This is a genomic window from Arthrobacter pasteuri, from assembly GCF_054510955.1.
On the sequence record NZ_JBTNDO010000001.1, the window covers coordinates 2,094,003 to 2,207,857 of the forward strand.

The window sequence follows — 113,855 nt, forward strand, 5'->3', positions numbered from 1 at the left end:
ACTCGAGCAGGAGTTTGCCGCCTTCATCAACTGATCCAAGTTTGATCAGAAGGACCCGACGGATTCCGTCGGGTCCTTCTGCGTTGGTGCTTCGCTCAGCCTCACACAAAGCAGCGCACCCTACGAAGCAGCGCGCCATGGAAAGTAGCGCCGCACCTGAGAAGCAGCATGCGCCCGGGTCCCGCCTGCAGGTCGACTTGTCACGGTTTCACGTGAAACGGCGTCCGCCCTGACGGCGCAGGGGGCGACCACGCGCCACAACGCTCCGGTCCGGGCATCGAACTGACCGCTCCCAGCGCCACCGTCAACTGAACTGCGTTGTCGCACCAGCAGGAGTGGGTCGTCGCACCAGCAGGAGCCCGAAACCGCTACGCGCCGCTCGGCGGACGCTCCTCCGATCCCACGCACGACCTGCTACTGAGAGATCAGGACGACGAACATGCCCGCCAAGGACGTCGAAGGGTTGTAGCTGCGCCCCGACACCGCCACTCCGCCGGGCCCAGCCAGGACCCGTCGGGACAACTTGGAACACCCGGGACGACGGGCATGCGACCGGACATCGGACGGGGAGAGCGGCAGACATGAACCTACTCCGGCCCGGCCTTCACAAGTGCGCGCCAGGAGCGACCGTGTTTCACGTGAAACCTCATCTAGTGCGCCAAGTCTCTTTCCGGGCATTCACTGGCCCCGTCCAGCCCGTATGCGGCGGGGAAGCGCACCGATGACCGAAGCTGTGCCGAACTGCACAACACCAGGAACTGCCCCACAGCGGGCAGTCGCCTTTCGGGGCGTGCTGCGTTCAGATCGGCTTTCAGACGCTGCTCCTGCCCGGAGAGTTCGGACTCCATCCCTTCGTCCGCCCGTATTACGCTAGCCGTCGTCGTGGCTGGTGCGCCGCCGAGCGCAAGCGCGTCCGCGCCCCGAAGGACCTCCGCACCGATGCCAGCTCCAATCTCGCAGGAACGCAGAGTGGACGGACGCGCGAGGAGATAGCGGGTAGCCGACGGGGGCGCGGGCCCATAGTTCTCGGCGTCGACATCAGGGACCCTGAACCAGCCACGATAGGAGTGCCACGACACCGTCGTTTCACGTGGAACCGCGACATGGGAGTGGGAAATTGGGGTCCACGGCACCAATGAACAGGACCGGTCCAAGGTGTTGCACCACGCGGGTCCACTCTGCAGAGCCCACGCCGCGTGCTCTCTGCCGCAACTTCGGTCCCTGGTGGTGTTTCACGTGGAACCGCAAAGCGGTGCACCGCTCCGCAGGCGAACGCGTCTGAGGTCCTCCCTTCCGCAAAAGGGGCCGACTACTTCGTTCTTCGCAGGAGGAGGAGGTGCAGATAGGAAAGGATGCGAGGACTACACCTGAGAGCTCGTGTTCCGCGGCTGTGGTCCGCACCCGCCGAGATGTCCATAGCGGTCCTCCGAGCGCCACTGCGGCTCTGCCACGCCTACTTAGCGTGCCCCTCGGCGGTGCCGGGCGTACACCGATCCGGCAGGCTGACACCGCCCTCGTTCCTCTCCTACAGCCCATCGAGACTCAGAAGAGGAACAGATTCGGGCGATGTAGCGCGGGAGCGGGGCCGCGGAGGGAGCAATAGTCGTCAGAACTGCGGGCCGGCACCGTCGGAGACCGGAGAAGTTCACTTGCTGCGTCCTCTAAAGGTCACCGGTCGGTCATAGGACATCCCAGTGACGCAGGTACCTCGGCCAGCAGCCCGAGCAACTGGAGGCCGAAGCCGCACGGCCGATCTAGCCTCAAGGCACCGACCGGCACCTCATACCTCCAGCAGCTCCGATAAGGCGATCCGCCCAAGGAATGGTTCCGTCCCCGGCGGAGACGTACATTCGCCGGACATTTACCGAATCGCAGCGACACGTAGGCGGTGTTTCACGTGAAACGCTGCGCTCAACACCCACATGAGCGGTCCTGAGGGAGATGCCTACCTACCGACGACGTCCACAACCAGTCTCCCGAAGCGCGCCCGAAAGTAGCCGAACTGGTGGTCTCCCTCATTCCAACCGGGGCCCGGGGCGCGCGAGAAGTGGAGTTAAGAGGATCGGGCCTGGTTTCATGTGAAACCAGGCCCGAGAGGAGCAACGCGGTCGTTGGCTACTCAGCCTTGGGTGACAGGACGCCGATGATCCGGTTCAGGTCGTCCACGCTGGCGAATTCGATGCTGACGCGGCCCTTCTTGGCACCAAGGGTGATTTTCACGTTGGTGTCGAGACGGTCGGAGAGTGACGTTGCGAGGTAATCGAGCCGTTCGTGTCGCGCGCCGTCGCGGGGCGTGGCCGACTTCGTCGCTCTCCTAAGGCCACCGCTCAGGGCGACGATCTCCTCCGTCGAACGCACGGACAAACCCTCCGCAACGATCCGCTGTGCGAGCTTCTCCATATCGGCAGCGTCACCCAGACCCAGAAGTGCGCGCGCGTGCCCTGCGGAGATCACGCCGGCCGCTACGCGGCGCTGGACCAGCGGCGGGAGCTTCATCAATCGTAGAGTGTTGGAGATCTGCGGGCGTGATCGGCCGAGACGCCCGGCCAGCTCGTCATGCGAGCACCCGAAGTCGTCCAGAAGTTGCTGGTATGCGGCCGCTTCCTCGAGGGGATTGAGGGCACTCCTGTGAAGGTTCTCGAGGAGAGCGTCCCGCAGCAGGTCGTCGTCCAGCGTCGAACGGATGATTGCAGGGATCGTGTCCATCCCCGCTTCGCGGGACGCCCGCCACCTTCGCTCACCCATAACGAGTTCGTAGGGAGCACCCCCGTCCTCCTGGGAGGGCCGGACGACCACGGGCTGCAGCACGCCGATCTCGCGAATCGAGTGGACCAGCTCAGCCAGCTCATCTTCGTTGAACTCGACGCGGGGCTGCTTGCGATTCGGGTGGATGCTCTCGAGGGTCAGTTCGGCGAATGTCGCACCCGGTACCTCGACGAGCCCATCTGCAGAGCCCGCAGCCGCTGCCTTGCTGACCGGCAACGGGGAGATGGGCGTCGTTTCACGTGAAACGCCTGCGCGCCCACTTTCTACAGGAGCTTCCAGCGGTCCGCGCACGGCGTCGGCCGTGCCGGCCGACTCGACCCTGGCATCGGTATCGGCATCGGCATCGGCAATACTGTCGGCAGGCGGGCTGTCGACATCCGCCGTGACTGCCACAGCCGGCTGCTCGCTACCCGCATCACCGTCGGTGGAAGCGCCGACCGCAGAGCGGCCGGACACGCGAGCACTGTTCTTCTCGGGACTGATCGATCCGTCCTCCGCCTCCCCGCCGGGGGCGACCGCCGGGTCCTCCACCGGGAGCGCCGAAGCCTCCGATTTCGGCCTGCCGCCCTTCGGTCCGTCACCCACCGAGCCCTTGCGGGCGGCTGCAGTCTTAGCAACGCGTTTGGTTTGGGCTTCGAGGACGTTCTTGTTGATACCGCTCCTCAGGGCCGAGGAGTAGGAACGAGGCTGCTCAGCCACGTCCTCTTCGGTCACCCGCTCGAAGAAGAGATCGACGGGCCTGCCACCTGTCTTCCGCGACACCTCGGAAGCGCTACCTCCCCGCCGGTCCGGCTTGGCCACCTCCGGCTCGGGTCGCGTCTGCTCGGGGACGTCCTCGGCGGGAGCACTGGGGATGAGCGCCCCCAGCCCTCGGCCGAGACCGCGCCGCTTTTCCGCCATGTTCTTCCTTCCACAGTGTGGAGCGCCGCTCCACCGCTACATCTTGCAGGTCCGCCAGGACCGATACGCCCGACCGCTACGGACGGGAAGCTATTTCAGCTGCCGCTTCCTGGTAGGAGAGGGCGCCGCTCGAGGAGGGATCGTACGTCATGACCGTCTGCTGGTAGCTGGGAGCTTCCGAGATCCGGACGGAGCGCGGAACGACCGCCTTCAGCACCTGCTGGGGGAAGTGCTCGCGCACCTCGGCGGCGACCTGTGCCGCCAGGTTGGTCCTGCCGTCGTACATCGTCAGCAGAATGGTGGAAACCGTCAGGTCCGAATTCAGGTGCTTCTGGATCATCTCGATGTTCTTCAGCAGCTGGCTCAAGCCCTCGAGCGCGTAGTACTCGCACTGGATCGGGATGAGTACCTCCTTCGCAGCGACGAAGGCGTTGACCGTCAGGAGACCGAGGCTGGGAGGGCAGTCGATGAACACGAAGTCCAGGCGTGGCTCTCCCTTCTCTTCGCGCTGCTTCGCATACACATCGATGGCCCGGCGGAGCCTTTGCTCGCGAGCGACCAGTGACACCAGTTCGATCTCGGCACCCGCCAGGTGGATCGTCGCAGGCGCACAGATCAGGTTCGGGACATCCGGACATGGTGCCACTACGTCGCCGAGGGGAACATCATCGATGAGTACGTCGTAGATCGAATCGACGTCGGCGTGATGGTCGATGTTGAGCGCCGTCGAGGCATTGCCCTGCGGGTCGATGTCGATGACGAGTACCTGCAGCCCAGCAGTGGCGAGGGCAGCGGCGATGTTGACCGTCGTCGTCGTCTTCCCCACGCCACCCTTCTGGTTGCTGATGGTCATGATCCGGGTGTTCTTCGGCTTCGGGAGCTCCTTACCCGACAACTTCTCCCGGCGTCTGGCTTCCCTCGCGAGCTCACGGCCAAGCGGTGACGAGTCGTCCATCGTATCGATGACACTCCGGCCCTTGCTCGTCTTCTCCGCCGGCGCTTCCACCCCGTTTGATGCAGGTACCGGCGTTTCACGTGAAACAACTCCGGCAGTCGGATCAGCAACCTCGAGAGGTTGTCTTGCGCTCGGGCCGTCTGCGATAGGCTGTCGGGGCACCAGAAGGGACTCGGACTTCTTCGCGGGGGCGTCCTTGATGGTCACTCAGTAACTCACTCTCACATGCCAGACGTCGTTATCTACAAGGGTAGCCGGAAGTAGCGGGAGGATTGGGACGACGGCCCTGCGCCCGTTGGCCTGACGGCTCAGGCGACGCCGACCGGAATACGGACCACCGTGGTCGGTTCTTCGAGGACGCCGGCACCGGCGGTGAGGATCTCCGCCGTTCCGCCGCCGAGCTTCCGAATGAGCTTGCGCGCCTTCTCGATCTCCTCGGCAGCGCTGCGCCCCTTGATGGCCAGCACTTCCCCTCCCGGCTTCGCCAGGGGAATTGTCCAGCCAGCGAGGGTGGCGAGAGCCGAGACAGCGCGGGCCGTCACGTAATCTCCTCGGACCGCTCCCACCACCTGCTCCGCGCGAGCCCGATGCACGGACACGTTCGGCAGTGAGAGGTCCTCGACCACTTCGTTCAACCAGATGACCCTGCGTTCCAGGGGCTCTACAAGATGCAGGTGGAGGTCGGGCCTCGCGATCGCGATCGCCAGGCCCGGAAGCCCGGCGCCGCTGCCGACGTCGACAACGGTCGCATCCTGCTTCATCAGTTCGGAGACAACGGCGCAGTTCAGAACATGCCGGCCCCACAGTCGGGGGACCTCCCGGGGTCCGAGCAGACCCCGTTCGATGCCGCTGGTCGCCAGGTGCCCGACGAACCCGCGGGCGACGTCGAGCCGGTCACCGAACACGGTGGTCGCGGCAACCAGTTCCTCCGCCGTCGGCTCCGGAGGAGCACTGGCAGTCGAGGACGGAACCTCAGTCATCACTGGGGGAAACAACGATGTGCCGCGACGGACCCTCGCCCTCGGACTCGCTCACGAAGCCCAGATCCGCGACCACGTCGTGGACGATCTTCCGCTCGTAGGCGGACATCGGAGGCAACGCCACGTCCTCGCCCGATTCCTTGACGCTGTCGACGGCGTCCTGGGCGATCTTCGCCAGCTCACGCCCGCGACGATCGCGATAGCCGTCGACGTCCAGCACCAGCCGCGAACGCGTGTCCGTCGCGGTCAGCACGCTCAGGCGAGTGAGCTCCTGCAGTGCCTCGAGGACCTCCCCGTCACGCCCGACGAGCGAGCTGAGCCCGGAGTCGGACGCGTCCTCCGAGACGATCGAGATGTACGTCCGCCCGCTGCGGACCTCGATGTCGATGTCTCCATCGATATCCGCGATGTCGAGGAGTTCCTCGAGGTAGTCGGCGGCGACGTCGCCCTCTTCATCCAGCCTCGCCGCCTTGCTGCTTCCTGTAACCGTCTCAACATCGTCGTTGGACTCGGGGGTGCTGAGCTCGGGCGTCTGCTCTTCGTTGTCTACCGTCATCGCTTCTTCCTCTTCTTGCGCTGGGGCTGGACACGCTGGCCCCGTGGCTCTGAAACCGCTTCGATCACGGGCTCGGGCTTCCGCTCACCGAGGAGCGGAACCATGGGCAGGCCCTTCTTCGCTCGCCTCTCGGCGAGGGCCTTGGCTGCCGGCGATCCAGGTGTGGGCATGCGGCGGATGACGTAGAACTGCTGCACCATGGTCCACACGTTGGTGGTGGTCCAGTACACCAGGACACCGATCGGGAAGTTGATGCCGCCGACGCCGAACACCAGGGGAAGGATGTACAGCATGATCTTCTGCTGACGCATGAACGGGCTCTGCATGGCCTCTTCGGACATGTTCTTCGCCATGATCTGCTTCTGCGTGATGAACTGCGACGCCGTCATGGCGATAATCATGATCACCGACAGGATGATGACACTGAGGTTCCCACCCGCTCCGAAACTGCCCAGGAAGGTCGACGAGAGGGGAGCGCCGAGGATCGTCGCGTTGTCGAACTGGCGCACCGACTCCGGAGACAGGGCGCCGATCGTCGCACCCTCCGCGCTGGCCCGCGAGATGCCGTTGAGCACCGTGAACAGCGCGAAGAAGAAGGGCATCTGGATGAGGATCGGGAGGCAGGCCGCGAAGGGGTTGGTCCCGTGCTTCTTGTACAGGGCCATCTGTTCCTGCGTCATGGCCTGACGTGAGAGCTGGTCGGTCTTTCCCTTGTACTTCTGCTGTAGCTTCCGCAGATCCGGCTGCAGGGCCTGCATGCCGCGCTGCGCCTTGATCTGCTTGACGAAGACGGGGATCAGGGCGGCACGGATGACGACGACGAGGCCGACGATCGACAGGACCCAGGTCCAGCCGGAAGCAGGGTCCATTCCGAGGAACGTGAAGCCCTCGTGGAACATGAACATGATCCACGACACGAGCCACCTGAACGGCGCCAGGATCGTCTCAAAAAAACCCATAATCAGTTAGCTCCTCAAGCCGCGGAGCGGCTTTCGTCATCGCCCGGGATCACCGGATGGTTCAACACAACAATCGAGGGGACTCTCCCTGCGGGGAAGGTCTTGGAACCGGGAGGCACGTGGTCCACGCCACCGTCGTTCCAGGGATGGCACCGGGCCAGCCGTCCGGCCGCGAGCCACGAACCGCGAAGGACCCCATGGACCGTCACCGCCTCGAGCGCGTAGGCCGAGCAGCTCGGGTAGAACCGGCACACCTGCCCGTACAGCGGAGAGATGACCTTGCGGTACGCGATCAGGAACCCGATCACGGCCCGGCGAGGCAATCCGATGAGGAAGGCCGGCACACGGACAGCGACGCTGCTCACGATACTCTGCCTTCCCTTTCCGGTGCGTCGGAGCGCTCCAACCTGCGGGCAACCGCAGCCAGGCAACTCGTGAAGTCCTTCTGCAGGGCCGGCCAGTCGCTGTCCGCGGCCGGTGGGAGCGCGCGGACGACGACGTCGTACCCGTAGGGGTGCGCAGCGACCCACTCCGCCGAAGCATGGCGGAGCCTTCGTTTAACGAGGTTGCGGGTGACAGCGTTCCCTACGTTCTTGCCGACGATGAAGCCGACCCGGGAGGGCGCGGAGTCCGGCGTCCTGGACCCGTATAGCACGACGTTCCGGCGCCCTGACCGGGCACCGGAACGTACGGTACGTGCAAAATCCGCTGCCGTTCGCACCCTGTGGATCATCGGAAGCACTGCGGGTTCCTGTTCATTGCTGAGGGAAGGAACCCCGTGCCGGCGCGATCACCCGAAGGACGCATGGCGTGGGAGGAACCGCTTATGCCGAGAGTTCGGTACGGCCCTTGCCGCGGCGCGCCGACAGGATGGCACGACCAGCGCGGGTGCGCATGCGAAGACGGAAGCCGTGCTTCTTGGCACGACGGCGGTTATTCGGCTGAAAAGTCCGCTTGCTCACTGTAGTTACTCCAGAACGATCTTGAGATGCGTCCGGCCCATTGCAACAAGGGGGAAGAACAGACTGACGCGATGAAGGTGTACATCCGACATTCGCGTTGGAGCTGTCACATCCCGAGGCCTCTTAGTACCCGGAAACATCTGTGATGGCATGCGAAATGCAGACATGTTGGACTACATAACGTTAGGGGACGCGGCGGAGGGGCGTCAAACTCGCTGTCGCCAGCCTGTGGGCTACTTTTCCACGGGCCTGTGGACAACCGGCACTCGAATCACAGTACACGCATCGCCGGAGGGACCGGGTGGGACCCTTTCCAGCCCCCGTCCTGCCGCGCCAGCCCGCTATCTTCTGTAGTTCCCATCCTCTACTCTTGGCTCTGGTCCGTTTATCCACGGCTTGTGTACAACTCTGTGGAGAACGGACCTTTTCGAGCGTGGGCAGCACAGCTAAGAGGGGTTCTTGTGGGAACAGATGAGGTAAACGACGTCGGGAGTTCCTGGCGTAAAGTCATCCGAACCCTCGAGCAGGACGATCGCGTCACTCCGCGCCAGCGTGGATTCATGGTGCTGGCACAGGCCCAGGGCCTCATCGGAACGACCATGCTCATCGCTGTTCCGAACGAACTGACGCGCGAAGTCCTGCAGACCCAGCTCAAGTCCGCCCTGGACGAGGCCCTGCGCGACGTGTTCCGTGAGGACATCCAGTGCGCCTTCGTGATCGACCCCGAGCTGACCCCTGTGGCGGAGGAGGTTCCCGAGCAGGAACCCGAGCAGGTCTCGCCGGAACCCAAGGGCGAGGCCAAGCCTTCCCCTACCCCGCCCAGCAACTCCCACGAGTTCGGCCGGCTCAACCCCAAGTACATCTTCGACACCTTCGTCATCGGGTCCTCGAACCGCTTCGCCCATGCGGCTGCGGTCGCGGTGGCCGAAGCGCCGGCAAAGGCCTACAACCCCCTCTTCATCTACGGTGACTCCGGTCTCGGCAAGACCCACCTGCTGCACGCCATCGGTCACTACGCCCGGCACCTCTACACGGGAATCCGTGTCCGGTACGTGAACTCCGAGGAGTTCACCAACGACTTCATCAACTCGATCCGCGACGACGAGGGCTCGAGCTTCAAGCAGACCTACCGCAACGTGGACATCCTGCTGATCGATGACATCCAGTTCCTCTCCGGCAAGGACCGGACCATGGAGGAGTTCTTCCACACCTTCAATGCGCTGCACAACCACAACAAGCAGGTGGTCATCACCTCCGACATGCCGCCCAAGCAGCTGATCGGGTTCGAGGAGCGCATGCGGTCCCGGTTCGAGTGGGGTCTCCTGACGGACATCCAGCCGCCCGAACTGGAGACCCGCATCGCGATCCTCCGCAAGAAGGCGATCAGCGACAGCCTGAGCGCGCCGGACGACGTCCTCGAGTACATCGCCTCGAAAATCGCGACCAACATCCGGGAACTGGAGGGCGCCCTGATCAGGGTCACGGCCTTCGCCAGCCTCAATCGCCAGACGGTGGACGTGAACCTGGCGGAGATCGTGCTGAAGGACTTGATCTCCGACGACGGGGCGCAGGAGATCACCTCCACCGTGATCATGGCGCAGACCGCGGACTACTTCCAGATCAGCATGGAAGAGCTGTGCAGCAAGTCGCGCACGAGGACGCTCGTCACCGCCCGGCAGATCGCCATGTACCTGTGCCGGGAGCTCACCGACATGTCCCTCCCGAAGATCGGGCAGGAACTCGGCGGCCGTGACCACACCACCGTCATCCACGCGGACCGGAAGATCCGCGAGCTCATGGCCGAGCGGCGCGCGATCTTCAACCAGGTCACCGAGCTGACCAACCGCATCAAGCACAAGCAGCGCGAAGCCTGACAGCGACCGGAACCCTGTATTTCACCCGTGTAATTAACAGGTGTGGACACAGCTGTGGATAACTAGGGGAACATCGTCGCTCAACCTGAGGAAAAACCCCCTGCAGCCTGTGGATCCGCGGAATGACAAGGTTTTTCCCCACAACCGCCTGCAGCGGGCCGTCGTCCGAACGCACACCTTGTCCACAGGGCAAATCCGCGGAAACGCGCCGACCAGCGGACTTATCCACAGAATCCACAGCAGTTATTAACACTACGAACCTTAAACTTCAAAAGTTCGTCAAATAACATTCCACGTTCCGTCCGCCCCGTTCCCCCGCCTCCCCGGACCTGCTTCGCAGCTCCGCTATCCGGCTAAGCTGTTCCCCAGTAGGGTTGTAGTTCCCCGTGCCCGGGCATCTCCGTGCACGACATGCAACCCACCACCCGCCGGCTTCGCCGGTGGCTGTTTTTTTGGAAGGCGGCACTGCTCCGTGAAATTCAGAGTCGAGCGGGATGTACTTGCGGAGGCTGTGTCCTGGACCGCCCGTTCCCTGTCACCCCGTCCGCCCGTACCGGTCCTGGCCGGACTGCTGATCCGGGCCGAGGGCGGTTCACTGAGCCTCGCAAGCTTCGACTACGAGATCTCCGCACGCCTCGAGATCGCGGCGGACGTCCTGGAGGAAGGGACGATCCTCGTGTCGGGCCGCCTGCTCGCCGACATCTGCCGCAGTCTTCCCTCCGCTCCGGTCGAGGTCGCCACCGACGGATCGAAAGTGACGCTGACGTGCCGCAACAGCCGCTTCAACCTCGCGACCATGCCCGAGGGCGAGTACCCGGAGCTGCCCAAACTCCCCGCCGTCAGTGGCGTCGTCGACGGTGATGCCTTCTCCCAGGCCGTCTCGCAGGTCATCATCGCTGCGAGCCGTGACGACACCCTGCCGATCCTGACCGGTGTCCGTATGGAGATCGAGGATGACCTGATCACCCTGCTCGCCACCGACCGGTACCGGCTCGCCCTGCGCGAGGTCTCCTGGAAACCGTCGACGCCAGGAATCTCGACCAGCGCACTGGTCAAGGCGAAGACGCTCAACGAGGTCGCGAAGACGCTCGGTGGCGCAGGAGATCTGAACATCGCGTTCTCGGACGACTCCGAGCTGATCGGCTTCGAATCGGGTGGGCGCCGTACGACGTCCCTGCTCGTGGACGGCGACTACCCCAAGATCCGGTCGCTCTTCCCGGAGAACACCCCGATCCATGCCACGGTCCAGACCAGCACGCTCGTCGAGGCCGTTCGTCGTGTGTCGCTCGTCGCCGAACGCAACACCCCGGTGCGTCTCGCCTTCACCGAGGGACAGGTGACCCTCGACGCCGGCACGGGCGAGGACGCGCAGGCATCCGAAGCCATCGAGGCCACACTGGACGGCGACGACATCACGGTCGCCTTCAACCCGCACTACCTGAGCGAGGGGCTCGGAGCCTTCAGCAGCCCGTACGTCCGGTTCTCCTTTACCTCACCCCCCAAGCCCGCGGTGATGTCGGCGCAGGATGACGCGTCGGGCGAGGACAGGGAAGACTATAAGTACCTGCTGATGCCCGTGCGGCTTCCCAACCAGTAGCCCCCGCGGCAGGTACACCCGGCTGGCCGGATCGCCGGCCGGACCCATCGTCAGAAAGAGAAGCTCATGCATATCGGCCTCATTGGACTCGGAAAAATGGGATTCAACATGAGGGAGCGACTCCGCCAGAACGGCATCGAGGTCACCGGTTTCGACCGCAACCCCGAGCGCACCGATGTGTCGAACCTCGATGAACTGGTCGCCGCGCTTCCGGCTCCGCGCATCGTCTGGGTGATGGTGCCCGCAGGCCAGGTCACCGACGCCGTCGTGAAGGACCTCTCCGAAGTCCTCGCCGAAGGCGACCTGGTGATCGACGGAGGCAACTCCAAGTTCACCGACGACCAGATCCACGCCACCCTGCTGGCGCAGAAGGGCATCCGATTCCTCGACTGCGGCGTCTCCGGCGGGGTCTGGGGACTCGAGAACGGTTACGGCCTAATGGCCGGCGGCCGGTCCGAGGACGTCGACCTCGCGATGCCGGTCTTCGACGCACTGCGCCCGGAGGGCGAGCGCTCCGAGAGCTTCGTGCACGTGGGTGACGTGGGAGCGGGCCACTACGCCAAGATGGTGCACAACGGCATCGAGTACGGACTGATGCAGTCCTATGCGGAGGGCTACGAACTCCTCGAGGCCAAGGACATCGTCAAGGACGTCCACGGGACCTTCGCCGCCTGGCAGAAGGGAACCGTCGTGCGTTCCTGGCTGCTGGACCTCGTCGTGAAGGCGCTGCAGGAGGACCCCGGACTGTCGAAGATCGCGGGCTACGTCGAGGATTCCGGCGAGGGCCGGTGGACCGTCGAGGAAGCGATCGCCAATTCCGTGCCGGCTCCGGCGATCACGGCGGCCCTGTTCGCCCGTTTCACCTCGCGCCAGGACGATTCTCCGTCGATGAAGATGGTGGCGGCACTTCGCAACCAGTTCGGCGGCCATGCAGTGAAACCGGCCCAGGAGAAGTAAGTGGTGACCGGTGTACGTTGAGCACCTCTCGCTCACCGGGTTCCGGAGCTACGGGCAACTCGATACCGCGATAGAGCCCGGTATCACGGTCTTCGTCGGGCCGAACGGGGTAGGGAAGACGAATATCGTCGAGGCCATCGGGTACCTCGCGACCCTGTCGTCGCACCGCGTCAGCACCGACAAGCCCCTCATCGCGTTCGGCGAGGAGCGAGCAATCATCCGGGGCAGGTTCGTCCGGGGGACGCAGCGCACGAGCGTCGAGGTCGAGATCAATGCCGATGCAGCGAACCGTGCCCGGATCAACAGGTCGAATCCCGTACGGGCGAGGGATGCCGCCGGCATCCTGAAGACCGTCCTCTTCGCACCCGAGGACCTTGCCCTGGTCAAGGGCGACCCCTCGGGACGACGTCGGTACCTCGACGACGTGATGGTGTCGCTCCTGCCGCACCAGTCGGCGCTGCGCGCCGACTACGAGCGTGTCCTCAAGCAACGGAACGCACTGCTCAAGTCCGCGCGGGCTGCCGGCCGGTTCTCGACGGCGCATGATTCGACCCTCGATGTGTGGGACCAGCACCTGGCCCAGGCCGGCGCACGGCTGCTCTCGGCCCGCCTCATCCTCACCGACCAGCTGCGTCCCCACGTGCAGCGTGCATACAAGGAACTGACGGACGGCTCGAAGGCGGCGGACATCGCCTACGTCTCCAGCGTCTCGTCGTCGCCGGACCTTCGAACCGACGACGACGACCACGGGGCCACGCCCCGTGTTTCCGGGGAGGGTCTGCAGGATCTCGCCCTTCCGGAGCTGACGGAGCTGTTCGTCGCGAGCCTCCTGCGCCACCGGAAGAAGGAACTCGAGCGCGGCATCTCCCTCGTGGGGCCGCACCGCGACGAGCTCGCCCTCCTGCTCGGTTCCGCCCCGGTGAAGGGGTATGCCTCCCATGGGGAGACCTGGTCGATGGCCCTGGCCCTCCGGCTCGCTTCCTACTATCTGTTGCTCGAGGAGGACTCCACCCCCGGCGGGAATCCCGTGCTGATCCTCGACGACGTCTTCGCCGAACTCGACGTCCAGCGGCGTACGCGCCTCGCCGCGATCGTCGCCCCCGCGGAGCAGGTGCTGGTCACTGCCGCTGTCGGGGACGACATTCCCGAAACCCTCCTCGGCCGACAGATCCGCGTCGTCCCGGGCGCACTGGAAGGTGCCGGAGGAGTTGATGCCCACCCGGCCGATGTCCCGGGTGCGGCCGAAGGACGCCCGGATGCCGGAGAGGTCGATGCCGGAGGAGCCGATGTCTGAGGAGTCGATGTCGAAAGAGCACGGGCAGGACGGCGGCTCCCCCGGGGAAGCGACTGCCGGTGCGGCGCGTCCCGGGGCGGACGGGCCGGATGACGGACGGAACCGCGACGGAAGGAACCGCGGCGGAGAGGCCGGGACGGACCGTCCCGGCGCGGAGGACTTTCCCGAGCAGGACGCTCCGCAGGCCCTCCTCAACAGATTGCGCAGCGCATCCCAGGCGAGGGGTACCCCCCGGGAGACGGCCTCGAAGCGGACGGCGAAGGCCCCTCGCCGCCGGTACTCTCCCGAACCCACCTACGGCGGCCGCGATCCGGAAGGTGTCGGCAACGTCTTCTCGAGGATGCTCGCGGAACGCGGCTGGAAGTCGCCGGTGGCGATCGGATCGGTGCTGTCCCGCTGGGACGAGATCGTCGGGGCGGACATCGCGGCGCACTGCGTGCCGGAGAGTTTCGACGCCGATACGGTCCTGGTGAGGTGCGACTCGACTGCCTGGGCCACCCAGCTCCGCCTCATCACTCCGCAGGTGCTGCAGCGGTTCGAGGCCGAGCTGGGGGCGGGCGTCGTGACCCGGCTCTCCGTCGTCGGGCCTGCCGCGCCGAGCTGGCGCAAGGGTGGACGCTCCGTCAAGGGACGCGGTCCCCGCGACACGTACGGATGAGCCGGAGGGCGGGGCCGCTGGACGGCCTGTAGGCCAATCGGGGGTCCGCCCGGCGTATCCGTCCTCATGGAAGGACCCGCTATCGGCTCTGACGCCGCTTTATTGGCCGGTGAGAGGGTGTTCGTGCGGGATTGTAGCCCTCCACAGGGTAGAATAGGACGAGATTGTTTTGATCCATCCAGCTGAGGAGCCGTCTACGCCTGTGGCACACGAGAACGAGTTGAATGCAAGTGATGTGTTGATCGGCGAAGGCGAATCCCCGATCCTGGAGGCGGCTACCGAACAGGCATACGGTGCCAACGAGATCACGGTCCTGGAGGGCCTGGAAGCGGTCCGCAAACGTCCCGGCATGTACATCGGGTCGACCGGACCTCGGGGTCTTCACCACCTTGTGTACGAAGTTGTGGACAACTCGGTCGATGAAGCGATGGCGGGGTACTGCGACCACATCGAGATCACGCTCCAGGCCGACGGCGGTGTCAAGGTCGTCGACAACGGCCGCGGGATCCCCGTGGACATGCACCCCACGGAGGGCCGGCCGACCGTCGAGGTCGTCATGACCATCCTCCACGCCGGCGGCAAGTTCGGCGGCGGCGGGTACGCGGTGTCGGGTGGCCTGCACGGTGTCGGTATCTCGGTCGTCAATGCGCTCTCCAAGCGGGTTGAGACGGAAGTGCGACGCCAGGGCCACGTGTGGCGCCAGTCCTTCGCCGACGGTGGCAAGCCGGTCGGCGAGCTGAGGAAGGGCGGGGAGACCTCCGAGACCGGCACCACCCAGACGTTCTATCCCGACGACTCAATCTTTGAGAGCACGCAGTTCGACTTCGAGACCCTCCGCGCACGCTTCCAGCAGACCGCGTTCCTCAACAAGGGACTGCGCATCACCTTCACCGACGAACACGTCGACGAGATCGAGGACGAGGTCACCGTCGAGACCGGCGAGGATTCCACGCCCCGGCACCGCGAGGTCGAGTACCTCTACGAGAACGGCCTCGTGGACTACGTCCACCACCTCAACTCGTCCAAGCGCGTCGACGTGGTGCACCCCGACGTCATCGTCTTCGAGACCGAGACCCCGGACCGCACCATGTCCGTCGAGATCGCGCTGCAGTGGACCTCGGCCTACTCCGAGAGCGTGCACACGTACGCCAACATGATCAACACGCACGAGGGTGGAACGCACGAAGAGGGTTTCCGGGCGGCCATGACCACCCTGATCAACAAGTACGCGCGTGAGAAGAACATCATCAAGGAGAAGGACGACAACCTCACGGGTGACGACATCCGCGAAGGCCTGACCGCCGTCATCTCCGTGAAGCTCTCCGAGCCGCAGTTCGAGGGCCAGACGAAGACGAAGCTCGGCAACTCGGAGGTCAAGGGTTTCGTGCAGCGCGTCGTCACCGACCAGCTGGGTGACTGGCTCGAGCGCAACCCGGGCCCTGCCCGCGACGTCATCCGCAAGTCGATCCAGGCATCGCAGGCGCGCCTCGCGGCCCGTAAGGCGCGTGAGTCCACGCGCCGCAAGGGCCTGCTGGAGTCCGGCGGCATGCCGGGCAAGCTCAAGGACTGCCAGTCCAAGGACCCGGCGCGCTCGGAGATCTACATCGTGGAGGGTGACTCGGCCGGTGGTTCGGCTGTCCGGGGGCGCAACCCCGAGACGCAGGCCATCCTGCCCCTGCGCGGCAAGATCCTGAACGTCGAGCGCGCCCGCCTTGACCGGGCCCTCGGCAACAGCGAGGTCCAGGCCATGATCACCGCGTTCGGCGCGGGGATCGGCGAGGACTTCAACGTCGAGAAGGCCCGGTACCACAAGATCGTGCTCATGGCCGATGCGGACGTGGACGGCCAGCACATCACGACCCTGCTGCTCACGCTGCTGTTCCGCTACATGCGGCCGCTGATCGAGAACGGCTTCGTCTACCTGGCGCAGCCGCCGCTGTACCGGATCAAGTGGTCCAACGCGAAGCACGACTACGTGTTCAGCGACCGCGAGCGTGACGAGGTCATCCGGATCGGCCTCGCCAACAACCAGCGGCTGCCCAAGGACAACGGCATCCAGCGCTACAAGGGCCTGGGTGAGATGGACTACACGGAACTGTGGGAGACCACCATGGATCCGGACCACCGCACCCTGCTCCAGGTCACCATGGACGACGCGGCCGCCGCCGACCAGGTGTTCTCGGTGCTCATGGGCGAGGACGTCGAGTCCCGCCGCAACTTCATCCAGCAGAACGCCAAGGATGTGCGTTTCCTCGACATTTGAGTGCTGATACCGGCATCGTGCCGGCGCAACGGAACAAGAGCGGACCGAGGGTCCCTCCCCGAGCTCGCGAGGGAGAGGGAAGACATCCGACCGAGCGCCTGAACACGATGTCGCGCACCGGCCAGCGACCGCGTCTCCTGTGTGGTCGAAACCTTTCACGAACGGAACTGATTCATGAGTGACGACATCACCGGCAACGGACCCGACGAGCCCATCGAGGGCGAGGTCCTGACGGACCGCGTCGAGCAGGTGGACCTGCAGACGGAGATGCAGCGGTCCTACCTGGACTACGCCATGGCGGTCATCGTCGGCCGGGCGCTGCCCGACGTGCGCGACGGCCTCAAGCCCGTGCACCGGCGCGTCCTCTACGCCATGTTCGACGGCGGCTACCGGCCGGACCGCTCGTTCAACAAGTGTGCCCGCGTGGTCGGCGAGGTCATGGGCCAGTACCACCCGCATGGTGACTCCGCGATCTACGACGCCCTGGTCCGCCTGATCCAGGACTGGACGATGCGTTACCCGCTGGCCCTGGGACAGGGGAACTTCGGTTCGCCCGGGAACGACGGCGCGGCCGCTCCCCGGTACACCGAGACGAAGATGGCTCCGCTCGCCATGGAGATGGTGCGCGACATCGACGAGGAGACCGTCGACTTCCAGGACAACTACGACGGCAAGAACCAGGAGCCGACGATCCTGCCGTCGCGCTTCCCGAACCTGCTCGTCAACGGGTCCTCCGGCATCGCCGTCGGCATGGCCACCAACATCCCGCCGCACAACCTGCGCGAGGTGGCCGACGGCGTCCAGTGGTACCTCGAGAACCCGGATGCCTCGAAGGAGGAGCTGCTCGAGGCACTGATCGCGCGCATCAAGGGGCCCGACTTCCCGACCGGTGCGCAGATCCTCGGCCACAAGGGTATCGAAGACGCCTACCGGACGGGTCGCGGCTCCATCACGATGCGCGCCGTCGTCAATGTCGAGGAGATCCAGAACCGCACCTGCCTCGTCGTCACCGAGCTTCCGTACCAGGCGAACCCGGACAACCTCGCCATCAAGATCGCCGAACTGGTCAAGGACGGCAAGATCAGTGGCATCGCGGACCTCAGGGACGAGACCTCCGGCCGTACCGGCCAGCGCCTGGTGATCGTGCTGAAGCGCGACGCCGTCGCCAAGGTGGTCCTCAACAACCTGTACAAGCACACGCAGCTGCAGGACAACTTCAGCGCGAACATGCTGGCGATCGTCGATGACGTGCCCCGCACGCTGAGCCTGGATGCGTTCATCCGGCACTGGGTGACCCATCAGCTCGAGGTCATCGTCCGGCGAACGCGGTACCGGCTGCGCAAGGCGGAGGAGGAAGCCCACATCCTCCGCGGCCTGCTGAAGGCGCTCGACGCGCTCGACGAGGTCATCGCCCTGATCCGTGCCTCCTCCACCACGGAGCAGGCCCGTGACGGACTGATGGGGCTGCTGTCCATCGACGAACTGCAGGCGACGGCGATCCTGAACATGCAGCTGCGGCGCCTTGCGGCTCTCGAGCGGCAGAAGATCCAGGACCGCCACGCCGAGCTGGAGTCGATGATCACCGAGTTCAACCGGATCCTCGCCTCCGAGGACGTGCAGCGCGGCATCGTCAGCACGGAGCTCGCGGAGATCGTCGCCAAGTTCGGCGACGACCGGCGGACCGAGATTCTCATGGGCTACGACGGCGACATGAGCATGGAGGACCTGATCCCCGAGGAGGAGATGGTCGTGACCATCACCCGCGGCGGATACGTGAAGCGCACACGCAGCGACAACTACCGCCAGCAGGCACGCGGCGGCAAGGGCATCAAGGGAGCGCAGCTGCGCGGCGACGACGTCGTCGAGCACTTCTTCGTGACCACCACCCACCACTGGCTGCTGTTCTTCACGAACCTGGGCCGGGTCTACCGGGCGAAGGCGTACGAACTGGTCGAGGCCGCCCGTGACGCCAAGGGGCAGCACGTCGCCAACCTCCTGGCCTTCCAGCCCGACGAGAGGATCGCCCAGGTGCTCGACCTGCGCGACTACCAGCAGTCTCCCTACCTGGTCCTGGCCACGAAGCGCGGACTGGTGAAGAAGACGCGCCTCGAGGACTACGACACCAACCGGACCGCCGGCGTGATCGCGATCAACCTGCGGGACAACGACGAGCTCGTCTCCGCGCAGCTCGTGTCCAGCGATGACGACATCATGCTCGTCTCGCGCAAGGGACAGTCGCTGCGCTTCACGGCCGACGACGACGCCCTGCGGCCGATGGGACGCGCGACGTCGGGGGTCACCGGCATGAAGTTCCGCGAGGACGACGAACTGCTGGCCGGCAGCGTCGTCACCGACGACTCCTACGTCTTCATCGTCACCGAGGGTGGTTTCGCGAAGCGGACCAAGGTCGACGAGTACCGGGTGCAGGGCCGCGGTGGCCTGGGAATCAAGGTCGCCAAGCTGGCCGAGGAGCGCGGAGACCTGGTCGGTGCCCTCGTGGTGCAAGAAGAGGACGAGGTCCTGGTGGTCATGGGTGGAGGGAAGGTCGTCCGCTCGGCCGTGGCCGGCGTACCGGCGAAGGGACGCGACACGATGGGTGTCATCTTCGCCAAGCCGGACAAGTCCGACCGCATCATCGCCGTGGCCCGCAACAGCGAGCGGAGTGTCGCCGTCGAGGAGGGGCTGATCGATGATCCTTCCGAGGCCAGCCCCGACGTGGACGTCATCGACACGGTCACGCCCGAGGACGCTCCTGCAGAGTTCACAGCCGATGAAGTACGGTTGTCGACAGAGGAAACGGCTGAGCCTGACGCTGAGTCGCCGGAACATGGAGGTAGCGAGTGAGCTCGGCCAACACCAACCCGCGAGCGTCCAGCGGCCAACTGCGGACGCCCGGGACGCCTCCGCGCGTGAATGCTCCCGCACGTCCAGCACAGCGGCCCACGGGCCCGGGCGCGCAGACCGCGCGTCCTGCGCAACGACCGGGATTGATCAAGCCGGCACCGAAGGCGAAGGCCCGCAAGGCGCGCCTGCTCGTCAGCAAGGTCGACCCGTGGTCCGTGCTCAAGATGTCGTTCCTCCTGTCGGTCGCGCTCGGCATCGTCACCGTCGTTGCGTCCTTCGTGATCTGGACGGTCCTGGACCTCACCGGGATCTTCGACGGCGTCAACGATCTCCTTCGGGAGATCGCCGGATCCGAGAGCGGTGGCTTCGATCTCCGACAGTTCGCATCGCTGCCCCAGGTCCTCTCCTTCGCCACTATCATCGCTGTGGTGAACGTGGTGCTCCTGACTGCCCTGGCCATGCTCTCGGCGGTGCTCTACAACATCTCCTCCACCCTGGTCGGCGGAATCGGCGTCACGCTGACCGACGATTAGGACACCGGCCTCTTCGGCGCCCGAGGGCGATTTGAAGAATGGCGAGACACTACTGTAAAGTCGTATCTCGGCCCGAAGAGGTATCGGGGCGTATAGCTCAGGCGGTTAGAGCGCTTCGCTGATAACGAAGAGGTCCCAGGTTCAAGTCCTGGTACGCCCACGGATCCACTACTGCAGGACACTGCTAGGAGACTGGTGTGAAGAAGTTGCTTCTTGCGGCAGCAGCTGCAGCAAGTGTCCTCGTGTACAAGCGGTGGCAGGATTCAGAGAAGAGCAAGACCGTCTGGAGCAACGCGACGGACGACGTCGCCTAGCAAGGAACATCGTCCGGCGCAGGTATACTGGATGAGGTTGATTCCGGGGGCATGGCGCAATTGGTAGCGCACCTGCTTTGCAAGCAGGGGGTTCGGGGTTCGAGTCCCCGTGCCTCCACCGGAAGGAAGTCCCGGCCATCGGCCGGGACTTCCTGCTTTAACCGGCTGGTGCCGGCCGGCACACGGCGGCACGTGCCATAGGGTTGCCGGGTGATTATCTTCCTCTCGATCCTGGGCGTGATCGGGGTCTCGGCGTCCGGGCCGATCATGGCAGCGACAGCGGCCCCGGTCCTCGCCATCGCGTTCTGGCGGAACCTGCTCGGAGCCATCCTCATGGGTGGCCCGGCCATCGTCTCCAAGCGGGACGAGTTCGCGGCCCTGCGCCCGGCGGACTACCGACGGCTCACCATTGCAGCTGGAGCCCTGGCGCTGCACTTCGTCTGCTTCATCACCGCTCTCAAGCTCACCTCGGTGGCAGCGGCTACAGCGCTGGTCTGCCTGCAGGTGGCATGGATCGCATTGTTCGACGCACTGCTGGGATCCCGGCCACAGCGCGCTGTGGTGGCCGGCCTTGGTGTCGCCTTCATCGGCGTCGTGATCATCACCGGATTCGATCTCTCACTCTCCCGGAACGCGCTCCTCGGGGACATGCTCGCGCTGGCCGGCGGGGCGCTGGCCGGCATCTACCAGATGGCGGGAGCTGCGGCGCGGCGGACGATGTCCACCGGGACCTATACGACGCTCTGCTACGGAGCCTGTGCAGTTCTCCTCGGAGTCCTCTGCGCAGCCACGGGCCAACCGATCGTCGGATTTCCTCCCGGGGCCTGGGCCGGCATCCTCGCTGTGACCCTCCTGGCGCAGATCATGGGCCACTCGGTGTTCAACCACCTGCTCGCGGTGATGAGCCCGCTGGTCGTGTCGATGATCATCCTGCTGGAGATTCCCGGTGCCGCGATCCTCGCGGCCGTTTTCCTCGGCGAGCAACTGCCTGCTGGAACCTATGGCGGGCTGGTCCTCATCCTCGTCGGCCTCGCCGTGGTGGTCCGCGGTCAGCAACGACGGACAGGACGCCAACGGCTCCTCGCGGAGCGGGCCGCTCCTATGCCTCCGGCACTCGGCGGCGACTGATTCCTCGTACCGGATATACCGAAGACTGCATGAAAAAGCCCCCGGCAGGATGCCGGGGGCTTTTCGCCGGGAGGAGCGTCAGGCTTTCGGCTCGTCCTTCGGCTCAGCGACGTGCTTGGCGGGCTCTTCGGCATCCGCGTCGCCTGCTACCGGCGAGACGGCGCCCGGGACCGTGGTCCCGCTGGTCGCCGGCGCGTCGTCGGAGGAGGTTGCCGCACGCCCGGCCGCTTCCTTGATCTCGGCGACGACGTCCTTGGCTTCCTGTGCCTTGTCCGCCGCGACGGGAGCAGGTGTCGCGTTTACCGGGGCGGGTGTCTTCCAGGGATCCTCGACGGGCTTGGAGGCCTTCCAGGCAGCGACGCCGGCAACGAGAGCCGACGCGATGATGCCGAAGATCAGCCACCCCTTGCCGGACTTGCGTGCCTGGTTCCTCTTGAGGTCCTTCGAGGCCTGCACCGTCGCGGCGACCAGGCGCTTCTGGGCGTTCGTGACGGCCTTCTTGTCACCGGTCGCCCTGGTCACGACCTTCTCGACCAGAGGGGGCACGGTGGCTGCTGCGAGTGAGCGGGCTGCCGTATCAGCTGCCTCGCCGAGCCTGTTGGACAGCGCCGGCAGGTAGTCGTCGACGACCTTTCCCTTGGCGGAGTTCAGCGCGGGCGTTGCCTTGTCGAGGGTGCCCTGGATCTTCGGGGCCGTCTCGTCGATGACGTGCGTGATGCGCGGGCCCACACTGTCGATCCCGGACTGGATCCGCGGGGTGACGACGGCGATGCCGCCTGCGATGCTCTCGGTGGTCCTGCGGACGGTGTCCTGCAGGGCCGGCCGGGCGGTCTCGACGCCCTTCTCCCACCGGGGCTTCGCCCAGCCGTAGGCGGCATCGACATGGGGAGATGCCCATGCCCGCGCTGCTGCTACTCCAGCAACGAATGCTGCTCCGATGGCGGCGCTCTCCTCGAGATCGTGGGTGACGCGTGCATTTTTCTTCACAAAAACCTCCAGGGGGTGGTTACTCGTTTTGATCAGCCTACGTTGCATGGGCAGGGGGTGCTATCGGTGCGCACCGCGGAATCCCGTCGAACGGGCCGTTTCACTGTCCGCGGAATGGCACTCCTCCAGCTTATTGTCAGGGGCTGCGTGGAAGAATGGGCGAATGACTGCTATCCCAACAGCTAAAGCGACCATCCACACCAACCAGGGCAATATCGAGGTGAACCTCTTCGGCAACCACGCGCCGAAGACCGTGAAGAACTTCGTGGGCCTGGCAACCGGCGAGATCGCCTGGACCCACCCCCAGACGGGCGAGGAGAGCAAGGCTCCCCTCTACAACGGGACGATCTTCCACCGCATCATCAAGGACTTCATGATCCAGGGTGGAGACCCGCTGGGCCAGGGTATCGGCGGACCGGGCTACAAGTTCGACGACGAGATCAACCCGGACCTCACCTTCAACGAGCCCTACAAGCTCGCCATGGCCAACGCCGGGACCCAGGGTGGACGCGGCACCAACGGATCGCAGTTCTTCATCACGTCGGTGCCCACGACGTGGCTGCAGGGCAAGCACACCATCTTCGGTGACGTCACCGACGAGGAGTCGCGCAAGGTCGTCGACAAGCTGAACGCGATCGCCACGGACATGAGGGACAAGCCCCTCGACGACGTCGTCATCGAGAGCATCACCGTGGAACAGCTCTAACCGAATGTCCTACGGTGCCCCCGCGCCCGACGCCGGCAGCCAGCAGGCACCGGTCTGCCCGAGGCACTCCGATCGCATCAGCTATGTGAGGTGCCAGCGGTGCGGCCGCCCGGCCTGCGGAGACTGCCAGCGGCCGGCTGCCGTCGGATTCCAGTGCGTGGACTGCGTGCGTGAGCAGGCGGCCCGCATCCCGGTCCGGAAGAACGCCTTCGGTGGCGTCGCACGCGGGGGCACTCCCATCGTCACCACCGCCCTGATCGGGATCTGCGTGGTGGTATTCCTGCTCCAGCTCGTGGTACCCGGACTCACGCGTGCCTTCTCCTACGCTCCGGTGTTCACAGCCGGCGTGGGAGGAGCCGTTCCGGCCGAGCCGTGGCGCATGGTCACCGCGGCCTTCCTCCATTCGCCCAACTCGTTCCTGCACATCGCCTTCAATATGTACGCCCTCTACATCCTGGGGAAGGTGCTCGAACCGGCGATGGGACGGGCGAGGTTCCTCGCGCTGTACCTGATCTCGGCGGTCGGCGGATCCATCGGCGTCCTGCTGCTGAGCGGACCCCTCCAGTACGTGGTGGGTGCGTCCGGCGCCGTCTTCGGATTGTTCGGGGCCCTCTTCATCATCCAGCGCAAGCGCGGGGGTGACGTGCGGCAGATCGTCGTCCTGGTCGCCATCAACGCGGTGCTGGGCTTCGTGGTGCCGGGGATCGCCTGGCAGGCCCACCTCGGTGGCCTGCTGGCGGGGGCCGCCTGCGCAGCGGTCATCGCCTATGCACCACGGGGTGCCCGTCAGGCCCGCCTGCAGTGGCTCGGACTCGGCGGAGTCGTCGTGCTGCTGGCCGTGCTGACGTTCCTGGGGGTCTCGCTCCTGCTGGTCTAGGACGAGGAAGACAACTGAGGGCCGGTTCGCGTGAACCGGCCCTCAGCTGCGTTATCCACACCCCTTATCCACATGGGGGATAACTTACACACATGTAATTCCACACCTGTGGATAAGCAGGGCCCGGGATCTCAGGACATCGAGCGGGTGATCAACAAGACTGTGCACATCTGTGGATAACTTTCTGCACACCGTGTGCACAGTGGGGATAGGTCCTTCGACCGCCCCGTGGGAGGCGGAACTACCGCCAGCGTGTGGTCATCAGGAAGCCGACGATCGCGATGCCGAAACCGACGAGGATGTTCCAGGACCCCCAGGCCGCCACCGGAAGGGTGGACATCGAGATGTAGAACGTGATGATCCACAGCAGGCCGATGATCATGAGCCCGAACATCACGGGCTTGTACCAGACCGGATTAGGCTTGGGCTGCGAGGACTTGACGGCGGGCGCAGCGGTGCTGGCTCTCTTGCGGGGCTTCGACTCGGGCACGGATTCTCCTCGACGGGGCGCAACTGCGGATCAGCTGCGCCGGTGGTCTCGCGGGGCGCCCCGGTGCGTCCAGACCCGCAGGTTATCCTGAAGGAAGAACACCATCCGGCGGGCGGTTCTGCCTACGATTCTAGCCAAGAACCGCCTGATACCGGTGCATCCCCAGCGGCAGGAGCGGCAGTGGCCAGGTCAACCCTCGACGCCGCACCGGGCCATGCCGCGGCGCAGGCCGTGCCGCAGCGACGCCGTCGTACCCCCGTCCAGCTCGTCGCGCAGGTCCTGGGCGAACTGCTCATCACCGTCGGCGTCGTCCTCCTGCTCTTCGTGGGCTGGGAGCTGTGGTGGACCAACATCGATTCCGGGATCAAGCAGGAACACGCCCTCGAGGAGTTCTTCTCGGATGTACCCCCCGTTCCGGGGGCGCCGGCTCCCTCGGCGCCGCCCGGAGGAACCGAGCCCCCTGCGCCGGAGGACTTCGGTGAACCCGCCGTCCTTCCGCAGGGCGAGCTGGCCGGGACCTTCGCGGTGGTCTACATCCCCCGGTTCGGCGAGAACTACTCCCGTCCCGTCACGGCCGGCGTCGGGACGGACGTCCTCGACAACCTCGGCCTCGGGCACTACCCGGGAACCGGAGCTCCGGGTGAGGTGGGGAATTTCGCGCTCGCCGGACACCGCCAGACCCACGGCCAGGTCCTCGACCAGATCCACACGCTCGTCCCGGGTGACCGCATCTATGTCCAGACGCGTGACGGGTTCTATACGTACGCGTTCCGCAATACCGGGATCGTCCTCCCCGACCGTGGGGACGTGATTGCACCGGTCCCCACGCAGCCGGGCGCGGAACCCGTCGACAGGATCCTGACGCTGACCAGCTGCAATCCGCGCTTCGGTGCGCAGGAGCGTATTATTGCTTATTCGGTGATGGAGTCCTGGCGTCCTGTGGATGCCGGTCCGCCGTCCGAGATCGCGGAGCAGGTCGCCCGCGCCGCAGGACAGGGATAGCCACGATGTATGGATGGATCTTTAGGACCCTCCCCGGTCCCCTGTGGATGCGCGTCGTCCTCTCGGTGGTCCTGGTGCTCGCGGCCGTCGCGGTGCTGATGGTCTTCGTGTTCCCCTGGTTCTCCCAGTTCAACCCGCTCACAGATTCAACGATTGGTTCCCCCTAGCTCATGGCTGACACCACCAGAATCCTCGTCGTCGACAACTACGACAGCTTCGTCTACACCCTGGTCGGTTACCTGCAGGAACTCGGTGCCGAGACGACCGTGGTCCGGAACGACGACATGACCCTCGCGGAGGCGGAGGACATGGCCGCATCGCGCGACGGCGTGCTGATCTCCCCGGGGCCGGGAACGCCGGCCGAGGCCGGGGTGTGCATCGACCTCATCCGGTGGTGCGGCGAGCATGCGAAGCCCATGTTCGGGGTCTGCCTCGGACACCAGGCGCTGGCGGAGGCGTACGGCGGACGGGTGACGCACGCACCCGAACTCATGCACGGCAAGACGTCCCTGGTGGAACACGATGCGACGAGTGTCTTCGCCGGCCTGCCGTCGCCGGTCACTGCCACGCGCTACCACTCTCTCGCAGCCGTGAGTGATGACGTCCCTGCCGACCTCACCGTCACCGCACGCACTGCCAGCGGCATCATCATGGGCCTCGAGCACAAGACTTCGCCCCTGTGCGGCGTCCAGTTCCACCCCGAGTCGGTCCTGACGGAGGGTGGCTACCAGATGCTGGGGAACTGGCTCGAATCGCTCGGCCTCGCGGGTGCTGCAGCCAAGGCGGCGGGACTCAGCCCGCTCATCGCGCGCTAGCCGTTCCCCTTCGTGGGTCCTGGCGTGGGCTGGTTCCCCGTCCCCTCGGCGGGCGGGCCGCCCGGCGTCCGGGAGGGTTCCTGCGTGGGTTCGAGGGAGGGCTCCTGCGTAGGGGCCGGGGACGGTTCCTGGGTGGGCTCCGGCGCCGGTTGCTGTGCGGGTGCTTTCGCCACCGAGAGCACAATCTCCGTTCCCTGATCCACCTGGGATCGTGCCGGCGACGACTGCGCCGTCACGATCCCCGGTGTCACCACGCTGTTCTCGACCTCGCGGACGGAGAACCGCAGTTGGACGGCGGGATCGGCCAGCAGTGCCTCGGCCTGCGGAACGGTCAGGTCGGTGAGCAGCGGCACGGTCACCCTGCCGTTGGACAGCACCAGGTCCACCGACGTGCCGACGGGCACGGACTGCCCCGCCTGGGGATTGGTGGTGATGACCCGGCCTGCCGCGACCTCGGCGCTGGTCTCCTCCGTGATCTCGCCGCCTTTCAGCCCGAGGTCCTCCAGCGCATCCCGCGCCGAGGACTCCGTGAGTCCCGCGAGCGTGTCGGGAAGCACCACGTTGGCGGGACCCAGCGACACGGTGATGTTCACGCGGGATTCCGTCTCCACGGATGCTCCCGCCGAAGGGTCGGAACTGATGACGTCTCCGGCCTCCACCGACGCGTTGTACTCCTCGTCCGTGGAGGGGACCAGCCCGGCGTCCACGATCGCATCGGTCGCATCCGCCTCGGTCATGTCCACCACGTCGGGGACGTCGACGGTCGCCACCTCCTGGACCGGCTGGTTGTCCGGGAGGTTGTCCAGGACCACATAGCCTCCGGCGAGGACGAGCAGGACCGCCACGAGGAAGACCGTGAGCCAGGCGGCCCGGGACGATCTCCTGTGCTGGTCGTGGCTACGATCCCGCCCGGGTCTGTTCCGCAGGAGGTCCAGGTGATCGTCGTCGTCCTCCTGTCCGGGAGGCAGGGGCTGGTCCGCCGCTATCCGGCCTCCGGTACGGGTCCGCGGATCGTAGGTGGTGCCCATCGCTGTCGCGCCGACCGATGCTGCACGTGTCCGGGGCGCCGTGACGTCCAGCGCCACGGTGGGTGCCCCTGCGGCGTCCGCGAGGACGATACCGCGGGCAGCCTCGAGCAGGGCCCGACGGAAGGACGCCGCGTCCTGGAACCGGCGTTCGCGGTCCTTCCGCAGCGCCCTGGCGAGGACGGAGTCGAGGGCGGGCGTGACGGCTGGATCGAGGGTGCTGGCGACGGGAGGTTCTTCCCGCACGTGCTGGTAGGCCACGGACACCGGACTGTCCCCGATGAACGGCGGGCGGCCCGTGAGCAGCTCGAACAGGAGGCATCCTGCGGAATACAGGTCGCTGCGGGCGTCCACCGTCTCCCCGCGGGCCTGCTCGGGTGAGAGGTACTGCGCCGTTCCCAGGACTGCCTGGGTCTGCGTCATCGTGGCCTGCGAGTCCGCCAGGGCGCGGGCGATGCCGAAGTCCATGACCTTGACGGCACCGTCGGGGGTGATCATCACGTTGGCGGGCTTGATGTCCCGGTGGACGATACCGGCCTTGTGGCTGTATTCCAGCGCGTCCAGGACCCCGGCAAGGTAGGTCACGCTGTCCTCGAGGGTCAGGTCCCCGGCCTTGACGTGGTCACGCAGCGTACGTCCCTCGACGTACTCCATCACGATGAACGGGACCCTGACCTCGTGCTGCGGCCGGTCCGGGATCTCCTCCTCGCCGGTGTCGTAGACCGCGACGATGTTGGGGTTGTTGAGACCTGCCACGGCCTGGGCCTCACGCCGGAACCGGGACTGGAAGAGGGGGTCGCGGGCCAGGTCCTGGCGCAGCACCTTGATCGCCACTGATCGCCCGAGCCGGAGGTCGCGTCCGAGGTGTACGTCGGCCATGCCTCCACGGCCGATCAGTTCGCGGACCTCGTACCGTCCGTTGAGGACGCGCTCCGCGGTCATCACTCCGGGCCCTTCCGGCACATGCTCTGCAGGCGGGTCATGATCCGGAGGTCGCCGTCGCCGTCGCCGTCGGAGCCGGCGCGGGTGCCTCCGACGGACTGGTCGGAGCCTCGGTGGCCGGCGGACCCGAGGACACGACGTAGTTCACCTGGGTTCCCGAGGCGATGACCGCGCCCGGCCCGGGGTCGACGCGTAGTACCGTGCCCTGAGGCTGATCCGACTCCTCCGCGCCGACGTTCAGGGGTCGTAACCCGAGCTCCACGAGGATCCGTTCGACCTCGGCTGCGTCCTTGCCCTGCAGTCCCGCGGGCACGGTGACCTGCTCGGGGCCGCTCGACGACGTGACGGTGATCGTCTCGCCGGGGCTCAGGCTGCCGACCGGTTCGATGCCGGTGACGAGTCCCTGGTCAACGTCCGCGGAGGGCTCCTGCCGGGTCTCCACACGGAAGCCCAGGGCACCGAGCTCGGCCGCCACTTCCGCTTCGGGCCTGCCGAGGTACTGGCTCGGTGTGATGACCACTTCCTCAGCCTCGGCGGTGGTGGGTGACGGCGTCTGCGATGGGGGCGGAGAGGGGGTGGAGGGCGACGGGCTCGGGGTGTCGGACGGAGAGGGCGTCGCGCTGGCCGGGGTGCTCGACGCGGCCGGGACGTTGTCGGCATCGTCTCCGGCCAGCAGCGGCTGGAGGATCAGGAATGCGATGGCAGCCAGTGCGAGCAGGAGCAGGACGATGAGCGGGAGGAGCCAGGGGCTCCGCCGATCCTCCTCGCGGCGGTACGGCTGGGAGCGCTCGGAGGCGTCGATGTCCTCCTCCGACCAGTCCCGGGAGGCTGCGATCCCGGCGGCGGCACCGGCGGCGGCAGGTGCCGCGACCGTGGGAAGGGCGGAGGTCTTCGGTGCGGTGACCGCCGTCGTCGCCTGGGTGTCCTGGCGGGGAACGGCGGCTGTTGCCGCGTCCGGGCCCGCCCCGAAGGCGAGCATCCCGGGCACCGCGGCTTCCGCCGCCCGGATGTTGCCGGCACGGATGGCGTCGACGGCGCGCGCCAGGCTCTCGGCGTCCCGTGGCCTGTCGGCAGGATCCTTGGCGAGCATGGACCCGACCAGTGCGCGTACGGGGCGCGGGATGGTTTCGGGCAGGGGTGGCGGGGCGTCGTTGACCTGGGCGAGGGCTATCGCGATCTGGGACTCACCGGAGAACGGGCGGCGCCCGGCGAGGAGCTCGTACCCGATGACGCCCAGCGCGTAGATGTCGGAGGATCCCGTGGCCGGCTGGCCCGTGGCCTGCTCGGGTGCGAGGTACTGGGCTGTTCCCATGACCTGGCCCGTGGCCGTGAGCGGCACCTGGTCGGCCAACCGGGCGATGCCGAAATCGGTGATCTTCACCCGGCCGTCGGGCATCACGAGGATGTTGCCCGGCTTCACGTCGCGGTGGACGAGGCCCTGCCGGTGTGCCACGGCGAGGGCGAGGGCGGTCTGGCCCATGATCGAGAGCGTCCGGTCGGACGAGAGCACCTGCTCCTTCTCGATCACGGCGGACAGCGGCTGCCCGGGTACGAGCTCCATGACGAGGTAGGCGGATCCGCCCTCCTCGCCGTAGTCGAAGACGTTGGCGATCCCCTCGTGGTTGAGCAGCGCCGTATGGCGCGCCTCCGCGCGGAAGCGGTTCAGGAACGCCGGGTCGCCCGAGTACTCCTCCTTGAGGATCTTGATCGCCACGATCCGGCCCAGGATCTGGTCCCGTGCCTTCCAGACCTCGCCCATACCGCCGATCGCGATGCGCTCGGTCAGTTCAAACCTGCCGCCCAGGGTGATTCCTGACGTGGGCCTCATCTGTTCAACACCGCCTCTATAAGTCGCTTGGCACTGGGTGAGGTCAATTGCTGACCAGTGGGGATGTCCACGTTCTCCATCACGATGGAGATTGCTACCTGCGGATCGCCGGCGGGTGCGAAGCCCGTGAACCACGCATTGTCACCGGTCTCGGAGACCTCCGCGGTTCCTGTCTTGCCGGCGACCTCGACCCCCGGCACCTGGGCCCCGGTCGCCGTGCCGTTGTCCACCACGTTGACCATCCAGTCGGTGAGCTGGTTCGCCGTCTCCGGGCTGATCGACTCGCGGAGCACTTCGGGCTGGGGAGACTCGATCAGCTGGAGGTCCGCCGCCCGGATCGACTTGACGAGCTGGGGTTTCATCTGCTGCCCGTCGTTGGCGATGGCCGCGGTCACCATGGCCATCTGGAGCGGTGTCACGCGCGTGTCGAACTGTCCGATCGCGGACTGCGCGAGCTCGGGGTCGGTCAGGTCGGACGGGAAGGAACTCGCGATGACCCGTGTGGGGATGGACAGCTCCTCGCCGAACCCGAATTTCGCCGCCTGCTCCTGGATGGCTTCCTCACCGAGGTCCAGGGCGATCTGCGCGAAGGGCGTGTTGCAGGACTGCTCGAGCGCGAACTCCAGGTCCGCCGTCGTCCTGCTGACGCATCCTCCCGTGACGTAGTTCGGCAGGGAGTACTCGATGCCGGGGAATTCGAGCGTCGGCGGGTTCGGGATCTCGGAGTCGGCATCGTACTTGCCCGACTCGAGGGCGGCCGCTGCGTCGATGAGCTTGAAGACGGAGCCCGGAGCCACCAGGGACTCGGTTGCGGGGTTCGAGTAGATGGAGAGGCCCGGCTGTTCGGAGAGCGCAGCGACGTTCTCCTCGATGATGCCCGTGTCGTGCCCGGACAGGAGGTTGGGATCGTAGGTCGGCTTCGAGACCATCGCGAGGATGTTGCCCGTGGAGGGCTCCATGACCACGATCGAACCCCGCTGACCGTCGGGGATGAGGTCCGAGGCGAGCTGCTGGATCTCGGGATCGATCGTCAGCTCCACGGAGGCGCCCTCCGAGTCGACGCCCGAGAAGAGTCCGACGATCCGGTCGTAGAACAGCGAACTGCTGGTGCCGGAGAGGATCTCCGATTGCCTGTCCTCGAGCTGGGTCGATCCCAGCGACAGCGAGTAGTACCCCGTGAGGTGTGCATACAGCTCGGGTTCGTTGTACACGCGCTGGTAGTTGAACTGGTCCTCCGAGGGCACGGACTCCGCGATGGCCCGGCCGTCCACGAGGATCGCGCCGCGTTGCCGGCCGAAGTCCTGGAACAGCTGCCGGCTGTTCCAGGGATTCGCATTCAGTGCCTGCGCCTGGAAGAACTGCACGTAGGTGAGGGACCCGAGGACGAGGGCGAACATGCCGATGGCAACGACCCACGCGCTGCGGATGGCCTGGTTCATCGGGTTGCCTCCTTCGCGGTCCGCTTCTTCACGGGCTTACCGTTCATCCCGAGCGCCTCGGGGAACGAGTCCTTCATCGGGGCTGTCGGCGCCGGCCGACGCGCTGTCTCCGAGATGAGCAGGATCAGGGCCACGATGAGCCAGTTTGCCAGCAGCGAGGATCCACCGGCGGACATGAACGGCGTGGTCAGGCCCGTGAGGGGGATCAGGCGCGTGATTCCCCCGATCACCACGAAACACTGGAGCGCGATGGTGAAGGAGAGGCCGCAGGCGAGGAGCTTGCCGAAGCCGTCCTTGGTTCCCAGCGCGGCCCGGATGCCCCGGGACACGAGGATCACATAGAGCATCACGATGGCGACGACGCCGATCAGTCCGAGTTCCTCGCCGAGCGCCGCGATGATCATGTCGCTGTTGGCGTAGGTCACGAGGTCGGGCCGGCCCTCGCCCAGCCCTGTTCCCACGAGGCCGCCGTTGGCCAGCCCGAACAGCCCCTGCACCACCTGCGCGCTGCCGCCGGGTGCCCTGTTGTACACCTCGGGTGCGAAGGCGTTGATCCAGGAGTCGAACCGCAGGGCCACATGGCTGAACAGTTCGAGGGCGACGAAGACGCCGACACCGATCATCGCCAGGCCGATCAGCACCCAGCTGACCCGGCTCGTCGCCACGTAGATCATCACCATGAAGAGGCCGAAGAAGAGGATCGACGAACCGAGGTCCCGCTGGAAAATTAGGACTCCGATGCTGACCAGCCAGGCAGCGGCCATCGGTGCCAGGTCCCGGAAGCGGGGCAGCTGCAGCGGGCCGATCTTCTTGCCGGCCAGCAGGATGAGGTCGCGGTTGGTCGAGAGATACCCCGCAAAGAATATTGCCAGGGTGATCTTCGCGATCTCGCCCGGCTGGAAGGTGCCGATACCCACCGAGATCCAGATGCGCGCTCCGTTGATCTCGAGGCCGAGCGGCGTGAGGGGAAGCAGGAGCAGGACGGCGCTGACGATCAGCGAGATGTAGGTGAAGCGACGGAGGATCCGGTGGTCGCGCAGGACGATCAGGAGGACCGCTGCCGCTCCCATCGCCACGGTCGTCCAGGTGACCTGCTGTGGGGCTACCGGGGGATAGTCCGGATCGACCAGAATGGCCGACAGGTCGAGGCGATGGATCATCGCCAGACCGATCCCGTTCAGTGCGACGACGATGGGAAGTATCACTGGATCGGCATATTTTGCCCGGAAGCGCAGGATGATGTGAATGAGAAGCCCCATTCCTCCGAGCGTGATCGCCTGGAGCCAGAAGTAGTCCGCAAAGGGCTCCTCCCGGCCGGTGCCTGCCAGGTAGTTGGCACTGATCGCCACGGCGAGGGCGAGCAGCAGCAGGACGAACTCGACGTTGCGCCGCGAGCGGGGGACTGTCAGGACATCACTCATTGGCTGCACCTCCACAGTCGGTGGCAGGGGACGAAGGACTGGGGGCGGGGGCCGGATCCGCACCGGACGAGGCACCGGACGAGGCGCCGGGTGTTGCGGACGCACTCGGGGGCGTCGGCGCGCCCGGTGTAGCGGATGCACTCGAACCCGCCGTCGTGCGGGGACGCGGTGATGCGGTCGCGCTGGCGGAGGGCCCGTCCGCCGCGGCCGAGGTCCGGGGTCCGGGGGATGCGGTACTGCTGGGGCGCGGCGTGCCGCTCGACGTGCTGCGGGGGGTGCTGCCGGCGGAGGGGCTCGGCGAGGCGGTCGCCGGCGTCACGGGATCGCAGGAGACCGCCCGCAGTTCGCTGCGGAGGTTCCCCACGATGCGCTGGGCCTCGTCGAGGCTGGCGGCAGGAAGGGTGTCCACGAGCTGGGAGCGCTGGTACTCGGGCAGGTTCGAGACGGGGATGTCCGTGGTCTCGTACAGCTCGCTGAGGCTGATGGGCCCGACCTTCTGGGGCACGCCCGTGTAGATCGCCACGCGGTGGTCCGCTTCGGCGACGTAGTAGCGCGTCTGCGTCCAGGTGTACCCGAGGCCCAGGACGGCGATCAGGATGAGGCCCATGAGGAACAGGAATGCAGGCACGAGCCAGCGCCTCCCGCGCGTCGGTCTCTCGTCGCCGGCGTCGGGGTCCGCCGGCTGCGTGTCGACCTTGTGGGTCAGCATCATCGCTGCGCGCCGCTCGGTGGACCGCTGCGTCACGATGGGGATCTGGCCCGTCTCGGTCGCCAGGGCCGCCGACCCCACCAGCATGTGAGGCCTCGTCAGCAGGTCCTCGCGGATGACGTCGGCGCGGATGGCGGTGCCGGGAAGGTCGCCGTTGCCGTCGACCTGGTGCGAGGCGGCGTCCGCCCCGTTCGCGCCCGGCATGTCGCGTTCGCCCGCTGCCTGCCGGGCAGGGGGGATGGACGGCGGCGGTGCGTCGTCGTGGTCCGCTTCGACGACCTCGACGATGGCGATGGTGATGTTGTCCGGCGAGCCCCCGGCGAGGGTCAGGTCGACGAGCGTGTCGACGCACGCGCGGATGTCCTTCGTCTCGCGCATGACCTGCTCCACCACGCGCTCGTTCAGGACCGCGTTGAGGCCGTCCGAGCACAGCAGCCAGCGCTCGCCGGGCTCGGCGTCGAAGGAGTCGAGATCCAGTTCCGGGCTCGCATCGACGTCGCCGAGGACACGCATCAGCACGTTCTTGTGCGGGTGGACCTCCGCTTCCTCGGGAGTGAGCCGCCCCTCGTCGATGAGGCGCTGCACGAAGGTGTGGTCCGTGGTGATCTGCTCGAAGACGCCGTTCTTCAGCCGGTAGGCGCGCGAATCACCGATGTGCGCGAGCTGCAGCGTCGAGTCCTCCAGCAGGAGGGCCGTCACCGTGGTGCCCATGCCCGCCAGCTGCGGGTTCGTTCCGACGAGTTCGGAGAGCAGGGAGTTCGCGGTCTGGATCTCGTCGGCCAGGTGTGTCGCAGCATGGCCGCCGTGCCCGTTGTGATCGAGATGGACCAGGTCCAGGACGGTGGAGGCGGAGGCGACGTTGCCGCCGGCATGTCCGCCCATGCCGTCGGCGACGACGGCGAGGTAACGGCCCACGTAGGCGGAGTCGTCATTCTTCGCCCGCACCATGCCCACGTCGGAGCGGGCAGCGAACCTCAGGACAAGCCGCACGCCTACGGCCTCAATTCGATGACCGTCTTACCGATCCGGATGGGGACGCCCGGTTCGACGGGCAGGGCACGCGTGAGCTGGGTACCGCCGAGGTAGGTCCCGTTCGTCGAGCCCAGGTCCTCGATGAACCAGCGGCTGCCCTGCGGGAACAGGCGTGCGTGGCGGCCGGACGCGTAGTCGTCCTCGAGCACGAGGGTGGCCTCCTGGGCGCGACCGAGGAGGACCGGACTCGCCGCGAGGTCCAGTGAGGTCCCGGACAGGGGGCCCTCCGTGACCACCAGCCGGCGGGCGGTCGCCCGCACCGGTGCGGGCTCTTCGTGCACATCGGGCGTGTTCCGCGGGTTCCGGGCCGTACCGGCCTTGGTGCGGCTGCCCACCAGGAGGTCGCGGCGCAGGGCCCCGACGGTGCTGAGCACGAGGATCCACAGCAGGATCAGGAAGCCGAAGCGCAGGATCGTGACAGTCAGTTCTCCGGCCTCGCTCACCGCTGGCCCCCGTCCTGCGTGGGCACTAGGCGGAAGGTCAGGCGTGAGCGCCCCATGGTGATCATGGAACCGTCCGTCAGCTCGGCCTGCCCGTGGACGCGCTGCCCGTTCACGAAGCTGCCGTTGGTCGACCCCAGGTCGACAGCGTAGATCCTGCCGTCCTCCATGCGGATCTCGAGATGCCGCCGCGAGACCCCGGTGTCGTCGACGGGGATGTCCGCCTCCGACGATCGGCCGAGGATGATGGACCCGGAATGGATCGAATAGCGTCGGCCGTCGATCTCGAGGACCGGCTGGTAGCGCGTGGGCTGGCTGCGCGGTGCTGCGGGTGCGGTCGGGCCGGCAGGGCGGCGCGCAGCAGCCTGCTTCTCGATCGACGAGTCGATCTCGAATACGCCCGCCTTCAGTTCGGGATCGTGTTCGAACGACACGCGCACGGGTCCCTGCAGGCTGTACTGCTGGCTGTTCACGTGGGCGATGACCACGTCGCAGAGCTCCTCGGCCAGGGCGGATCCCCACTGCTGGGCCCGCTCGAAGTCGGAATCGGAGAGGCGGGCCGTGAAGACATTGGGTGCGAGCGTCCGGCCCTGCGAGAGGACCAGCGAGCGGTTGTCCAACTCCTTGCGGAGGGCAGTGGCGATCTCGAGGGGCTGCACCTGTGAACGCGAACCCGTGGTGAAGGCGCTCCGGACCAGCTTTTCGAGTCCGCGCTCCACGTTGTCGAGAATGCCCATCGTCCGCCTCCTCCCCTGTCCTACTGTGGTTCCGGGCCCCGTCAGCAGGATGCTGCAGGGCTTCTCCCGGTCCTGGAGACGGCGATGTCCGGCCGGGCATGTTCCCTCCGATACTACTGGGAGCCTTTGGGAATGAGCTCCAAGGGGGCCTTCCGACGATTACTTTGTCCTAACGATCGCCGGAGGCGGCAGCCTGGCTCCGGGCGCCACCGGGCCGTCGGATCCCGCGTTTAGGTAATTGCGGTGATGCTCCGCTATGCTTGTCTCTGCTGTTCACAACACCTGCGCCTGGCGCAGAGAGTTGGAATCTCGAAATGCGCGAGTGGCGGAACGGCAGACGCGCTGGCTTCAGGTGCCAGTATCCGAAAGGGTGTGGGGGTTCAAATCCCCCCTCGCGCACAGTGCACGACGACGAAGGGCCTCCGCGGAGCGGGGGCCCTTCGTCGTTTCCCTGGTTCCCGAGGAGAACCAGTCTGGACCAGGGCGCGCTCCGCTCGCCGTCGCTCGCCCGCACGTCAGCGGAAGTCGCGCGACCTGGTGGTGGCTCTCAGGTGGAGGACCTCGATGCGGTCCGCGACGAGGTTGACGATTCCCTCGGAGGACCGTTCAAGGACGCCCCGCACGATCACGCTGCTCGCTTCCCGCGCCACGCGGCGGTAGCGCTGCCAGACCCCCACCGAGCAGATGACGTTCACCAGTCCCGTCTCGTCCTCCAGGTTCATGAACGTGATGCCGCTGGCGGTCGCCGGTCTCTGCCGGTGTGTCACGACTCCCCCCACCTCGATCCGCCGGCCGGACTCCGCCGTCTTCAGTTCCAGCGCCGTCAGTGCCCCACGGCGTGTCAGCCCGCTCCGGGCATGGCGTACGGGATGGTCGTCCGGGGTGATCCCGGTGGACCACAGGTCGGACCCGACCTTGTCGATGTCCGAGAGCTCGGGCATCAGCGGCGGCTGGATGTACACGGCGGTCCCCTTGATCTGGCCCTCGCGCTCGGTGGATGCCGGCCCGGCGTTCCACAGCGCTTCCCGCCTGCTCAGTCCCATCGAGTTGAAGGCGCCCGCAGCCGCCAGCGCCTCGAGCTGCCCGGCATTGACGCCCGTCCGGCGTGCAAGGTCCGGCATGTCCTCATAGGGTCCGTTCCGTTCCCGCTCGGCGACGATCCTCTCCGCGAGCTTGACCCCGAGTGATTCGACACTGGCGAGCCCGAGCCGCACCGCATAGTTGCCGTCGCGGCGGTGGGGTGTCGAATCGAAGGGGGTGTCCTGGTCGAAGTAGCCTACCGGGGGCTGCTCGTCCTCGATGCAGCAGTCCATCCCGGTGGTGCGGCCCCGGGGATCGGCGGGAGGGTCGTAGCCCTCGAGCGGTTCGAGGTCGGCGTGGACGCCGGAGTGCAGGATGTCGGGCCGCAGGACGACGGCGCCGTGCCGCCGGGCGTCCGCCACCAGGGTCTGCGGTGAGTAGAACCCCATGGGCTGAGCGCGCAGCAGGGCTGCGAGGAACGCGCCGGGATAGTGCAGCCGCAACCAGGCGCTGACATAGACCAGCAGTGCGAAGCTGATCGAGTGGCTCTCCGCGAACCCGAAGTTCGCGAACGCGTGGATCTTGTTGTAGATGGTGTCGGCCACGTCACCGGTGATCCCGTTGGCCTCCATCCCCTGGTACAGCTTGGCCTTCAGCGAATCGATCCGCTCCTCACCCCGCTTGGATCCCATGGCCCGGCGCAGGAGGTCTGCGTCCGCACCGGTGCAGCCGCCCACCACCATGGCCATCTGCATGAGCTGCTCCTGGAAGAGCGGTACGCCGAGGGTCCGCTCGAGGACCGGCTTCAGGTCGGGGTGGAGGTACCGGACCTCCTCCTCGCCCATCTTCCGCTTGATGTAGGGGTGCACGGCTCCACCCTGGATGGGTCCGGGCCGTACGAGGGCCACCTCGATGACGAGGTCGTAGAACTGGCGGGGCTGCAGCCGGGGGAGCATGCCCATCTGGGCGCGGCTCTCCACCTGGAAGACCCCCACCGAATCTGCGAAGCACAGCATGTCGTACACGCCCTGCTCCTCCTTCGGGATGGTGTGCAGCTCCCACTTCTCCCCGAAGTGCCGTTCCACGAGGTCGAAGTTGTACTGGATGGCGGCGAGGATGCCGAGGCCCAGCAGGTCGAACTTCACCAGCCCCATCCAGGCGCAGTCGTCCTTGTCCCACTGGAGGACGGTCCTGCCGTCCATGCGCCCATGCTCGATCGGGCAGACTTCCCCGACGGGCCGGTCCGTCAGCACCATGCCGCCCGAGTGGATGCCCAGGTGCCGCGGGAACTTCAGGACTTCCTGCGCCAGTTCGACCACGGAGTCGGGGATGTCGTGGTCACTGCTGGAGACGAGTCCGCCCCACCGCTCGATCTGCCGCGACCAGGCGTCCTGCTGGCCCGGGCTGTGGCCCAGGGCCTTCGCCATGTCCCGGACCGCGAACTTGGGACGATAGGTGATGACGTTGGCGACCTGCGCCGCGTTGAAGCGCCCGTACTTGCGGTAGACGTACTGGATGACCTCCTCGCGGCGGTCCGAGTCGAAGTCCACATCGATGTCCGGTTCCTCGTCGCGCATGCTCGAGAGGAACCGCTCGAAGGGAAGCTGGTACTTGATGGAGTCCACGGCGGTGATCTCCAGCAGGTAGCAGACCGCCGAGTTGGCAGCGGATCCCCGTCCCTGGCACAGAATCCCGTTGCGCCGCGCGTAGTGCACGAGGTCGTGGACGATCAGGAAGTATCCCGGGAAGTTCTTGCTCTCGATCACCTCCAGTTCACGTTCGATGCGCTCGCGCACATCGGCCCGGCCGCCGTAGAGCTTGTCCGCCCCCCGCCACACGAGCTCGCGGAGGTAGCTCATCTGCGTGTGGCCCTCCGGCAGGTCGAGGTTCGGCAGGCCGGGACGGACGCTGCGGAGGGTGAAGGAGAGATCGGTGGCGAGGTCCACGGTGCGCTCCACAGCTCCGGGATAGTCCCGGAACCGCCGCGCCATCTCGGCACCGCTGCGCAGGTGGGCGGCCCCCGCGGCTGGAAGCCAGCCATCCATCTGATCCAGGCTCCTGCGGGCCCGGACCGCGGCCAGGGCGGAGGCGAGCCGATGCTGCTTCGGGGTCGCGTAGTGCACGTTGTTGGTGGCCACGGTCGGCAGCGCGAGGCGTGTGGCGATGGCTGCCAGGGCGTCATTGTGCGCGGTGTCCAGGGGGTTGCCCTGGTTGATGAGTTCGACGGCGACCGAGTCCCGGCCGAACAGTTCGACGAGCGTGCGGAGTTCCGCCTCGGCGGCGGATGCCCCCTCCGCGACGAGTGCAGAGCGCACCGCCCCCTTCCGGCAGCCCGAGAGGATCATCCACTGGCCCTGGGCGTGCCCGGAGAGGCTCTCAAGGTCGTAGCGGGGTTTGCCCTTCTCCGCGTCGGCGTCGAGCTGGGCTTCGGTGATGGCCGTGGACAACCGGTGGTAGCCCGCCGATCCCCGGGCGAGGACCAGGAGGTGCCGGCCTTCCGGGTCGGCTTCACCGTTCTGTGGTCTGGACAGCCCGAGGGAGAGCTCGGTGCCGTACATCGTCGAGAATCCGGGGTACTTCTCGGCGGCTTCCGCGAAGTGGACCACTCCGTACAGTCCGTCGTGGTCGGTGAGCGCCATGCCGGTGAGACCGAGGCGCTGGGCCTCCTCGGCGAGGTGCTCGGGACTGGATGCACCGTCGAGGAAGCTGAAGTTGGAGTGGACGTGGAGTTCCGCGTAGGGCACCACGGGCCCCACGGGGGCCGGGGCGGCGGCCGGAGCGGTGTAGGGCTGGCGTTTCCGCGACCACGCAGGGCTGTCCCCGCCGTCGGCGCCGGGGGGCGGTGCCCCGGGCCGGGTGGTACCGGACAGGTCCCGTTCGAAGTCCGACCACGGGATCGGCGGATTGTTCCAGCCCATGGCGTCCCTCCCTGTCCGGATGTCCTGTAATTGTCGGTGCGGGTGCCGGCGAGCTGCCGGGCACGGATGTCAGTCGTAGCCGGCTTCCACCCACCAGGCATGGTCCTCGAGGAGGAGCAACCAGGCCGATCCGGACTGGTCCACGAGCTGGAAGCGGTTGAGCACGCGCCCCTTGGGGTCCCACCACCGCTCGTTGATCGGCCAGGGACCGGCCCAGGAGTGCACGGGCCTCCGGCCGTCGTCGGGCCCGGTACGGAAAAAGGCGGGGTCGGCGCTCAGGAGGCCGCGGGGATCCACGTCGACCGGATTGCCGCGGGAGTCCACGACGGCGGCGGGCACGGGATCGGCGAACACGGTGGCCGGTGCCGGGCCGGGCAGGCGGCCGGGCCAGGGCTGGTTGCGGTCCTTTCCCGGCGCCTTCGCAGGCGCCGGATCTCCCCAGGGGATGACGACGCGGCGGTCCGCGAGGAGCCGCCCGCCGGCGATGATCGCGGTGAGGACGGCGCCGTGGCCCAGCATGCTCTGCACGCGGGCCAGGCCGTGGTGGATGCCCTCATCCGGTCCCGTCCCCCAGAGACCGTCCGCGTGGTCGCTGAGGTCCTCGACGATGTCGGGTGCCACGTGGACCCGCGTGATGCCGGAGGTCAGGCCGTGATCGGAGGCAGAAGTGCCCTGGAGCTGCCACCGCACGCGGTCCACGATGTCGTCGGCGTCGAACCAGCGCGGGTGCTGCCACCGGCGCTCGGACACCTCGCCCGACTCCGTGTGCAGCGAGACGTGCAGCGCGGTGCACACCAGCCCTGCCGCCCGCAGGGTGTCGACGAATTCGCCGGCGGGTGTGCGGAAGGCGAACGCGAGCTGGTCGATGCGCGCGAGGGGCGGCTCGAAGTCCGCTGTCGTGTCGAGGTGGGGCGGCGGTTTCCGGGCGACGACGTCCCGGTGGTCGAGCCCGCTCGCCTGACGGTGCGCGAGGGCTCCCTCGATGCCGAAGCGGTTACGGACGTCGGAGGCCTTGAGTGCCGCGAAATCACCGAGGGAGCGGATGCCGAGGCGCTTGAGCAGCACGGTGAGCCGGGGCTGTTCGAGGACTTCCAGGGGATAGCTGCCGAGGAACCACGGCGAGCGGCCGGGCGGGATGACGACCAGCCGGTCGGCATCGGGATCCTGATCCGTGGCCCTGGCTGCCTGCTCGGCGGCGAACGGGCCGTCGGCGACACCGATGCGCACATCGGTGAGGCCGATGGCCGCGAGGGTTTGGAAGACCACGTCGGCGGCCCTGCCCTCGCTGCCGTAGTAGCGCGAGGGTCCCTTGACCTTGATGGCGCACAGTCCCGGCCGGAGGACCTGGACGCCGGGCAGAATGGTCTCCAGGGCCGCGGTCACGGGTTCGAAGGTGCGTTCATCGAGCGAGGGATCGTAGGGCAGGGACACGAGCCCCGTGCTGCGGGCCTGGGCCTCCCGGATGCGCAGGCCCCTCTTCACGCCGTCCTGCCGTGCTGCGGGAGAGCAGGCGAAGACTTCTCCGCGGTCCACCAGGACGAGTGCCGTGTCGGCGGGAAGGGCGTGTTCGCGCAGCGCGGCGGTGATAGGCCAGTCCGGGCACCAGAGCATCAGGGTCCTGGTGGCGGGATCCGCGGGTGCGGGCAGGGACGTCATGAGGATCTTGCCAGCCGTGGTCCGAACAGGGCGGTGGAAGCACTGCCGGGGGCGGCGCCGGGCTGGAGTCCCTGCGGCAGAAGGGCCTCCTGGGACGCGGCTCCAGGAGTGGTGGCCTGCAGGTCCGCCAGCCCCACGTAGGCATGGCGGAGCCGTCCGGAAGGCTGCGTCGCGGTGATCTTCATGCGGCGCGCCGCCAGGTGGCCCGTTCCCGCGCCGAGGCCCTCCCAGGCGCTCTCGGCCACCCCGAGCGTGGAATCGCTCTGCTTCCAGGTGCCGAGGGTGATCAGTGCGGCACCACGCTGGCGCAGCCGTGCCCTGAGGCGGGCCCATTCGGTGGGCGCCAGGTGCTCCGGGGCGCGGGTCAGGACGACCGGGACCACATCCACGAGGGCTGCCGTGACGGTGAGCCACTGGGATCCGGGGTCGGGGACCAGGATGAGGCGTTCGAGGTTGATCCCGAAGCCCTGTGCCGCCTCCACGCCGAAGTCCGGCACGCCGATGACGCTGCACCACAGGCCCGCCGAGGAAGGGCCGGCGAGGAGGGCCATGGCGAGGGCCGGAGAGTTCCGGACCGTGTAGGAGCCCCCCGACTGGAGTCCGCCGCCGGGCAGGATCCGGGCGAGGGCCGGGACCGTGGGCAGACTGCGCGAATCGAGGGTGCTGGCCTGCATGCTGTTGATGCGGGCCTGGAGGCCGAGTGCGACGTCGGCTGGTGAGGTTCCCCGGCGGCCGGCAGGCTCCGGATGGAACGCCTCCCCGAAGGAGGAAGGCTCCCGTCCGAGGGAAGGGCCGGCAGCTGGAGGCGTCACTCGTCAATATTCGAATACGTGTTCGATTAAGTCAATCAGTGCGCCTCGGCCGGAACAGCGCTGGAATACGGCCTTTTTCTGGTAGGTGCAGCCCCCGGATCGGGCCGGCCGGCAGGCGCAGCACTGCACCTGCCGCCGTCGTTTCCCGATGTCAGGCGTCCGATGCCTTGCGCGCGGCCTCGCGTTCCTTCACCCGCGCGGCCTCGGCGCGGACGGCGGCCTGCGTGGCGCGCTCCGACACCAGCCAGGCGGGCGGATCCTGCAGCAAGGCGGTGATCTGCTCGCTGGTCAGGGGATCCGTGATGCCTCCACGCGCCAATCCGCTGATGGAGATCCCGAGCTTCTGCGCGACGACGGGGCGTGGGTGCGGGCCGTTGCGGCGCAGGTCGGCGAGCCACTCCGGCGGGGTCTGCTGCAGTTCGTTGAACTCGGCGCGCGTCAGCTCGGTCTCCTGGAAGTCCTGGGGAGCTGCGGGCAGGTAGATTCCCAGTTTCTTGGCCGCGGTGGCGGGTTTCAGTGTCTGGGGAGTTTTCGCGGGAGTCATTGTCCAAGCTTAACGGTCAGGCTCAACGGCTCCGGCTCAACGGCTCCGGCTCAACGGCTCCGGCTCAACGGCTCCGGACAGGCGCTACTGTGATCAGGTGCCCACCGACCAGCCCCGAACCCTGTCCGTCGGCTTCGTGCCGGGCGTGACGCCGGGCAAATGGGTGGCACGGTGGCGCGAACGGCACCCGGAGGTGCCCCTCGAGCTCCGGCAGCACGACGACGACGCCCTGGCGGCACTGCGGGACGGCTCCGACGACGTCGTCTTCGTCCGGCTCCCGGTGGACCGCGCAGGGCTCCACCTGATCCCCCTCTACGAGGAGCAGCCCGTGGCGGTGATGTCACGGGACAACGAGCTGTCCCTCTACGACGACGTTCCGCTCGAGGAACTCGAGGGCCTGCTCGACGTCGCGGAGTGCGGTGGCCCCAAGACGGCCGTCGAGGTGGCAGCGTCCGGCGCGGGCGTCGTCGTCCTGCCGATGTCCCTCGCACGCCTCCATGCGCGGAAGGATGCCGTGCACCGTCCCGTCCCGGGCCTGCCGACGACGACGATCGGTATCGCCTGGCGGATGGAGGACGAGTCCGACGACGTCGAGGAGTTCATCGGCATCGTCCGCGGACGCACGGCTCAGAGTTCCCGGCAGCCCTCGCAGCGCGAGGCGCCCAAGAAGAGTGCGTCGCAGAAGGCGGCCGCGAAGAAGGCCGCCGCTGGGGGAGCCAAGGGGCACAAGGAGAACAGGAAACCTTCGCCCGGAAAGGCCGCACGTCCTTCCGGTTCGCGCGGAAAACGGCGCTGACGCTCTCACCATCGGTGGGCCGCTCCCTCGCGGCACTGCTCCAGCGGTACTTCCGGTCTTGCTGTACTGCCGTGCTTCAGGCCTGCGACGGCTGGCCGTTGCTCGCCATCGTCCCGCCGTCCACGGGAAGGACGACGCCGGTGATGAAGCGCGCGTCCTCGCTCGCGAGGAAGAGGATGGCGGCGGCCACCTCCTCCGGCAGGCCACCGCGCCCGAGGGCGATGCGCCGCGAGAACTCGTCGGAGAGTTCATGGGCCGCGCCGTCGTCGCTCGTGAGGTCCGTCCAGATGAACCCGGGGGCGACGGCGTTCACCCGCACGCCGTCCCTGCCGTGATCCAGCGCGACGGCGCGGGTGAAATTGCTGACGCCGCCCTTGGCCGCGTTGTAGGCGCTCATCCGCCAGTCGCCGGCCAGACCGGACACCGAGGAGACGTTGACGATGCATCCCCGAGTCTCCAGGAGGTGCCCGAGGGCCGCCTTGGTGCCGTAGAACACGCCGGAGAGGTCCGTCTCGATCACACGGTGCCAGTCGTCCACGGTGGTGTCCTGCACGGTTCCCTGCGTGATGGTGCCGGCGTTGTTGACGAGGATGTCGAGGCGTCCGTACCGCTCGACGGTGTCCTGCACCATGGCCTCCACCTGCCCGAAGTCGGAGGAGTCCGCAGGTAGCGCCGTCGCCCGTCCCTCCGGCAGGGAAGCGACGACTGCGTCGATCTTGTCGGGAACCGAATCGGTCAGGACCACCCTCGCCCCTTCGGCGACGAAGCGCCGTGCCGTCGCTTCACCGATGCCGGAACCGGCTCCCGTGACGACGACGACCTTCCCGTCGAATCGCTGCTGCATGCTCGCTGTCTCCGTCCTCTCGGTCCTCCCACCATGGCACCCGCCTCCGCCCGCACGCAACGGGAGGATCGGCGTCGGCACCCGCTCCCGGCGGGACGTCCTATCTGCTACCGGCCGCCGGATCTCAGGGGTCGAAGTGCGTCTCGGGCTCGGCCTGCCCGATCGATGCCACGACGGAGGCGGCGATGTCACGGACCTTCTCGTTGCGGCTGTTGGACACCGACTTCAGGATGGCGAGGGCCTCCACCTGGCTGCAGCGGTTCTGGGCCATGATGATCCCGATCGCGATGTCGATGGCGGTCCTCGACGTCATCGCGGCCTTGAGGTTCGTGACCGAGTCACTGTGCTGGGCCAGCCGGACCGAGAGCATCAGGGCCTTGGATGTCTGTGCGACGAAGGTCTCCGCGGTGGCGATGGCCGCGGGATCGAAGCCGCCCTTCGCCGTCGAGTAGACGTTCAGGGCGGCACGGGCGCCGGCCTCGAGCGAGAACGGGACAGCCAGGATCGAGCCGACACCGTGCTCGGCAGCGCGGGAGAGATAGCTGCTCCAGCGTTCACCGGTGGTGACGTCGGCAACGTGCACCGTGCGCTGCTCCTCGCAGGCGGTGAGGCACGGGCCCTCGGAGAAGAGGTACTGCAGGTCGTCGAGCTTCCTGGCAGCCTCGTTGCTGCTGGCGACAGTGCCCGGCCGCTTGGTGCGCAGGAGGGTGATGCTGCACAGCGTCTCCCCGGGCTGTTCGAACAGGCGGACAGCGGCGAAGCGGGCGAATTCGTTGAGGAACTCCTCGACGTCGTCCGTGTCGAGGAGGAGGTCCTGGAGGTAGTCCGCGGTGGTCTGCCCGGCAACCTGGTCGGCCATGTGTACTGATCCTGTTTCGTTCAACCACAGGGCATCGCGTGCATCGGGCCTGCGGGGCGTCCGGATGTCTCCGGAACCGATACACAAACCCAGGGTGTCTGTGTTCGGCCTTCTGCTAGACCATCAGCCAGCCTACACAGTACGAAAGGTCGTACCAGCAGGCGGTGGCCGGACCGGGGCCGTACGGGAGGCGCGTGCCTCCCGTACGGCTCCGATCGGTGCAACCCGTCAGACGGTGGCGTGCTCCGTGCCGACGGGGGTGACGACCTCGGCCGTCGGTTCCATGTTCTCCGCGTCCACCATCCACGCGTACTGCTCCAGCTTGGCGATGAACCCGTGCAGCAGGTCCGCGGTGGTGGGATCCTCCTCGTCGATCTGGTCATGGACGTCGCGCATGGTCTTCACGGTTGCGTTCAGCATGCGGACCACGAGGCCCACGGTGTCCTTGGTGGAGACGAGACCGGCGGGGAAGGGGTCGATCTTGGTGCCTTCGGCGACGGCGACGCTGCGGCCGTCCGGGACGGCGTGCAGTGCGCGCATGCGCTCGGCCATCTCGTCCGCGAAGAGACGGGCGTCGTCGATGATCTCGTCCAGCTGCAGGTGGAGGTCGCGGAAGTTCTTGCCGACCACGTTCCAGTGGGCCTGCTTGCCCTGCAGGTGCAGTTCGACCAGGTCGACCAGGACGGCCTGCATGTTGTCCGTGAGGGTGGGTGAAGCCTTCATGAATCCTCCAGTGCTAGAGAAAATTTCCCCCTCCGGCAGGGCGCCCGAGGCGCCGATCCTCGCCGGGGGACTCCTTTCACACTAGCCCTGCGCGTTGGCCAAATCCAACGGATCTGCATACGCTAAGGGTACTTACGGTTAGCCGTCCCGTAGCCCAGAACGGGAACGGACGGCGCCGGAGTCTCTACGAAGGAGGAACCGTTTTGGCTTCAGTGCAGGAATCTATCGACGTAGCAGTACCGGTCAGTACGGCCTACAACCAGTGGACCCAGTTCGAGAGCTTCCCGCAGTTCATGGGCGGCGTCGAGTCCATCACGCAGATCTCGGACACCACCACCCACTGGGTGACGAGCATCGGTGGCGTGAAGCGCGAGTTCGACGCCGAGATCACCGAGCAGCACCCGGACGAGCGCGTCGCCTGGAAGAGCACCGATGGCGAATCGCATGCCGGCGTGGTCACCTTCCACCGCCTCGACGAGAACACCACGCGGCTCATGGTGCAGATCGACTGGCACCCCGAGACGTTCACCGAGAAGGTCGGCGCCGTCGTGCATGCGGACGCCGCGCAGGTGAAGGGCGACCTCAAGAGGTTCAAGCAGTTCATCGAGAAGAGCGGCGGGGAGACCGGCGCCTGGCGCGGGAACGTCGAGGCACCGCCGACCGGTGGCACCCCCGACGCGACACCCGCGAACAGCACGCTGCCGGACACCTCCACGAACGACCCCGATTCGGGCGGCCCGCGCGTCGGCTGACGGCGCTCCGGCGACAGGAGGCGGATCCCCCGGGGCCCGCCTCTTCGCTGTCCTAGGGGATGTCCCCGACCTCGATCGATGCGATCGACTCGCTCGCCTGCCGGGAGAGCTCGGGCGAGATCGGCGAGCTCTTCGCGGCATCCGCGGCCTCGGCCTGGCCTTCGGCACTGACGGCGTAGGTTCCGAAGGAGCGCACGACGGCGGCGGTCGCCTCGTTCTCGTAGCGCGCGCAATAGACGTGGTAGGACACCAGGACCAGAGGGTAGACATCCGGTTCGCCGGTGGTCCGGTCCAGGTCGAGGGCGATGTCGTAGTCCTCGCGTCCCGGCACGCGGGTCGCGAGGTCGACGGCGGCAGCCGCCGCCTCCGAGCTGACCGGTACGTAGTCCTCGCCGACCTTCAGGGCGGCGCGGCCGAGGGGGTCGCCCACGGCCGAGTCGTCGGCGTAGGTCACTGCACCGACGGTACCGGCCACGGTGCTCACTACGCCGGCGTTGCCCTTGGCGTTCTCGTTCTCGAGGCCGGCCGGCCACGTTCCGTCGGATTCCTCGGTCCAGATCTCGGGGACCACCGCGTGCAGGTAGTCCGTGAAGTTCTCGGTGGTCCCCGAGTCGTCGGAGCGGCTGACGGCCGAGACCGGCAGGGCCGGGAGGTCGACGCCGTCGTTCTGCGCCGCGATGGCGGGGTCGTTCCACAGGGCGATGTCGCCCCGGAAGATGCGGGCCACGGTGGCGGCGTCGAGCTTCAGTTCCGGGATGCCCGGGAGGTTGAACGCGACACTGATGGGTGAGACGTAGGCAGGGATGTTGAAGGCACCTCCCGGCCCGCACACCTCCATGGACGCGGCGAGTTCCTCGTCGCTGAGGTAGGCATCGGACCCGGCGAATCTCACGGCTCCCGCCAGGAGGGCCCCGCGCCCGGCTCCGGAGCCGTCGGGCGAGTACTGCACCTGGGCCCGCGGGTAGAGCGTGGCGAAGCCCGCGCGCCAGGCGTCCATCGCCGGGCCCTGGGCCGAGGATCCCGCGGCGGTCACCGCTCCCTGCAGGCTCGTGTCCCCGCGTTGCGCTGCGGCTTCCTGCTCCGCGCCCAGCGGGTAGTCGGAACCGCAGGCGGTCAGGCCGAGGAGGACGGCGAGGGACATGGACAGGGTGACTCGGATTCTCACCGGAGCAACGTTACAGGTGGCGAAAAGGTGAACCCAAGGTGGACGGTGGATGAACGTGCTGATTGCGGTCCGGTCACCCGCGGCGCAGGCGGTACCCGTCTGCCCGGTGCACGAGCCGGCGGCCGCCGCCGTCGTTCAGGAGGATCCACAGCACGGAGGCATCATCGGTCCTCATGTCCAGCACGCCGTGGAGCTGCGTCCCTGCCGGGTGCTGGAGGGTGACGTGTTCGCCACGCCTGAAGCCCGACCAGTCCTGGGATTCGGAGTCGCTGACGGAAGAGGGGGATGCATTCATGGCGGGCCTTTCACAGGAGTTCGTGATCCCCACGCTAGCCCTGCCGCCTGAACGCCCTCTGAACGTGCGTTGAAGGTTGGGCGGACGGACTGGATCCGGGATCAGAGGGTGCGCCAGTCCCCGCTCGTGAGGTGCGAGCCTGCCTGCGGCCCCATGAGGAGCATCCCGCCGTCCACGACGAACGAGGCGCCGTTGACGTAGCTGGACGCGCCGGATGCGAGGAAGGCGACGACGTCGGCGATCTCCTCCGGAGCGCCCGGGCGGCCCAGGGGGATGCCGGGGCGGTCCATGCTGCGCGGATCCTGGTCCTCGGAATCGTTCATCGGGGTGTTGATCTCGCCGGGCAGCACGGCGTTGGCGGTGATCCCCCGGTCGGCGAGCTCGAGCGCTATGGTCCTCACCAGGCCGCCGAGCCCATGTTTGGAGGCGTCGTAGGCGGCCGAGCCGACGCGCGGCTGCTCCTGGTGCACGCTGGTGACGGCGATGATCCGGCCGCCCCTGCCGCCGTCGATCATGTGGCGGGCGGCGCGCTGGATGCAGACGAAGGCGCCGTCGAGGTTCGCGCCCAGGGTGCCGCGCCAGGTGTCCCAGTCCGTCTCCATGAACAGGGTGCCGCCGTTGACTCCGGCATTGTTGACGAAGACGTCGAGTCCGCCGAGTTCCTGCGCGAGTTGGTCGATGACATCCCCGCAGGCCGGGGCGTCCGTGGTGTCCAGCTGGGCGACCGCAGCGCGGACGCCCTGTCCGCGGACGAGGCGCGCGGTCTCCTCGGCGCCCTCCCGGTCCGAATGCCAGGTGATGCCGACGTCGCATCCGGCGGCTGCGAGGGCGATGGCGGTGGCCCGCCCGATACCCGAATCGGAGCCGGTGACGATTGCCTTGCTCGGTGTGAAGTCCATACTCCATCCTTTGCGCCCGGGTCGGGCGTGTGCAAGGAAAAAGTGAGGGTGCCGCGACGGTATTGGACGGGGTCAGCGGCTGGGTTAAGTACAGCAACCCCCGGGCGGGTGCCCGGGGGTTGCTGCCAGGGGGGTCAGGACTCGACGGCTCCCTGGCGTCCGGCGTCGGACGTAGGGGATTCGACGGCCGTGGACTCGACCGGGGAGTCACCGCTCACGATCTCGATCTTGCGGGGCTTCGCCCGCTCAATGACGGGGATCATCACGCTGAGCACACCGTTCTCGTAGCGTGCGGAGATTCCCTCCGTGTCGACACCCTGGCCCAGGTTGAGCTGGCGCAGGAACGAGCCGCTCTCACGTTCCCGGGTCAGCCACTTGACGCCCTCCGCGCTGCGCAGCGTGCGCTCCGCGCGAATGGTCAGGAGCTGGCCGTCGACGTCGATGTCGACCGATCCGGGATCGATGCCCGGAAGGTCCGCGGCAAGGACGTAGTGGTCCTTCTCGCGGTAGAGGTCCATCGGCATGAGGCGCAGTCCCGGACGGCTCTCCAGAAGAGCGCCGGCAACGCGGTCCAGCTCGCGGAACGGATCAAACTTCATGGCCACTGGAAACATCTCCTTCACAGATGCCACCGGCAGATGGTGGGTTCTTCAAGGTTGAGCGTCCCTCGCTCAACTACGAAAAATATTAGCACTTGACCCGAGGGAGTGCTAATGGATCTTGTTCGCCCAGAACGAACGCAGTGCACATGAAAATGCACATGAAGAAGGCCCGTACCGAGCGGTACGGGCCTTCCTCGTGGTGCTGTCACCAGCCGATCCTCGTGCCTGCGCGGGGCCTCGATCCCCGGGCCTTCCGCGTGTGAAGCGGATGCTCTACCAGACTGAGCTACACAGGCAATTGGTTCTCCAACAGCTTAGGCCATCCGGGCGCCGCACCAAATTCCCCGTCCACGCGACGTCCTCCACCTCGGGTGCCTGCGCTGGCCATCGGTGTCCTGCCTCAGTAGCCTGAAGGAAAGCCTGCTGAGCATTGTCACCGATCCGGGATCGATTCCGGGCTTCCGCGGGCATCGCCACGACGAAGGGACCGCACCATGGACAACCAGGACATCCTGCAGCGCATCCAGGCACTCGTCCAGGAGGAGCACGAACTCCGCGAGCAGCCCCAGGACGCCGGTGCCGGAGCGGAACACCAGGACCACGCGGCCCGGCTGAAGCGGGTCGAGGAGGACCTCGACCAGTGCTGGGACCTGCTCCGCCAGCGCCGGGCGAAGGCCGACGCCGGGGAGGATCCCGCCGAGGCCGATGCCCGTCCCATCCCCCAGGTGGAGGGGTACCGCCAGTAATGGGAGTTCCGCTGGTGCTGTTCGACGTCAACGGGACGCTCTCGGACGTGGGGCTCATGTCCCAGCACTTCGAGGAGATCGGGGTACCTCCGCAACTCTCCGCCCTCTGGTTCGCCTCGGTCCTCCGGGACGGCTTCGCGCTGACCGCCGCCGGCCAGAACCCGGCCTTCCGTGCGGTCGCCGAGGGGGCACTGCACGCGGTGCTCGCAGGTCAGGTCCTCAACCGGGACACCGACGCCGCCGTCGCGCACGTGATGGACGCCCTCGAGGAGCTGCCGGTGCACCCGGACGTGCCCGAGGGTATCCGCGCACTCACCGGGGAAGGCTTCGGTACCGCCGCGCTCACCAACGGTTCCAGGGCGACGGCGGAGGGCCTGCTGAAGCGGGCCGGCCTCGAGGTCGACACGGTGCTGTCGGTCGAGGACGCGCCGCGGTGGAAGCCCGCCCCGCAGGCGTACGCCTATGCGGTCGAGGCGCTGCAGCGGCAGGCGGGCGACGTCGTGCTGGTCGCCGTCCACCCCTGGGACATCGACGGCGCCGCCCGCGCCGGCCTCCGCACCGCCTGGCTGAACCGCGACGGGGTTCCGTATCCGCCGGCCATGACGCCTCCGGACCTCGAGGTGGGGACGATCGCCGAACTGGCCGGCGTCCTCACGGCGTGAGGATCACCGGTCACCCATCGCACGGGTGACCGTTGCCGAACTCCCTGAGCCGGCCTGCAACACCTGCGGCCACGTGATCCCTCAGAAGGAGTACCCATGTCAGACCTGACCGCGTTCGCACTCGTCTGCAGCCTCACGCCGTCCCCCGCGCCGTCCAGTTCCGACCTGATGGCCCGGCATATCCTCGACCAGTTCGCGGAACGGGGTATCACCACATCCAGTGCCCGTGTGGTGGACCACGATGTCGCTCCCGGCGTACAGAAGGACATGGGCAACGGAGACGAGTGGCCCGCTCTCCGCGAGAAGATCCTCGCCGCCGACATGATGCAGGGACTCAACGACATCGGCTTCTCCCTGCCGTCGCAGGGCTCCACCTACTGGGTGGGCGAGGCCATGCAGTCGGTCGACTTCAAGGACCTCGCGGAAGTACCCGAGCTGGTCGCCACGACCACGGCGGGTGTCGTCCGTAACGCCGAGCACCTGGCGAAGCTGCTGCGGCGGGAGAACTTCCCGCTCGAATAGGACGGTCGGTCCGTACGCGACTCCCCGGAGCCGACGGCGTCGATGACTCCGGGTTCCGCATGGCGGGGAACGCCACTCGGGGCGCCGGTGGAGGCAGAGGTCAGGCCCGCCTGCGACGCGAAAGCCAGGACAGCGTCAGTGCACCGGCACTGCGCCGGAAACCGCTGCGGCCGGAGACCACCTCGAGAACCGCCCAGGCGGCCAGGGAGACGGAACTCGCGAGGCGCAGGCGCTCGCGGTTCCTCTCCTCGAGGGCCAGAAAGGACGCGGCGCCGAACAGCGCCCAGCCGAGGATCGGTGCGTTCGGCTTCATGGCGATGGTCTGGCGGCCGAGGCTGTCGGTGAAGAAACCCATCATGCGCCCTTCTGCTTCGAGGTCCCGGAGGCCTTCTTGGCGTCGGCCTTCTTCTCGCGGTTCTTCTCGACACTGCGGCGGAGGGCCTCCATGAGGTCCAGCACGTTGTCGCCGTCGTCCTCGTCCTTGTTCGCGCCGAAGGTCTCCTCGGTGTCGATGGTGTCGCCCTTCTCGATCTTGGCGTCGATCAGGGTGCGCAGCTGGACCTGGTAGTCGTCGGTGAAGTTCTCCGGATCGAAATCCGTGGAGAAGGAGTCCACGAGCGCCGCCGACATCTGCTTCTCCTTCGCGGAGATGCGGACCTTCTCCTCCAGGGCGGGGAAGGATGCCTCCCGGACCTCGTCATCCCACAGCAGCGTCTGGAGCATGAGGACGTCCCCGCGGACGCGCAGCGCGGCGAGCCGGCTCTTCTGGCGGAGGGAGAACTGCACGATCGCGGTCCGGTCCGTCTCCTCGAGCGTGCGCCGCAGCAGGACGTAGGCCTTGGTCGAGGTGCTGTCCGGCTCGAGGAAGTAGGCGCGGTCGAACATGATCGGGTCGATCTGGTCGCTCGGCACGAACTCGACCACCTCGATCTCCCGGCTCTTCTCGACCGGCAGGGAGGAGAGGTCCTCCTCCGTCAGGACGACCGTGTGCTCGCCGTCGTCGTACGCCTTGTCGATGTGCTTGAAATCCACGACCTCGTCACAGACCTCGCAGCGCCGCTGGTACCGGATGCGGCCGCCGTCCTTGTCATGCACCTGGTGGAGGGCGATGTCGTGGTCCTCCGTGGCGCTGTAGACCTTCACCGGCACATTGACCAGGCCGAACGCGACCGCGCCCTTCCAGATGGCTCTCATGGGTCAAGTGAACACCAAGCAGGCTTACCGTGCCAGAGGATGCCCGCCGTCCACCCCTAGACTTGAGGCGTGACTTCCGAGACCGTAGAGCCCATCGTCAGCAAGACAACCAGCGACGACGGCGGCACCGTGCTGCGCCTGGAGTTCCAGTTCGCGTTCCCGCCGACCGTGCTGTGGAAGCACCTGACCGAGGCGGACAAGCTGAAGTACTGGTTCCCCTGCGAGATGGAGTTCGAACCGCGCAAGGACGAGGAGATCCTCTTCCGCTACGCCGACCAGAAGCCCCTCCGCGGCGTGGTGCTGGAGGTCGAACGGCCCTCGGTCCTCGCCTACACCTGGGAGAAGGACAGCCTGCGCTGGGAACTGGCGCGGACGGGGGACAACGGCACGCAGGTTGTGCTGTTCCTGACGCCGGGCAGCCCCCGGCACTCGGCGACCATGGCCGCCGGGTGGCACCTCACCATCGCCGGGCTCGACGATTTCCTGAACAAGCGCAACCTCGGCCAGGACCCGGCTCTGTGGGACATCTATGTGAACCGGTACCGCGAGCAGTTCGCCGACTAGGCTCCAACAGCTCCCCGCCGTGCGGTACGCCGGCTGATTGGGACTGGAATACCGCCGGCATCCGGTCAAGACTGGGGGACATGGCCCCTCCCCGCAGCTCACGGCAGCAGACCGTTACCGTGGACGGGCGCACCCTACGGCTGTCCAACCTGGACAAGGTGCTGTATCCGGCGACGGGGACCACCAAGGCGGACGTCCTCGCCTACTACGCGGCGGTGGCCCCGCACCTGATCCGGCACGCGGCGCATCGTCCGGTCACGCGCAAACGCTGGGTCCATGGCGTCGGCACCCCGGAGGCGCCCGGCGAGATGTTCTTCCAGAAGAACATCGACGACAACGCACCGGACTGGGTGCCGCGGAACGCGATCCAGCACAAGGACCACGTGAACGTCTATCCCCTGGTCAACGACCTGGCGACGCTCACCTGGCTCGGGCAGATCGCCGCGATCGAGATCCACGTGCCGCAGTGGCGCTTCGACGCCGACCGTGCGAAGGCGAACCCTGACCGCCTCGTGCTGGACCTCGACCCGGGCAAGGGCGCCGCGCTCGCGGAATGCGCCGAGGTGGCCCGGCTCGCCCGGCCCATCCTGCAGGGCATGGGACTCGAACCGTTCCCCGTCACCAGCGGGTCGAAGGGCATCCACCTCTACTGCGCGCTCGACGGCCGGCAGACCTCGGAGCAGGTCTCCGCCGTCGCCCACGAACTGGCGCGCGCCCTCGAGGCCGACCATCCCGACCTGGCGGTCAGCGACATGAAGAAGGCGCTGCGCTCGGGCAGGGTGCTGGTCGACTGGAGCCAGAACCACGTCAACAAGACGACCGTGAGCCCGTACTCCCTCCGCGGGCGCTTCGAGCCGACGGTCGCGGCGCCGCGTACGTGGGAGGAGCTCGACGACGCCGACCTCGGGCACCTCGACTACCGGGAGGTGATGCGGCGCATCGAGTCCCTGGGGGACATCCTCGCTCCCGCGACACCGTCCGCCACCTTCGCCGACGCGACACAGGACGCGCCGGACCGGCTGTCTACGTACCGGGCCATGCGGGACGCGTCCCGCACCCCGGAGCCTGTTCCCGAGACCGTGGGCCCGCCGGGCGGCAACAGCTTCGTCATCCAGGAGCACCATGCCCGGCGTCTGCACTACGATTTCCGGCTCGAGCGCGATGGCGTGCTGGTCTCGTGGGCCATCCCGAAGGGTCCGCCGCTGACGCCGAGCAGGAACCATCTCGCGGTCCAGACGGAGGACCATCCGCTCGACTACGGATCCTTCGCCGGAATTATTCCCAAGGGGGAATATGGAGCCGGTGAGGTCTTTCTCTGGGATTCCGGCACCTACGAGCTGGAGAAGTGGCGGGACGGCAAGGAAGTCATCTGCACGCTCCACGGGAGGCCGGACGGCGGCCTGGCACGCGGCGGCACCGCGGTCCGCAGGTACGCGCTCATCAATACCGGGGCCGGACCGAATGGCAAGACCAACTGGCTGATCCACCTCATGAAGGACCAGCCGGCGCAGGATGCCGGGCAGGACGCCGCGCCGGGCCGCGGCGTCGATCCTGCAGGTTCCGCGCCGGCACCTGAGGACGGTGCCTCCCGGAATGGCGCCGACGTTCCGGCTGCCCCGAGTTCCCCGCCGAGTTCCCCGCCGAGTTCCCCGCCGAGTTCCCCGCCGAGTTCCCCGCCGAGTTCCCCGCCGAGTTCCCCGCCGAGTTCCCCGCAGGGCCCGGCGGACGAGCGCGCCCGCCCTGCCGGACCCGACATCGTCCGCCCCATGCTCGCCACGCTCGGGTCCGAGCAGGCCATCCCCACTCCGGACGAGTGGGCCTACGAGATGAAGTGGGACGGCGTACGCTGCATCGCCGTCGTCCGGGGCGGCGTCGTCACCCTGGTCAGCCGCAACGGCATCGACACCACGCGCACCTACCCGGAACTCGGCGACCTCGGCGAATTCCTCAGCGCCGACAGCGCCGTGCTCGACGGCGAGATCGTGGCCCTCAACGCGAAGGGCCGCCCCGACTTCAGCCTCCTCCAGACGCGCATGAAGCTGACGCACCGTGCAGAGATCGACGCGACCCGGCAGAAGACGCCCGTACGCCTCATGCTCTTCGACCTGCTGGAACTCGACGGCAACGACCTCACAGGCCTGGAGTACTGCCAGCGGCGGGAACTCCTCGAGAAGGCGGTGGACGAGGCGGAGGACGGCCACGTCCAGGTGCCGCGGGCCCTCGACGCGACGCTCGAGGAGGCAGTGGAGGCGAGCAGGCAGCTGGGTCTCGAAGGCATCATGGCCAAGCGGCTCTCGAGCGACTACCAGCCCGGGACGCGGTCGGCGTCGTGGGTGAAGATCAAGCACCTGCACACGCAGGAGGTCGTCGTGGTGGGGTGGCGGCCGGGCAAGGGCAACCGTGCGGCGAAGGTCGGCTCCCTCCTCGTCGCCGTTCCCGACGGCGTCGACCTGCGCTACGTGGGACGCGTCGGGTCCGGCCTCACCGAGCGGGACCTCGCCGAAGTGGGCGCCCGGCTCAAGAAGCTGGCACGGAAGACGGCACCGCTCGACGACGTCCCGGGGGCCGACGCGTCCGACGCCCACTGGGTGCGGCCCGCCCTCGTGGGCGAAGTCCAGTACAGCGAGCACACGGGCTCCGGGCGCCTCCGGCACCCCGTGTGGCGGGGGTGGAGGCCTGACAAGACGCCCTCGGACGTCGTCATCGAATTCTGACGTCCCACCGTTCGTATAACCCAGGAGGAATATATGACCGATCCCAACGTCCAGCGGCTCGACGCGTGGTGGCGTGCCGCCAACTACCTCTCGGTAGGCCAGATCTACCTGAAGGACAATGCCCTCCTGACGCGGCCGCTGGAGCGCGAGCATGTGAAGGCACGCCTCCTGGGCCACTGGGGGACCACGCCCGGCCTCAATTTCGTCTATACCCATCTGAACCGCGTCATCTCCGAGCGGAGGCAGGAGATGCTGTTCGTCACCGGTCCCGGTCACGGTGGACCCGCCAACGTGGCCAACGCCTGGCTGGAGGGCACGTACTCGGAGGTCTATCCCTCCATCGGCAGGGATGCTGCGGGGCTCGACGCCCTGTTCCGGCAGTTCAGCTACCCCGGCGGTATTCCTTCGCACGCAGCGCCGGAAACACCCGGCTCCATCCACGAGGGCGGCGAGCTGGGATATACCCTGGCCCATGCCTACGGCGCCGTCTTCGACAACCCGTCCCTCATCGCCGCCGCGGTGGTCGGGGACGGCGAGGCCGAGACCGGGCCGCTGGCCACCAGCTGGCACTCCACCAGCTTCGTCGACCCGGCCGTGGACGGAGCCGTGCTTCCGATCCTGCACCTGAACGGCTACAAGATCGCGAACCCCACGGTGCTCGCCCGGATGCCCGAGGAGCAGCTGCGGCAGCTGATGTACGGCTACGGGTACGACCCGCACTTCGTCACCGTCTCGGATCCCGCGGCGACCGAGGCGGCACACAGGGACTTCGCCGCCGTCCTCGACGCGTGCATCGACGATATCCACGCCATCCAGAAGAAGGCCCGCACCTCGCCGGCCGGCGCGGACGCTGCCGCCGCCCGGTGGCCCATGATCGTCCTGCGCTCGCCGAAGGGCTGGACCGGCCCGGCCGAGGTGGACGGCAAACCCGTCGAGGGTACCTGGCGGTCCCATCAGGTGCCGCTCTCGGGGGTCGACAGCGACGATGAGCATTTGCACCAGCTCGAGGAGTGGATGCGGTCCTACGACCCGGCGTCGCTGTTCACCGCCACGGGCGAGCTGCGGCCCGAGATCGCGGCCCTCGCCCCCGACGGCGACCTCCGCATGAGCGCGACGCCGTACGCCAACGGCGGCCGGCTCCTCCGCGACCTCGTGCTGCCGTCCTACGCGGACCATGCCGTCGAGGTGTCGCGTCCAGGGTCGGAGAACGTCAGCCCGATGACCACGGTGGGCGGGTACCTGCGGGACATCATCGAACTCAATCCCTCCGACTTCCGCCTGTTCGGTCCCGACGAGACGGCCTCGAACCGGCTGTCCGCCGTCCTCGAAGTGACGGACAAGGTCTGGGAGCCGCGCATCGAGGACGTCGACGAGCACCTCGCGCGGTCGGGGCGCGTGATGGAGGTCCTCAGCGAACACCTCTGCCAGGGCTGGCTCGAGGGGTACCTGCTGACAGGCCGCCACGGGGTCTTCAACTGCTACGAGGCGTTCGTGCACATCGTCGACTCGATGTTCAACCAGTTCGCGAAGTGGCTCAAGGTACACCGCGCACTGTCCTGGCGCCGGCCCATCGCATCGTTCAACTATCTGCTGTCGAGCCACGTCTGGCAGCAGGACCACAACGGGTTCTCCCACCAGGACCCCGGGTTCATCGACCACGTGGTCAACAAGAAGGCGGACGTCGTCCGGGTCTACCTGCCTCCGGATGCCAACACGATGCTCGCGGTGACGGAGCACTGCCTGCAGACGCGGGACACCGTCAACGTGATCGTGACCGGCAAGCAGCCCACGCCGACCTGGCTGGGGCCGGAGGAGGCGCACCTGCACGTCAGGCGCGGCATCGGTATCTTCGGGTTCGCGGGATCGGAGGAGCCCGGGACGGAGCCCGACGTCGTCCTTGGGTGCGCCGGCGACGTCCCGACCCTCGAGGCCGTGGCGGCGGCAGGCCTGCTGAAGGCCGGCATCCCCGGGCTGAAGATCCGCGTGGTCAACGTCGTGGACCTCATGCGGCTGCAGGATGAGACGGAGCACCCGCACGGCCTGTCCGCCCGCGATTTCGACACGCTGTTCACCACCACCAGGCCCGTGGTGTTCGCCTACCACGGCTATCCGTGGCTCATCCACCGGCTGACGTACCGCAGGACCAACCACGCCAACCTTCACGTGCGCGGGTACAAGGAGGAGGGGACGACGACCACGCCGTTCGACATGGCGATGCTGAACCAGATCGACCGCTTCCAGCTCGCCATGGACGTGATCGACCGCGTGCCCACCCTCGGCGCGACGGAGGCGCGGTTCCGGCAGGACCTGCAGGACCAGCGGCAGCGGGCCTGGCAGTACACGCGCGACGCCGGGAAGGACCTCGAGTCCATCACCGGCTGGACCCTCGACGAGTCCTCGCCCGACGACGCTCCATAGGCCGGCGTCCCCCGACCGAACGACGCGAGGGTCAGGGGCGCTGCCCGAACGTGTCGGGGTCGACGGGCCGCTGCTTCTTCGGGAGGTTCTCGACGACCTGGAGGTAGGACTCCGTGACGAGATCCTCGACGAAATCGGCGTCGAGCGTCCCGTCCGGGTGCAGGGTGATCCAGTGCCGCTTGTTCATGTGATAGCCCGGGGTGATGTCGTCCTTGGCCTCGCGGAAGATCCGCGCATCCGACGGTGAGGCCTTGAGGACCACGATCGGTTCGCCCCTGGTGGCCGTCTGCAGCAGGAAGACCTTCCCGTGCACCTTGTACACGTCCCAGTCCGCGCCGAACGGATGGGTCAGCTCCGATCCGGGCAGCTCCTGTGCACGCGATGCCGCGCATTCCTGCAGTTCCCTGCCGTTCATCGTCCCCCTTGACCAGTGCGCCCAGGGTACGTACCACCGGTCGGTCCGTCCTGGACTACCGGGCTCCCTGCGGGCGCGAGTGATTCCTACTTGAGCAGTGCGACGTCCGAGACGAGCTCGATATGGCGCTGCATCGCTTCCGCTGCCGCGGCGGCGTCCTGCGACTGGATGGCCTCCGCGATGGCACGGTGCGATTCGAGGGACTGCTCCGGCCTGCCGGGCTGGGCCAGGGACTCAAGGCGGGTTTCCAGGATCATCTCGCCGATGAACGCCATGAGCTGCGCCATCACCGGCGAGTGGGCGGCGGCTGTCACGGCCTGGTGGAACAGCTCGTCGCCGTGGGCACCGCGGTCGCCGTCGTCGATCTCCGACTTCATCACCTCGAGTGCGGTGGTGATCGCGGTGAGGTCCTCCTCCGTGCGCCGCTCGGCGGCCAGTGCCGCAAGCTTCACCTCGAGGGTGCTGCGTGCCTCGACGATGTCGGGGAGGCGGCTCCGGTGTTCACGCAGTCCCTTGATGACGCTCGCGACGCTCGCGCGGTGGCGCAGGACCGCCCCGGTGCCGTGCTGGACATCGATGACGCCGAGGACCTCAAGGGCGACGAGCGCCTGGGCGAGGGTCGCCCGGGATACTCCGAGCCGCTCGGCGAGATCGCGTTCGGCGGGGAGGAGGTCCCCGGGGCGCAGCCGGGCCGATTCGATGTAGCCCAGCAACTGCTCGACGAGCTGCTCGTACAGTCGCGGACGCGCGAGGCGCTCCAAGGGTTGCGGATTAGCGGCGTCGGTCATCCCTGTTCTCCCCGGATAGGTGTGCGCTCATGCTACCGGTGAACGATTGACAGGGACACCCACTCTCCTACAGGCTAGGCCAGTGGTCCTGTAACTCATGTCACAGACCCCGCGAACTTTTCCGTAGCCCGCTGGAGGATAACGATGTCCGCTCCACTCCTATCGATCATCATCCTTGCGGCGATGTTCCTGATAGCCACCCTGCTGCCCATCAACATGGGAGCCCTCGCCTTCGTGGGGGCCTTCCTGCTCGGCGCCGTCTTCCTCGGGATGGAAACCGACGACATCATCGCCGAGTTCCCCGGCGGGCTGTTCCTCACCCTGGTCGGCGTCACCTACCTGTTCGCCATCGCCCAGAACAACGGCACCATCGACCTTCTGGTCCAGGGCGCGGTGAAACTCGTCCGCAACCGCGTGGCCCTGATCCCGTGGGTCATGTTCCTGATCACGGCCGTCATCACGGCCGTCGGCGCGCTCGGCCCGGCAGCCGTGGCCATCATGGCGCCCGTCGCGCTCGGCTTCGCGGCACGCCACAAGATCTCACCGCTGCTGATGGGCATGATGGTGGTCCACGGCGCGCAGGCCGGCGGCTTCTCGCCCATCGCCGTGTACGGGGTGATCGTCAACGACATCGTCGGGGAGTCTGGCTTCCAATCGAGTCCGCTCGCCGTGTTCCTGTCGAGCTTCATCTTCAACCTGCTGATCGCCGTCGTGCTCTTCATCGTCCTGGGCGGCCGCACGCTTCTGTCCTCGCGGATCTCGCACTTCGTCGAGGAAGCTGCCGAGGCGCGCCTGAGCGCCAGCCCGGGAGCCCGCAGGGCCGATGTCGCCTACAAGGGGACCGGCAGCGGCACCTACGGACCGCGTGATCCCGCCGGCGACGGCGTCGTCGCCGTGAAGTCCCGTGAGGACCGCATCTCGCAGGGTGCCACCATCCTCGGCCTGATCGCGCTCGCCGTGATCGCCCTCGGATTCAAGGTCGACGTCGGGTTTGTGGCCATCACGGTCGCCGTGATCCTCGCCCTCATCTCGCCCAAGGCCCAGAGCGGGGCGGTCAACAAGATCGCGTGGTCCACGGTGCTGCTCATCTGCGGGATGCTCACGTTCGTGGGTGTGCTGACCGCTGCCGGGACCATCGAGTACGTGTCGGACGGCGTCGCCAGCCTCGGTGCGCCGCTGCTCGCCGCCCTGCTCATCTGCTACATCGGCGCCGTGGTCTCCGCCTTCGCCTCGTCCACGGCCATCCTCGCCGCCCTGATCCCGCTGGCCATCCCGTTCCTGGAGACGGGCGCCGTGAGTGCGGTCGGCGTCGTGTGCGCCCTCGCGGTGTCCTCGACGATCGTCGACGTCTCGCCGTTCTCCACCAACGGTGCGCTCGTCCTGGCGAACGCACCCGAGGGCACGGACAAGGAACGTTTCTACAAGCAGATCCTCGGCTACGGGGCCATCGTGGTTATTGCCGGGCCGATCATCGCCTGGCTCGTCCTCGTGGTGCCCGGCTGGCTCTGAGTCTCCCGACGACCCGACCGGCCGCCCGACCCGCGACCTGACCCGCCTGAAGACACGAACACCGGAGGACGTATGAGCGCCGAGACCACCGCGCAGACCACCGCGCAGACCACCGATGCCGCGACGCGCGGGGGTCCGCTCGCCGGCCGCCTCGTCGTCGATCTCAGCCGGGCCCTCGCCGGACCGCACGCCGGCATGATGCTCGGCGACCTCGGCGCCCGCGTGATCAAGGTCGAGACGCCGGGCACCGGCGACGACACCCGCGGGTGGGGCCCGCCCTTCGTCGGTCCCGAGGACGACCGTCAGGCCACCTACTTCCTGTCCTGCAACAGGAACAAGGAGTCGATCGCCTTGGACCTCAAGAGCGACGACGGCAGGGCCGTCCTCACGGAACTCCTGCGCCGCGCCGACGTGGTCGTCGAGAACTTCCGGACCGGGGTCCTCGACCGGCTCGGCTTCTCCACCGACGAGATGCTCGAGCTCAATCCGGGGCTCGTCATCCTCTCCATCACCGGCTTCGGCCATGACGGACCCGAGGCCAAGCGCAGCGGCTACGACCAGATCGTGCAGGGCGAGGCGGGCCTCATGTCCGTCACCGGCCCGGATCCCGACAACCCGCAGCGTGTCGGTGTCCCGATCGCCGACCTGCTGTCCGGCATGTACGGGGCCTACGGTGCGGTCGCCGCCCTGCTCGAACGCGAGCGGACGGGCAGGGGACAGGTGGTGCGCACGTCCCTGCTCGCGGCCATCATCGGCGTCCACGCCTTCCAGGGCACGCGGACCACGGTCGCCGGCGAGGTGCCGCAGGCCCAGGGCAACCACCACCCCTCGATCGCCCCGTACGGCCTGTTCAACTGCCGGGGAGGCAAGGTCCAGATCAGCGTGGGCAGCGAGAAGCTGTGGGCCACCTTCACCTCGGCCTTCGGGATGGCCGCGGACCGGCCCGAGTTCGCTACGAATGCGGACCGGGTGCGGAACCGGGACCTGCTGATCGGTGTCGTAGAGGACGCGTTCTGCGCCTACGAGGCGGAGCCCCTGCTCGCGAAGCTCAACGAGGCCGGCATCCCCGCGGGCAAGGTCCGGACCCTCGACGAGGTGTACGCGTGGGAGCAGGTGCACTCGCAGGGCCTGCTGCTCACCGTCCAGCACCCGGTCCTCGGGGACATCGCGCTACCCGGACCGCCGCTGCGCTTCTTCGACGGTTCCGGCGAGACCACGCTCGCCAGCCATACGGCGCCGCCCCTGCTCGACGGCGACGGCGACGCGATCCGCGCGTGGCTGGCCGAACCCGCAGGGGGTGCCGGCGCGTGAGCGCGGAGGCCCGTGTGCGGCACCTGACGGCGCGGGAACTCATCGACGCCGTGCTCGACGCCGGGTCGTTCAGCTCCTGGGACAGCCCGATCCCGATCCCCGCCTCCGCATCGGCGTCCTACCAGGAGGAGTTGCGGCGGGCCCGGGAGAAGAGCGGGGTGGACGAGTCCGTCCTGACGGGCGAGGGCCTCATTCACGGCCGGCGCGTCGCCGTGATCGTCTCCGAATTCACCTTCCTCGCCGGATCGATCGGCAGTGCGGCCGCCGGCCGGATCGCCGCGGCGATCCACCGTGCCACCCGGGAGGGCCTGCCCCTCCTGGCCGGGCCGGCGTCCGGCGGTACGCGCATGCAGGAGGGAACACCCGCGTTCCTGTCGATGGTCGACATCACCGGGGCGGTGCGGGCCCACCGGCAGGCCGGCCTGCCCTACCTGGTCTATCTGCGGCACCCCACTACAGGCGGGGTCATGGCGTCCTGGGGCTCCCTGGGTCACGTGACCGTCGCCGAGCCCGGGGCGCTGCTCGGGTTCCTGGGCCCCCGCGTGTACGAGGCGCTCTACGGTGCCCCGTTCCCGACCGGCGTCCAGACCGCCGAGAACCTGTTCGACAAGGGCCTGATCGACGCCGTCGTGCCGCCGGAGCACCTGGCGGGGATCGTCGACAGGGCCCTGACGGTCCTGGTCGCCGAGCCGTCGGGAACGCCTCCGGTGCCCTCGACGGCGTCGGTGCGGCCGGGCACCGCCGATGCCTGGACGTCGATCCTCGTCTCACGCAACCGCAGGCGCCCGGACCTCCGGCGGTTGCTCGCCTACGGCGCGCGGGACGTGCTGCCGCTCAACGGCACGGGCCAGGGAGAGAAGGACCCGGGGCTGCTGCTCGCCCTGGCGCGCTTCGGCGAGCAGCCTTGCATCGTGCTCGGCCACCAGCGGCCGCGCCAGCCGGGCGATTCGGTCATGGGGCCGGCGTCGCTGCGGGAAGCGCGCCGTGGCATGAAGCTCGCCGAAGAGCTCGGCCTGCCGCTGCTCACGGTCATCGACACCGCCGGCGCCGACCTGTCGAAGGAAGCGGAGGAGGGTGGACTGGCCGGCGAGATCGCCCGTTCCCTGCACGACCTCATCGGGCTCGCGTCGCCGTCCGTCTCCGTGCTCCTCGGACAGGGCGCGGGCGGCGGGGCCCTCGCGCTGCTGCCGGCCGACAGCACCATCGCCGCCGAGCACGCGTGGCTCTCGCCGCTGCCCCCCGAGGGCGCGAGTGCGATCGTGCACCGGACGGTGGACCGGGCCGCCGAGATGGCCGAGTCCCAGGGCGTCAAGGTCGCGGCCCTCGTCGGGCGGGGCGTCGTCGACCACGTGGTCGACGAGCGGCCCGACGCCGCGGAGGAGGGGCGGGCCTTCTGCGAGCGGATGGCTGTCGCCATCGAATACGAGCTGGCCCGCGTCCAGGGCCTTCCCACAGCGGACCGCCTGGTGCGGCGCGCGGGCAAGTACCGGGCGGGCACCGGGCAGGACGGCTAGCGGCTCGTCTCCTGACGGTGCCGGGCGGCCGCCGCTCCCGCAGGCGGCCGAGGTCCCGTCAGGATCGGTGCTGGTAGACGTCCGGGGTGCCGTCGTCGTCGGCGTCGATCTGTTCCTCGGCGTGCAGGGTGCGATAGTGGCGGTTGCGGGTGCGCAGGATGATCGAGGCCAGGAGGGCCGCGGTGAGGGACGCGGTGAGGATCCCGACCTTGGCGTGATCATTAGTCGTTCCCCCGTCGCCGAAGCTGAGGTCCGCGATGAGCAGGGACACGGTGAACCCGATGCCGGCGAGCAGGGCGACACCGATCAGGTCCACCCATTTCAGGGACGCATCGAGGTTGACGCGGGTGAGTCTGGTGAGCAGCCAGGTTGTGCCGACGATGCCGATGGGTTTGCCGACGACGAGGCCGGCGATGATGCCGAGGGTGACGGGATCGGAGAGGGCGGACTGGAAACCTGTCCACCCTCCGATGGCGACGCCGGCGGAGAAGAACGCGAACACGGGGACTGCGAAGCCGGCTGAGAGGGGACGGAAGCGGTGTTCGAAGATCTCGGACAGTCCCGGCCCTGCATCCGGTCCTCCGCTTGCCTGGCTGCGGATGACCGGAACGGCGAAGCCGAGCAGGACGCCCGCGACGGTGGCGTGGATGCCTCCGGCGTGCACGAGCGCCCAGACCGTGAAGCCGATGGGGAGCAGAATGAACCAGGCCGCGGCGGGTTTGAAGCCGAAGAAGCGCCGGTACTTCTGGGCGAGGATCGTGAACAAGCCCAGCGGGATCAGTGCCAGGAGCAGCGGGGCGAGGTGCAGATCGTCGGAGTAGAACACCGCGATGATGGTGATGGCCAGCAGGTCATCGACCACCGCGAGGGTGAGCAGGAAGATCCGCAGTGCACTGGGAAGGTGGGATCCGACGATCGCGAGGACGGCGACGGCGAAGGCGATGTCCGTGGCTGTCGGTGTCGCCCAGCCCTGCAGGGTCTCCGGGCTGGACAGGTTGATTACCGTGTAGATGAGGGCCGGTACCGCGACGCCACCGAAGGCTGCCGCAACCGGAACGACCGCCCTGGAGAAGCTGCGCAGGTCCCCGGCGACGAATTCACGTTTGAGTTCCAGTCCGACGAGGAAGAAGAAGACCGCGAGGAGCCCGTCCGCAGCCCACGCGCCGAGGCTGAGTTCCAGGTGCCAGGGCTCGTACCCGAGACGGAAGTCGCGCAACGCGAAGTAGCTGTCCCCGTAGGGGGAGTTCGCCCAGACCAGCGCGACTGCTGCGGCGACAACGAGCAGGATCCCGCCGACGGTTTCCTTGCGGAGGATCTCGCCGATCCGCAGGACCTCGGAGTAGGTGCCACGGCCCAGAATTCCGGATCGAGGCGCGGGGATGGGTGCGGGTGAAGAGTCGGGTGATTTTTCGGCCATGGGAGGCTCCTGCTGGAATCGGGGTCGACGGGAGAACATGCCGACCAGACTTCCCGGCTCACCTGTTCCCACTCTACCCGTCGCACCCGTCGTGCTCTTCCTCGGCCGCGGCCGGGCTTTCCGCGTCCGTCCCGCTAGGTGCCGGGGTGCTGGGCCCGGTAGATCTCCATCTGCCGGTACCGGCGCTGGAGGCTGTCCCTCCGCGGGGTGCCCTCGGCGTCCCGCGGCTCGGCGGTGAGGTCGATGTGCCGTTCGCCGTAGTGCCAGAGCAGCATGTCATCGAGGAGCCGGTCCGGGCCCGGGGAGTACCGGTGGTCCAGTGCCTTGCGCACGGTGGTGATGGTGTCGGCCTGCAGGAGGGACACCAGTTCGAGGGTCGTCCTCAGGCCGTGGGCCGCGAGGAGCTCTGCGGCCCAGCCCCAGTTGTCGTCCGACTTCCGGTCGACGTGCGGCAGGAGCGTCTGCCAGACGTCCCGGATGCGGTTCGGGGTCAGGGGGGCACTGCCTTCGCCCTCCTCGTCCCAGAACCCCGTGACGGTCTCGTACCGCTCGTGCAGTTCGGCGAAGGCCGATTCCACGGTCTCGAGCATGGCCGCCGTCCCGGTGAACTGCCGGTCGAAGTAGGGGCTCCAGGCCTTCGGGTTGGACGCCTTGAACCGGATGTCGTGCTCGATCTCCGACCAGGCGTGGGCCAGCACCGTCCGCACCTGCACCTCGAAGAGGTAGCTCCCCGCAGCCTTGGTATCGGGGTCGACGGCCTGCTGGAACGCACGGACGACGTCGCTGTGGATGGTGCGCATGATGAGGTGGCGGCTGGAGTAGCCGTACGTGCCGGACTCGATGGATCCGATGTCCTTCTCGCGGTCGCCGCGGCAGTCGAACTCGTTGCGCTGGCGCTTGAGCAGGTTCGCCGCGAGGTCTACCTCGTGCGGGAGCGTGGTGATGATGCGGACCCCCACCAGGTCGGTGAGGTTGCGCATCGGATCGGGGAAGACGAGCACGGGCGGCGCGCCGGCCTCCGGGGACGGCAGGGTGCGCGCGGCCTTGTCGCGGAACGATTCGACCGTCTTGGTGCGGGCCGTGACGAACAGGGGTTTGAGGTCGGTACCGTCGAAGATCGCCGAGATGCTGTCGCGCATGGCGGTGGTCACGCGGTCGAGGGCCGGCCGCACGCGCTCGTACTCCCTCGTATGCGCCTCGACGGCAGGCCTCAGCCGCTCGTCGAGATCGTCCCACGTTCCCATGTGCCGTGCCTTTCAAAGGAGAGACTTCATCGTAGCCAACCCGGGTGACCGTTACGCTTCCCCTGTGAATCGTGGACATCCCGGCCGGCGCGCCGTCCTCGCCCTGGCGGCCGCCGTCGGCACGGCTGTCCTGGCTGCCTGCGGTGTCCGCCCCGGCGCACGGGCCTCCTCCGGTAGCGGAGCGCCGTCCGCCGAGGCTCCCTCCGTTCCAGCCCGGCGCTACAGCTACGGCGAGGATCCGAGCCAGTTCGCGGACCTCTACCTGCCGGGTGCAGACGTCCCGGTGCGCGGCGTCGTCGTCATCATCCACGGCGGCTACTGGCGGTCCACCTACGGCGCGGAGCTCGGCGAGCCGCTTGCGCAGGACCTCGTGGGGCGCGGCTACGCCTGCTGGAACCTGGAGTACCGGCGCGCCGGGAACGGTGGGGGCTGGCCCGAGACCTTCGACGACGTCGCCGCGGGCATCGATCACCTCGCCGTCGCGGCCCGGGACCACGGGTTCGGGCTCGGCACGACGACGGCCCTGGGACATTCCGCCGGCGGCCACTTGGCCGTCTGGGCCGCGGGGCGGGCCGGGCTGCCGCCCGGAACACCGGGAGCCGGAAAGCCGGGCGTACCGCTCACGGCCGTCATCAGCCAGGCCGGTCTGCTGAACCTCCGCGAGGCACGCGACCTGGGCCTGAGCGACGATGCCGTCGAGAACCTGCTGGGCGCGCCCGGGGACCCCGAACGGTACTCCCTCGCGGATCCGATGACCGCCGTTCCGCTCGATGTACCCGTCTACGCAGTGCACGGGACGGAGGACACCACGGTGCCCGTCAGCCAGTCGGAGGGCTATGTCCGGGCGGCGACGGCGGCGGGCGGGGCGGCGGAACTCTCCCTCGTCCCCGGCGACCACTTCGCCGTCATCGCCCCGGGTTCCGAGGCGTAGGACACCGTCGTGGCGCTCCTGGGGGCGGCCGCCGACGCAGCGGACCACGGCCGCCCGTAGGGGCCGGGGTCTGGGAGCGCGCGGGGACGTTGCCGGAAGGTGTTTCCGTCCCTACGCCGCCGTGTGCGAGGCGATCCAGGCGGCTGCCCCGTCCACCTCGGCGGGGTGGATCCCGTGGCCGCCCTCGCGGACGTTCCGCTCCACCTCCGCGCCTCTGCTCTCGAGGATCGAACCGACGCGGACCACGCTGTCGATCGGCGCCATGGCATCGGAGCTCCCGTTGAACAGGGCGACGGACGTGCCGGACAGGTCGGCCTGGACGGTCCGCCCCTCCAGCGGGTACATGCCGGAGAAGGCGACGGCGTTCGCCACGGCTCCGGGGTGGAGCAGGGCGGCGGCGAGTGCGATGTTCGCGCCGTTCGAGAAGCCGACGGCGACGAGCGGACGGCCGACGATGCCGTGGTGTCCGCGTGCCCAATCGACGAACCCGGCGAGCTCGCCCGCCCGGCGGACGACGTCGTCGACGTCGAATACGCCCTCACCGAAGCGGCGGAACCAGCGGTTCATGCCGTGTTCCCGCACGGGCCCGCGGGGTGCGAGGTAGCCGGCGCCCGGGGCGAGGCGGTCGGCGAGCGGCAAGAGGTCGTGCTCGGTGCCGCCCGTGCCGTGGAGGAGCAGCAGCACCGGGGTGCCTGTAGTTCCCGCGTCGAACAGGTGCGGCCACTCGTGCATGGTTGTCATGTCAGCTCCTGAAGAATGCCTGGAGGGCGGGGTTGTTCTCACCGGGCAGGTCAATCCTGGCGACCGAGTGCGCGATGGCCTCGCGGTTCGGCTCGAGCCACGGTGGCAGCTTCAGGGAGCGGCCCAGTTCCAGCAGCGGCTCGTCGATGTCGAAGCCCGGGGTGTCCGTCGCGATCTCTAGGAGCGTTCCGCCGGGCTCGCGGAAGTAGATGGAGGTGAAGTACTGGCGGTCGAGGATCGCCGTGACGCCGTACCCGCGTTCGGCCAGTTCCTGGCGCCACACTTCCTGGGTCGCCTGGTCCGGGACGCGGAAGGCGATGTGGTGCACGGTGCCGCCGGCCACGAGGCCGCGCTCGCCGCGGGGGTCCGTGACGACGTCGACGACGGTGCCGGGCTCGCCGCCGTGCGTGCTCAGGCGGTAGCGGCCGTCCTTCTCGGCGAGGACCGCCATGCCGAGGTCACGCGTGAGGGTCTCGAGCGTCCGGGTGGGATCCTGGACGGTCAGCACGGAGGAGTGCTGGCCGCGGACGGCGTACTGGGCGGGGACGGAGGCGGAGTCCCACGGGTTGCGGGGATCCGAGATGGAGGACGCGACGAGGTCGATCTGCAGCCCGTCGGGGTCGCGGAGCGAGAGGCGCTCCTCCTCGGAGGAGGCACGGGAGATGGCGGACTCCACGCCGAGGGCCTTGAAGTGCTCCTGCCACCACCCGAGGGTGCCCTGGGGCACGGAGAAGGCCGTGGTGGTGGACTGGCCGCTGCCCACGCGCCCCCTGCGGATGCCCTGCCAGGGGAAGAAGGTCAGCAGCGAGCCGGGACGGCCGGACTCGTCTCCGTAATACAGGTGGTAGGTGCCGGGGTCGTCGAAGTTCACGGTCTTCTTGACGAGGCGCAGACCCAGTCCCTTGATGTAGAAGTCGATGTTCCTCTGGGGGTCACCGGCGATCGCGGTGACGTGGTGGAGACCTTCGGTTCGTGCAGTCACGCTGTCCTCCTCGGATGGTTCCGGTCCGCCTGGGCCGGTATGTCCATGCAAACGCATGTATCTCTTCGTTTGTTCCCTGGCAGCCCGCGCCGGTCCCGAACCCGTTACCCAGTCTGCTTGGCTTCGTGCGTGCCCGGCTTCCTGTGTCATCCTGTGAGCATGGCAGCGAGAGGGCGGGTCCGAGGATGGATTCGCCGCACCGGCATCGAGGTGATGGGGTGGACCCTCGTGATCCTCGGGATCGCCGCCCTCGTGCTGCCCGGCCCGGGGCTGCTGATGCTCGCGGCCGGGCTCGCCGTACTGTCCCAGCAGTACCGCTGGGCTCGCCGGTACCTGGCGCCGCTGAAGGCGAATGCCTTCCACGCCGCCGCCCTCGGGGTGAGGACGATCCCGCGGATCGTGGTCAGCTGCCTCAGTGCCCTGGTCATCATGGGCCTCGGCGTGACGTGGATCCTGCAGCCCGCAGTGCCGTCCTGGTGGTTCCTCGAGGACAAGTGGTGGCTCTTCGGCGGCACGGGAACGGGCATCAGCCTCATCGGGTCCTCGGTCATCGCCCTCGCCCTGATCGCCTACAGCGTTCGGCGGTTCCGGGGGCAACCCCTGCCTGCGAAGTCCCCCGTGCTCGGAACGGATTCCGAGTAGGCTCGCCGCCGGTCTGCTGGAAGGTCCCGATCGGTGGCCCGCGAGCAGGAGATCAGCACTCCCACGGCGGCGAGGACGGCCACCATGGAGGACCCGCCGTAGGAGATGAAGGGCAGGGGGACGCCGATGACGGGGATCATGCCGGTGACGACGGCGATGTTCAGGATGGCCTGCCCGATGATCCACACGAGGATGCCGCCGCAGACGTAGGTGACGTAGAGATCCTTCGACAGCGTGGAGATCCGGTAGATCGAGAACGCCAGGACGGCGAAGAGCATGATCACGAGCAGCGCGCCCACCAGTCCGAGCTCCTCGCCGAGGATCGCGAACACGAAGTCGTTGTGCGCCTCCGGGATCCAGTTGACCTTCTGCCGACTCTGGCCCACCCCGACGCCGAAGACCCCGCCGCCGGCGAGCCCGTAGAGGGCCTGGGCGCTCTGGTAGCCCAGCCCTTCGGCCGTGCCCTCGGCCGCCGGATCGAGCCAGGCCGAGATCCGCAGCATGCGGTTCGGGCTCGACACGACGGCGAGGGCGGTGCCGACGACGCCGACGGCGAGGCCCCCGAGGAACAGCTTCGGACTGGCGCCGGCGAAGAAGAACAGGGAGACGGCGATGAGGGCAAGGACCATGGCGGTGCCCAGGTCCTTGCCCGCGACGACGAGGCCGACGGCGACCATGGCACCCGGCGCGACCGGGACGAACAGGTGTTTCCAGTTCCCCAGCAGCTTCGCCTTCCGGGTGAGGACCGCGCCGCCCCAGAGGATGATGCTGAGTTTGAGGAACTCCGACGGCTGGGCGGTGAGGGACCCGATGCCGATCCAGTTCCTGTTGCCCTGCACCTCCACCCCGAGTGGGGTGAACACCAGCAGGGAGAACACGAAGGAACCCAGCAGGATCAGCCAGGCCAGCTTCCGGTACGTACGAAGGGGGATGAACGCGCAGACGACGAGCGCGGTGCTGCCGATGCCCATCCACATGAGCTGTTTGTAGAAGGTGTCGAAGGGCGACTTCCCGGCAGCGACGAGTTCGACCGAGGACGCGGACAGCACCATCAGGAGACCGATGGCCACCAGCGCGAAGGTCGTGGTGATCAGCAGGTTGCGGGCATTGCGGTTCGAGGAGGGACCCCGCGTGGTGAGGGCACGCCGGAGCCGGCCCCCGCGGGACAGCGGATTCCGGGCGGAGGCCGGGCGCGTGGTGACCGGGCGTGTGGCAGTCGGAGAGGGCATGGGCGTCCTGGAGGCTCGACCCGCACGAGGCGTGCAGGTCCGGGAGGAGGGGGAGATCCAAGTGTCCCTCGGGAACCGCCCGCGGCGGGGGAGGCGCTCGGATTTCCCAGCGACCTCTCAGGCGCGGAGAGCTGAAACCCCGGACTCCCCACGCGCCGGGGCTGGTACGTTGAAAGAGTGCTCACCGTAATCGGGGAAACCCTTGTCGACGAAGTGGTCAGCGACACCGCCTCCATGCGCGCCCACGTGGGCGGGAGCCCCATGAACGTGGCCGTAGGGCTCGCGCGCCTCGGCCATCCGGCGCAGTTCGTCGGGCGCTACGGCGACGACGCCTACGGCCGGATGATCCAGCAGCACCTCCGCGACAACTCCGTGCCCTTCCCGGTCGAACCGGACAGCGCGCCCACCAGCGTCGCGACGGCACGCCTCGACCCCGCGGGCGGGGCGGCCTACGACTTTCAGCTCGTCTGGGACCTCCCCGGCCTCGCCGGACGCACGGACGAGCTCCTCGACGGGACCACTCTCCTGCACACCGGGTCGATCGCCACGATGCTCGCACCGGGAGCCGACGACGTGCTGTCCCTCGTCCGGGCCGCGCATCCGCTCGTGACGGTCACCTACGATCCGAACTGCAGGCCCACCATCATCCGCGACCGGGCGTTCGCGCGCGGGCAGGCGGAGAGGTTCGTGGCCCTGGCCGACGTCGTGAAGGCATCCGACGAGGACCTCGAGTGGCTCTACCCGGACCGCAGCCCCGAGAAGTCGGCCCGCGCCTGGCTGGACGCCGGCGCCGCCGTCGTCGTCGTGACCCGTGGCTCGAAGGGGCCGTGGGGAGTATGCCGCGCCGGCGAGGTGTCCGTTCCGGCGCCATCGACCAGCGTGGTGGACACGGTGGGTGCCGGCGACTCGTTCATGGCGGCCCTGGTGGGCGCGCTCGTGGACCTCGAGCTCGACGGCGCCCATCGCCGCGACGAGCTGCTCCGAATTAACCTCGGGCAGCTGACCGGAATGCTGCAGTACGCGGCCCGGGCGGCAGCCATCACGGTGTCCCGTGCCGGTGCCAATCCGCCCACGCGGAACGAGATGGTACGCGCCTGACCGGGATCCGTGACCACCAGGAACGACGAGGGATGACGACCAGAGGAGCACAGCCATGACCCGCGATCCGTACGCAGACCTTCCGCAGGTCCCCGGGTTCGAACTCACCAGCGAGAGCATCACCTCCGACGCACCCCTCGATCCCGCGCAGGTGTCCGGGATCATGGGGGCTGGAGGCAGGGACGAGTCTCCGCAGCTCACCTGGAGCGGCTTCCCGGAGGGCACGAAGAGCTTCGCGGTGACCGTCTACGACCCCGATGCGCCGACCGCGAGCGGCTTCTGGCACTGGGCCGTGGCCGACCTGCCCGGAACCACCACATCCCTGCCCGCGGGGGCGGGCAGCGACGGGGGCTCGCTGCCCGAGGGCGCCGTGCAACTGCGGAATGACGCCGGATTCCCCGGATTCGTCGGTGCCGCGCCACCCGAGGGCCACGGTCCGCACCACTACCACGTCGTGGTGCACGCGGTGGACGTCGAGTCGCTCGGTATCCCGGCCGATGCGACGCCCGCCTACCTCGGCTTCAACCTCTTCTCGCACACCCTCGGCCGGGCCCGGCTGATCGGGACCTTCGAGCAGTAGGGATGCCCCGCCCCATGCCGCCGCACACTGCGCCCGCCGGTAGGGTGGAGGTCCAGGACCTGAAGGAGTTTCCGATGCGCCTCGTGGCGAGCGACATGGACGGGACCGTTGTGGGGAACGACGGCAAGATGAGCGACCGCACCATCCAGGCGTTCCGCGCATGCATCGACGCCGGGATCGACGTCGTCTTCGTGACCGGCCGCCCACCGCGCTGGCTCCAACCACTTCGGGACCAGCTCGGCCATACCGGGACGGTCATCTGCTCCAACGGTGCCCTGACGTACGACCTCGAGTCGGAGCGCATCCTGGACGCGAAGCTCCTGAAGCCGGAGGACGTCTATGCTGCGCGGGACATCATCCGCGGTCTCTTCCCGGCCGCCACGTTCGCCGCCGAAACCGTCTCGGGCTTCAAGATCGAGTCCGGATTCGCGGACGCCGCCACCTCCGAGCTCCTCGGCGGCATCACCGCGGAGCCCTTCGAGACGTCCCTGCCCGGCGAGGACGTGGTGAAGTTCCTGGCGCGGGAGCGGGAGATCTCACCCGACGAGTTCCTCGCAGCCGTGCGGCCCGCCGTCGCGCACCTCGTCTCGACCACGCACTCGGCCCCGACCGTCGCGCTCCTCGAGATGGCCGTGCCCCACATCAACAAGTCGGTCACGCTCGCCCGGTACGCGGCGGAGCGCGGTATCGACGCCGCCGACGTCGTCGCCTTCGGTGACATGCCCAACGACGTGCAGATGCTCGACTGGGCGGGCCATGGGTATGCCATGGCGTCGGGACACCCCGACGCGCTCGCCGCCGCGAACCTCGTGGCGCCGCCCTTCGACGAGGACGGCGTGGCGCAGGTCCTGGAGGAACGGCTTGCGGCGCTCCGCACGGCCTGATCCCGGCCGCTACCCCTTCCTCGACAATAGGGCCGGAACCCGGCCCGGACTCCTCCCGCTCGCGCTGGCCCACCGGGGCTTCGCACCCGGCGGCGGGGAGAACACGATGGCGGCCTTCGGACGCGCTGTCGACCTGGGCTTCCGGTACCTCGAGATCGACGTCCGCGCGTCGGGCGACGGCGTCGTGATGGTCTTCCACGACGAGGACCTCGACCGCGTGACCGACGCGCACGGCCCGATCGCCCAGCAGAGCGCCTCTGACCTGGGCGGACTGTCGGTGGGCGGCCACGGCGGCATTCCGACGCTCGAAGCACTCCTGCTGCGCTGGCCGGACCTGCGCCTGAACATCGACGTCAAGAGCAGCGACTGCGTGCGCCCCTTCGCGGAACTCATCAACCGTCTATCCGCCCACGACCGCGTGCTCGTCGCGTCCTTCTCGGACCGCCGGCGGCGCGCTGTGCTGCGGCTGCTCGAGAGGCCGACGGCGTCATCCGCCGGTATGGCGGTCAATACCCTCCTGAAGCTGGTCGCGCCGCTGGGACTGGCGGGACGGATCGCCCGGATCGCAGGCGTCCAGGTGCTGCAGGTTCCCGAGACCTACCGGGGTGTGCGGGTCGTGACGCGTCGCTTCGTCCGCTCCTGCCGGGCGGCGGGACTCCAGGTGCACGTCTGGACCATCAACGAGCGTGCGGAGATGGACCGGCTGCTGGACCTCGGCGTCGACGGGCTCGTCTCCGACGCCGCCGATGTCCTCGCCGACTGCATGACCGCACGGTCCGCGTGGCCGCAGGGCAGTCCCCGCGACCGGTAGCCCGGGACTAGCCTGACCAGGCAGGCAGGCAGGCAGGCGGGGCGGTGGCTGGCGGGGGCGGGTGCCGGGAGGCGGAAGCCCGGTTGCGGCCACTCCCGCAACCGGGCTCCCTCGGTATCGATGCGTTCCCGGGGTATCGCGCCCCCGATGGCACACCGAGTCTGGTGGGCGGCGCCGCCCTGCTGGCGCCGCAGCAGTTACTTGCGGCCCTGGCCCTTCCCTGGCTTCGACTCGACGGTCAGCTCCACGGGATCCGTCGTCACCGAGTCGTGGGGGTTCGAAAACGTGGCGCGGAACAGGCGCCCGTCGTCGGCGGCCTGTGCCTTCTTGACCTCGGCGACCGACGTGTAGGTGCCGTCGTCGCTTCGTTCCGCCCGCTGGGTGACAGCTGCGGGCTGCCAGGTCTCCCCGCCGTCGTCCGAGCTCTCCCAGACGGCGACGGGTTCCGGAGTGCCGGTGGCACTCGCCGTGAAGGACGCCTTGTGACCCTCGCGGACGGTGGCCGGCCGGGGCGCCGCGACGAGTGCCGGGAGCCCGACGGACTGGTCGACGGTGGGCCAGCCGTCCTCCCAGCCCATCTTCTGCAGGCCGAGGGTCGGGGCGTAGGCGTTGGACCGGTCGTAGTAGTGGAACGCGAGGTAGTCGCCGAAGACGGACTGGCCGCCGACGCCGTTCATCGCGCCGTGGGATTCGAGGAGGATCGATCCGCCGCCGCCGAACATGTCGCGGCCCTCCTTATCCAGATACGGGCCGGTGATGGATTCCGAGCGGCCCACGGCGATCTTGTACGTGGAGTCCGCGCCGCGGCAGCAGAAGTCGAACGAGGTGAACAGGTAGTAGTAGCCGTCGCGGTGGATGATGTAGGGCGCCTCGATGGGGTTGCCCGGGACGAAGCGGTCCGCGATGTTGACCGTTCGGGACTGCCAGTCCTCCACCGGCTTGCCGCTGGGCCATTCCAGCGGCACCAGGAAGATCCCGTACCAGAAGGACCCGATGGACATGTAGGGCTTGCCGTCCGCGTCCTCGACGATGCCGGCGTCGATGGCGTTGAAGGTCTTACCCGGATTGCTCGGGTCGAGGCCCGTGACCGGCGACTCGACGACGAGTCCCTGGTCCACCCATTCGTAGTCCGGATCGTCGGGATCGAGCGTGGTGTTGGTCGCGAGCGCCGTGAGGGAGTTGTCGGTGCCGAAGCGCGACGCCGAGTAGTAGAGGTAGTAGGTGCCGTCGTTCTCGTAGATCTCCGGCGCCCAGAGGTTCTCGGGGAGCACCCCGTCCGAGTAGCGCTCGTCGATCCAGGCGGGGATCTCGTCCCACACCGTGCCGGCGTACTCCCACGTGGTGCCTTCGTCGTGCGAGGACCAGATCTGGATGGTGCCGCCGTTCTCGCGGGCGAGGAGCCCCGTGGAGTAGACGTACCACGTGCCGTCGTCGTCGATGATGAGCGCCGGATCGTGGATGGGGCTGGTCTCGCCGACCACCGACTTGCCGCCCACCAGGTCGTCGAGGCTGCTTGCGGCGGACTGCGGCAGAAGGGCGGACGGGGCCTTCTGTTCTGCCGTGGCGGGCAGTGCTGCGCCCGTGAGGGCGAGGGTGAGGACGGCGGCGATACTCGCGGAGCGCGACCAGAACGTGCTGCGTGACGTCATTATCGCGGAGACCTTTCAGGAGGGGAGAGGCAGGGGCTCTGCCGATTTACATCGTTGTCTACATCGTTGTAGAACAGTTGCACGACACAGTGCAGCCCGTCAAGGACTGTCCGTCCCGCTTCACGAGGCGCTTCCGGGCGTTAGCCGGCCTTAACCGAGGACGGGGTCCGTCAGCGTCCTCAGGTAGTGCAGGGCTGCCGGGGCGTAGGCGCGCATCGACTCGTCGTCGGCGTAGACCAGCAGGCGCAGCCACGAGCCGTACCGATGCACCCCCGCCAGCTGCAGGGCGGGTTCGAGGGCTGCCCGCAGTTCATGCATCGGGGCGTAGCCGGTCCATCGCTCGAGGTACGCGGTGATCACCGACTGGATCCTGGGGTCGTCCGCCGTCGTGTTCCACTGCTCACGCATCTGCGTGATCGGCACGAGCAGCACGCTGAAGGGGTGCGCCCAGTAGGAGTCCGCGAAGTCGAAGAACCGCAGCGGTTCGGCGCTCGTCGCGGGCAGGAAGCAGTTCCTGGCGTGCAGGTCGTTGTGGTCCAGCGAGAGCGGGACTGCTGTGCCGCGCAGGACCTCGACGGCGTCGTGGATGGCCGGCAGGCGGCGGACGATGTCGTCCGCCGCCTCGGCGGACAGGTGCAGTGGGTGCTCTGCCGGCAGCCCCGTGTGCAGCAGCAGCTGGTTCTCCACGAAGTTCGCTGCCACCTCCGGATTCATGAGGACGAGCCCGGCCTGGGACAGGCGCTCACCGTGCGGTGCGACGATCTGCTGCAGGTCGGCGAAGTCGCCCGTGATGCGTTCCCACACGAGCCGGTCGCCGGAGCCCAGGCTGTCGAGGGTGGCACCGTGGTCCGCAGTGAGCATCCAGCCCCGCGACGGTTCGATGGCCAGTGGGGCGGCGACGTGGTCCGGTGCGAGTTCGCCGAGGAGCGACAGGATGGACGCCTCGGCGAGCTGGCCGAGGTTGTTCTCCTTGAACCACAGCGTGCCGTGGTCGGTGGGAACGGTCAGTTGCGTGGACCAGAAGCGGATGCGCGGCTGCTCCACCGGTCCGGTCCGGGCAACGCCGAAGGTCTCCAGCACCAGGTCGATCCACTGCTCCGCCTGCTGCCGCCACTCGGGGGAGGCCCACACTTCGCGGGGGTTGCTCATGGGGCGTCGGGGGTGCGGGTCACGTCGGAGCGGGGCATGGACTGCATTCTTCCACCGCGCACGTGTCAGCCGAGCTTCGAGGGCCTGCTGCCGGAGTCGCGGGCCTCCAGCTCTCCCGGGCCGGCGACGTGCTCGCTGCCGCGGACGCGGGCGATGGCCGTCATGCCGTGGAAGATGAGGAGGGCCGCAGCGGTGCCGAGGGCGATTCCCGCGAAGGCCAGGTCCCCGACGGTCCACGTGAAGTCCGCGATGCCGATGACCAGCGCGACCCCCGCCGTCGACAGGTTGATCGGATTCGAGAAGTTGACCTGGTTCTGCACCCAGATCCGGACGCCCAGGATGCCGATCATGCCGTAGAGGACCACCCCGGCGCCGCCGAGGACACCCGCGGGGACGGTGGCGATGAGTGCACCGAACTTCGGGAAGAGGCTCAGGAGGATCGCGACGATGCCGGCCACCCAGTAGGCAGCCGTCGAGTAGACGCGTGACGCTGCCATGACCCCGATGTTCTCGGCGTAGGTCGTGGTGCCCGAGCCTCCGCCGGCACCGGCGATCATGGTCGCCAGGCCGTCGGCCATCAGGGCCCGGCCGGTGAGCGGGTCCAGGTCCCTGTCGGTCATCGCGGCCACCGACTTCACGTGGCCGATGTTCTCCGCCACGAGCACGAGCACCACCGGGATGAAGAGCCCGACGACGGACAGGTGGAACTCGGGTGCGGTGAAGTCGGGAAGGCCGATCCAGGCGGCGTCCCGAATGGCTGCGAAGTCCACCTCGCCGCGGATCATCGCGACGGCGTACCCGGCGAGGACGCCCACGAGGATGGACAGCCGCCCCAGGATGCCCTTGAACAGCACCGTGACGAGCAGGATCGCAATCACCGTGACGAGGGCGGTGAGGGGAGCCTGCTCGAAGCTCGTCTTGGCGGTCGGTGCGAGGTTGAGGCCGATCAGGGCGACGATGGCGCCGGTGACGACCGGGGGCATGGCGACCTGGATCCATCGGGCTCCCGCGGTGTGGACGATGAACCCGATGATCGCCAGTGCAGCCCCGGCCATGATGATGCCGCCGAGGGCTCCCGCTGCTCCGTGCTGCGACTGGGCGGCGGCGATCGGCGCGATGAAGGCGAAGCTCGACCCGAGGTAGCTCGGCACCTTCCCTGCGGTGATGACGAGGAACAGGATCGTCCCGATTCCGGAGAACAGCAGCGTGGTCGACGGCGGGAACCCGGTGATCAGCGGTACCAGGAACGTCGCACCGAACATCGCCACGACGTGCTGCGCGCCGATGCCGATGGTCCTGGGCCAGCTGAGCCGTTCCTCGGGGGCGACGAATCCGCCCGGCCGCACGTTCCTGCCATCCCCGTGGAGGGTCCATCCGATGCCTCGTGCACTCATGCGTATGCCTTCCAGGGGAGTCGGGGGGTTCCGAGAATCCTATCCGCCTCACGTTCCCGGGATGTTACGTTGCTTGTCCGCGAGGGAAAGAGGTCGACGATGGTATTCACGGTTCGAGGACGCACCGTGGTGGTCACCGGTGCAGGCATGGGCATGGGCAGGCTCTATGCAGAACGTGCCGCCAGGGAGGGGGCTGCCGCCGTCGTGCTGTGGGATGTCGACGCGCGCGCCCTCGAGGACGTCGTCGCGGGTCTGGCCTCGAGCACGGCGGCCGTCCACAGCTACGTGGTCGACGTGGCATCGGTCGAGTCCATCCAGGCCGCGGCGGGTGCGGTCCTGAACGACGTCGGCGTGCCGGACGTGCTGGTCAACAATGCCGGGATCGTGCGGGGGAAGTACTTCTGGGAGCACGACCACCGTGCGGACATCGACCTCACCCTGCGGGTGAACACCGGCGGACCCATGCATGTCACCCGCGCCTTCCTGCCGGCCATGATGGAGCGCGGCACCCCCGCCAGGATCCTCAATGTGGCGTCGGCTTCCGGGACGCTGTCCGTCCCGCGGATGAGCGTGTACGCGGCCTCCAAGTGGGCCGTGATCGGCTGGAGCGATTCCCTGCGTCTCGAACTGGCGTCGTCGGGCTACCCCGTCGCCGTGACGACCCTCATTCCCAGCTACATCAGGACCGGCATGTTCGAGGGGGCGCGCGGACCCCTGCTGACCCCTCTGATGGAGCCGGACTACGTGGTGGACAAGGCCTGGCGCGCCCTGCTTGCCGGAAAGGCGCGCGTCCAGCTGCCCTGGACCGTGCAGCTGGCCGGGACGCTCCGCAATCTGCTCCCGCAGCCCGCCTGGGACGTCGTCGCCGACCGCGTCTTCCGGGTGTACAGCTCGATGGACCACTTCACGGGGCGTCCCGGTGGCGCTCCGACGCACGGGAAGGACGACCGATGAGCGCTGCGGCGGCACTACTGGCGGACCAGCGCCGGTATTTCGATTCCGGGGCCACGCGGCGCGCGGCGTGGCGCCGGGACCAGCTCCGCGCCCTCCTGCGGCTGCTGGCCGAACGCGAGGACGAGCTGACGGGCGCCCTGGAGGAGGACCTCGGCAAGAGCCGGACGGAGGGCTTCCTCTCCGAGGTCGTCGTGGTCCGGGCGGAAGCGCGCTACGCCCTCAAGCACCTGGACCGCTGGATGGCGCCGGAGAGGATCGCCGTCCCGGGCGGGCTGCAGCCGGGTCGCGCCTGGTCGCAGGCCCGGTCCCTCGGCGTCGTCCTGATCATCGGGCCCTGGAACTATCCGCTGAACCTCGTGCTGGCGCCGCTCGTCGGAGCGCTGGCGGCGGGTAATGCCGCCGTGCTGAAACCCAGTGAGCTCGCGGCCGCGACCTCCCGGGTGCTCGCACGCCTCGTGCCGGAGTACCTGGACCGGGAGGCCGTCGCCGTCGTCGAGGGGGGAGCAGAGGTGAGCACCGACCTGCTCGCGCAGCCGTTCGACCACGTGTTCTACACGGGCGGTGAGCGCGTGGGGAAGATCGTGATGAAGGCAGCGGCCGAGCACCTGACGCCGGTGACGCTCGAACTCGGAGGCAAGTCACCGGCCGTCGTCGTCGGCGGGGACCTGCGCACCGCGGCCCGCCGCATCGTCCACGGCAAGTTCCTGAACGCCGCCCAGACGTGCGTGGCGCCCGACTACGTCCTGACCACGCCGGCCGCCGCGCCGATCCTCGCCGATGCGCTCGCGGCTGCCGTGCGGGATTTCTACGGCAGCGATCCGAGGACCTCGGGCGACTACGGCCGGATCATCAACGAGCACCACTTCGACCGCCTCGTGGGCCTGATGGACGGCGGAACCGTGGTCTCCGGTGGCCGGCACGAGCGCGCGGAGCGGTACATCGAGCCGACCGTCCTGCGTCACGTCGACCCGGGGTCGGCGCTCATGCAGGAGGAGATCTTCGGTCCCCTCCTGCCGATCCTCGAGGTCGCGGACCTGGACGAGGCCATCCGGTTCATCGGTGCACGGCCCCATCCGCTGGCCGCCTACCTGTTCAGCGACAGCGACGAGCACCTGCGGACCTTCACGGACCGGGTCCATGCGGGCGGGCTCGCCCACAACGTGTGCACCATCCAGCTCGCGGTCCCCGGGCTGCCCTTCGGCGGCGTCGGTGCGAGCGGTACGGGCAGCTACCACGGCCGGCAGTCCTTCGAGACGTTCAGCCACGTGCAGCCCGTGTTCTCCAAGCCGACGGGGGTGGACACGCTGCGCCTCGCGTACCCACCCTTCGGCCCGATCAAGAGGAGGCTGCTGCGCAGGCTGCTCTGAGCAGGGTCAGCTGATGACGCCGTCCACGAGCGCCTTCGCCTCGGCCTGCACCTGCTTCAGGTGCTCCTCGCCGCGGAAGGACTCGGCGTAAATCTTGTAGACGTCCTCCGTGCCCGAGGGCCGCGCCGCGAACCAGGCGTTCTCCGTGGTGACCTTCAGCCCGCCGACGGGAGCGCCGTTGCCCGGTGCCTCCGTCAGCCGGGCGGTGATCTCCTCGCCGGCGAGGGTCGTGGCGGTGACGTCGGACGGCGACAGCTTCCCGAGCGCGGCCTTCTGCTCGCGGGTCGCCGCGGCGTCGATCCGCGCGTAGACAGGGGCACCGAACCGCTCCGTCAGCCCGAGGTAGTGCTGCGACGGGGTCTTCCCGGTGACGGCGGTGATCTCCGAGGCCAGCAGGGCCAGCAGGATGCCGTCCTTGTCGGTGCTCCAGGGCGTGCCGTCGTGGCGCAGGAAGGAGGCGCCGGCGGATTCCTCGCCGCCGAAGGCGAGGTCGCCGGTCAGCAGGCCGGGCACGAACCACTTGAAGCCCACGGGGACCTCCTGCAGCACGCGGCCGAGGTCGAGGGCGACACGGTCGATGATCGACGACGAGACGAGGGTCTTGCCGATCACGGCGTCGGCACGCCAGTTGGGACGGTTGGCGTAGAGGTACTGGATCGCGACGGCGAGGTAGTGGTTCGGGTTCATCAGGCCCGCGTCCGGCGTCACGATCCCGTGGCGGTCGGCGTCGGCGTCGTTGCCCGTCGCGATGTCGAACTGCGAGGCCTTCCCGATCAGTGATGCCATGGCCGACGGCGAGGAGCAGTCCATGCGGATCTTCTCGTCCCAGTCGAGGGTCATGAAGGCCCATTGCGGGTCGACCGTGGGGTTGACGACGGTCAGGTTCAGGTTGTGGCGCTCACCGATTGCACCCCAGTAGTCCACCGACGCGCCGCCCATCGGGTCCGCGCCGATGTGCACGTTCGCGGAGCGGATGGCGTCCAGGTCGAGCACCGACGGGAGGTCGTCCACGTAGTTCTGGAGGAAGTCGTAGGAGCCGATCCCCTCGGCCATGCGGGCCTGGGCGATGGGCATGCGCCGGACGTCGCGGAGGCCGCCTTCGAGCAGTTCGTTGGCGCGGTTCGCGATCCAGTTCGTGGCGTCCGAGTCGGCGGGGCCACCGTGCGGGGGGTTGTACTTGAACCCGCCGTCGCCCGGGGGGTTGTGCGACGGCGTGATGACGATGCCGTCGGCCTGCTCCACCTTGACGGCGTTGTAGGTGAGGATCGCGTGCGACACGGCGGGGGTGGGCGTGTACGCGCCACGGGCGTCGACGAGGACCGTCACCCTGTTGGCCGCGAGGACCTCGAGCGCGGTGTTCTGTGCCGGCTCGGACAGCGCGTGGGTGTCCTTGCCCATGAAGAGGGGGCCGGTGATGCCCTGCCCGGCGCGGTACTCGACGATCGCCTGCGTGATCGCCGCGATGTGCCCTTCGTTGAAGGACGACTTCAGCGACGAGCCGCGGTGCCCCGACGTTCCGAAGGCCACGCGCTGTGCGGGATCCCCCAGGTCGGGCTCGACGTCGAAATACGCGTCGAGCAGTCTTGTCACGTCTACGAGGTCGCTGGGGAGGGCTACAGTGCCCGCTCGGTTAGCCATGGCCCCAGCATGCCAAAGAATGCGCTCGATTACACCCGCTACCCCGGGCCGCTCCGTCACGTCCCGTCGAGGGCCGGTCCTCGGGTACGGTTGCCCGCACCCCGATGATCAGTAAGCTGAGTATCAGCACCCAGACAGGGGGCACACGCATTCCGGAAGGCGGCACCATGAGCGAGAACCCCAGCGGAAACCCGAGCGGCGATCCCGAGGAGCAGGGCGCGGAGGAGGCCGGCAAGCTCGAGGAGCAGACGGCGGGCGGCTACGGCGGCCCGGGAACCGAGGACGAGATCGCCCCCGACTTCGAGGCGGACAACGGCAGCGGCCCCGGCGACTGACCCGCACCGACCCCGTCCGGGCGGGTTCCTGACCCCCCGGCGGCGGGTCCCGGGCGAGGACTGCCCGCTAGGGTGGACGGGTGACCACGACCGCGGCCCCGCGCCCCCTCAGGATCGTCATCGCGCCCGACTCCCTCAAGGGCAGCCTTCCCGCAGCGGAGGCTGCCCTCGCCATGGCTGCCGGTGTCACGGGTGCCGCGGCCCGGCTCGGGCATCCCGCGCCGCGCGTCGTGCTGGCCCCACTCGCGGACGGCGGTGAGGGCACGCTCGACGCGCTCCTCGCCGCCTGGAACGCCGAACCCCGGACCACCCGGTGCCACGACGCGGCAGGCCGCGCCCGGACCGCACGCTACGGCGTCTCCGCCCGGCAGGACGGCGGCGGGTCCCCGGTACGCGGCGTCCTCGAGGCGGCGGAGGCCAACGGCCTGCCCCTCGTCGCCGACCTTCCCCTCGATGCACTCACGGCCACCAGCTACGGCGTGGGCGAGATCGCGGCGCAGCTGCTCGACGACGGCGCGGAGGAGATCCTCCTGTGCATCGGCGGATCCGCGACGACGGACGGCGGCACCGGCCTGCTCTCGGCGCTCGGCGCCCGTTTCCTCGATGCCGACGGGAATCCCCTGCCCCCGGGCGGCGGAGGCCTCGCGGCCCTCAGGACGATCGACACCGCCCGTCTGCACCCCCGCGCGCGCGAGGTGCGCTGGCGCATCGCGGTCGATGTCGACAATCCCCTCTGTGGGCCCCGCGGCGCGGCTGCGGTCTTCGGTCCGCAGAAGGGTGCGACGCCGGACGATGTCGCGGTCCTCGACGCCGGCCTGGCGCACCTCGCTCGCGTCGTCTCCGCGCAGACGGGCGTCGACGTGCTGGAGGTGCCCGGGACCGGCGCTGCGGGCGGCCTGCCTGCCGTGCTCGTGCCGTTCCTCGGCGCCGAGATCGTCCCCGGATCGGCCCTAGTGGCCGACGCCGTCGGGCTGGCTGGTGCGCTGGCGGACGCGGACCTCGTCCTGACCGGGGAGGGTTCCTTCGACTCGCAGTCCCTGGGCGGCAAGGTGGTGCAGGCCGTGGTCGAGAACGCCCCCGCCACCTGCGCCGTCGTCGCCATCGCGGGGCGCGTGCAGCTGACCGCAGCCCAGGTCCAGGACGCCGGACTCGCGGCGGCGTTCTCCATCGCCACGGGGCCCATGGCGCTCGAGGAGCTGATCGGCGGCGCAGCCGCCCTGATGGAGGACGCCGCCGCCCAGGTCTACGGCGTCTTCGGCGGACGCCGCGGCCCGGGGGATGGCCCGACGGATAGCTCGTCGGACGGCCGGCTGGACGGCTAGACCCTGATCTCGCGCTTGAGGATCTTGCCCGTCGGCCCCTTGGGCAGGGCATCCACCAGCACCACGCGGCGCGGGTACTTGTAGGCGGCGACGCGGTCCTTCGCGAAATCGGCGATCTCGGTCGCGAGTTCCTCCCGGGCTGCATCGTCGGCCGGGGCATGCTCGGCCTTGAGCCCGATGACCGCGACGATCTCCTCGCCGTGCAGCTCGTCCGGTACGCCGATCACGGCCACCTCCGCGACAGCCGGGTGCTCGTACAGCACCTCCTCCACCTCCCGCGGGTACACGTTGTAGCCGCCGCGGAGGATGATGTCCTTCTTGCGGTCCACGATGTACAGCAGGCCGTCCCCGTCCACCCGCGCGAGGTCCCCGGTGCGGAACCAGCCGTCGGGGATCGCCGCCGCCGTGGCCTCGGGATTCTCCCAGTAGCCCTTCATGACGCAGTGGCCGCGGACGGCGAGTTCGCCGACCTCGCCCTGCGGCACCTCGCCGCCCTCGGGGTCCAGCATGCGCACCTCGACCCCATCCACCGGTGTGCCGATGGAGCCGGGCTTGCGGAGGTGTCCCACGCGGTTGAAGCTGACGATCGGCGACGTCTCGGAGAGGCCGTACCCCTCCAGGAGGTCCGCGCCGAAGACGCGCTCGAACTCGTGCAGCACCTCGACGGGCAGCGCGGATCCGCCCGAGACGGCCACGCGGACCGAGGAGAGATCGGTGGAGGTGACGCTGGGGTGGCGCAGCATCGCGATGTACATGGTGGGGACGCCCTCGAAGACCGTGACGCGGTCCCGCGCGATGATCTCGAGCGCCTTGCCCGGCTCGAAGCGCGGCAGGAGGGTCACGGTGGCTCCGGTCAGGACGGCCGCGTTGAGGGCGCAGGTCTGCCCGAAGATGTGGAAGAACGGCAGGCCGCCGAAGAGCACCTCTCCCTCCGCCGTCCCCATCAGGTCCCGGGAGATCTCGGTGTTGCGGGACAGGTTGGCGTGGGAGAGCGTGGCTCCCTTGGGCCGCCCGGTGGTGCCGGACGTGTACAGCACGACGGCGGTGTCCTCACCGTCGAGTTCCATGACACCCGGCGTCGGCTCGGCCGCCGAGACACGCTGCATGAAAGCGCCGCCGTCGACCGTCACCACCTGGACGTCCGCCCCCGTCTCGGCGCCCGAGGCTTCGGCGCCCGCCTGCGCCTCGGCGATGATGCCTTCCCAGGCGAAGACGACCTTCGCCCCCGAATCGGTGAGGTGGTAGGCCACCTCACGTCCCTTGAGGAGCGGGTTCAGCGGCACGACGACGGCGCCGGCCCGCAGGATGCCGTAGTACACGAATGCCATCTGCGGAATATTCGGCATGATGAGGGCGACGCGGTCGCCATGCCGGACGCCCTGCTCCGCGAGGAGCGTCGCCACCTTCTGGCTGAGCACCTCGAGCGCCCCGAAGGTCACCTCGACGTCGTCGAGCTTGATGGCCACGGCCGAGGGGCTCCTGGTTGCGGTGGCCGCGAGGTTGTTGGCGAGGTTCGACACGCGATCTCCTTCGATCTTCGATGTCCTGCAGCAAAAGCGCGGTACGGGAAGTTACCGGTGGGTAGCATTCTGTGCGATCGGGAACCCGCACGCAACAGGACCCGACCTGCCTCCTGCCGATGGCCCTCCAGCTACTGCCGGAGGGCCTCGATCTGGGCCGTCACCGCGAGGAGCTGCGCTTCCTCCCCGGGGCGGCCGATGAGCTGCACGCTCATCGGGAGACCGTCCGGGAGGCGCAGGACGGGCACCGCCACGGCGGGCAGTCCGCAGACGTTCACCATGGACGTGTAGGGGGAGTACTGGCACTGCCGGAGGTAGTCGGTGTCGCCGTCGGCGTCCGTGTACCAGCCGAGGGGACGCGGCGTCATGGCCACCGCCGGGGTCAGGATAATGTCGTACCGGGAATACTGCTCGATGGTGTCCTGCTCGAACTGCCGCAGGACGTCGACGGCCGCAGCGAGCTGTGCCGCAGTATGTCCCAGCGCCCTCCGGCGCAGTACCCGCGTGATGTCGGTCAGCCGGTCCTCGCGATCGCCCGGGATCGGCGCGGTGGCGAGTCCCGCCGTCCAGACGAGCTGGAACGCGTCGTGGTACCGGCGGTCGTACGTCAGGTCCGCCTCGACGACGTCGTGGCCCGCCCGCTGCAGCACCTGGATGCCGGCGGAGAACGCGTCGGTCGCGGCGCTGTCCAGGCTGATGTCCAACGCGCCGGAGAAGGGCGACGCCGTGCTGACGCCGATGCGGAAGCGCCCCTCGGCGCGGAGCGCGGCCTCCGTGAAGGAGCCCTGATAGCGGGACGCCGCACTGGTGGGGCGGTAGTTCGGCTCCCGGACGAGGGCGTCGAGGAGCAGGCCGGCGTCGACGGCCGAGTGGGCGAGCGGGCCGGCGACGACGAACTGGCCGAGGTCGGCCTGCCCGGAACCCGACGGGACGCGGCCGCGGTTCGGCTTGAGGCCCACCAGCCCGGTCGCGGCGGCCGGGATGCGGATCGATCCGCCGCCGTCGGTCCCCGGTGCGAACGGGATCATTCGCGCGGCCACCGCCGCGGCGCTGCCACCCGACGAGCCAGCCGGGCTGAGTCGCCGGTCGAGGGGGTTGCGGGCGGGCGGAGCGATGCGGTTCTCGCTGTAGCAGCTCAGGCCGAACTCGGGGACCTGCGTCTTGCCGAGGCTGATGGCCCCCGCGCGCCGCAGCACCGCGGCGAGCGGCGCGTCCTTCTCGGCCACCGCGTGATCCAGGGCTGCCGTGCCCAGGGTCGTCTTCACGCCCGCGACGTCGGTGAGGTCCTTGTGCGCGAGGGGCACGCCGTGGAGCGGACCGAGGGCCGCTCCGGAGGCGCGCAGCCGGTCGGCATGGTCGGCGGCCCGGAGCGCGTCGTCATGGGTGACGGTGAGGAACGAGCCGAGGTCCGGGTTGAGGGCGTCGATCCGCTGCAGGAAGTGCTCGGTGACCTCGCGTGCGCCGACCGCCCCGCGCGCCAGCGCGTCCCGAAGGGTGAGGGCGGAGAGTTCGTGCAGTTCGGCCATGGGGACTCCCAGTCGGAGGCGGGCAGTTACGGGACCCGCTGCGCCGGAGGCCCCTCGGAAGACAACAAGGACCACTATGCCGCAGTACGGGCCCGTAGCAATGGCGGTGCCCTGCCAGCGCGTGAAAAGGTAGGCACATGAGTGAACCCCAGAACGTACCGGTGACTGCCGTGCCCGACGACGCGCGGCTCCTCGACGTCCGCGAGGACTACGAGTGGGAGGCGGGCCACGCCGACGGCGCGCTGCACATCCCCCTCGACCAGCTTCCCGCCCGGCTCGGCGAGCTGGATCCGGACGAGGACCTGCACGTGATCTGCCGCAGCGGTGGCAGGTCCCAGCGGGCTGCCGAGTGGCTCGAGGGCAACGGCTACACGGCCATCAACGTGAGCGGCGGCATGGGTGCCTGGCTCGAGGCCGGCAAGCCGATGGTGTCCGAGACGGGTAGCGAGCCCACCGTCCTGTGAGGGTGTCCACCACTTCCTCCTACGCCTACCTGGGGCCGGAGGGGACCTTCACGGAGGCGGCGCTGCTGCAGGTGCCGGGAGCCGAGTCCGCACGCCGCGTCCCGGCGTCGACGGTCGGTGCCGCCCTCGATGCCGTCCGGTCCGGATCCGTGGATGCCGCGATGGTGCCGATCGAGAACTCGGTCGAAGGCGGGGTGAGCGCAACCCTGGACGCCATCGCGGTGGGGGCCCCGTTGCGGATCCTGCGCGAGGAGCTCGTGCCGATCACCTTCGTGCTCGCCGTCCGGCCCGGCACGGCGCTCGACGCCGTCCGCCGTATCGGGACACACGGCCATGCCTGGGCGCAGTGCCGCAACTGGGTGGACAACAACATACGCGACGCGGAATACTTCCCGACGTCGTCGACTGCGGCCGCGGCCTATGGGCTGGTCGACGGCGATGGCAGCTACGATGCGGCGATCTGCTCGCCCCTCGTGGCCGGGCGCCTCGGACTGACGGTCCTCGCGACGGACATCGGGGACGTCACCGACGCCGTGACCCGCTTCGTGCTCGTGGGCCGGCCGGACGCCCTGCCGCCACGCACCGGAGCGGACAAGACCACCCTCGTCATCCCCCTCCCGGAGGACCACCCGGGCGCGCTGATGCAGATCCTCGACCAGTTCGCGGCCCGGGGCGTGAACCTCAGCCGCATCGAGTCCCGGCCCACCGGCCAGTTCCTCGGCGACTACTTCTTCAGCGTGGATGCCGATGGCCACGTCGAGGACGCCCGCGTCGCCGACGCCCTGAAGGGCCTGCACCGCATCAGCCCGGGGCTGAGGTTCCTCGGGTCCTATGCGCGCGCCGACCGCCGTACGCCCGCCGTCGAGCGCCACACGTCCGACGACGCCTTCGGTGCAGCCGACGCCTGGCTCGGCGACATCCTCGGGGGCCGGTAGGGGAGGCTTTACGGGGAGGACCGGAAGCACAGTAGGCTTACTATCGAAGGTCCCCTACGAAGGCTGGTTCCACGATGGCTCGATTGCGCCGCAGCAACACGCGCAGGCCCGGTATCACCCGTCGTCGCCACGGCAAGGGCTTCAGCTACCGGACGCCGAACGGCGAGCTGCTGCAGGACCGGGAGCAGATCGAGCGCATCCGCGACCTCGTGATCCCGCCTGCCTGGAAGGACGTCTGGATCGCCCCCTACCCGAACGGGCACGTCCAGGCCATGGGCACCGACGACGCCGGGCGGCGCCAGTACATGTACCACCCCGCCTGGCGTGAGCAGAAGGACCGCGAGAAGTTCGACCGCGCGCTCGACTTCGGGGCGAAACTGCCGAGTGCCCGCCGCATCATCACCCAGCACCTGCGCAGCGAGGGCGTGTCGAAGGAGCGGGCCTTCGCCGCCGTGCTCCGGATCGTCGACTCCGGCGCACTGAGGATCGGGTCGGCCCAGTACGCGGAGGCGAACGGCTCCTTCGGTGTCACGACGCTGCTCGTGGAGCACTGCACCATCGAGGGGAACCTCGTCACCTTCGATTTCCCGGGCAAGAGCGGGCAGCACTGGGACACGCGCCTCGAGGACGAGGACCTCGCCGGTGCCCTGCGTCCCATGATCGGACGCGAGGATGCCGACACCGTGCTCGCCTACCAGTCGGAGGACGGCAAGTGGCACCACGTGGACGGTTCGCAGCTCAACGAGTTCCTGCGGCAGGTCACCGGCGGGCCCTTCACGGCGAAGGACTTCCGGACCTGGCAGGCGACCGTCGTCGCGGCGATGGCCCTGGCCAAGGAGGACCTGAAGGCGACGAGCCGCACCGCGCGCCAGAAGGCCGTCAGCGCCACCATGAAGGCGGTCGCCGACCACCTCGGCAACACCCCCACCGTCGCCCGGAGCTCCTACGTGGACCCCCGGCTCGTGGACCGCTTCATGAGCGGGGAGGTCATCCCGATCACCACGTATTCCGCCTCCGAGAAGGCCGTACAGGAACTCCTCCGCGACTGAGGACCCGCATGTTCAACTTCCCCGTTCGTCAGTACGCTGGCAGCGGGCGCCCAATGAGGAGCGCATCCTCCGACGAAAGGAAGCATCATGACCGAGAACGCTCATGGAGGACACATCGTGAACCCCAACGAGGGTGACGGCTCGACGTCCGATCCGAACTGGCGGGGCGACATCGGCGACCAGGGTAACGACGTCCGTTTCGCCGAGGAGCAGGCCCTCATCAACGAGCAGGCCGGCCGCGCCGACCGCGACACGTCGGTGGACGTGGACGCCGCGGAGGAAGAGGGCCAGTACACCAGCACCGGGCCGGCCGGGGCATCCGGGGGCTACACCTCCTCGCAGGTCCCCGAGGAGGAGGGCGAATACACCGACAAGGACAAGCCGCTCATCGACGAGCCCGAGGGCCAGGGCGAATACACCGACCGCGACCGGTAGGGTCCGCCGGGAAGGTACCGGGCGTCAGCGCCGGGTCAGGGCCGCGAACCCCGCAGCATCCGGTCCAGGCCCTGCCGCCAGCTCCTCTGCCAGTCGGGGATCGGCAGCGGAGACCCTGATGGTCCGGGAGCCGACGCCGGCACCCGGACCATCAGGGCGTCCGGGTCCACCCGGGCGGTCAGCGAGGTGACCGCTCCCGAGGGGTCGCCGTCGAGCTGGGTGTCGATCGGGTCCCCGGACCAGACCGTGACCTCCCGCGCCCGGTAGTAGCTGATGACGGGTATCGCCCCGCGGTGGCGCAGGAGGATCTTCGCGGCCATCCACGTCCAGCCCAGGAGGCTGCGGGGACTCAGCACCACCACGTCGAGGTAGCCGTCATCGATCATGGCGTCGGGTACGAAGTCGACGCCCGCCGGCAGCTTCCCGCAGTTGGCGACCAGGAGGCTGCGCACCTTCCTGCTCTGCGGAGGCTGGCCGTCGAGGCTGATCGAGATCCGCCTCCGCCTGCCGGGCAGGTGGCGGACACCGGCCTCGCTGTAGGCGAGCCAGCCGAGTTTCTCCTTGAGGTCCTGCTTCGCGTCGGCCACGACGTTGGCGTCGAAGCCGACTCCGCCCATGACCAGGAACGGGTGCTCGGAGATCACCGAGGTGCGGTCGTTGCGCAGCGTGATGCGGGCCATGTCGATCCGCCGCTCGGAGCCGTGCAGGGCCAGGTGGAGGCATCCGGCGATGTCGTTGTACGGCAGTCCCAGGTTCCGCACCAGCAGGTTCCCGGTGCCGAGCGGCAGCAGCCCGAGGGCGGCGGGCTGGTGTGCGAGGGCCTGCGCCACGGCGCGCACCGTCCCGTCGCCGCCGGCGGCGATGACGACGTCGGCCCCGGCGTGGAGTGCATGCGAGGCCTGGCCCGCCCCGGGGTCCTCGACGGTGGTCTCGAGGATGAGCGGCGGCTCCCAGCCGGCGTCCGCGCAGGCCTCTTCGACGAGGACACGGGTGACGTCGGCCTGCAGCTTGGAGGGATTGAGTACGAGTGCCACGCGCTGGGGACCCTCGGCGACGGGAGCCGGTTCGTGGACGGAGGCGGTCGGCGTACGGGTCTGGTGCAGTCGACGCACCGACCAGTAGGACTGGAGGGAGGCGGCGGCCGCGGACGCCGCAGCGGTTCCGGCGAGCAGTTTGCGGCGCATGGTCCCCCACAATAGCCGCCCCGTGGACCGGGGCCGCCGTACCTCCGGGTTTGGGTAGTCTTGGCGATGTGATTGACGTCAACGACCTCCGCCGAAACCCCGAGCAGTTCCGAGCATCGCAGCGCGCACGCAGGGCGGACGAGTCGCTCATCGACGCCGTCCTCGCCGCGGACACGAAACGCCGGGAGTCCGTCACCTCGTACGAGACGCTCCGCGCCGAGCAGAACGCCTTCGGCAAGAAGGTGGCGCAGGCCAAGGGCGAGGAGAAGCAGGCCCTCCTGGCCGAGGTCAAGGAACTCGCCGCGGCCGTCAAGGCCGCCGCGGCCGCCTCCGAGGACTCCAAGGCCGAGCAGGAGACCCTCCTGCGCAAGCTGCCGAACCTCGTCCAGGAGGGCGTGCCCGAGGGCGGCGAGGACGACTACGTGGTGCTCCGGAAGGTCGGCACGCCCCGGGACTTCGCCGCGGAGGGCTTCGAGCCCCGCGACCACCTCGAGATCGGTGAACTGATCGGCGCGATCGACATGGAGCGCGGCGCCAAGGTGTCCGGATCCCGCTTCTACTTCCTCAAGGGCGTCGGCGCCCGCCTCGAGATCGCCCTGCTGCAGATGGCCCTGGACCAGGCCGTGAAGGCCGGTTTCACCCCGATGATCACCCCCACCCTCGTGCGTCCGGAGACCATGCAGGGCACCGGCTTCGACATCGCGCACGACGCCGAGATCTACCGCCTCGCGGAGGACGACCTGTACCTCGTGGGAACCTCCGAGGTGGCGCTCGCCGGGTACCACTCGGACGAGATCATCGACCTCGCCGCGGGCCCCGTGCGGTACGCCGGGTGGTCCTCCTGCTACCGCCGCGAGGCGGGGTCGCACGGCAAGGACACCCGCGGGATCATCCGCGTCCACCAGTTCAACAAGGTGGAGATGTTCACGTACACCACCGTCGAGGATGCCGCTGCGGAGCACGAGCGCCTGCTTGCGTGGGAGGAGGAGATGCTGGCGAAGGTCGAGCTGCCCTACCGCGTCATCGACACCGCCGCCGGCGACCTCGGGATGTCCGCCGCACGCAAGTTCGACTGCGAGGCGTGGGTCCCGACGCAGGGCGACTACCGCGAGCTGACCTCGACGTCGAACTGCACCACCTTCCAGGCCCGGCGCCTGAACATCCGTGAGCGCCAGGAGGGGGAGGGCCAGAAGGGCACGCGGGCCGTCGCCACGCTGAACGGCACGCTGGCCACCACGCGCTGGATCGTCGCCATCCTCGAGCACCACCAGAACCCGGACGGCTCCGTCACCGTGCCTGCCGCGCTGCGTCCGTATCTTAACGGACTGGAAATCCTTCCGGTACTGTAGGCGCCGCCCTACCGGGAACTCGGTGAGGTCTGGTTCACTGAATCATGAGCACTTTGATCAATGCTGGCATCGATGACCAGCAGGACAACAGGAAACGCCACCTCATCGCCCTCGACGTCGACGGCACCCTCGTGGATCACGAGGGGTCGATGACGGAAGAGGTGCGCGACGCCGCGCGGGCCGTCATCGAAGCCGGGCACGACGTCATCATCGCCACGGGCAGGTCCCTCGGGGCCACGCTGCCCGTGATCGGGCTCCTCGGGATCACGCGCGGATTCGCCGTGTGCTCCAACGGGGGAGTCACCCTTCGGATCGACGATGCGCTGCCCGAGGGCTTCGAGGTCCTCGAGCGCGTCACCTTCGACCCGAAGCCCGCACTCACCGCGCTCCGCGAACGGTTGCCCTCCGCCAAGTACGCCCTGGAGGACGATCGCGGCAGGTTCCTGTCCACGGAGAGCTTCCAGGACGCGAGTTTCGGTTCGGAGGCACAGAGCGTCGGCTTCGAGGAGATGGTCGAGAGCCGCGCCGTGCGCGTCGTCGTCTTCAGCACCGACAGCTCGGCCGAGGAGTTCGGTGAGGCCGTCGCATCGATCGGACTGCACGGCGTGACGTATTCCGTGGGCTGGACCGCATGGCTCGACATTGCCGCATCTGGCGTCACGAAGGCCAGCGCACTGGAAGCACTCCGGCAGCGCCTCGGGACGGCCAGGAGCCTCACGGTCGCCGTGGGCGACGGGCGGAACGACATCGAGATGCTGCAGTGGGCCGGTCGCGGTGTCGCCATGGGGCAGGCTCCCGACGAGGTCCGTTCCGCCGCATCGGAAGTCACGGGAAGCGTGTACGACGACGGCGCCGCGAAGGTGCTGCGCTCGCTCGTCTGACCCCGCTCAGTACGCGAGGCTCGCCTCGGGGAGGGACGCCGGCCCGTACGTCAGGTCGAGCAGGCGCGCCGCGGCGGGGCGGGTGGCCCACTCCTCCATCCAGTGCGACCTGACGACCGCGCGGCTGACGGCCTGCGGAGTGATACCCAGTTCCTGCGCGATGTACTTCTGCTGTCCGCGGGCACCGGGCGTCAGCAGGTCCAGGACGGCCCACTCGGCGTCGGTCCGCGTATGGACGATCTGCCCGAGCAGCCGGAGCACCGCTTCGGCCTCTGCCGCGATCTCGCCGTCGGGGCCTTCCACGGCCAGGGGGATCCGCTCGCCGGTCTTCCGGGCGCGGTCGACCGCGCGCCGTGCGTAGACGAGCCCGTATCCCTCCGCGTCCACGAGGCGCTCGGGGACGGGCGGGGTGAGTCCGCCGACGCCGATGCCCACGTGCCAGCGCCGGGAGCGGATGGCCCTCAGTGCTGCCTCCACGGCGACGGACGCCGAATCGACGACGCCCTGCACCTCGTCGCCGACCGAGCGCTGGAACGGCACCACGACCGGAAGCTGACGGAGCGCTTTCAGCAGGTCGTCCACGAGGTCGCCGACCTCGCGCGAGTCGCGCTGGTTGATGGTCAGGACGTAGTGCATGGCATCAGTATGAACGCCGGACCGGAGAATCAACCTCTTTGCGTTGCTTTATCGCGTTACGTTGCTTTATCACGCCGATTCGTGCCGATGCGTGCCGTAGCGCTGGTGCTCGCTCCGTCCGCAGGGACCCCGCGGTTCCGCCCCCACCTGCAGGAGCTCCCGGCGCCCGCCCCGCGGACGTCCGGGAACTCCTGATGCTGCAGGTGTTCCTAGCGGCCCTCGGGGGTCTCCGTGGCGTTCTTCGCCTCGACGTCGACACTGCGGCCCTGCGGCTCGTCCTGCGCGCTGCCCTCGCCGATCTCCTGGAAGCGCTTGAGCGACGCCTCGATCTCGGCCTCCGCCTCCTCGCGGCCGGCCCAGTCGGCGGCTTCCACCCACTTGCCCGGCTCGAGGTCCTTGTACTTCGTGAAGAAGTGCTTGATCTCGTCGAGCAGGAAGTCCGAGACGTCCGACAGTTCCTGGATGTGGTCGAAGCGGGGATCGACGGGCACGCACAGGACCTTGGCATCTCCGCCGCCGTCGTCGGTCATGTTGAACACGCCGATGGGGCGCGACTCCACGAGGACGCCCGGGATGAGGTCGAAGTCCTGCAGCAGGACCAGCGCGTCCAGCGGGTCGCCGTCCTCGCCGAGCGTGTTCTCGAAGTAGCCGTAGTGCGTGGGGTACTGCATGGCCGTGAACAGGACGCGGTCGAGGCGCAGCCGGTGGGTGTCGTGGTCGATCTCGTACTTGACGCGCGAGCCCTTCGGGATCTCGATGGTGACGTCGAGCTTCATGGCAACTCCTGGGGATGGGTGGTGTGGCAGCCGCCCGGCAGCGGCTCCCGCGGGAGGTGCGCTGCCGGTCTACTGTTTAATCGTCAGCCCTAACATATCGGTCGGCCCCCGGTACCAGAGCATTTCCTCGTGGTTTCAGTGCTGCTCCGCAACGCCTTGCGAAAGGACACCATGCGCCCGCTCCGCCTGCTGGGGGGCCTCCTCCTGGTCCTGGTGATGGTGGCGGCCGCCGTTCCCCTGGCCACGCACCTCACGCCGGCCGTCCTGGCCGTGGTCGACCCGCAGCCGTCCGTCCCGCCTCCCGTTCCCCCTCGGCTGCAGGTCCCGCCGACATCCGTTGCCGTGCCCGACGTCGTCACGCCCCTCTCAGTGTCGGCGCCCGCACCGGACCCGGCGGTGCTGGGCCGGCAGCTCGACGAGGCGCTGCAGATCCCCGGCGCGGGCAGCTTCGCGGGCACCGTCGTCGACTCCGCGGACGGCCAGGTCCTCTATGCCAGGGACGCCGGGCGCCTGCAGCCTCCCGCATCGAACATCAAGCTGTTCACCGCCGTCGCGGCCATGACCTACGCGCGGCCCGATCGGACGCTCGCGACGTCCGTCCTTGCCTCGGAGGACGCCCCGGGGGTGCTCTACCTGCACGGGGGCGGCGACGTCCTCCTCGGTTCCGGCCTCTCCGATCCAGGCGCCGTGGTCGGACGCGCCGGCCTCGGGACGCTCGCCGCCGCGACTGCCGCCGCCCTGCCGGAAGGTTCCGGGCCCTACACCGTCTACCTCGACGACACCTTCTTCGTGGGCGGGACCCTGAGCCCCACGTGGGCGGAGGGGGACGTCGAATCCGGTGAGGTCGCGCCGCTGCACGCGCTCGCCATCAATTCGGCGTGGCTCGAGGAAGGGCGTTCCGGGGGCCCGCGCTCGCAGGATGCGGCCCTCGATGCCGCCCGGACCTTCGCCGGCGCCCTCGTTCCGGCCGCCGCCGAGCGCGGCATCACGGTCCGTCCCGAGGTGCAGCGCCGGCCGGCCCCCGAGGGCGCGGAATCCCTCGCGGCGGTCGACTCGGCACCGCTCGCGGAGCAGATGCGCCACATGCTGGAGATCTCCGACAACTACCTGGCCGAGGCCCTGGCGCGCGTCGCCGCCGCCGAGAGCGGGCGGCCCGCGTCCTTCGGCGGCGCCACCGACGCCCTCGCCGCCGCTGCTGCCCGGCTAGGCGTTCCGGGGGAGGGGCTGACCATCGGCGATGCCGCCGGACTGTCCGTCCGCAACGCCGTCTCGCCGGCCCAGCTCGCGGTGCTCGTCCGCGGGACCACGACGTCGGACGAGCCGGGGCTCGCCGCCGTCGCCCGCTCCCTGCCCATCGCAGGCCTCACCGGGACCCTGGCCACGCGGTTCGACGCCGACGACGGCCCCGCAGCCGGTGGCGCGGGAACCGTGCGTGCGAAGACCGGGACCCTCAACGCCGTCACCGGCCTCACAGGGCACGTCGTCACCGCCGACGGGCGCCTGCTCGTGTTCTCCTTCCTCGCCGCAGGACTGGACGGCACGACGGCCGAGGCGCGCGATGCTGCGGACAGTGCAGCCGCCCTTCTGGCCGGGTGCGGCTGCCGCTAGTCCGTTCGCCATCAGATGAAGCATCACCCCCGCCCGGTCCCTGGGCCCTGCCGACAGCGGGATGTGATCGAATAGGCGCATGAACGAGCCCGCAGCACCCCGCCCACAGCTGGTCAACTGGGATGTCGCGGCCTCCACCGCAGCCTCCCTCACGCCGGCCGGGCCCACCATGAAGCCGGCAGAGATCGCACGCGCCGTCCAGAACATGCGCGAGCTCGCGGACGCATCGGTAGGCCACGTCCACACCATCTCGAGGCTCGACGCCGCACGGGACCTCCGCGACTCCGAGCTGCTCATCGTGGACCGCGCCTCGTGGGCCAGGGCCAACTCGCAGAGCTTCCGGACCCTGATGGAACCGGCTCTGGACCAGCTCGCGGCATCGCGCCCCGACGTCCTGAAGTCCGCGTCCCTGGCCCTCGGCGGAACCGTCACCGGGGCACAGCTCGGAGCGATCCTCGCCTTCCTCTCGAGCAAGGTGCTCGGCCAGTACGATCCGTTCGTGCCCTCCCGCAACGGGCAGGGCGGGCGGCTCATGCTCGTGGCACCCAACATCATCTCGGTCGAGCGGGAACTGAACGTGGACCCGTCCGACTTCCGCCTCTGGGTGTGCCTCCACGAACAGACGCACCGCGTGCAGTTCGCCGCCGCGCCCTGGTTGAAGGACCACATGACCAGCTCCATCGGGCAGCTCACCTCGGGCCTCATGGAGAAGGCCGACTCCCTCTCGGAGCGACTCGGCGCGGCCGTGAAGAACATCACGGCGGGCAGGGCGCGCGCCCGTGGCGAGGGTACGGCGCCGGACGGCCCGCCCGCGCAGGACATCGGGGTGCTGTCGATCCTGCAGGACCCCGACGACAAGGCGCGCCTGTCGCACCTCACCGCCGTCATGAGCCTCCTCGAGGGGCACGCGAACGTCGTGATGGACGGTGTCGACGGGAGTATCGTCCCATCGGTCAAGACCATCCGCCGTCGCTTCAACGCCCGCGGCAAGTCCCGGGGCCCGCTCGAGAAGGTCATCCGGCAGCTCCTGGGGCTGGACGCCAAGATGCGCCAGTACAGCGACGGAGCCAAGTTCGTCCGCCGCGTCGTCAGCCAGACCGGCATGGAGGGCTTCAACGCCGTCTGGGACTCCGCGGCGCACCTGCCCACCGAGCGCGAGATCCACGCCCCCGACGAATGGATCGACAGGATGAGCCTGCGTCGTGGCTAGGCGTCCGCGCCTGCTTCCAGCGGTCGGTGCCGCGCGCAACCTGCTCGCGGCGAGCCTCGAGGGGCTCCTGGCCGATCCGGTGCAGCCGATGGGGCAGCGCCGCAGAACGGGCGAAGCGACGACGGCCCCCGCCGCGACCGCAGTCCCTGGCGCGCCCGCAACCCCCACCGCGACCGGCGCGCCGGTGGCGGACACCCGGCCCGCCGGCGGTGATGCGCCCGGCCTGCCCCTCGTCCTCGTCGCCTGCAGCGGGGGTCCGGACTCGCTCGCCCTCGCGGCCGTGGCGGCACATCTCGCGCAGACGGGGCGGTGCCGTGTCGGCGCCGTCGTCGTCGACCACGGCCTCCAGCCCAGTAGCGCGGCCACCGCAGCGGCGGCCGCCGGGACGGCACGGGAGCTGGGCCTCGATCCGGTCGAGGTGCACCGCGTCGCCGTGGACCGGGAGGGCATGGGCCCCGAGGCCGCGGCGCGGAGCGCCCGCTACGCCGCCCTCGATGAGGCTGCGGAGCGGCTCGGAGCGTCGGCGGTACTGCTCGGCCACACGCTCGACGATCAGGCGGAACAGGTGCTCCTCGGCCTGGCCCGCGGATCCGGCACGCGGTCGCTCTCCGGCATGCCGGCACGCCGCGGACTCTACGTACGTCCGTTCCTCGAGCTGCGCCGCGCCGACACCGAGGCCATCTGCGACTTCTACGGGCTCGACCCGTGGCACGATCCCACCAACCTCGACCCGGCCTTCGCCCGGTCGCGGGTCCGCGGCCAGGTCCTGCCCTTCCTCGAGGAGCAGCTCGGCCCCGGCATCGCCTCCGCACTCGCGCGGACGGCCCGCATCCTCGGGCAGGATGCCGACCACCTCGAACACCTGAGCGCCGAGGCGTACGCCGCTCTGAGGGCCGAGGGGGACGACGGGACCCTGCTGCTGCCGGAGGAGGGCCTGAAGGCGCTGCCCGCGGCGCTGAGGCAGCGGGTCCTTGCCCTTGCCGCCCTCGAGCTCGGAGCCTTCCAGCCGAGCTTCGAGCGGCTCCGGGCCGCCGAGTCGCTGCTGGACAGGAAGGGCTCGGCCGGACCCGTGCAACTGGGCGGCAAGGTGAGCGTCCACCGGCAGGTGCGGGGGCGCGCGGTTCTCCGGGGAGAGCCGAGCTATGGCAATCTTGTCCTTAGCAACAGTGGCCCCGGCGTGAAGCAGTCGCGTCGTCCGACCCAGGAGTAATCGGTGGATTCCAACGACGTCCAGTCAGATCTCAAGCACGTCCTCTACACCAGGGAGGAGATCCAGCAGCGGATCAATGAACTGGCGGAGCAGATCGATGCCGACTACCAGGGCCGGGACATCCTCCTCGTGGGTGTCCTCAAGGGTGCGGTCATGGTGATGGCCGACCTCGCGCGGGCGCTCCACTCCCACATCACGATGGACTGGATGGCCGTCTCGTCGTACGGATCGGGGACCCAGTCGTCCGGCGTCGTGCGCATCCTCAAGGACCTCGAGACGGACCTCATGGGCAAGCACGTCCTGATCGCCGAGGACATCATCGACTCCGGCCTGACCCTGTCCTGGCTCAAGGCGAACCTCCTGTCCCGCGGTCCCGCGTCGGTCGAGATCTGCACGCTCCTACGCAAGCCCGACGCAGCGAAGGTCGATATCGACGTCAAGTACGTCGGCTACGACATTCCCAATGAATTCGTCGTCGGGTACGGACTCGACTTCGCGGAGAAGTACCGCAACCTCGATTTCATCGGCACCCTGGCACCCCACGTCTACGAATAGGACGTCCCCCCGCTGCATGCCGGTACTACGCCAAGAGGGAACTATCGGCACAATCCGCGCGTGGTGAATCGCAGACGGTGTATATGTTGAGGTGCTTAAAGGGCACCCGCACAGCAGTGCGCCCGCACATTGTTACTTGCATCAGCAGGAGGGACAGGGCTTGCCGCCCTGAGACGTATGAAATTCAAGAATCTCTTCAAGGGGCCCGTCCTCTGGATCGTCCTGGCAGTCGTGGCGCTCCTGCTGGTCCTCCCGAGTCTTTTCGGCACGGGCAGTTCCCGCGTCGACACCAACGTCGGGCTCCAGCTCCTCCGGGATGACCAGGTCTCGCAGGCAAAGATCTACGACGGCGAGCAGCGCGTGGACCTCACGCTGCGCGAGGACTACGAGGACATGGGCAAGAGTGTCCAGTTCTACTACAGCACCGCCCGCGCCGAGAGCGTGGTCGACGCCATCAACACCTCGGACACGGACGGCTTCACCGACCAGCCCGCCGAGAGCAACTGGCTGCTCAGCCTGGCCGGCCTGATCTTCCCCATCCTGATCCTCGGCGTCATCTTCTGGTTCCTGCTCAGCCGCATGCAGGGCGGCGGCTCCAAGGTCATGCAGTTCGGCAAGTCCAAGGCCAAGCTCATCTCCAAAGACATGCCCCAGGTGACGTTCAACGACGTCGCCGGTGCCGACGAGGCCGTCGAGGAACTCCTCGAGATCAAGGAGTTCCTGCAGGAACCCGCCAAGTTCCAGGCCCTCGGCGCCAAGATCCCCAAGGGTGTCCTCCTGTACGGCCCTCCGGGCACCGGTAAGACCCTCCTCGCCCGGGCCGTCGCCGGCGAGGCCGGAGTGCCCTTCTACTCCATCTCAGGCTCCGACTTCGTCGAGATGTTCGTCGGCGTCGGCGCATCCCGTGTCAGGGACCTGTTCGAGCAGGCCAAGAACAACTCGCCCGCCATCATCTTCGTTGACGAGATCGACGCCGTCGGCCGCCACCGCGGCGCCGGCATCGGCGGCGGCAACGACGAGCGCGAGCAGACCCTCAACCAGCTCCTGGTCGAGATGGACGGCTTCGACGCCACCACGAACGTGATCCTCATCGCCGCGACCAACCGTCCGGACGTCCTCGACCCGGCGCTCCTGCGGCCCGGGCGGTTCGACCGCCAGATCGGCGTGGAGGCCCCCGACATGAAGGGCCGCGAGTACATCCTCAGCGTGCACGCCAAGGGCAAGCCGATGACCGCCGGCGTCGACCTCAAGGCCGTGGCGAAGAAGACCCCCGGCTTCACCGGCGCCGACCTCGCGAACGTCCTCAACGAGGCCGCGCTCCTCACGGCGCGTTCGAACGCGCAGCTCATCGACGACCGCGCACTCGACGAGGCGATCGACCGCGTCATCGCCGGGCCGCAGAAGCGCAGCCGGGTGATGAAGGAGCTCGAGCGGAAGATCACCGCGTACCACGAGGGCGGCCACGCCCTGGTGGCGGCAGCGCTGCGCAACACGGACCCGGTGACGAAGGTGACCATCCTGCCGCGCGGCCGCGCCCTGGGGTACACCATGGTCATGCCGAGCGACGACAAGTACTCGGTGACGAGGAACGAACTGCTCGACCAGCTCGCCTACGCCATGGGCGGCCGGGTCGCCGAGGAGATCGTGTTCCACGACCCCTCCACCGGCGCCTCCAACGACATCGAGAAGGCCACCGGGACCGCCCGCAAGATGGTCACCCAGTACGGCATGAGCGAGCGCATCGGCGCCGTGAAGCTCGGACAGGGCGCCGGCGAGCCGTTCCTCGGCCGCGACATGGGCAGCGACCGCGACTACTCCGACCGGATCGCCCTCGTGGTCGACGAGGAGGTCCGCCGCCTGATCGACAACGCCCACGACGAGGCCTACCAGATCCTCACCGAGAACCGGGACGTGCTGGACCGTCTGGCCCTCGAGCTGCTCGAGCGCGAGACGCTGAACCAGGCCGAGATCGCGGAGGTCTTCACCACGGTCCGCAAGCGCGACCTGCGCGAGGTGTGGCTGTCGAAGCAGACCCGGCCCGTGCACTCGCTCCCGCCGGTCACCTCTCCGAAGGAACGCGCCGAAGCCCTTGAGAGCGGCCGGCCCGCCCCCGAGTCCATCGCACCGCAGGACCAGATCGCCGACGCGAACATCCCCAGCGACTTCGACGTCAAGGACTCGGAGCTCCCGTCGCCCGAGTCGGGCGACGGCCCCAGGGACGGCCGGGACGGCTAGTCCCGCAGCGACACACCGGCGGCCACAGGGCTGCCGGTGAGCAGTGCCCGACCAGAGGGAGGTGACCCGTGACTGATTTCGACGACGAGGTGGTGGAAGCCGCTCTGGTGGCTGTCGGATCGCCCGTGGACCAGGACCGTATCCAGCGGGCGGTCCGGGAGATCCTCGCGGCGATTGGGGAGGACCCGGACCGCGACGGACTGCTCGACACTCCGAGGCGCGTCGCGAAGGCGTACGCGGAGATGTTCGCGGGCCTGCACCAGGACGCGGGGGAGGTCCTCTCGACCTCGTTCGACCTGAACCACCAGGAACTCGTGCTGGTGAAGGACATCCCGTTCTACTCCACCTGCGAGCACCACCTGGTGCCGTTCCACGGAGCCGCCCATGTCGGCTACATCCCGTCCGAGGAAGGCCGGGTCACCGGCCTGAGCAAGCTCGCGCGCCTCGTCGAGGTCTATGCACGGCGCCCGCAGGTCCAGGAACGGCTGACGACGCAGATCGTCGATGCGATGATGGAACACCTGAAACCCAAGGGCGCCATCGTCGTCATCGAATGCGAACACATGTGCATGTCGATGCGCGGGATCAGGAAGCCCGGCGCGAAGACCGTCACGTCCGCCGTCCGCGGCCAGATCCGCGAGACGGCGACGCGTGCCGAGGCGATGAGCCTCATACTCGGAAGGTAGGACACCCCTATGGATTCTCTCGCTGCAGCGCCCGGAACAGGGCCGTCGACCTCACCGCTGCCGGTGATCCGGCCCGTCCGCGTGGCCAAGGCGGTCGGGGATCTGCCCGCGGACCGCGCCGTCGTGCTGGGGATCCTGAACGTCACCCCCGACTCCTTCAGCGACGGCGGCAGGTACTCCACCACCGACGACGCGATCAGCCATGGCCTGCGGATGCACTACGGCGGGGCGGACATCATCGACGTCGGCGGCGAGTCCACGCGCCCCAACGCCCGGCAGGTGCCGGTCGAGGAGGAGTTGACGCGGGTGCTTCCCGTCGTGAGGGCACTCGTGACGGCAGGGGCCCTCGTCAGCATCGACACCATGCACGCGGAGACCGCCCGGCAGGCCCTCGACGCCGGGGCGGCCATCATCAACGACATCTCCGGGGCGGAGTACGACCCCGCGATGCCGGCCCTCGTCGCCGAGCGCCGCGTCCCGTACATCCTGACGCACCGCCGGGGAACCGCGGCGACCATGGACGGCCTGGCACGCTACGACGACGTCGTCGCCGACGTCGCGGCGGAACTCGTCGACCTGCGGGACCGCTTCGTCGCCGCGGGGGTCGCCGCCGACCAGATCATCCTCGATCCGGGACTGGGCTTCGCGAAGACGGACGAGCACAACTGGGCGATCCTCCGCGACCTCGACGCCTTCACCGCGCTCGGCCACCGCCTGCTCGTCGGCGCGTCCCGCAAGCGGTTCCTCGGGACGCTCCTGACCTCGGCGGGGAAGGCCGCGGCCCCGGTCGAGCGCGACTACGCCTCGCTCGCGGTCGCCAGCCTGGCAGCGGCCGCAGGCGCATGGGGCGTGCGGGTCCACGACCCTGCCGCGACGCTCGACGCCGTCAAGGTCGCCGCTGCCATAGGCCCGCGACGGTGAGCGGACAACCCACTCCGGGCCGTTCCGGTTCACCCTCGGGCCTGCTGGATACGGTAGAGCTGACGGGTATCACCGCCAAGGGCTACCACGGCGTCTTCGACCACGAGCGCCGCGACGGGCAGCCCTTCGTCGTGGACCTCGTGCTCCACCTGGACCTGCAGCCCGCGGGGACCAGCGACGACCTCGCCGGGACCGCGCACTACGGTGAGGTCGCCGAACTGGTCCACGGCATCATCGGGGGCGCACCCTTCGATCTCATCGAAGCCCTCGCCGAGACCATCACCGCCGCCGTCCTGGGCTCCTTCCCCGTCGCCGCCGTCGACGTCACCGTCCACAAGCCGAAGGCACCCATCGCGGTGCCGTTCGGCGACGTCGCCGTGACCCTGCGCAGGAGCCGGGCGTGAGCACCGTGCGGTCCGTGCTCGCGCTGGGCAGCAACCTCGGTGCCAGCAGCGACACCCTGATGCTGGCCGTCGCCGACATCGTGGAATCGGAGCACGTGCGCCTCCACGCAGTCTCGCCCGTGGTGCGGACGAAGCCCGTGGGAGGCCCGGAGCAGCCCGACTACCTCAACATGGTGGTCGAGGTGGAGACGGACCTCGGCCCGTACGAACTCCTCGCCCACTGCCAGGCCGTGGAGGACAAGCACCACCGCAAGCGCACGGTGCGCTGGGGCCCCCGCACGCTCGACGTCGACATCATCACCTACGGGACCTGGACGTCCGACGACGAGTCCCTGACGATCCCGCACCCCCGCGCGGCGTCCCGCGCCTTCGTGCTGCAGCCCTGGGCCTGGATGGATGCGGGAGCCGAACTGGCAGGCCGCCCCGTGGCCGAGCTGGCCTCGGAAGCCGAGGACATCGCGGGCCTGGTGCCCTTCGAGGAAGTCTAGGAAGCCGTGAACACCCTTCGGTTCCGCTGGCTGGGCGTGGTGGGCCTGGTGGCCGGATTCACCGGCTGGCTGGTCAACTGGCTCGCCACCCGCAACGGCTACGGCACTCCGACGCTGCCGCTGACCTCCCTCGCGACCACCGCCGTGATCATCGCCATCACCCTGGTCTTCGGGCGCCGCGTCCTCCGGTGGCGCAACGGCAAGCGGGACCGGCCCCTCGACCCGATCCTCGCGACCCGTACCCTCGTCCTCGCCCAGGCCTGCGCCTACGCGGGCGCGCTGAGCCTCGGCTGGCACGCGGGCATCTTCGTGGACCAGCTGACCCTGCTGTCGGTCCGCTCCACCACCGCACCCCTCTGGGGGTCCGTGGCACTCATGGTGGGCGGGACCCTGATGATTATGGTGGGATTGGTGGTCGAGGACTTCTGCAAACTTCCTCCGGACGACGACGGCACGGGCGCTCCGGGCCACAGCGAGGGGGAATATGCCTAGGGAACCGATCGACCCCTCCGGACTCCATTGGTCCCGGGTATCGCCCAAGTACCTGCGCGTCCGGCTGCTCGGCTGGCTCATCGGGTCCCTGGTCTGGGTGGTCCTGTGCAGCATCCCGCTGGTCCTCCGCCTGACGGGCACCTGGGAATCCTTCCCGCCCCTGTGGGTGGCAGGGGGGCTGCCCGCCGTCGTGCTGGTCATCGCCGCCTGGCGTGGCCTCCTGCTCCCGCGCCAGGTCGCGGCGATCGGCTACGCGGAGCGCGACGAGGACCTCCTCCTGCGCCAGGGCGTCTTCTTCCAGCGCACGCTGGTGGTGCCGTACGGCCGCATGCAGTACGTCGACGTCTCCGTCGGGCCCCTCGAGCGTGCCTTCGGGATCTGCACGCTGAAGCTCCACACCGCGTCCCCCGCCACGAACGCCTCCCTTCCCGGCCTGCCCACCGAGGAGGGCACGAGGCTGCGCGAGCAGCTGTCCGCGCGGGGAGAAGCTCGGCTGGCCGGGCTATGACGGCGCACGAACCGTCCGGCGGGGTCCCCGCGGCCACCGGATCCGAGGGGGCCGAGGGGGCAGGACGACCGGCCCCCGCTGCCCACTCCGGGGATGCCTGGCAGCGTGTCCATTTCATCTCCCCGCTCGTGCGCGGCTGGATCGCGCTGGCCGCCATCGTCTACTTCGTGGGCAGGGACTGGTTCGAGGGGCTCTTCGACGCCGGGACGAGGGGGCGCAGCCCCCTGCCGGAGGGCATCGGCCTCCTCCTGGCCGCAGGGGTCGTGCTCGCCGTGGTCCTCGTCATCGCGGCCGTCTTCTTCGTCTCCTGGTACTTCACGCGGTACCAGGTGACCGCCGAGCACGTGCGCGTGCACTCCGGCGTCGTGTTCCGGCAGCAGCGGCAGGCGCGCCTGGACAGGGTCCAGGCCATCGACATCGTGCAGCCCTTCCTCGCCCGGATCTTCGGACTCGCCGAGCTCAAGTTCGAGGTGGCCGACGCGGGGGAATCCGCGGTACGCCTCGCGTTCCTGAAGCTCGACGACGCGAGGAAGCTGCGCGCCACCATCCTCGCGCGCGCAGCGGGCGTCACGGACCCGGAGCACCCGGAGCAGGCCGTCGAGGCCCCCGAGCGTGAGGTCGTGGTGATCCCGCCCGCCCGCGTGCTCGGTGCCGCGGTCCTGTCCGGGACGACAATCGCGCTGGTCGTGGCGGCCGCCGTCGTCATCACCCTCGGCGTCGTGTTCCGCACGCCGATCATCGCGACGTCGTTCATCCCCGTCCTCATCGGCGTCGGAGGCTCCTACTGGTCCGCGCTGAACACGGGCTACAACTTCCGCGCAGCCACCTCACCCGACGGCATCCGCATGCGCTACGGCCTGCTGGACACCCGGGCGCAGACCGTTCCTCCGGGCCGGGTGCAGGCACTGGGCATCGTGCAGTCCCCGCTGTGGCGCCTGAAGGGGTGGTACCGGGTCACGGGGAACGTGGCCGGGTACGGGCTGTCCGCCTCCAACGAGGGACAGGCGCGCACAACCCTGCTCCCCGTCGGCACGCGGGACGAGGTGCTGCAGATCCTGGCCCTCGTCCTACCCGATCCGGGGACACCACGTCCCGTCGAGGTCTTCTCCGCCGGGATGACGGGCCGCGACGGGAAGGAGGGCTTCCTCACCACCCCGCGCCGCGCGCGATGGCTCGCACCCCTCGCCTGGCGGCGCAACGGCTTCGCGGTGACGGGGACGGCCCTCCTCCTGCGCTCGGGTGTGCTGTGGCGGCAACTCGTCGTCGTGCCGCACGAGCGGACCCAGTCGCTGTCGATCGAGCAGGGTCCCGTCGACCGCAGGTTCGGGGTATCGAACCTGCAGTTCCAGACGACTCCGGGCCCGGTCACTCCGCGCGTCTCCCTGGTCGATTCCGCCGGCGCGGAGGAGCTGTTCCACGGCCAGGCGGTGCGGGCAGCGGAGGCGCGGCGCCGCAGCGGGCCCGAGCAGTGGATGAGGACCCGTCCGGCGGAGCCCTCCGCGCAGGGTCCCGTCCCGGACGTCCTGCCCGAGGCGCCGGTGTACGTACCCGCGACCGCCCAGGGAGAGGAATCCGCCCATGACCAGCGCTGAAGCATCCCGCCGGCCGGGCAGGCTCGGTGTCGGCATCGTCGGTGCCGGAAAGGTCGGTGCGGTCCTCGGTGCGGCCCTCAGATCCGCGGGGCACGCCGTCGTCGGCGTCTCCGCCGTGTCCGAGGCGAGCCGCGAACGGGCCGAGAACCTCCTGCCCGGAGTGCCGGTGCTCGAGGTCCCGGACATCATCGAACGCGCCGAACTCGTGCTGCTGGCGGTGCCCGACGATGCCCTGCCGACGCTGGTCGAGGGCCTGGCCCAGCTCAACGCCTGGCAGGCCGGGCAGCTCGTGGTGCACACCTCCGGCCGCCACGGCACCGGAGTACTCGCCCCGGCACGCGCGGCGGGAGCCATCCCCCTGGCCATCCACCCCGCCATGACGTTCACGGGCCTGAGCCTCGACCTCGGACGCCTACCGGACAGCATGTTCGGGATCACCGCCCCGTCCGCGGTGCTGCCGATCGCGCAGGCGCTCGTCGTGGAGATGGGCGGCGAGCCCGTGGTGATCGAGGAGGAGTCGCGGGCGCTGTACCACGCGGCCCTCGCCCACGCCTCGAACCACCTCGTCACGATCGCCGCGCAGTCCGCGCAGCTCCTCGCCGACCTCGGTGTGCAGCACCCCGACCGGATGCTGGGGCCGCTCATGAAGGCATCGCTGGAGAACGCCCTGTCCTCGGGGGAGGGTGCGCTGACGGGGCCGGTGGCACGCGGCGACGCCGAGACGGTCCGCGCGCACCGGGCTGCCCTCGAGGCGCACGACGCCCCCGACACCCGCCAGGCCTACCTCGGGATGGCACGCGCCACGGCGCTGCGGGCTCTCGAGCGGGGCGTCCTCACTCCCGGGCAGGCCGAGGCGATCCTCGCCGCGCTCGCCGACGCCCCCGGCTCAGGGGGACCGCCCGGCCCGCCGGACGGGGCCTCCGGCTCCCGTTCCTGATCCCGGGACCGGCCCCCGCACAGCATCCCGCCCCGTACCCCAGCCCAGCACGCCCGCCCAGCCCAGAACCCCCGCGCCGGCGCCGACCGCGCCCGCCCCGACCCGTGAAGGACCATCCCGTGACCTCGACCGGCCCCGACAGCCCGGCGACCCCCCTCCTCGTCTCCACCCCGGCCGACCTCCGCGCGGCGACGACCCGGCTGCTCGAGCGGGCGGCGGGCCGGCGGGGAGCGGCGGACGGGCCGCCGTCGCTGGGCCTCGTGCCCACCATGGGCGGCCTCCACGAGGGCCACGCCTCGCTCGCGCGGACGGCGCGCGCCGCGAACGACGTCGTCGTCACCTCGATCTTCGTGAATCCCCTGCAGTTCCCCGACTCCGCCGACCTCGACCGCTACCCGCGGACGCTCGACGAGGACGTCCGGCTCCTGGGCGGATGCGGGGTGGACGTCGTCTTCGCCCCGTCGGTGGAGGACATGTACCCGGGCGGAGAGCCGCTGGTCCGGGTGGGCGCCGGCCGGATGGGCGCCCTGTTCGAGGGTGCGTCGCGGCCCGGGCACTTCGACGGCATGCTGACGGTCGTGTCCAAGCTCCTCAACCTCGGGCTGCCCGCGACCACGGCGGACTACCGGGCGTACTTCGGCGAGAAGGACGCGCAACAGCTCGCGCTCGTCCGCCGCATGGTGCTCGACCTCAACATGCCGGTGCGCATCGAGGGCGTCCCGATCGTCCGGGACGCCGACGGGCTGGCCCTCTCGAGCCGGAACCGGTTCCTCAGCCCCGAGGAGCGGCGCGCGGCCCTCGTGCTGTCCAGGGTGCTGGGCGTCCTGCGCGACCGCGCCGCCCGCGGGAGACCCCTCGACCTCCCGGGAGCCCGCGCCCAGGTGGCGGGAGAGGATCTTGTGGACCTCGACTACCTCGACGTCGTCGACCCGGTGTCGTTCGCTCCTCGAGGAGCGGACCGAGGAGCGGACCGAGGAGCGGACCGAGGGGAGGACCGAGGGGAGAGTCGGGCAGGAGAAGCGCTCGCCGTGGTCGCGGCACGGGTAGGTGCGGTCCGCCTGATCGACAACACCCTCCTGCCGGTTGTGGCCTGACCCACACCGCCGGCGGCCGACACCGCGGGCCCGGCAGGGGGCCGTAAACTTGTCTTCCGTGACTCACGACGAAACCCTCCCCGCGGACGACCTCAACGAGCAGATGCGCTTCCGGCTGCAGAAGCGCGCAGCCCTGCTCGACGCCGGGACGGAGCCGTATCCGGTCAAGCCGGAGCGGACGCACTCGCTCGCGGAGGTCAGGGAGCAGTTCGCAGACCTCGGGACGGGGGAGTCGAGCGGCCGGCAGGTCGCCGTCGTGGGCCGTGTGGTCTTCATCCGCAACTCGGGGAAGCTGTGCTTCGCGACGCTGCAGGAGGGGAACGGCACGCGGCTCCAGGTCATGCTCAGCCTCGCCGAGATCGGCGCCGACAGCCTCGCGGAGTGGAAGTCGCTCGTGGACCTCGGCGACCACGTGCAGGTGCACGGCGAGGTCATCAGCTCCCGCCGCGGCGAACTCTCCGTGATGGCGGACTCCTGGACCATGGCGTCGAAGGCCCTCCGTCCGCTGCCCACCCTGCACGCGGGCGTCAGCGAGGAGACGCGCGTGCGCCAGCGCTACGTCGACCTGATGGTGCGCAAGGAAGCCCGCCAGATGGTCCGGACGCGCGCCGCGATCACCCGCACCCTCCGCGAGACCCTGAACCGCCGCGACTACATCGAGGTGGAGACGCCGATCCTGCAGCTGATCCACGGCGGTGCGACGGCCCGTCCCTTCGAGACGCACCTCAACGCGTTCGACCAGAAGATGACCCTCCGGATCGCGCTGGAGCTGTACCTGAAGAGGGCCGTCGTCGGCGGGATCGACCGCGTGTACGAGATCGGGCGCATCTTCCGCAATGAGGGCGTCGACTCCACCCACAGCCCCGAGTTCACCATGCTCGAGTGCTACGAGGCCTACGCCGACCAGTTCGTCATGGCGGACCGCATGAAGGAGATGATCCTCGCGTGCGCCGATCTCCTGGGCTCGCGCACGATCGAGACCGCGAAGGGCACCATCGACCTCGATGGTGAATGGGCGTGGCTCGGTGTCTACCCGGGACTGTCCGCTGCCGTGGGGCAGGACGTCACCCCGGAGACGGGACTCGAGGAGCTCCGCTCGATCGCGGAGCGCCACGAGGTCTCCTTCGATCCGGCCTGGGGTGCCGAGAAGGTGGTGCTCGAGCTGTTCTCGGAGATCGTGGAACCCACGCTCATCCAGCCGACATTCGTCTACGACTACCCGCCCTCCGCCCAGCCGCTGGCCCGGCCGCACCGCGACGATCCGCGACTGATCGAAGCCTGGGACCTCATCATCGGGGGCATGGAGCGCGGCACAGCCTTCTCCGAGCTCATCGACCCCGTCATCCAGCGGGAGCGCCTGACCGAGCAGTCCCGACAGGCGGCCGCCGGCGATGACGAGGCCATGCAATTGGACGAGGACTTCCTCCGGGCACTCGAATACGGGGCGCCTCCGATGGGCGGTATCGGCCTCGGAATCGACCGTCTCGTGATGCTTTTCACGAACGTCGGAATTCGTGAGTCGATCCTCTTCCCCATTCTCAAGCCCGAAGCGGGGCAGTAGCCGTGGAATATGTAGCGGTCCTCCTTCCATCAGCCTGCTTGGCGGTGATTTTCTACTTCGTGATCAAGGCCATATTCAATGCGGACCGCGCGGAGCGCGAGGCCATGGCGCGTGCGGAGGAAATGCAGGACTCCGAGGACGCACGGAACCGCGAGGTGGCGCGGGAAAAGAATGACGATCAGGAAATCGACCCCGGTTAGGAATGCCCTTCTTTGACCTCGATTGAATAGTGGCCCATACTCATTTCAGGGGGCATTGATATCGAGGAACCAATTAGGAGAGCATTGTGGCGCAGAAGGTAAAGATCATTCTCATCGATGACATCGACGGCAACGAAGCCGACGAGACGGTGCGCTTCGGCCTCGACGGCGTGCAATACGAAATCGACCTCTCGGAGGAGCACGCCTCGGAGCTCCGCTCGGCCCTCGCGGAATACGTCGGCGCAGCCCGCCGCAGCAACTCCTCGAAGCAGCAGCGCCCCACCACCCCGTCCCCGTCCCCGTCCCGCAACCAGGAAGCCGCGCAGATCCGCGAGTGGGCCAAGGAGAACGGCTACAACGTCTCCTCCCGCGGCCGTGTCAACAGCGAAATCGTCGAGGCATACCGCGCCGCACAGCGCTGACCACCCCCGGGCGGCGCCGGAGGGGAAGCCTTCCGGCGTTATCTCGCCTGTGGCGAACACGCACCCAAAGCACATCCCGTACCCGTAGCATCGAAATACGCGTTAGCTAGGAGTGTGTGTCTCATGTTTGAGAGATTTACAGATCGTGCCCGTCGAGTTGTTGTGCTGGCCCAGGAAGAGGCCCGCATGCTCAACCACAATTACATCGGCACCGAGCACATCCTGCTTGGCCTGATCCACGAGGGCGAGGGTGTAGCCGCAAAGGCCCTAGAGTCGCTCAGCATCTCGCTGGGTGCCGTGAGGGAACAGGTTCAGGAGATCATCGGGCAGGGCCAGCAGGCCCCGTCCGGCCACATCCCCTTCACCCCCCGGGCCAAGAAGGTACTGGAGCTCTCCCTGCGGGAAGCACTCCAGCTCGGCCACAACTACATCGGTACCGAGCACATCCTGCTCGGTCTCATCCGTGAGGGTGAGGGCGTCGCCGCGCAGGTCCTCGTGAAGCTCGGCGCAGACCTCAACCGCGTCCGCCAGCAGGTCATCCAGCTGCTGTCCGGCTACCAGGGCAAGGAGCCGGCCGCGACCGGCGGCCCCCAGCAGGAGGGAACTCCCGCAGGCTCCGTCGTGCTGGACCAGTTCGGCCGGAACCTGACGCAGGCAGCGCGTGAGTCGAAACTCGATCCTGTCATCGGGCGCGAGAAGGAGATGGAACGCGTCATGCAGGTCCTCTCCCGCCGTACCAAGAACAACCCTGTCCTGATCGGTGAGCCCGGGGTCGGCAAGACCGCCGTCGTCGAGGGCCTCGCCCAGGCGATCGTGCGCGGCGACGTCCCGGAGACCATCAAGGACAAGCAGCTGTACACGCTGGACCTCGGGTCCCTCGTCGCAGGCTCCCGCTACCGCGGTGACTTCGAGGAGCGCTTGAAGAAGGTTCTCAAGGAGATCCGCACCCGTGGCGACATCATCCTGTTCATCGATGAGATCCACACGCTCGTCGGCGCAGGTGCCGCCGAGGGCGCCATCGATGCGGCGTCGATCCTGAAGCCCATGCTCGCCCGTGGTGAGCTCCAGACCATCGGTGCCACCACCCTGGACGAGTACCGCAAGCACATCGAGAAGGACGCCGCCCTCGAGCGCCGTTTCCAGCCGATCCAAGTCGCCGAGCCCTCCGTGGCGCACGCGATCGAGATCCTCAAGGGCCTGCGCGACCGCTACGAGGCGCACCACCGCGTCTCGATCACCGACGGCGCCCTGTCCAGTGCGGCGACGCTGGCCGAGCGTTACATCTCGGACCGCTTCCTGCCGGACAAGGCGATTGACCTCATCGACGAGGCGGGAGCGCGCCTGCGCATCCGCCGGATGACCGCGCCGCCGGAGCTCAAGGAGATTGACGAGCGCATCGCGGACGTCAAGCGCGAGAAGGAGTCGGCCATCGACTCCCAGGACTTCGAGGGTGCTGCGGCGCTGCGTGACAAGGAGCAGAAGCTCCACGACGAGCGCAGCGACAAGGAGCGCCGCTGGAAGTCCGGCGGGCTGGACGACATCGCGGAGGTCGATGAGGAACTCATCGCCGAGGTGCTCGCCAATTCGACCGGCATCCCCGTGTTCAAGCTGACCGAGGCGGAATCCTCGCGACTGCTCAACATGGAAGCGGAACTGCACAAGCGCGTCATCGGACAGAACGAGGCCATCAAGGCGATCTCGCAGGCGATCCGCCGGACGCGCGCCGGCCTCAAGGACCCGAAGCGTCCCGGTGGTTCCTTCATCTTCGCCGGTCCCACCGGTGTCGGTAAGACGGAGCTCGCCAAGGCACTCGCGGAGTTCTTGTTCGGTGAGGAGGACGCCCTCATCACCCTCGACATGTCCGAGTACTCGGAGAAGCACACCGTCTCCCGGCTCTTCGGTGCCCCTCCGGGCTACGTTGGCTACGAGGAGGGCGGACAGCTCACCGAGAAGGTCCGCCGCAAGCCGTTCTCCGTGGTGCTGTTCGACGAGGTGGAGAAGGCGCACGCAGACCTCTTCAACTCGCTCCTACAGATCCTCGAGGACGGCCGCCTGACGGACAGCCAGGGCCGCATGGTGGACTTCAAGAACACCGTGATCATCATGACCACCAACCTCGGCACCCGCGACATCTCGAAGGGCGTCATGACGGGCTTCCAGTCCGGCTCCGACACCACCACGAGCTACAACCGGATGAAGGCGAAGGTCACGGAGGAGCTCAAGCAGCACTTCCGCCCCGAGTTCCTCAACCGCGTCGATGACACCGTGGTGTTCCCGCAGCTCACGCAGGACGAGATCGTCCAGATCGTGGACCTGTTCCTCGAGCGCCTGAGCCGCCGCATGGCGGACAAGGGCATGACGATCGAGCTCACCCCCGC

General features: G+C 68.6%; 107 protein-coding genes and 4 tRNA genes (2 of these 111 cut by a window edge). 64 read left to right on the forward strand and 47 right to left on the reverse strand.

The annotated features are described in order from the left end of the window. Positions 1 to 34, forward strand: the 3' end of a protein-coding gene (trxA, locus tag ACX80H_RS10000) for a thioredoxin (RefSeq protein WP_301224501.1). It extends 293 nt beyond the left edge of the window; 34 of the gene's 327 nt are visible here — the last part of the coding sequence; its start codon lies off the left edge, out of view; its stop codon occupies positions 32 to 34. Positions 35 to 2,115: 2,081 nt separating this feature from the next. Here the strand turns inward: trxA and ACX80H_RS10005 are convergent. The 8 genes from ACX80H_RS10005 to rpmH form a co-directional block, all read right to left on the reverse strand. Then, a complete protein-coding gene (locus ACX80H_RS10005; protein WP_459313403.1) occupies positions 2,116 to 3,222 on the reverse strand; it encodes a ParB/RepB/Spo0J family partition protein in 1,107 nt (368 codons plus the stop codon). 520 nt (positions 3,223 to 3,742) lie between these two features. Continuing rightward, positions 3,743 to 4,672, reverse strand: coding sequence for a ParA family protein (locus ACX80H_RS10010; RefSeq protein WP_459312997.1), 930 nt, complete (start codon positions 4,670 to 4,672; stop codon positions 3,743 to 3,745). Between the two features lie 257 nt (positions 4,673 to 4,929). Beyond that, the gene (gene rsmG, locus ACX80H_RS10015) at positions 4,930 to 5,601 is read right to left on the reverse strand and encodes a 16S rRNA (guanine(527)-N(7))-methyltransferase RsmG (protein ID WP_459313404.1); all 672 of its coding nucleotides are present in this window, start codon (positions 5,599 to 5,601) and stop codon (positions 4,930 to 4,932) included. Next, on the reverse strand, positions 5,594 to 6,157 hold the full coding sequence (locus ACX80H_RS10020; RefSeq protein WP_459312999.1) for a Jag family protein: 564 nt from the start codon (positions 6,155 to 6,157) through the stop codon (positions 5,594 to 5,596). Before ACX80H_RS10020 ends, rsmG begins: the two co-directional genes overlap by 8 nt. Further along, entirely contained in the window at positions 6,154 to 7,116 is a 963-nt protein-coding gene (yidC, locus tag ACX80H_RS10025; RefSeq protein WP_459313000.1) for a membrane protein insertase YidC, read from the reverse strand. The genes ACX80H_RS10020 and yidC overlap by 4 nt, the downstream gene beginning before the upstream one ends. A 14-nt stretch (positions 7,117 to 7,130) precedes the next feature. Continuing rightward, a complete protein-coding gene (gene yidD, locus ACX80H_RS10030; protein ID WP_459313001.1) occupies positions 7,131 to 7,481 on the reverse strand; it encodes a membrane protein insertion efficiency factor YidD in 351 nt (116 codons plus the stop codon). Then, the gene (gene rnpA / locus ACX80H_RS10035; protein ID WP_459313405.1) at positions 7,478 to 7,849 is read right to left on the reverse strand and encodes a ribonuclease P protein component; all 372 of its coding nucleotides are present in this window, start codon (positions 7,847 to 7,849) and stop codon (positions 7,478 to 7,480) included. Before rnpA ends, yidD begins: the two co-directional genes overlap by 4 nt. A gap of 91 nt (positions 7,850 to 7,940) precedes the next feature. Continuing rightward, complete coding sequence (gene rpmH, locus ACX80H_RS10040; RefSeq protein WP_022892375.1) at positions 7,941 to 8,078, reverse strand: 50S ribosomal protein L34; 138 nt, start codon at positions 8,076 to 8,078, stop codon at positions 7,941 to 7,943. Positions 8,079 to 8,539: 461 nt separating this feature from the next. On the opposite strand from rpmH, the gene dnaA reads away from it, so the two are divergent. The 12 genes from dnaA (at position 8,540) to ACX80H_RS10100 (ending at position 21,540) form a co-directional block, all read left to right on the forward strand. After that, a complete protein-coding gene (gene dnaA / locus ACX80H_RS10045) occupies positions 8,540 to 9,952 on the forward strand; it encodes a chromosomal replication initiator protein DnaA (RefSeq protein ID WP_459313002.1) in 1,413 nt (470 codons plus the stop codon). A 472-nt stretch (positions 9,953 to 10,424) separates the two neighbouring features. After that, a complete protein-coding gene (dnaN, locus tag ACX80H_RS10050; RefSeq protein ID WP_459313003.1) occupies positions 10,425 to 11,549 on the forward strand; it encodes a DNA polymerase III subunit beta in 1,125 nt (374 codons plus the stop codon). A 66-nt stretch (positions 11,550 to 11,615) separates the two neighbouring features. Beyond that, positions 11,616 to 12,506: a phosphogluconate dehydrogenase (NAD(+)-dependent, decarboxylating) gene (gene gnd, locus ACX80H_RS10055; protein ID WP_459313004.1), complete on the forward strand. Its 891-nt coding sequence runs from the start codon at positions 11,616 to 11,618 to the stop codon at positions 12,504 to 12,506. 10 nt (positions 12,507 to 12,516) lie between these two features. Then, positions 12,517 to 13,800: a DNA replication/repair protein RecF gene (gene recF / locus ACX80H_RS10060; protein ID WP_459313007.1), complete on the forward strand. Its 1,284-nt coding sequence runs from the start codon at positions 12,517 to 12,519 to the stop codon at positions 13,798 to 13,800. After that, on the forward strand, positions 13,793 to 14,458 hold the full coding sequence (locus ACX80H_RS10065; protein WP_459313009.1) for a DciA family protein: 666 nt from the start codon (positions 13,793 to 13,795) through the stop codon (positions 14,456 to 14,458). The genes recF and ACX80H_RS10065 overlap by 8 nt, the downstream gene beginning before the upstream one ends. A 235-nt stretch (positions 14,459 to 14,693) precedes the next feature. After that, on the forward strand, positions 14,694 to 16,721 hold the full coding sequence (gyrB, locus tag ACX80H_RS10070; protein WP_459313010.1) for a DNA topoisomerase (ATP-hydrolyzing) subunit B: 2,028 nt from the start codon (positions 14,694 to 14,696) through the stop codon (positions 16,719 to 16,721). 174 nt (positions 16,722 to 16,895) lie between these two features. Then, entirely contained in the window at positions 16,896 to 19,565 is a 2,670-nt protein-coding gene (gene gyrA, locus ACX80H_RS10075) for a DNA gyrase subunit A (RefSeq protein WP_459313011.1), read from the forward strand. A 143-nt stretch (positions 19,566 to 19,708) separates the two neighbouring features. After that, the gene (locus ACX80H_RS10080; RefSeq protein ID WP_459313013.1) at positions 19,709 to 20,098 is read left to right on the forward strand and encodes a DUF3566 domain-containing protein; all 390 of its coding nucleotides are present in this window, start codon (positions 19,709 to 19,711) and stop codon (positions 20,096 to 20,098) included. An 86-nt stretch (positions 20,099 to 20,184) separates the two neighbouring features. Further along, a tRNA-Ile gene (locus ACX80H_RS10085) sits at positions 20,185 to 20,258 on the forward strand. Positions 20,259 to 20,295: 37 nt separating this feature from the next. Beyond that, a complete protein-coding gene (locus tag ACX80H_RS10090) occupies positions 20,296 to 20,412 on the forward strand; it encodes a DLW-39 family protein (protein WP_459313015.1) in 117 nt (38 codons plus the stop codon). Between the two features lie 45 nt (positions 20,413 to 20,457). Next, a tRNA-Ala gene (locus ACX80H_RS10095) sits at positions 20,458 to 20,530 on the forward strand. A 92-nt stretch (positions 20,531 to 20,622) separates the two neighbouring features. Continuing rightward, on the forward strand, positions 20,623 to 21,540 hold the full coding sequence (locus ACX80H_RS10100; RefSeq protein ID WP_459313017.1) for a DMT family transporter: 918 nt from the start codon (positions 20,623 to 20,625) through the stop codon (positions 21,538 to 21,540). 78 nt (positions 21,541 to 21,618) lie between these two features. On the opposite strand, the gene ACX80H_RS10105 is transcribed toward ACX80H_RS10100, so the two are convergent. Next, positions 21,619 to 22,527, reverse strand: a complete 909-nt coding sequence (locus ACX80H_RS10105; RefSeq protein ID WP_459313019.1) for a hypothetical protein — start codon at positions 22,525 to 22,527, stop codon at positions 21,619 to 21,621. A 163-nt stretch (positions 22,528 to 22,690) separates the two neighbouring features. Here ACX80H_RS10105 and ACX80H_RS10110 point away from each other — a divergent pair, with 163 nt between their 5' ends. Then, a complete protein-coding gene (locus ACX80H_RS10110; protein ID WP_459313021.1) occupies positions 22,691 to 23,233 on the forward strand; it encodes a peptidylprolyl isomerase in 543 nt (180 codons plus the stop codon). Positions 23,234 to 23,399: 166 nt separating this feature from the next. Then, complete coding sequence (locus ACX80H_RS10115) at positions 23,400 to 24,110, forward strand: rhomboid family intramembrane serine protease (RefSeq protein WP_459313022.1); 711 nt, start codon at positions 23,400 to 23,402, stop codon at positions 24,108 to 24,110. A gap of 241 nt (positions 24,111 to 24,351) precedes the next feature. Here ACX80H_RS10115 and ACX80H_RS10120 read toward each other — a convergent pair whose 3' ends face one another. Then, positions 24,352 to 24,600 (reverse strand): cell division protein CrgA, encoded by a 249-nt coding sequence (locus ACX80H_RS10120; RefSeq protein WP_087072395.1) that lies wholly within the window; start codon positions 24,598 to 24,600, stop codon positions 24,352 to 24,354. Positions 24,601 to 24,780: 180 nt separating this feature from the next. Here ACX80H_RS10120 and ACX80H_RS10125 point away from each other — a divergent pair, with 180 nt between their 5' ends. Genes ACX80H_RS10125 through ACX80H_RS10135 form a run of 3 tightly spaced genes read left to right on the forward strand, consistent with a single transcriptional unit; the run spans position 24,781 to position 26,417 of the window. Continuing rightward, positions 24,781 to 25,602 carry a class E sortase gene (locus ACX80H_RS10125; RefSeq protein WP_459313024.1) on the forward strand — a complete coding sequence of 274 codons (822 nt, stop codon included), beginning with the start codon at positions 24,781 to 24,783 and terminating at the stop codon, positions 25,600 to 25,602. Positions 25,603 to 25,607: 5 nt separating this feature from the next. Continuing rightward, complete coding sequence (locus ACX80H_RS10130; RefSeq protein WP_459313026.1) at positions 25,608 to 25,769, forward strand: hypothetical protein; 162 nt, start codon at positions 25,608 to 25,610, stop codon at positions 25,767 to 25,769. A 3-nt stretch (positions 25,770 to 25,772) separates the two neighbouring features. Beyond that, positions 25,773 to 26,417, forward strand: a complete 645-nt coding sequence (locus ACX80H_RS10135) for an aminodeoxychorismate/anthranilate synthase component II (RefSeq protein ID WP_459313028.1) — start codon at positions 25,773 to 25,775, stop codon at positions 26,415 to 26,417. On the opposite strand, the gene pknB is transcribed toward ACX80H_RS10135, so the two are convergent. From pknB to ACX80H_RS10170, 7 genes are read right to left on the reverse strand one after another with little or no spacing between them, the layout of a single operon-like run. Next, entirely contained in the window at positions 26,414 to 28,384 is a 1,971-nt protein-coding gene (pknB, locus tag ACX80H_RS10140; protein ID WP_459313406.1) for a Stk1 family PASTA domain-containing Ser/Thr kinase, read from the reverse strand. The genes ACX80H_RS10135 and pknB overlap by 4 nt on opposite strands. Positions 28,385 to 28,421: 37 nt before the next feature. Beyond that, positions 28,422 to 30,212 (reverse strand): protein kinase domain-containing protein, encoded by a 1,791-nt coding sequence (locus ACX80H_RS10145; protein WP_459313030.1) that lies wholly within the window; start codon positions 30,210 to 30,212, stop codon positions 28,422 to 28,424. Then, a complete protein-coding gene (locus ACX80H_RS10150) occupies positions 30,209 to 31,651 on the reverse strand; it encodes a peptidoglycan D,D-transpeptidase FtsI family protein (protein ID WP_459313032.1) in 1,443 nt (480 codons plus the stop codon). Before ACX80H_RS10150 ends, ACX80H_RS10145 begins: the two co-directional genes overlap by 4 nt. After that, on the reverse strand, positions 31,648 to 33,072 hold the full coding sequence (locus ACX80H_RS10155) for an FtsW/RodA/SpoVE family cell cycle protein (protein ID WP_459313034.1): 1,425 nt from the start codon (positions 33,070 to 33,072) through the stop codon (positions 31,648 to 31,650). The genes ACX80H_RS10150 and ACX80H_RS10155 overlap by 4 nt, the downstream gene beginning before the upstream one ends. After that, the gene (locus tag ACX80H_RS10160) at positions 33,065 to 34,729 is read right to left on the reverse strand and encodes a PP2C family protein-serine/threonine phosphatase (protein WP_459313407.1); all 1,665 of its coding nucleotides are present in this window, start codon (positions 34,727 to 34,729) and stop codon (positions 33,065 to 33,067) included. The genes ACX80H_RS10155 and ACX80H_RS10160 overlap by 8 nt, the downstream gene beginning before the upstream one ends. Positions 34,730 to 34,773: 44 nt before the next feature. Next, on the reverse strand, positions 34,774 to 35,256 hold the full coding sequence (locus tag ACX80H_RS10165; RefSeq protein ID WP_459313036.1) for an FHA domain-containing protein FhaB/FipA: 483 nt from the start codon (positions 35,254 to 35,256) through the stop codon (positions 34,774 to 34,776). Next, the gene (locus ACX80H_RS10170) at positions 35,253 to 35,990 is read right to left on the reverse strand and encodes an FHA domain-containing protein (RefSeq protein WP_459313038.1); all 738 of its coding nucleotides are present in this window, start codon (positions 35,988 to 35,990) and stop codon (positions 35,253 to 35,255) included. Before ACX80H_RS10170 ends, ACX80H_RS10165 begins: the two co-directional genes overlap by 4 nt. A 316-nt stretch (positions 35,991 to 36,306) precedes the next feature. Between ACX80H_RS10170 and ACX80H_RS10175 the strand changes: the two genes are divergently transcribed. Beyond that, positions 36,307 to 36,389 (forward strand) — tRNA-Leu (locus ACX80H_RS10175). Between the two features lie 116 nt (positions 36,390 to 36,505). On the opposite strand, the gene ACX80H_RS10180 is transcribed toward ACX80H_RS10175, so the two are convergent. From ACX80H_RS10180 to ACX80H_RS10195, 4 genes are all read right to left on the reverse strand, one after another. After that, positions 36,506 to 39,928, reverse strand: a complete 3,423-nt coding sequence (locus tag ACX80H_RS10180) for an error-prone DNA polymerase (protein WP_459313040.1) — start codon at positions 39,926 to 39,928, stop codon at positions 36,506 to 36,508. 69 nt (positions 39,929 to 39,997) lie between these two features. Next, positions 39,998 to 41,584 carry a DNA polymerase Y family protein gene (locus ACX80H_RS10185; protein ID WP_459313042.1) on the reverse strand — a complete coding sequence of 529 codons (1,587 nt, stop codon included), beginning with the start codon at positions 41,582 to 41,584 and terminating at the stop codon, positions 39,998 to 40,000. Further along, positions 41,581 to 42,396 carry a DnaE2-dependent mutagenesis accessory factor ImuA' gene (imuA', locus tag ACX80H_RS10190; protein WP_459313044.1) on the reverse strand — a complete coding sequence of 272 codons (816 nt, stop codon included), beginning with the start codon at positions 42,394 to 42,396 and terminating at the stop codon, positions 41,581 to 41,583. Before imuA' ends, ACX80H_RS10185 begins: the two co-directional genes overlap by 4 nt. A gap of 151 nt (positions 42,397 to 42,547) precedes the next feature. Beyond that, a complete protein-coding gene (locus ACX80H_RS10195) occupies positions 42,548 to 42,940 on the reverse strand; it encodes a DUF5997 family protein (protein WP_087072371.1) in 393 nt (130 codons plus the stop codon). 97 nt (positions 42,941 to 43,037) lie between these two features. Between ACX80H_RS10195 and ACX80H_RS10200 the strand changes: the two genes are divergently transcribed. Next, on the forward strand, positions 43,038 to 43,736 hold the full coding sequence (locus ACX80H_RS10200; protein ID WP_459313046.1) for a LysR substrate-binding domain-containing protein: 699 nt from the start codon (positions 43,038 to 43,040) through the stop codon (positions 43,734 to 43,736). A 76-nt stretch (positions 43,737 to 43,812) separates the two neighbouring features. Here ACX80H_RS10200 and budC read toward each other — a convergent pair whose 3' ends face one another. The 3 genes from budC to ACX80H_RS10215 form a co-directional block, all read right to left on the reverse strand. Beyond that, on the reverse strand, positions 43,813 to 44,580 hold the full coding sequence (gene budC / locus ACX80H_RS10205; RefSeq protein WP_459313048.1) for a meso-2,3-butanediol dehydrogenase: 768 nt from the start codon (positions 44,578 to 44,580) through the stop codon (positions 43,813 to 43,815). A 124-nt stretch (positions 44,581 to 44,704) separates the two neighbouring features. Then, entirely contained in the window at positions 44,705 to 45,439 is a 735-nt protein-coding gene (locus ACX80H_RS10210; protein WP_459313049.1) for a GAF and ANTAR domain-containing protein, read from the reverse strand. 228 nt (positions 45,440 to 45,667) lie between these two features. Then, entirely contained in the window at positions 45,668 to 46,162 is a 495-nt protein-coding gene (locus tag ACX80H_RS10215) for a Dps family protein (protein WP_459313051.1), read from the reverse strand. Between the two features lie 212 nt (positions 46,163 to 46,374). Here ACX80H_RS10215 and ACX80H_RS10220 point away from each other — a divergent pair, with 212 nt between their 5' ends. Next, positions 46,375 to 46,914, forward strand: a complete 540-nt coding sequence (locus tag ACX80H_RS10220) for an SRPBCC family protein (RefSeq protein ID WP_459313408.1) — start codon at positions 46,375 to 46,377, stop codon at positions 46,912 to 46,914. 52 nt (positions 46,915 to 46,966) lie between these two features. Here the strand turns inward: ACX80H_RS10220 and pstS are convergent, their stop codons facing one another. From pstS to ACX80H_RS10245, 5 genes are all read right to left on the reverse strand, one after another. After that, the gene (pstS, locus tag ACX80H_RS10225; protein ID WP_459313409.1) at positions 46,967 to 48,055 is read right to left on the reverse strand and encodes a phosphate ABC transporter substrate-binding protein PstS; all 1,089 of its coding nucleotides are present in this window, start codon (positions 48,053 to 48,055) and stop codon (positions 46,967 to 46,969) included. A 97-nt stretch (positions 48,056 to 48,152) separates the two neighbouring features. Further along, entirely contained in the window at positions 48,153 to 48,374 is a 222-nt protein-coding gene (locus ACX80H_RS10230; protein ID WP_459313052.1) for a hypothetical protein, read from the reverse strand. Between the two features lie 101 nt (positions 48,375 to 48,475). After that, entirely contained in the window at positions 48,476 to 49,273 is a 798-nt protein-coding gene (locus ACX80H_RS10235) for an SDR family oxidoreductase (protein WP_459313054.1), read from the reverse strand. A gap of 134 nt (positions 49,274 to 49,407) precedes the next feature. Continuing rightward, positions 49,408 to 49,872 (reverse strand): Hsp20/alpha crystallin family protein, encoded by a 465-nt coding sequence (locus tag ACX80H_RS10240; RefSeq protein ID WP_459313410.1) that lies wholly within the window; start codon positions 49,870 to 49,872, stop codon positions 49,408 to 49,410. Between the two features lie 225 nt (positions 49,873 to 50,097). Next, positions 50,098 to 50,171 (reverse strand) — tRNA-Val (locus tag ACX80H_RS10245). A gap of 198 nt (positions 50,172 to 50,369) precedes the next feature. On the opposite strand from ACX80H_RS10245, the gene ACX80H_RS10250 reads away from it, so the two are divergent. The 3 genes from ACX80H_RS10250 (at position 50,370) to ACX80H_RS10260 (ending at position 51,805) form a co-directional block, all read left to right on the forward strand. Next, positions 50,370 to 50,621: a DUF2630 family protein gene (locus ACX80H_RS10250; RefSeq protein WP_301224450.1), complete on the forward strand. Its 252-nt coding sequence runs from the start codon at positions 50,370 to 50,372 to the stop codon at positions 50,619 to 50,621. Further along, a complete protein-coding gene (locus tag ACX80H_RS10255) occupies positions 50,621 to 51,283 on the forward strand; it encodes a haloacid dehalogenase type II (protein ID WP_459313056.1) in 663 nt (220 codons plus the stop codon). Before ACX80H_RS10250 ends, ACX80H_RS10255 begins: the two co-directional genes overlap by 1 nt. Positions 51,284 to 51,379: 96 nt before the next feature. After that, positions 51,380 to 51,805 (forward strand): flavodoxin family protein, encoded by a 426-nt coding sequence (locus tag ACX80H_RS10260; RefSeq protein ID WP_459313058.1) that lies wholly within the window; start codon positions 51,380 to 51,382, stop codon positions 51,803 to 51,805. Positions 51,806 to 51,905: 100 nt separating this feature from the next. On the opposite strand, the gene ACX80H_RS10265 is transcribed toward ACX80H_RS10260, so the two are convergent. After that, a complete protein-coding gene (locus ACX80H_RS10265; RefSeq protein WP_459313060.1) occupies positions 51,906 to 52,163 on the reverse strand; it encodes a hypothetical protein in 258 nt (85 codons plus the stop codon). Continuing rightward, positions 52,160 to 52,999, reverse strand: a complete 840-nt coding sequence (gene ku, locus ACX80H_RS10270; protein ID WP_459313061.1) for a non-homologous end joining protein Ku — start codon at positions 52,997 to 52,999, stop codon at positions 52,160 to 52,162. Before ku ends, ACX80H_RS10265 begins: the two co-directional genes overlap by 4 nt. Positions 53,000 to 53,068: 69 nt before the next feature. Here ku and ACX80H_RS10275 point away from each other — a divergent pair, with 69 nt between their 5' ends. From ACX80H_RS10275 to ACX80H_RS10285, 3 genes are all read left to right on the forward strand, one after another. Beyond that, the gene (locus ACX80H_RS10275; RefSeq protein ID WP_459313063.1) at positions 53,069 to 53,563 is read left to right on the forward strand and encodes an SRPBCC domain-containing protein; all 495 of its coding nucleotides are present in this window, start codon (positions 53,069 to 53,071) and stop codon (positions 53,561 to 53,563) included. A gap of 80 nt (positions 53,564 to 53,643) precedes the next feature. Then, positions 53,644 to 56,277 carry an ATP-dependent DNA ligase gene (locus ACX80H_RS10280; protein ID WP_459313065.1) on the forward strand — a complete coding sequence of 878 codons (2,634 nt, stop codon included), beginning with the start codon at positions 53,644 to 53,646 and terminating at the stop codon, positions 56,275 to 56,277. 15 nt (positions 56,278 to 56,292) lie between these two features. Next, positions 56,293 to 58,695, forward strand: a complete 2,403-nt coding sequence (locus tag ACX80H_RS10285) for a phosphoketolase family protein (RefSeq protein WP_459313411.1) — start codon at positions 56,293 to 56,295, stop codon at positions 58,693 to 58,695. Between the two features lie 31 nt (positions 58,696 to 58,726). Here ACX80H_RS10285 and ACX80H_RS10290 read toward each other — a convergent pair whose 3' ends face one another. Beyond that, entirely contained in the window at positions 58,727 to 59,110 is a 384-nt protein-coding gene (locus tag ACX80H_RS10290) for an MmcQ/YjbR family DNA-binding protein (protein WP_459313066.1), read from the reverse strand. Between the two features lie 86 nt (positions 59,111 to 59,196). After that, positions 59,197 to 59,898 (reverse strand): FadR/GntR family transcriptional regulator, encoded by a 702-nt coding sequence (locus tag ACX80H_RS10295; protein ID WP_459313067.1) that lies wholly within the window; start codon positions 59,896 to 59,898, stop codon positions 59,197 to 59,199. A gap of 144 nt (positions 59,899 to 60,042) precedes the next feature. Between ACX80H_RS10295 and ACX80H_RS10300 the strand changes: the two genes are divergently transcribed. The 3 genes from ACX80H_RS10300 to ACX80H_RS10310 all read left to right on the forward strand — a co-directional run bounded on the left by ACX80H_RS10300 (position 60,043) and on the right by ACX80H_RS10310 (position 64,232). Further along, entirely contained in the window at positions 60,043 to 61,407 is a 1,365-nt protein-coding gene (locus ACX80H_RS10300; protein ID WP_459313068.1) for an SLC13 family permease, read from the forward strand. A gap of 72 nt (positions 61,408 to 61,479) precedes the next feature. Then, positions 61,480 to 62,718, forward strand: a complete 1,239-nt coding sequence (locus tag ACX80H_RS10305; RefSeq protein WP_459313069.1) for a CaiB/BaiF CoA transferase family protein — start codon at positions 61,480 to 61,482, stop codon at positions 62,716 to 62,718. Further along, complete coding sequence (locus ACX80H_RS10310; RefSeq protein WP_459313071.1) at positions 62,715 to 64,232, forward strand: carboxyl transferase domain-containing protein; 1,518 nt, start codon at positions 62,715 to 62,717, stop codon at positions 64,230 to 64,232. Before ACX80H_RS10305 ends, ACX80H_RS10310 begins: the two co-directional genes overlap by 4 nt. A 58-nt stretch (positions 64,233 to 64,290) precedes the next feature. On the opposite strand, the gene nhaA is transcribed toward ACX80H_RS10310, so the two are convergent. Beyond that, entirely contained in the window at positions 64,291 to 65,649 is a 1,359-nt protein-coding gene (gene nhaA, locus ACX80H_RS10315) for a Na+/H+ antiporter NhaA (protein ID WP_459313073.1), read from the reverse strand. Between the two features lie 134 nt (positions 65,650 to 65,783). After that, the gene (locus tag ACX80H_RS10320; RefSeq protein ID WP_459313075.1) at positions 65,784 to 66,893 is read right to left on the reverse strand and encodes a GTP pyrophosphokinase; all 1,110 of its coding nucleotides are present in this window, start codon (positions 66,891 to 66,893) and stop codon (positions 65,784 to 65,786) included. 64 nt (positions 66,894 to 66,957) lie between these two features. On the opposite strand from ACX80H_RS10320, the gene ACX80H_RS10325 reads away from it, so the two are divergent. Continuing rightward, on the forward strand, positions 66,958 to 67,824 hold the full coding sequence (locus tag ACX80H_RS10325) for an alpha/beta hydrolase family protein (RefSeq protein ID WP_459313077.1): 867 nt from the start codon (positions 66,958 to 66,960) through the stop codon (positions 67,822 to 67,824). Positions 67,825 to 67,935: 111 nt separating this feature from the next. Here the strand turns inward: ACX80H_RS10325 and ACX80H_RS10330 are convergent, their stop codons facing one another. Further along, complete coding sequence (locus ACX80H_RS10330; protein ID WP_459313079.1) at positions 67,936 to 68,565, reverse strand: alpha/beta hydrolase; 630 nt, start codon at positions 68,563 to 68,565, stop codon at positions 67,936 to 67,938. Between the two features lies 1 nt (position 68,566). Continuing rightward, the gene (locus tag ACX80H_RS10335; protein WP_459313081.1) at positions 68,567 to 69,547 is read right to left on the reverse strand and encodes a ring-cleaving dioxygenase; all 981 of its coding nucleotides are present in this window, start codon (positions 69,545 to 69,547) and stop codon (positions 68,567 to 68,569) included. A gap of 159 nt (positions 69,548 to 69,706) precedes the next feature. Here ACX80H_RS10335 and ACX80H_RS10340 point away from each other — a divergent pair, with 159 nt between their 5' ends. Further along, a complete protein-coding gene (locus ACX80H_RS10340) occupies positions 69,707 to 70,189 on the forward strand; it encodes a PGPGW domain-containing protein (protein WP_459313083.1) in 483 nt (160 codons plus the stop codon). On the opposite strand, the gene ftsW is transcribed toward ACX80H_RS10340, so the two are convergent. Continuing rightward, on the reverse strand, positions 70,117 to 71,418 hold the full coding sequence (gene ftsW, locus ACX80H_RS10345) for a putative lipid II flippase FtsW (RefSeq protein WP_459313085.1): 1,302 nt from the start codon (positions 71,416 to 71,418) through the stop codon (positions 70,117 to 70,119). The genes ACX80H_RS10340 and ftsW overlap by 73 nt on opposite strands. Positions 71,419 to 71,595: 177 nt before the next feature. Here ftsW and ACX80H_RS10350 point away from each other — a divergent pair, with 177 nt between their 5' ends. From ACX80H_RS10350 to ACX80H_RS10365, 4 genes are all read left to right on the forward strand, one after another. Further along, entirely contained in the window at positions 71,596 to 72,516 is a 921-nt protein-coding gene (locus ACX80H_RS10350; protein ID WP_459313087.1) for a carbohydrate kinase family protein, read from the forward strand. Between the two features lie 55 nt (positions 72,517 to 72,571). Further along, complete coding sequence (locus tag ACX80H_RS10355; RefSeq protein WP_459313088.1) at positions 72,572 to 73,096, forward strand: YbhB/YbcL family Raf kinase inhibitor-like protein; 525 nt, start codon at positions 72,572 to 72,574, stop codon at positions 73,094 to 73,096. Positions 73,097 to 73,170: 74 nt separating this feature from the next. After that, on the forward strand, positions 73,171 to 73,980 hold the full coding sequence (locus ACX80H_RS10360) for an HAD family hydrolase (RefSeq protein WP_459313090.1): 810 nt from the start codon (positions 73,171 to 73,173) through the stop codon (positions 73,978 to 73,980). Then, positions 73,958 to 74,791, forward strand: a complete 834-nt coding sequence (locus tag ACX80H_RS10365) for a glycerophosphodiester phosphodiesterase family protein (RefSeq protein ID WP_459313091.1) — start codon at positions 73,958 to 73,960, stop codon at positions 74,789 to 74,791. The genes ACX80H_RS10360 and ACX80H_RS10365 overlap by 23 nt, the downstream gene beginning before the upstream one ends. Positions 74,792 to 74,988: 197 nt before the next feature. Here the strand turns inward: ACX80H_RS10365 and ACX80H_RS10370 are convergent, their stop codons facing one another. From ACX80H_RS10370 to ACX80H_RS10380, 3 genes are all read right to left on the reverse strand, one after another. Then, positions 74,989 to 76,440 carry a glycoside hydrolase family 43 protein gene (locus ACX80H_RS10370; RefSeq protein WP_459313093.1) on the reverse strand — a complete coding sequence of 484 codons (1,452 nt, stop codon included), beginning with the start codon at positions 76,438 to 76,440 and terminating at the stop codon, positions 74,989 to 74,991. A 150-nt stretch (positions 76,441 to 76,590) separates the two neighbouring features. Continuing rightward, entirely contained in the window at positions 76,591 to 77,589 is a 999-nt protein-coding gene (locus ACX80H_RS10375; protein WP_459313095.1) for a hypothetical protein, read from the reverse strand. A gap of 65 nt (positions 77,590 to 77,654) precedes the next feature. Next, positions 77,655 to 78,983 carry a uracil-xanthine permease family protein gene (locus ACX80H_RS10380; protein WP_459313097.1) on the reverse strand — a complete coding sequence of 443 codons (1,329 nt, stop codon included), beginning with the start codon at positions 78,981 to 78,983 and terminating at the stop codon, positions 77,655 to 77,657. A gap of 99 nt (positions 78,984 to 79,082) precedes the next feature. Here ACX80H_RS10380 and ACX80H_RS10385 point away from each other — a divergent pair, with 99 nt between their 5' ends. Together ACX80H_RS10385 and ACX80H_RS10390 are read left to right on the forward strand one after the other, a co-directional pair. After that, a complete protein-coding gene (locus ACX80H_RS10385) occupies positions 79,083 to 79,937 on the forward strand; it encodes an SDR family NAD(P)-dependent oxidoreductase (RefSeq protein WP_459313099.1) in 855 nt (284 codons plus the stop codon). Further along, positions 79,934 to 81,304, forward strand: coding sequence for an aldehyde dehydrogenase family protein (locus ACX80H_RS10390; RefSeq protein WP_459313101.1), 1,371 nt, complete (start codon positions 79,934 to 79,936; stop codon positions 81,302 to 81,304). The genes ACX80H_RS10385 and ACX80H_RS10390 overlap by 4 nt, the downstream gene beginning before the upstream one ends. A 6-nt stretch (positions 81,305 to 81,310) precedes the next feature. Here ACX80H_RS10390 and pgm read toward each other — a convergent pair whose 3' ends face one another. Next, positions 81,311 to 82,942, reverse strand: coding sequence for a phosphoglucomutase (alpha-D-glucose-1,6-bisphosphate-dependent) (gene pgm, locus ACX80H_RS10395; RefSeq protein WP_459313103.1), 1,632 nt, complete (start codon positions 82,940 to 82,942; stop codon positions 81,311 to 81,313). 167 nt (positions 82,943 to 83,109) lie between these two features. Between pgm and ACX80H_RS10400 the strand changes: the two genes are divergently transcribed. Further along, the gene (locus ACX80H_RS10400; protein ID WP_301224399.1) at positions 83,110 to 83,277 is read left to right on the forward strand and encodes a hypothetical protein; all 168 of its coding nucleotides are present in this window, start codon (positions 83,110 to 83,112) and stop codon (positions 83,275 to 83,277) included. Between the two features lie 80 nt (positions 83,278 to 83,357). Further along, complete coding sequence (locus ACX80H_RS10405; protein ID WP_459313105.1) at positions 83,358 to 84,599, forward strand: glycerate kinase; 1,242 nt, start codon at positions 83,358 to 83,360, stop codon at positions 84,597 to 84,599. Here the strand turns inward: ACX80H_RS10405 and ACX80H_RS10410 are convergent. After that, positions 84,596 to 86,119 (reverse strand): long-chain-fatty-acid--CoA ligase, encoded by a 1,524-nt coding sequence (locus ACX80H_RS10410; RefSeq protein ID WP_459313107.1) that lies wholly within the window; start codon positions 86,117 to 86,119, stop codon positions 84,596 to 84,598. The two genes, ACX80H_RS10405 and ACX80H_RS10410, sit on opposite strands and share 4 nt — an antisense overlap. 131 nt (positions 86,120 to 86,250) lie before the next feature. Then, on the reverse strand, positions 86,251 to 87,645 hold the full coding sequence (locus tag ACX80H_RS10415) for an amidase (protein WP_459313109.1): 1,395 nt from the start codon (positions 87,643 to 87,645) through the stop codon (positions 86,251 to 86,253). Between the two features lie 137 nt (positions 87,646 to 87,782). Between ACX80H_RS10415 and ACX80H_RS10420 the strand changes: the two genes are divergently transcribed. The 4 genes from ACX80H_RS10420 to ACX80H_RS10435 all read left to right on the forward strand — a co-directional run bounded on the left by ACX80H_RS10420 (position 87,783) and on the right by ACX80H_RS10435 (position 90,528). Then, positions 87,783 to 88,109: a rhodanese-like domain-containing protein gene (locus ACX80H_RS10420; RefSeq protein ID WP_087072310.1), complete on the forward strand. Its 327-nt coding sequence runs from the start codon at positions 87,783 to 87,785 to the stop codon at positions 88,107 to 88,109. Between the two features lie 2 nt (positions 88,110 to 88,111). Further along, positions 88,112 to 89,044: a prephenate dehydratase gene (pheA, locus tag ACX80H_RS10425; RefSeq protein ID WP_459313111.1), complete on the forward strand. Its 933-nt coding sequence runs from the start codon at positions 88,112 to 88,114 to the stop codon at positions 89,042 to 89,044. 74 nt (positions 89,045 to 89,118) lie between these two features. Next, entirely contained in the window at positions 89,119 to 90,093 is a 975-nt protein-coding gene (locus ACX80H_RS10430) for a DNA topoisomerase IB (protein WP_459313112.1), read from the forward strand. 87 nt (positions 90,094 to 90,180) lie between these two features. Continuing rightward, the gene (locus ACX80H_RS10435; protein ID WP_459313113.1) at positions 90,181 to 90,528 is read left to right on the forward strand and encodes a hypothetical protein; all 348 of its coding nucleotides are present in this window, start codon (positions 90,181 to 90,183) and stop codon (positions 90,526 to 90,528) included. 35 nt (positions 90,529 to 90,563) lie between these two features. On the opposite strand, the gene ACX80H_RS10440 is transcribed toward ACX80H_RS10435, so the two are convergent. Then, the gene (locus tag ACX80H_RS10440) at positions 90,564 to 91,712 is read right to left on the reverse strand and encodes a diacylglycerol/lipid kinase family protein (RefSeq protein ID WP_459313114.1); all 1,149 of its coding nucleotides are present in this window, start codon (positions 91,710 to 91,712) and stop codon (positions 90,564 to 90,566) included. A gap of 68 nt (positions 91,713 to 91,780) precedes the next feature. On the opposite strand from ACX80H_RS10440, the gene serS reads away from it, so the two are divergent. After that, positions 91,781 to 93,061 (forward strand): serine--tRNA ligase, encoded by a 1,281-nt coding sequence (gene serS / locus ACX80H_RS10445; protein WP_459313116.1) that lies wholly within the window; start codon positions 91,781 to 91,783, stop codon positions 93,059 to 93,061. Positions 93,062 to 93,105: 44 nt separating this feature from the next. Continuing rightward, positions 93,106 to 93,942 (forward strand): HAD family hydrolase, encoded by an 837-nt coding sequence (locus ACX80H_RS10450; RefSeq protein ID WP_459313118.1) that lies wholly within the window; start codon positions 93,106 to 93,108, stop codon positions 93,940 to 93,942. Positions 93,943 to 93,948: 6 nt separating this feature from the next. On the opposite strand, the gene ACX80H_RS10455 is transcribed toward ACX80H_RS10450, so the two are convergent. Both ACX80H_RS10455 and ACX80H_RS10460 read right to left on the reverse strand, forming a co-directional pair. Then, positions 93,949 to 94,578, reverse strand: a complete 630-nt coding sequence (locus tag ACX80H_RS10455) for a hypothetical protein (protein ID WP_459313119.1) — start codon at positions 94,576 to 94,578, stop codon at positions 93,949 to 93,951. 209 nt (positions 94,579 to 94,787) lie between these two features. Beyond that, positions 94,788 to 95,354 (reverse strand): inorganic diphosphatase, encoded by a 567-nt coding sequence (locus ACX80H_RS10460; RefSeq protein ID WP_301224387.1) that lies wholly within the window; start codon positions 95,352 to 95,354, stop codon positions 94,788 to 94,790. 171 nt (positions 95,355 to 95,525) lie between these two features. Here ACX80H_RS10460 and dacB point away from each other — a divergent pair, with 171 nt between their 5' ends. The 18 genes from dacB to ACX80H_RS10550 all read left to right on the forward strand — a co-directional run. Continuing rightward, on the forward strand, positions 95,526 to 96,962 hold the full coding sequence (gene dacB / locus ACX80H_RS10465) for a D-alanyl-D-alanine carboxypeptidase/D-alanyl-D-alanine endopeptidase (protein WP_459313121.1): 1,437 nt from the start codon (positions 95,526 to 95,528) through the stop codon (positions 96,960 to 96,962). A gap of 79 nt (positions 96,963 to 97,041) precedes the next feature. Next, positions 97,042 to 98,172 (forward strand): Rv3626c family coenzyme F420 biosynthesis-associated protein, encoded by a 1,131-nt coding sequence (locus tag ACX80H_RS10470; RefSeq protein ID WP_459313122.1) that lies wholly within the window; start codon positions 97,042 to 97,044, stop codon positions 98,170 to 98,172. Continuing rightward, positions 98,165 to 99,382: a tRNA lysidine(34) synthetase TilS gene (gene tilS / locus ACX80H_RS10475; RefSeq protein WP_459313123.1), complete on the forward strand. Its 1,218-nt coding sequence runs from the start codon at positions 98,165 to 98,167 to the stop codon at positions 99,380 to 99,382. The genes ACX80H_RS10470 and tilS overlap by 8 nt, the downstream gene beginning before the upstream one ends. Before the next feature lie 3 nt (positions 99,383 to 99,385). Then, positions 99,386 to 99,937: a hypoxanthine phosphoribosyltransferase gene (gene hpt, locus ACX80H_RS10480; protein ID WP_087072299.1), complete on the forward strand. Its 552-nt coding sequence runs from the start codon at positions 99,386 to 99,388 to the stop codon at positions 99,935 to 99,937. Between the two features lie 177 nt (positions 99,938 to 100,114). Further along, positions 100,115 to 102,172 carry an ATP-dependent zinc metalloprotease FtsH gene (ftsH, locus tag ACX80H_RS10485; RefSeq protein ID WP_459313125.1) on the forward strand — a complete coding sequence of 686 codons (2,058 nt, stop codon included), beginning with the start codon at positions 100,115 to 100,117 and terminating at the stop codon, positions 102,170 to 102,172. A gap of 68 nt (positions 102,173 to 102,240) precedes the next feature. Next, positions 102,241 to 102,858, forward strand: coding sequence for a GTP cyclohydrolase I FolE (gene folE, locus ACX80H_RS10490; protein ID WP_191997053.1), 618 nt, complete (start codon positions 102,241 to 102,243; stop codon positions 102,856 to 102,858). Positions 102,859 to 102,867: 9 nt separating this feature from the next. After that, positions 102,868 to 103,779, forward strand: a complete 912-nt coding sequence (gene folP, locus ACX80H_RS10495; protein ID WP_459313126.1) for a dihydropteroate synthase — start codon at positions 102,868 to 102,870, stop codon at positions 103,777 to 103,779. Positions 103,780 to 103,823: 44 nt separating this feature from the next. Beyond that, positions 103,824 to 104,183, forward strand: coding sequence for a dihydroneopterin aldolase (gene folB / locus ACX80H_RS10500; RefSeq protein ID WP_459313412.1), 360 nt, complete (start codon positions 103,824 to 103,826; stop codon positions 104,181 to 104,183). Positions 104,184 to 104,242: 59 nt separating this feature from the next. Continuing rightward, on the forward strand, positions 104,243 to 104,671 hold the full coding sequence (gene folK, locus ACX80H_RS10505; protein ID WP_459313413.1) for a 2-amino-4-hydroxy-6-hydroxymethyldihydropteridine diphosphokinase: 429 nt from the start codon (positions 104,243 to 104,245) through the stop codon (positions 104,669 to 104,671). Between the two features lie 6 nt (positions 104,672 to 104,677). After that, a complete protein-coding gene (locus ACX80H_RS10510) occupies positions 104,678 to 105,163 on the forward strand; it encodes a DUF3180 domain-containing protein (RefSeq protein ID WP_459313128.1) in 486 nt (161 codons plus the stop codon). Beyond that, a complete protein-coding gene (locus ACX80H_RS10515) occupies positions 105,156 to 105,671 on the forward strand; it encodes a PH domain-containing protein (protein WP_459313129.1) in 516 nt (171 codons plus the stop codon). The genes ACX80H_RS10510 and ACX80H_RS10515 overlap by 8 nt, the downstream gene beginning before the upstream one ends. Beyond that, a complete protein-coding gene (locus ACX80H_RS10520; RefSeq protein ID WP_459313130.1) occupies positions 105,668 to 107,263 on the forward strand; it encodes a PH domain-containing protein in 1,596 nt (531 codons plus the stop codon). The genes ACX80H_RS10515 and ACX80H_RS10520 overlap by 4 nt, the downstream gene beginning before the upstream one ends. Beyond that, the gene (locus ACX80H_RS10525; RefSeq protein WP_459313132.1) at positions 107,250 to 108,200 is read left to right on the forward strand and encodes a Rossmann-like and DUF2520 domain-containing protein; all 951 of its coding nucleotides are present in this window, start codon (positions 107,250 to 107,252) and stop codon (positions 108,198 to 108,200) included. The genes ACX80H_RS10520 and ACX80H_RS10525 overlap by 14 nt, the downstream gene beginning before the upstream one ends. 119 nt (positions 108,201 to 108,319) lie before the next feature. Further along, positions 108,320 to 109,294, forward strand: a complete 975-nt coding sequence (panC, locus tag ACX80H_RS10530; protein WP_459313134.1) for a pantoate--beta-alanine ligase — start codon at positions 108,320 to 108,322, stop codon at positions 109,292 to 109,294. A gap of 58 nt (positions 109,295 to 109,352) precedes the next feature. Beyond that, positions 109,353 to 110,855, forward strand: a complete 1,503-nt coding sequence (gene lysS, locus ACX80H_RS10535) for a lysine--tRNA ligase (protein ID WP_459313136.1) — start codon at positions 109,353 to 109,355, stop codon at positions 110,853 to 110,855. Positions 110,856 to 110,857: 2 nt separating this feature from the next. Continuing rightward, on the forward strand, positions 110,858 to 111,055 hold the full coding sequence (locus ACX80H_RS10540) for a hypothetical protein (protein WP_459313138.1): 198 nt from the start codon (positions 110,858 to 110,860) through the stop codon (positions 111,053 to 111,055). A gap of 86 nt (positions 111,056 to 111,141) precedes the next feature. Then, on the forward strand, positions 111,142 to 111,477 hold the full coding sequence (locus ACX80H_RS10545; RefSeq protein WP_459313140.1) for a histone-like nucleoid-structuring protein Lsr2: 336 nt from the start codon (positions 111,142 to 111,144) through the stop codon (positions 111,475 to 111,477). 123 nt (positions 111,478 to 111,600) lie between these two features. Continuing rightward, positions 111,601 to 113,855: the 5' portion of an ATP-dependent Clp protease ATP-binding subunit gene (locus ACX80H_RS10550; protein WP_459313141.1), read on the forward strand. 253 nt of this gene lie beyond the right edge of the window; the window shows 2,255 of its 2,508 coding nt (coding positions 1-2,255); the start codon lies at positions 111,601 to 111,603; its stop codon lies beyond the right edge, outside the window.

Bases quoted from the DNA above. Each gene is read 5' to 3' on its own strand.
- ACX80H_RS10435 (WP_459313113.1), top strand. From the start codon at position 90,181: ATGACCGAGAACGCTCATGGAGGACACATCGTGAACCCCAACGAGGGT.
- ACX80H_RS10235 (WP_459313054.1), bottom strand. From the start codon at position 49,273: ATGGACTTCACACCGAGCAAGGCAATCGTCACCGGCTCCGATTCGGGT.
- ACX80H_RS10230 (WP_459313052.1), bottom strand. From the start codon at position 48,374: ATGAATGCATCCCCCTCTTCCGTCAGCGACTCCGAATCCCAGGACTGG.
- ACX80H_RS10280 (WP_459313065.1), top strand. From the start codon at position 53,644: ATGGCCCCTCCCCGCAGCTCACGGCAGCAGACCGTTACCGTGGACGGG.
- ACX80H_RS10215 (WP_459313051.1), bottom strand. From the start codon at position 46,162: ATGAAGGCTTCACCCACCCTCACGGACAACATGCAGGCCGTCCTGGTC.
- ACX80H_RS10290 (WP_459313066.1), bottom strand. From the start codon at position 59,110: ATGAACGGCAGGGAACTGCAGGAATGCGCGGCATCGCGTGCACAGGAG.
- ACX80H_RS10065 (WP_459313009.1), top strand. From the start codon at position 13,793: ATGTCTGAGGAGTCGATGTCGAAAGAGCACGGGCAGGACGGCGGCTCC.
- ACX80H_RS10375 (WP_459313095.1), bottom strand. From the start codon at position 77,589: ATGAGCAACCCCCGCGAAGTGTGGGCCTCCCCCGAGTGGCGGCAGCAG.
- ACX80H_RS10185 (WP_459313042.1), bottom strand. From the start codon at position 41,584: ATGACGTCCCTGCCCGCACCCGCGGATCCCGCCACCAGGACCCTGATG.
- ftsH (WP_459313125.1), top strand. From the start codon at position 100,115: ATGAAATTCAAGAATCTCTTCAAGGGGCCCGTCCTCTGGATCGTCCTG.
- gnd (WP_459313004.1), top strand. From the start codon at position 11,616: ATGCATATCGGCCTCATTGGACTCGGAAAAATGGGATTCAACATGAGG.
- rsmG (WP_459313404.1), bottom strand. From the start codon at position 5,601: ATGACTGAGGTTCCGTCCTCGACTGCCAGTGCTCCTCCGGAGCCGACG.
- ACX80H_RS10385 (WP_459313099.1), top strand. From the start codon at position 79,083: ATGGTATTCACGGTTCGAGGACGCACCGTGGTGGTCACCGGTGCAGGC.
- ACX80H_RS10295 (WP_459313067.1), bottom strand. From the start codon at position 59,898: ATGACCGACGCCGCTAATCCGCAACCCTTGGAGCGCCTCGCGCGTCCG.
- ACX80H_RS10420 (WP_087072310.1), top strand. From the start codon at position 87,783: ATGAGTGAACCCCAGAACGTACCGGTGACTGCCGTGCCCGACGACGCG.
- ACX80H_RS10020 (WP_459312999.1), bottom strand. From the start codon at position 6,157: ATGACGGTAGACAACGAAGAGCAGACGCCCGAGCTCAGCACCCCCGAG.
- ACX80H_RS10145 (WP_459313030.1), bottom strand. From the start codon at position 30,212: ATGAGGCCCACGTCAGGAATCACCCTGGGCGGCAGGTTTGAACTGACC.
- ACX80H_RS10330 (WP_459313079.1), bottom strand. From the start codon at position 68,565: ATGACAACCATGCACGAGTGGCCGCACCTGTTCGACGCGGGAACTACA.
- folP (WP_459313126.1), top strand. From the start codon at position 102,868: ATGGATTCTCTCGCTGCAGCGCCCGGAACAGGGCCGTCGACCTCACCG.
- ACX80H_RS10320 (WP_459313075.1), bottom strand. From the start codon at position 66,893: ATGGGAACGTGGGACGATCTCGACGAGCGGCTGAGGCCTGCCGTCGAG.
- ACX80H_RS10250 (WP_301224450.1), top strand. From the start codon at position 50,370: ATGGACAACCAGGACATCCTGCAGCGCATCCAGGCACTCGTCCAGGAG.
- ACX80H_RS10355 (WP_459313088.1), top strand. From the start codon at position 72,572: ATGACCCGCGATCCGTACGCAGACCTTCCGCAGGTCCCCGGGTTCGAA.
- ACX80H_RS10240 (WP_459313410.1), bottom strand. From the start codon at position 49,872: ATGAAGTTTGATCCGTTCCGCGAGCTGGACCGCGTTGCCGGCGCTCTT.
- ACX80H_RS10520 (WP_459313130.1), top strand. From the start codon at position 105,668: ATGACGGCGCACGAACCGTCCGGCGGGGTCCCCGCGGCCACCGGATCC.
- folK (WP_459313413.1), top strand. From the start codon at position 104,243: ATGCTGGCCGTCGCCGACATCGTGGAATCGGAGCACGTGCGCCTCCAC.
- ACX80H_RS10440 (WP_459313114.1), bottom strand. From the start codon at position 91,712: ATGCGCCGCAAACTGCTCGCCGGAACCGCTGCGGCGTCCGCGGCCGCC.
- ACX80H_RS10255 (WP_459313056.1), top strand. From the start codon at position 50,621: ATGGGAGTTCCGCTGGTGCTGTTCGACGTCAACGGGACGCTCTCGGAC.
- yidC (WP_459313000.1), bottom strand. From the start codon at position 7,116: ATGGGTTTTTTTGAGACGATCCTGGCGCCGTTCAGGTGGCTCGTGTCG.
- ACX80H_RS10470 (WP_459313122.1), top strand. From the start codon at position 97,042: ATGAACGAGCCCGCAGCACCCCGCCCACAGCTGGTCAACTGGGATGTC.
- ACX80H_RS10260 (WP_459313058.1), top strand. From the start codon at position 51,380: ATGTCAGACCTGACCGCGTTCGCACTCGTCTGCAGCCTCACGCCGTCC.
- budC (WP_459313048.1), bottom strand. From the start codon at position 44,580: ATGCAGCAGCGATTCGACGGGAAGGTCGTCGTCGTCACGGGAGCCGGT.
- ACX80H_RS10515 (WP_459313129.1), top strand. From the start codon at position 105,156: ATGCCTAGGGAACCGATCGACCCCTCCGGACTCCATTGGTCCCGGGTA.
- ACX80H_RS10300 (WP_459313068.1), top strand. From the start codon at position 60,043: ATGTCCGCTCCACTCCTATCGATCATCATCCTTGCGGCGATGTTCCTG.
- pgm (WP_459313103.1), bottom strand. From the start codon at position 82,942: ATGGCTAACCGAGCGGGCACTGTAGCCCTCCCCAGCGACCTCGTAGAC.
- ACX80H_RS10360 (WP_459313090.1), top strand. From the start codon at position 73,171: ATGCGCCTCGTGGCGAGCGACATGGACGGGACCGTTGTGGGGAACGAC.
- ACX80H_RS10305 (WP_459313069.1), top strand. From the start codon at position 61,480: ATGAGCGCCGAGACCACCGCGCAGACCACCGCGCAGACCACCGATGCC.
- ACX80H_RS10195 (WP_087072371.1), bottom strand. From the start codon at position 42,940: ATGACTCCCGCGAAAACTCCCCAGACACTGAAACCCGCCACCGCGGCC.
- ACX80H_RS10130 (WP_459313026.1), top strand. From the start codon at position 25,608: ATGTATGGATGGATCTTTAGGACCCTCCCCGGTCCCCTGTGGATGCGC.
- ACX80H_RS10210 (WP_459313049.1), bottom strand. From the start codon at position 45,439: ATGGCCGACCAGGTTGCCGGGCAGACCACCGCGGACTACCTCCAGGAC.
- ACX80H_RS10180 (WP_459313040.1), bottom strand. From the start codon at position 39,928: ATGGGCTGGAACAATCCGCCGATCCCGTGGTCGGACTTCGAACGGGAC.
- ACX80H_RS10390 (WP_459313101.1), top strand. From the start codon at position 79,934: ATGAGCGCTGCGGCGGCACTACTGGCGGACCAGCGCCGGTATTTCGAT.
- ACX80H_RS10155 (WP_459313034.1), bottom strand. From the start codon at position 33,072: ATGAGTGATGTCCTGACAGTCCCCCGCTCGCGGCGCAACGTCGAGTTC.
- ACX80H_RS10110 (WP_459313021.1), top strand. From the start codon at position 22,691: ATGACTGCTATCCCAACAGCTAAAGCGACCATCCACACCAACCAGGGC.
- ACX80H_RS10400 (WP_301224399.1), top strand. From the start codon at position 83,110: ATGAGCGAGAACCCCAGCGGAAACCCGAGCGGCGATCCCGAGGAGCAG.
- ACX80H_RS10135 (WP_459313028.1), top strand. From the start codon at position 25,773: ATGGCTGACACCACCAGAATCCTCGTCGTCGACAACTACGACAGCTTC.
- pknB (WP_459313406.1), bottom strand. From the start codon at position 28,384: ATGACCGCGGAGCGCGTCCTCAACGGACGGTACGAGGTCCGCGAACTG.
- ACX80H_RS10160 (WP_459313407.1), bottom strand. From the start codon at position 34,729: ATGGTGCGGGCGAAGAATGACGACTCCGCCTACGTGGGCCGTTACCTC.
- ACX80H_RS10265 (WP_459313060.1), bottom strand. From the start codon at position 52,163: ATGATGGGTTTCTTCACCGACAGCCTCGGCCGCCAGACCATCGCCATG.
- rnpA (WP_459313405.1), bottom strand. From the start codon at position 7,849: ATGATCCACAGGGTGCGAACGGCAGCGGATTTTGCACGTACCGTACGT.
- ftsW (WP_459313085.1), bottom strand. From the start codon at position 71,418: ATGCCCTCTCCGACTGCCACACGCCCGGTCACCACGCGCCCGGCCTCC.
- gyrA (WP_459313011.1), top strand. From the start codon at position 16,896: ATGAGTGACGACATCACCGGCAACGGACCCGACGAGCCCATCGAGGGC.
- pstS (WP_459313409.1), bottom strand. From the start codon at position 48,055: ATGTCCCTCGCCGTCCTCCTCGGCCTGACCGCCTGCGGTTCCGACTAC.
- ACX80H_RS10450 (WP_459313118.1), top strand. From the start codon at position 93,106: ATGAGCACTTTGATCAATGCTGGCATCGATGACCAGCAGGACAACAGG.
- dacB (WP_459313121.1), top strand. From the start codon at position 95,526: ATGCGCCCGCTCCGCCTGCTGGGGGGCCTCCTCCTGGTCCTGGTGATG.
- ACX80H_RS10430 (WP_459313112.1), top strand. From the start codon at position 89,119: ATGGCTCGATTGCGCCGCAGCAACACGCGCAGGCCCGGTATCACCCGT.
- ACX80H_RS10380 (WP_459313097.1), bottom strand. From the start codon at position 78,983: ATGAGTGCACGAGGCATCGGATGGACCCTCCACGGGGATGGCAGGAAC.
- ACX80H_RS10370 (WP_459313093.1), bottom strand. From the start codon at position 76,440: ATGACGTCACGCAGCACGTTCTGGTCGCGCTCCGCGAGTATCGCCGCC.
- ACX80H_RS10415 (WP_459313109.1), bottom strand. From the start codon at position 87,645: ATGGCCGAACTGCACGAACTCTCCGCCCTCACCCTTCGGGACGCGCTG.
- ACX80H_RS10455 (WP_459313119.1), bottom strand. From the start codon at position 94,578: ATGCACTACGTCCTGACCATCAACCAGCGCGACTCGCGCGAGGTCGGC.
- ACX80H_RS10460 (WP_301224387.1), bottom strand. From the start codon at position 95,354: ATGAAGCTCGACGTCACCATCGAGATCCCGAAGGGCTCGCGCGTCAAG.
- ACX80H_RS10340 (WP_459313083.1), top strand. From the start codon at position 69,707: ATGGCAGCGAGAGGGCGGGTCCGAGGATGGATTCGCCGCACCGGCATC.
- ACX80H_RS10170 (WP_459313038.1), bottom strand. From the start codon at position 35,990: ATGGGCATTCTCGACAACGTGGAGCGCGGACTCGAAAAGCTGGTCCGG.
- ACX80H_RS10150 (WP_459313032.1), bottom strand. From the start codon at position 31,651: ATGAACCAGGCCATCCGCAGCGCGTGGGTCGTTGCCATCGGCATGTTC.
- ku (WP_459313061.1), bottom strand. From the start codon at position 52,999: ATGAGAGCCATCTGGAAGGGCGCGGTCGCGTTCGGCCTGGTCAATGTG.
- ACX80H_RS10525 (WP_459313132.1), top strand. From the start codon at position 107,250: ATGACCAGCGCTGAAGCATCCCGCCGGCCGGGCAGGCTCGGTGTCGGC.
- nhaA (WP_459313073.1), bottom strand. From the start codon at position 65,649: ATGGCCGAAAAATCACCCGACTCTTCACCCGCACCCATCCCCGCGCCT.